Raw genomic sequence first — 115,343 nt, 5'->3', positions numbered from 1 at the left:
GACCTGTCGTACCGTGTAAAATTCGATCAGCATCTAGTAAAGCTACACTCATCCCTTCTTTAGAAAGCAAGTAAGCAAGGGTAACACCGGTAATCCCTGCTCCTACAATTCCCACATCCACTTGAATATCTTCTTTAAGCGATTCAAACTCAGGCAAATCCGTTTGCTTCATCCATAGGGTTTTTTCATTGGCTAAATGGGCATTTGATTTACGTGTCATCATGCTCCTCCTTGGCATTTGTACTATTATTTACTATGCCGTGGAGCGAGATGAACTATACGATGAAGACTGCAGGAAGATCAATAAATTTGGCACTGTTCATGTTGGTTGTTGATTTTTAATTCCTCCACATAAGAACTCTTCTAGCAACGGACTATGTCTCAGCTTCGATCTTTCTGCAACTCTGCTTTATAACCAAAACAAAGACCACTGATTGGTAAGACAATTCAGTGGTCTTTTGGATGGTGTGGATTTTTCAACCGACTACAAGAGCTTGAGGCTTGCCGATAAAGTACCCTTGCGCTATATCAATCCCGATCTCTTTGGCTAACTTAAGGTCATCTTCTGTCTCAATTCCTTCTAATACGACCGTTGTATCCCCTTTAAAATAATCGGTGAAAAGGGAGACCAGTTTTTGCTTCTTATCACTTGTAGCTAATTCTGTTGCAAAATAACGGTCAAGCTTCAAGTACTCTGGTTCCATTTCAACTGCTTTCTTTAATGAAGTAGCCCCTTGTCCGAAATCATCGATCGCAAATTTAATCCCCATCTCTCGTAACATGTTAATACGAATAGGAAGGAGGGGAGACTCCCACATGGCCTCCTCTTCCTTCGCTTCATTCATTTCGAAAACGATAGATGGAGCAGGAGAGGAAGAGACTTCTAGAATGGAATGCATAAATCGAATGAAATTGGGGTGAAGAAGGGTAGACATGAACATATTTAGAAATAGTTTTTGATCGTTAGGTTGATTAGAATAATGCGTGAAAGCTTTCTCGATCGACATGGTATCAAGTTTGTAGAGAATGTTAGATTGCATAGCGATTTTAAAAAGTGTTTCAGGATTGGATTGAATAGTGGAGCGTAGTAGAGCTTCATATCCATAAATAGCATCATCGGCCAGGTGATGAAGGGGCTGATAATTGTGAAATAAACGGTTTTTCTGTAAAAGTTCAAAAATATTCATAAAATCCCCCGTGTTCAAATGGTTGTGATGGATCACGTTCTATTAATCTATTATTAGGGTGAAACGAAATCACGAAAATAAATCAATGTTCATGCCAAGGCTTTTGAAGCTAAAAAAACCCCATTGAATAAGATCAATGCGGCCGGTTGCGCTACTAGCTCGACCAACCATAAGCGCCCAAATACAGATTGGTTTCAAAGCTTCCTGTCGTATTATGTAGGAACTAGTACTATTATCATAGCAATATTTGCTTAGCAAATAAAGGTTAATAATTTAAATTTTTACACAACTTGAAAGCGAACTTCACATTTTTAATGTGCGAGGTGTACGAATAAAAGGCTAAGTAACCATTTAACGATTGGTCCTTAGCCTCATTCCTTTTTACCATAATAAATTGAGAAGGCGGTCATTTATGAGGTTGGTGTTAATGGGGCAAGCTTGGGCGTCACGACCATATTGCCACCCCCATACATTTGATTTGCAAGAAAGTTTAGCAGGTGTATATTTCGGTGCTTTACGTGCTCTTGTAACTCCGGTTACCGGTTCTGCACTGCAAAGGACGGACTGTGCAGCCACTTTATGATCCTTTGAGGCTGCCTTGCAAAAAGCTTCATTAAATTTTCCTTTTGTAGGATTACAAGAAAATCCGGGTTGATACCCTGAAGAGTACATACCTTCCACGTACCCTCGAATCCACGACTCATCAACTTTAAAGGACTTGTCAACGTTCGCAAACAGAACCTTTCCTTTAGGGAAGTTTAAACGCCTGGCATGAAAAACAGCGTTTTGAGCAATGACTTTTCCTTTCCTATACCCTGTGGCCTCTGTGAAATTATTGTAAATGGCCATAACTTTCGTACCGCTACTATGCAATCGTTCAATTTCTGAGACAGTTAATCCTTCCGAAACCTCAGGGACAGTTGATAGGTAGCGTCCCCAGTATTTGGGCTTGCCGTAATTCTTTAGTACACAGTCATATAAATCTTTTGTGGCTTCTTGTGTAGAATCCACACCCCATTGATAAGCCATGTTGTTCTCCTCTCTGTAGCAGAAAAGTATTCCAAAATGATCTTTGACCCGCTAATATAGAACCTACATACATACTATTCAAAAGAAGAAAGTAGGTGTTTCACTTGAGTATTTATCTTTTACTATCGTTTCTAGGAGCTGCTGTCGTGCTTACATTGATGCCTGGTCCTGATAATCTATTTGTGTTAGCCCAAAGCATTTCTCAAAATAAAAAAGCAGGCATTGCTACAACATTTGGATTATGTACAGGGATACTAGTCCACACATTAGCAGCCGCTATTGGAATCACAGCTCTTGTCTATCAGTCTGGGCTAGCTTTTATGGTAGTCAAATATGCTGGAGCGGTTTATTTATTGTATTTGGCATGGCAAGCGTTCAAAGAAGAAGGAGGAGATCTTCGGGTTGAATCTAAGCAAGCACTTGAGTATAAGAAGCTTTATAAAAGAGGTGTACTTATGAATGTCCTGAATCCAAAAGTTTCTCTCTTCTTCCTTGCTCTATTTCCTCAATTTATTGACCATTCAAAAGGAGCTTGGGAGGTTCCATATCAAATGGTCGGGCTTGGAGTATTATTCCTAATACAGGCCTTCATTATTTTCACTACTATAAGTTTCTTTGCTGAGAAAGTAGGAAATTGGATATCAAAAATCCCTCAAGTAGGCAGACGTTTGAATGTCGCAAAAGGAGTATTGTTAGGAATCATCGGAATCAGTCTTGCCTTAGGTGAGAAATCCTAGCAAAGTGAAAGGAGAGGTGAATTGTCTTATTTGAGGCAGTTTGCGCTTTTTGTTTTGGGATGTTCTGATGCATTGGTCGCGCGTCGGGACACTTGGCCTGGGCGTCCGGTCACTTCGGTCGTACGTCCCGACACTTTAATCGCTCGTCCGGACACTTGGCCTGGGCGTCCCGTCACTTCGGTCGTACGTCCGGACACTTTGGTCGCGCGTCCCGACGCATGGCCCGGTCGTCCCGTCACTTCGGTCGTGCGTCCCGACACTTTGATCGCTCGTCCGGACGCATGGCTCGTACGTCCCGTCATTTTGGTCGCGCGTCCCGACGCATGGCCCGGTCGTCCCGACACTTTGGTCGCGCGTCCGGACACTTGGCCTGGGCGTCCCGTCACTTTGGTCGCGCGTCCCGACGCATGGCCATGTCGTCCCGACTACAGGAGTTGGGGTGTTCAAATCGAGTTCTTCTTATGGTAGGTAGTAGTATAGAAGGCTTCCTTATAACCTTTTTGTTATTTGGGTGAACGAACGGAAACAAAACCATTATAAAACAAAAAGAAAACGCTTTCATTTTTCGGCAACATCTCATATGATGTGAATAGAAGGCTTTAGAGGCAAAAAGGGGGACACCATGATGGGGAAGAAAGAGCACGGTTTTGAAACGAAAGTAATTCATGGAGGCTATGACTCAAAAGATTTTTTAGGAAGCCTAACGACACCGCTATTTCAAACGTCGACATTTACCTTTGATAGTGCAGAGCAGGGGGAAAATCGATTCGCAGGTACAGAGGATGGTTATGTCTACTCGAGGTTAGGCAATCCGACTGTAAGGGCATTAGAGGATCGGATTGCTCAGCTTGAAGGGGGAGAAGCGGGCCTTGCATTTGGATCGGGAATGGCGGCTGTTTCAGCTGTATTAATCGGTCTAACAAAGGCTAACGATCATATCCTTTGTTCTCGTGGGGTTTATGGATGTACATTTGGCTTATTATCCATGATGGAAGACAAATACAATATTACAACGTCTTTCTCTACAATGGATACGGAAGAAGAAATTCGAAATTTAATCCGTCCGGAAACGAGTTGCATTTACGTCGAAACACCGATTAACCCTACAATGGAATTAATTGATTTAGAGATGGTTACCAAGGTGGCAAAGGATAAAGGCATTCCAGTTGTAGTCGATAACACGTTTGCCACGCCTTACTTGCAAAAGCCGCTTGAGCTTGGTTGTGACCTGGTTCTTCATAGCGCTACAAAATATATTGGTGGCCACGGCGATGTCGTTGCAGGGCTTCTAATAGGGAAACAAGACATCATTCAACAATTGGCCATGACGACTCAGAAAGATATTGGGGGCATCATATCTCCATTCGATGCATGGTTGTTATTGAGAGGATTGAAGACCCTCCCTGTGCGTATGGATCGTCACTGTGCGAATACGGAGAAAGTCGTTGCTCGTTTAAAAGATCATCCTTTAGTGAGCAGTGTCTATTATCCAGGTGATGTTCAACACGAAGACTATGAGATTATGAAAAAGCAAATGAAACAAGGAGGAGGGCTCATTTCTTTTGAATTAAAAGGCGGTAAAGAAGAAGCACAAGCATTCTTGAATCACCTTACCTTTATTAAAAAAGCTGTTAGTCTAGGAGATGCAGAATCTCTTATTCAACACCCTGCGACCATGACACATGCTGTCGTGCCAGAAGAGATAAGAGAAAAGATGGGCATTACCAACTCTCTAGTTAGACTTTCAGTCGGTCTTGAAGCATGGGAAGATATTTGGGAAGACCTTCACCAAGCTCTCAACCAAGTGAGCCAACCCAAAACCATCTAAGTCATTGAAAGAACCTCAAACAGAGGTTCTTTTTTAATGCAGTAAAGGAGTGAAGGGTGTCAGACACGCGTCACCACTTTAAAGCGAAGACGCGTGTCTGACACCCTTCAGTACGCTAAAGTGTAATTCTGGTAATGTTTGGTCTTGCGCTATTTTCTAAAATTGAGTAACATTGGATTTCGTAACCAGGTGTTCAGCGAAAAGAGAGTACATCAGAGAGGGTGGATGCATGTGGTTGCGTCTAGTCACCAAGTAATGGGGATTACTTGGGGGATCGGTGCGATTACGTTATATAATATGTTTGACGTAATCCCTAATAAGATGTTTGCAACAGTTCTGTTCTTTGCAGCTGTTGTGATCGGATCGTTAATTCCAGACATTGATACACCAAAGTCTAAGCTTGGTGGGCCATTTGAGAGATGGGGATTTATGCTAGTTGTTTGCCTTGTTGGAGTGGAGATCTTAACGCCAGGCTTAAATCAAGCCGTGCAGTTTTTACTAATGATTTTATCTCCGTTGTTGTTCGTATTTTCAGGGCATCGTAAGTTTACCCATTCGATTGCGTTTATAGCCTTAATGGCTTCCTATAGCTATATGCTTCATATTTACTTAGACATTCCGTTGTTTTACTTAGCCGGATTTTTGACGGGTATTGTATCGCATTTATTTGGCGATTTCTTAACGAAAATGGGCATACCGATCCTCTATCCATTTAGTAAACGCTATTATCGGTTCTTTATAACATTTAAAACAGGATCGAAAACAGAACAGAGTATTACAGCAGCACTCGTCGTGTTAAATATCATTTTCATAACGCGTAACGTCCTAGGATAAACAAAAAGAGGGTAGCCTTTCAAAAGGCTACCCTCTTTATCTTAAGCGCGGCTTAACATACGATCTAAAGCTTCCTTTGCATATTCTGCAATATCACTGTCAACCTTGATAAGGTTAAGAGGTTTACCTGATTCAATTGCCTCGAGGCACCATGCAAGGTGGGGGAGGTCAATTCGGTTCATCGTTAAGCATGGACACATGTTTGGATTAAGGGAAATAATGTGCTTGTCGGGATGTTCCTGAATAATCCGGTTCACCAAATTCATCTCCGTACCTATAGCCCACGAACTTCCTGCTGGAGCGGCTTCAATGGTTTGAATAATGTGGTTTGTGGATCCGGCATCATCCGATTTTGCCACAACTTCGCGCCTGCACTCTGGGTGAACAATGATCTTCATATCTGGTTTTGTTTCTCTTAGGTGTTCTATGTTTTGAACGGTAAAATTCTCGTGAACGGAACAATGGCCTTTCCATAAAATGACGAGAACGTCTTCTAAATGTCCTTCATATAGTAGTTGCTCTGAAATCGGATCCCACACTGCCATTTGTTCAAGCGGGATCCCTAAGTCATAGGCGGTATTCCTGCCTAAGTGTTGATCAGGTAGAAATAGGATGCGTTCCTTTTGAGTGAATGCCCATTTCACCATAGCTTGTGCATTAGAGGAAGTGACGGTAGCTCCGCCATATTTTCCAACAAACGCTTTAATAGCAGCTGTAGAATTCACATAGGTGAGGGGTAAGATTGTATCTTCAAACAAATCGCGAAGCTTACTCCAAGCCTTTTCTGTTTGATCAAGATTAGCCATATCCGCCATTGAGCAGCCGGCCCGCATATCAGGCAGGTAAACACGTTGATTCGTCTCCGTTAAAATATCCGCCGTTTCTGCCATAAAGTGAACTCCACAAAAAACGATCGCTTCTGCATCTTTATTGTCAGCTGAAAGTTGAGCTAATTTGAGTGAATCTCCACGCGCATCTGCAAATTGGATCACTTCATCTTTTTGATAATGGTGCCCCGGTAAATAAAGTCGGTCTCCCATTCGGTTTTTTACACCGATAACACGGTCCTCAAGCTCTTCTCTTGTCATCTGTTTATACGTATCTGGTAGTAGCGGGTGCTTGCTTTCTACCGCTTCAAATATATTCATGCTAATGCCTCCTTATGAGTAATTGCATTTACACTTATATCTAATGAAGAAACAGAGTGTGTTAAAAACCCTAGCGAAATGTAATCAACACCCGTAGACCGGTAGTTAGCCAGATTATCTAATGTAATACCTCCTGAAGCTTCGGTTGTGATGGAAGATGGAATGAGCCTTTGTAATTCTCTCACCGAATCAGGGGTCTGGTTATCAAGCATGATGCAATCTACTTGAGCCTCAATGGCTTCTCTTACTTGAGCCTCTGTTTCAGCCTCGACTTCGATCTTAATCATATGACCGAGTTGTTGCCTGATCTGCTTTACAGCTGCGGTAATGGAACCTGCAAATGCAATATGATTATCCTTAATCATGACAGCATCATACAGGCCGTTCCGGTGGTTGAAGCCACCACCTGTTCGAACTGCATATTTCTCTAGCATCCTAAGCCCAGGTGTCGTCTTGCGGGTGTCACATATACGAGTGTGAGGACTATCTAACGTATCAACAGCTAGTGTAGTGAGGGTTGTGATTCCACTCATGCGTTGAATAAGATTCAAGATAACACGCTCTCCTTTTAATAAAGATGCCATATTGCCGCGTGCCGTAGCTAATATCTGCCCCTCATTCATCCGCTCTCCGTCCTTACAATGAAGAGTGATCTCAACAGATGGATCGATTATTTGATAGCCTTCTAGAATAATAGACTGCCCACAAAATACCCCGCTTCCTTTCGCTGTAAATTGCACTTCACCAGTAGAATGGCTCCCAAAGAGTGTATCGCTCGTCAGATCTCCGTCTCCGATATCCTCAATAAAAAATTGTTCAAGTAATGGCCGTAGCTTTACTGTATTCATCTGGTTCACCCTTCCTTATTTGCATGTAATGATCGATATGGACTGATTCCCACGCTTTTTTCTCAAATGGAAAATCACCTCGAAAATGACCACCACGACTCTCTTCTCGGTGAAGCGCTGCGGTGGTAATAAGCCAAGCTGTAGTCAGCATAAACAATCGAGTGATTTGGTCCCTGTTGCAAGAATCTACAGTGTGGTCGAGCTGGACATCAAGTTGGAATTCCTCAAGCCACTGCAATAAATCTCGTAACGTTTCTTTCGTTCGAACAATGCCTGCACCTCGCATCATTCGTTTCTGAATGTCTGCAATGGAAGGCAAATTAACAGGTGATACTGGTTGTGGCGTTTTTATTACTGGTTTTCGGATGGATGGTAGTGGAGTGCTGGATAAATGGAGAGCTAACCGTTTTCCGTATACCAGTCCTTCCAACAACGAATTGCTAGCCAAACGATTAGCTCCGTGTACTCCTGTACAAGCCACTTCTCCAATGGCGTATAATCCCTCAACAGATGTGGCACCTACTTCATCGGTATAAATACCGCCCATTAAAAAATGACAGCCAGGAGCCACGGGGATTTTTCCGTACTCGATTTGTACGCCATAATCATGACACAGACTAGTCACCGCTGGAAAACGCTCAGAAAATTTAGGGATCCCGCTAATATCGACATACACATCATGCCCATTCTCAATTTGCTTGTATATGGTCTGGGCCACAATGTCGCGCGGCGCTAAGTCCTTCAAGGGGTGGACATTTTCCATAATCTTTTCCCCAGATTCGTTTATTAAAAGTCCTCCTTCGCCCCGAACGGCTTCAGATACAAGCCCTTTTGTCTCTTGATCCTTGTAAAGGAGAGTTGGGTGAAATTGAACAAACTCCATGTCTGTCAGTTTTGCTCCTGCTTGATAAGCAAGTGCTAGGCCGTCTCCCGTCGCAGAAGATGCATTTGATGTGAAAGAATAAAGCTGACCACATCCCCCTGTTGCAAGAACGGTATGGGAGGCAAGAAATGTATGCGTCGTTCCGTCTGAATCACGTCCTTTTGCTCCACAGCAAGCTCCGGCCTGATCAAGAAGAAGTGAGTAAGCCATCGCATCTTCCCGTATGTTGATGTGGTCGCCAACATGCTGGCGCAGGCAATCCACAATGGTTTTTCCTGTTTGATCGCCTCCGCCATGAACGATCCGCTTATGGCTGTGAGAGCCTTCCATCCCGAGTAGAAGGTTGCCGCTTTCATCCACGTCAAAGTCACAACCTCGATCTACTAGATCTCTTATGATTTCTGGAGCCTCTTTCGTAAGTTGTAAAACAGCTTCTGTTCGATTGATAAACCTTCCAGCTTCCAAGGTGTCTGAATAATGTAGAAACGGCGAGTCCTCAGGTGCTAGGGAGGCAGCGATTCCACCCTGGGCATAAGGGGAGTTTCCTTCCCCGATGGACGACTTTGTGAGAACAATCACATTCATATCCCTGCTCAAATATGTAGCAAGTTGCAGGGCAGCGATTCCGCTGCCAATAATTAATACATCAGCATGTTCCATCGTATAAGTCCCTCCTGTTTTAACAGGTGTCTTGACACTTATATTTACACAGATTTAAACTTATGACAAGAGTTTTATACGGATTTTGGGAAGGGTGAGAACATTGAAGCGCTATTTTGACTATGCTGCATCTTGTCCGATCGATGAAGAAGCTCTTGAGACCTACATGAGAGCTTCAAAGGAGTATTTTGCAAATAGCACAAGTTTGCACGATGAAGGGACAAAAGCGAGCCGCCTTCTAGAGCACTGCCGAGAAACGCTGGCTCATCTAATAGGGGGAGAAGCGAAAGGATTATATTTTACAAGCGGAGGAAGCGAAGGGAATTTCTTAGCCTTTCAAGCGCTTTTATCAGCACATCCAGGAAAACATATTATTCTATCAGAAGGAGAGCATTCCTCTGTCAGAAACACCGCCATGAAATATGAAGCAGAAGGCTATAGGGTTACAAAGCTCCCTCTTAAAGGATCGGGGATTGTTGATCTAGAAATCTTAAAGTCTCTTATTACGACCGATACGGCGCTCGTTTCCGTTCACCATGTGAATAGTGAAATTGGTACCATTCAACCTATAAGAGAAATCTCTCGCATTTGTCAGGGGGCAGGGGCATTCCTTCATAGTGACTGTGTCCAATCATTCGGAAAGATTGATGTGCAACAGGTAACTCGCTATGTAGATAGTCTTACAATTTCAAGTCACAAAGTTTTTGGACCAAAAGGGGTAGGAGGCCTATACTTATCAACCGCGAATACGTACCGCCCTTTTTTACCAAACGGTGTTCATGAGTCTGGTATGCGTGCTGGTACACTAAACGTACCAGGTATTGCAGCCTTCGCTGTAGCGGCAGAGAAAAGTGTGAAAAATCTTTCTGAGAAGCAGCTCAGGATTGAAGAATGGAAGCGTCTCTTTATGGAGGAGCTTTCAAGCGTATCAGATCGATTGGATTTCGTTAGACCTAGTGTAGGAGTGCCTATAATAGGCATGATGATCCACCATGTAGAAGGCCAATGGCTAATGTTAGAAGGCAATAGGAATGGATTCCACTTTTCAACGGGTAGTGCTTGTCAGATTGGAGCACAAGAGCCCTCTCTGACACTTTTATCTATGGGCAAAACGGAAGAAGAGGCAAAAACCTTTATTCGTATCTCATTTGGGCGAGATCATACAACAGAAGATGTGAGGGCGTTAGCCGGGTGGTTGCGTTCTGTAATCGAAGAAAGAACGGCTGCTGTGGTACAATAACGTCAAAGTTAAAAGAAGGAGTAAGCAGATGAGCGAACAACGAAAGATTTTAGGAGAAGAAAGAAGACACCTTCTATTACACATATTGAGGGAGACGGGTACTCCTATTAAAGGAGGGGAATTGGCAAAGCGTGCCAATGTAAGTCGTCAGGTTATTGTCGGTGATATTTCCCTTTTAAAAGCGAAAAACGAACCGATTATTGCCACGAGCCAAGGGTATCTGTACATGAAAGACGCACCAAGTGAAGTGTTTGAAAGAACGGTGGCGTGTGTGCACTCACCTGAAGAAACGAAAGAAGAGCTAAACATTCTTGTTGACCACGGAGTTGTCATTAAAGATGTTTCGGTTGAACACCCTGTTTATGGCGATTTGACGGCTACCCTTAGAATCTCCAACCGAAAAGAAGTAGAAGATTTCGTACAAAAAGTAGCTTCCAAAAAAGCTTCTTATTTGTTGGAGTTAACCGGAGGAATTCATATGCACACGATTACCTCAAAAAATGAAGCTCACCTTCAAGAAGCCATTGATGCTCTTGAAGCAAGAGGGTTCTTAGCCCAGTAAGGAAAAACTTGTAGATTGGATGGTAAGCTGAGTGAGTTAATTTGCTGCTTTATGATAACTTTAATAGGCAAGCACTGGTCGTTGATCACCGTATTTAACCACAAGTGTACAAAAACAGCCGCGTTGCTTTTTTTTAAAGAGCTTGTTACGCTTAAATACTGAATATGTAGTTATGAACGAAATAAAAGGACGTGAACAGTAATGCAGCAAACAGTTGGGTTTATTGGTTCCGGTAAGATGGCTCAGGCGATGATTGGCGGTATGGTTGGATCAGAAGTGATCCCGAAAGATCAGATTATTGCAAGTGCGCTCACTCCCGCTACCCTTGATCATGTCTTTGAGATGTTCGGAATTCAAACGAACAACGATAACCGAGCAATTGCAGAAGTGGCAGACATTCTTATACTCGCTGTGAAGCCGTACTCATACGAGGCAGTTATTCACGAAGTGCGCCATTCTGTGAAAGATGAAGCGATTGTAATCACGATTGCTCCTGGAATCTCCTCAAGTGATATTGAAGAAGCGTTTGGCCGAGAAGTAAAGGTCATTCAGGCGATGCCAAATACACCATCTCTTGTTCAAACAGGAATGACAGCGATCTCCCCTAACAAACAAGTTACGAAAGAAGAACTCGCTGTTGTTGTTCAGCTTTTAGAAAGCTTTGGAGAGGTGGAGATTTTAAAAGAGGGTCAGATGAAAGCTGTTCCTTCTATTAGTGGCTCCTCACCAGCTTATGTATATATGATCATTGAAGCCATGGCAGATGGCGGTGTACGTCAAGGATTAACCCGTGAGCAATCTTATCGAATGGCATCGCAAGCCGTTCTTGGTGCAGCTAAAATGGTACAAGAAACAGGAAAACACCCTGGAGAATTGAAAGATGAAGTCTGTTCACCTGGTGGTTCTACAATAGAAGCAGTCGCTCGTTTAGAAGATGAGGGGTTAAGGGGCGTTCTATTGGCTGGAATGGAAGCCTGTACGGATAAAGTGAATAAAATGAGTGAATAAGAGCTGCCTTTGGGTGGCTCTTTTTTTGTATAAAGGGGCATGCGGATAACAAGAATTTCATTAATCTGGTTCTCAATAAAGGTGAGAGTGCTCATTTGTGTAAATGAGGAATTTTATCTCGCGAAAACCTTTACAAATTTCGTGTCTCGAAATATAATTAAAAAATACTTAGGAGGCTAAGTAATGAAACGAGATATTCACAATTTACTAGGTTATCACATTAATGTTGTCTCACATTTTATACAAAATCAATATAATCAAAAGCTCAGAGAATATGACCTTACTATGGCTCAATCGAAGGTCTTGTATTTCTTGTCTGAACACGGGGAACAAGCACAAGGAGACTTGCAGAAACGGTTATACATCAAAGGGTCTTCAATGAATGGTTTAGTGGACTCCTTGTTAAAGAAAGAGTTAATCCATAAGCGTCAAAGTCCAGAAGACCGTCGAACAAAGCTTATTTCTTTAACGGACAAAGGTAGTGAAATAGAAGGTCAGTTATGGAGTTTAATTGATGGAATTGAAAAGCAGCTCGGAGAAGGTTTTACAATGGAAGAACAACAAGTCATCATTTCCTGGCTAAAGAAGATGAAACAAAATGTAGAGTCATTTCATTTAGAGTAATGTAAAGGGGGAGTGGGGGATGAAACAGCAAAGTCAACGTCTTGGCACAGAGCCAATTCCGAAGCTGCTTCTTAATTTGTCAGTGCCCGCCATGATCGGTATGTTTGTTATGGCATTATACAACGTTGTTGATACGTTGTTTATAGCGCGTGGAGTTGGGATTAACGGTATTGCAGGGGTAAGTATTAGCTTTCCAATCATGCTGATTATCATGGCAATTGCAGCTGCTGTTGGAATTGGAGGCGCTTCTGTTATTTCTAGACGCCTTGGTGAAGACAGGAAAGAAGATGCGAACGAGGTGCTTGGTAACCTCGTGATTATGATCTCTGTTGTAAGTATTATTTCGTTTGTTGGTGCGTTTACGTTCATGGAACCGTTGCTTTCTTTGTTCGGTGCAACACCAGATATTATGCCGTATGCTAAAGAGTACTTATTCCCTATAATGCTTGGGTCGATCTTTTTTGGGTTTGCTTTTGCGTCTAACAATATTATTCGCTCAGAAGGAAATTCACGGTTTGCTATGATTACAATGATTATTCCGGCGGTTTTAAATACGATTCTCGATCCGATCTTTATTTTTGGATTAGACATGGGGGTGCGGGGGGCTTCCATTGCAACCGTTATTTCTCAAGCTTCCGTAACGCTTGTCGTGCTTCGCTATTTCACCTCAGGAAAGAGCTCACTTGATGTTGGATTAGAATACTTTAAAGCACGATTTGATTTAATGAAAGAAGTGTTAGTAATCGGCTTCCCGGCCTTTATTCGCCAAGTGGGCGGAAGTGCGATGATGATTGCCATTAATGCTATGCTGATTCGTTACGGTGGCTCATTCGAGGTAGGGGTCTTCGGTATTGTCCAAAAGGTTACGATGCTTGCCATTATGCCTATGATCGGAGTTCTTCAAGGCATGCAACCGATTATTGGCTACAACTATGGAGCTAAACAATACGGACGTCTCAGGGAAATTATATGGCTCGGTTTAAAGGTTTCCACCGTAATCTCCCTCATTGTCTTTGTAGTCATGATGGTGTTCCCTGAAATGTTAATGAAGATCTTTACAGGAGATCAGGCTGTAATTGAATCAGGAGCATTATCGATGAGAATTATTTTCGCTCTAGCCATTTTAATTGGAGCTCAAGTGGTGAGTGGAGGGCTTTATCAAGCACTTGGAATGGCGAAGCCAGCGTTTATTCTATCCGTTGCTCGTCAAGTTATGTTTCTCATTCCACTTGTGCTTATATTGCCTAATCTGTTCAACTTGGGTGTAATAGGCGTTTGGCTCGCATTTCCTCTTTCAGATTTGCTGGCATTTATACTCTCTGTATTCTTCCTTTATAAAGATCGGGAACTCTTCTTTAAGCCAAAAGACGGAGAAGACACAGATTTATATGAAACAGCACAACCATCTACAACAACCTAAAAAGCGCCCCCCAAAGGGCGCTTTTTTGCTTTAAACAAATGATGGGTGTCAGACACGCTTTAGACAAGTAAAGGGTGTCTGGCACGTCTAGTTGCTTTAAAGCGGTGAAAGGTTAATTTAATAAGGGTTGCTTTCTGAGTTTTTTGATTCTAATTTTCTTCTGACAGTGGCTGGGTTTGTGTTGCTGTATTGTTTCGTGTTTTGGCCACCTGTCGATTGGGCGAGGTATTCTTCAACTTCTTTGTAGCTCATTCCAGAATTTGCGTTTCGGGATTTCACATCATTCACATTGGTAGGCTGACTACGTCTTTTAGCCATTTTCCTTCACCTCCTTTAAGGATTAACATAAACAGATATCAGAAGATTTATCCGATGGGCTAATATGTGTGAAGGGATTCATAATTACTCATGAAATGGGGTATAAGGGCAGTAGATGAGATATTGGAGGGTTCACATGAGAGATGCTCAAGTAACAATCATAGGTGCAGGACTATCAGGCATTATGGCCGCTAGAACTTTGGTGGAGAGAGGTGTAGAGGATGTTCAGCTTATTGATAAAGGAAGAAGTGTTGGAGGTCGCCTGGCTACACGGAGGATAGAAGGCGGCAAAGCTGATCATGGGGCCCAATTCTTTACTGTACGTTCGAACGAACTTCAACAATCCGTTGATGACTGGTTAGAAAAAGGATGGGTCAAACACTGGTTTGGTGATCCTTATCCTAGATATACAAGCATAGATGGTATGAATACATTAGCCAAAAGACTCGCAGAAGATCTCGATCCAGTGCTCGAAACACGTATAACCACAATAAAAGAATCTATAGGTGGGTTCCAGCTTACTTCAGAATCTGGTGAAACCTGTACTACGGGTGCTCTTATTATCACGTCCCCTCTACCTCAAACGATTGCTTTACTTGAAAAAAGTACTGTGTCTGTGGATTCTGATGTTCTTGAAAAAGTAAAAAGAATAAACGTCGATCCTGCCTTTGTAGGACTGTTTGAAGTAACGTCAAATACGTCTCTTCCCCCATCAGGGCACAAGGATGAAAACCTCCCAAGTGGAGTAGAAAGAATCGTCGACCACTATAAAAAAGGAATAACAGAAAAGTGTATTATAAGCATGTACATGGATGGAGAGTGGAGTAAGGAGTATTTTGAAGAAGATGAAAGTGAAATCATTCACCAGATGAAAGAAAAGATAAAGGACTATTGTACCATAAGTAGCATCCGTTCAGTTCAGATTAAGAGATGGAGATATGCTCAATCAACAAACATTATTCATAAACCATTTTTGAACTTACATGAAGCACTTCCTTTATATATAGCGGGTGATACATTCTTACATGAAGACGATGAAGCAAGCCGTACTCGATTTGAGAGTGCTTTCCGCTCTGGAATAGCCACCGGACGACATGTAAGTGGCTTGGTGCGACAGTTATAAGACTTGGATTCCAAGTCTTTTTTTTTGGATTCTTCAAGAATCGGTCTGGATTTGTCGGAGTTGAGAGAATGTTTCCGTTTGCTTTAATTGAGTATAAGGTGGGCCTGGAAACCACTCGCTTCCCAGCTCCCTGCAGGAAAGCGAGTTGTCCCTGAGCTAGCCCAACCACTCATCAAACATAACGGTCTCTTCCGGCTTAGAGCCCAAAAATGAAAGCGCTGTCAATTTTGATGTTTCAAATTGTAAACAAAAGGAAATACAGCAGTAAATAGGATGGTGATTATATGGAATAAAGAAGAAGTGCTCAATTTTTTTGAAACTATTTCTTCTGAAAAGCTTGCTAAGTATAATGAAAAGATAGTTTAAATCGAAAGAACTTTACAGAAATACTTAATTTGGAGTGAAAACCTATGTTAATGGATTTTTTAGGTAACATCAGCACAGCCTTGTGGGGCTATATTTTAATTGCTGTCTTACTTGGGGTTGGACTCTATTTCACAGTCATCACGCGCTTTATTCAGTTCCGTTTGTTTGGTGAGATGTTTCGTGTTTTGTTTGAGAAAGAGTCATTAAAAAATGATGGTCGAGGAACATCTGCCTTTCAATCTTTCACGATTAGTACGGCTTCTCGTGTTGGTACCGGGAACTTAGGTGGGGTAGCCTTAGCAGTCTCCGTTGGTGGACCTGGCGCTGTTTTTTGGATGTGGATCATCGCCTTATTAGGATCTGCTACTAGCTTTGTAGAGAGTACTCTTGCTCAAGTTTACAAAGTAAAAGATGAAGAAGGTTATCGCGGTGGCCCGGCTTATTATATGGAGAAAGGGCTAAATAATCGAAAACTTGGTATTGCTTTTGCCATTATTATTACATTTACGTATGGTCTTGTATTTAGTGCCGTACAATCAAATACGATTCGCTTAGCATTTGAAGAGTCATTTTCGATTAATAAAGTGCTGATTGGTGCCGTTCTCGTAATAGGGGCAGCTGCTGTTATCTTCGGCGGTATTCAACGTATTGCAAAAGTGACACAGATCTTTATTCCAGTTATGGCAATTTTATATTTAATTTTAGCAGGGTATGTGTTAATTACAAATATTGGTGCTATACCAGATATGTTCGTACTTATTTTCAAGAACGCCTTCGGTATTGAAGAAGTCGCAGGGGGTGCCTTTGGTGCGGCAATCCTAAACGGTATTAAACGTGGTTTATTCTCTAACGAAGCCGGTATGGGTAGTGCACCAAACGCAGCAGCTGCTGCAGAGGTATCTCACCCGGCCAAACAGGGACTTATTCAAACGCTAGGTGTATTTGTTGATACGATTCTAATTTGTTCAGCCACAGCGTTTATTATTATCTCTTCAGGAGATCCGGCTTCTTATATGAATCAAGAAAATGCAGTAGGCATTCAAATTACTCAACAGGCGTTTGAAACTCATATTGGCTCTTGGGCGAATACATTCGTTGCCATTGCCATCTTGTTCTTTGCCTTTAGCTCAATTATTGGGAACTATTATTACGGCGAGACGAACATGCAATTTATTAAGAACAGTCCAAAACGAATCTTTTGGTATCGCCTTGCAGCTCTAGCGATGGTCTTCTTTGGAGCCATGGCCAAGCTTAATCTTGTATGGCTTCTAGCAGACATTACGATGGGAGTTATGGCACTTATTAACCTATATGCCATCGTTCGCCTCTCTGGGGTTGCCAAGGAAGTCCTTCTGGATTATCGCAGCGATCGAAAGAAAGAACATAAAACGAAATTCTCCAAAGACCAAATTAAAAACAAAGAAGGCATCAGCCTTTGGGAATAATCACACGTGCCAGACACCCTTTAGTAGGATAAAGGGTGTCTGGCACGCTTTTTTGCTTTAAAGCATAATAAGAGGCTGCTTACTATAGAATAAGCAGCCTCAGGGGGGAGGGGGAAATCGTTCTAGAATCTATTTATGATAAACCAGTCACTCTATTGAATCTATGTGAAAAGGGGAGGGAGGGCAAGCTTCCCCTTTTATTGGTTTTAGAATGAGATTTTCTCTTTAAGAACTTTGTTGTTAATGTTGATTTCCGCGTTATTCATAATGTCTGAGAGCTTCTCAGTGTTAGCTTGTCTATTTAGAAGCTCTGTCTTTAATTGATCTTTCATCTCATCAAACGTACCAAGAGAAGATGTGTCTTCTTTCTCGCGTTTATCCGTTACTTTAATGATGTGGTAGCCATAATCCGATTGAACAGGCTCACTAATTTCTCCGACTTCAAGGTTATAGGCAGCTTGTTCGAATGGGTAGACCATGTCACCAGTTGAGAAATAGTCAAGGTTACCACCATTTTCAGCTGATGAAGAATCTGTGGAATATTCCTTAGCAAGGGTAGCGAAGTCTCCGCCATTATTTAGCTTCTCTATGACTTCATTTGCTGTTTCTTCATCTTCCACTAAAATATGCTTGGCTTGCACTTCTTGTTTCATATTCTCGTAGTATTCTTTCACTTCCTCATCGGTAACTTCTACCCCTTGAGTAGTGGCTTTCTCTTTTTGCAGTTGCGTTTTTAGAAAGTCTTTAAATTGAGCTTCATCTTTAAATCCATTTTGCTGTAGTGCAGATTCAAACTGATCACCGTAAGACTCTTTCACTTTATCAATCTCAGCTTGAACATCCTCCTCAGAAACAGGGTACTCTTCTGAAAGAACAGTGTCATAAAGCATTTCCTTTAATACTGCGTCGCCGTATTGGTCGACAAGTTTATTGTAAAATTCGTCTTTAGTGATATTTCCGTTTGCTGTTTCAGCAACGACATCACCGTCAGCTGAAGCATTGCTGCAGGCCGAGAGCGTTAAAGCTCCAAGCGCTGCTACACAAAATGTGAGTACTTTCTTTTTCATCATCGTAAAACCCCTTTATTATTTAGATAACGTGATTGTGACTGACTGTTTCGCTCCATCACGATAGAAGGAAAGTTCCATAGAGTCGCCAACTTCTTTCTCTTCATACATATATTTGCGTAAATCAACTAGATTTGAAATCTCTTCACCATCGGCTCCAACAATCACGTCATATTGTTGCAGGTTAGCCTGAGACGCAGGAGACCCTTGTTCAACATCTGCTACCAGTACACCGCCTTTAATATCGCCAGGAAGCTTCAACGTATTCTCGATATGATAGGCGGAAACAGATGAAAGGTCCATTGTGGATACACCAATGAATGGGCGTGATACCTCACCGTTCTTCTCTAAATCTTCGATAATTGGCTTCGCCGTTTCAGAAGGGATCGCAAAGCCTAATCCTTCTACTTCCTGCTGAGCAATCTTCATAGAGTTAATCCCAATAACTTGGCCTGCACTGTTAATCAATGCCCCGCCGCTGTTACCAGGGTTAATCGCTGCATCCGTTTGCAGAACCTCTGTCTGATAATCAGCGCGCCCGTCTTTATTCAAATCAACTGGCATCGTACGCTCAAGACCACTAATAATTCCTTTCGTCACAGAGCCTGCAAATTCTAAACCAAGCGGGTTACCGATCGCAATCGCTGTTTCCCCAACCTGTAGATTACTAGAAGAACCAAACTCAGCAACTTGCTTCACATGTTTAGCATCAATCTTCAATACAGCTAAGTCTGTTAAAGGATCACTTCCTAAAAGCTCAGCTTCTACTTTCTCCCCATCACTTAACGTGACATCAATAGATTGTGCATTTTCAATAACGTGATGGTTCGTTACAACATAAGCTTCACCGTTCTCTTTCTTATAAATAACCCCAGAACCTGTGCCAGCCTTATTGTTTTCTGCAAACAATTGAGATTGTTCATACTTCGTTACACCCACAACAGCATCAGTTGCCTTATTAACCGCCTGAACAACATCTGAAGTATCCCCTTCAGACTTAGACTCCTCAATGGAAATACTCTCCCCATTACTCTCAGCAGAATCCTGCGCAGCAACATTCGACTCAAGTGGCAACACGTTCAACTTAAACAAAGCAAAAGCCCCACCCACAAGTAAAACCGTCACAATAAAAGCAGTAGAAGCAAACTGAACTAACCAACCATAATAACTACGCTGATCCCCCTTACGCCTCTCCTGCTCATTATTAAACTGCTCACTCATGCAAGTAACCACCTTTCTATATTGTAAAATGATTTCTTTAAATATCTTGTACTTCATATTCTAACCAACACCTTTGGCAAATCTTCGGAACAAATGTGTAAAAAATGTGTAAGACCACGAAAAGCGGAGGGGGCTTGGTCAGGGGCGTACGGATAAGCAATCTACTTCCAGTCTGCATAGCAGACTGGAAGTAGATTGCTTATCTCGCTAGCCCCTAGCCCCCGCAGCTGGACAAAAAGAAAAGCGGAGGGCCGCTGCTTAGACACGGCAGGCATAAGCCAATCCCCTCTGTGAGGTGTTTCTTCCTCACAGAGGGGATTGGCTTATGTCCCGAGTGTCTGCGGCCCGCAGCTAGACACCACGAAAAGCGGAGGGGGGTGCCCAGGGGCCAAACTTCCCACAGGCTTCATTGGCCCTAACCATGTCTAGCTGGGGCTCCTAGATACCTAGTGTCATAAGCAAACTCCCTGCAGTCCCCCGTCACCCGCAATTTACACATCCCTCCCGTACGAACCAGTCGCCTCCACTTCTCTAATGTGGCACAATAATAGAAAGAAAATATGTGAAGGAGGAGTAGACTTGAAGGGTGCGATTATAGGGATTGTAGAAGATGATCCTCATATCCGAGAAATCGTTGAAGCCTATTTACACAAGGAAGGGTATAAGACTGAAAGTGTAGATACAGCCGAGAAGGCATGGGACATGTGGCAGGAAACACCTCCCGATCTGTGGGTGCTAGATATTATGCTTCCTGGTATGAATGGGTATGACTTTTGTAGCCGAATCCGCCAAGAATCAGATGTTCCAATTATTATCATTTCAGCTCGAGATGAAGAAGTCGATAAAGTACTTGGGTTAGAGCTTGGGAGTGATGACTACTTAACGAAACCATTCAGCCCTCGTGAACTTGTAGCACGTGTGAATCGAATGGTAAAGCGATGGGAGAAGTATCATGATAAAGAAAATCAGGGAACTGAAAGTGAGCCAACCTTAAAGAACGGGGATCTTACCCTTTCTATTGAAGAACGAAGGGTATTTTGGCAGGGGGAAGAAGTTGAGGTGACGGCTAAAGAATTCAGCTTACTTCAAATTCTGGTCTCGCAAACAAATCGAGCTTTTTCCCGAGATGAACTTCTCTATAAAGTATGGGGCGACGATTATTTTGGAAGTGATCGAGCTGTTGATGATTTAGTAAAGCGACTTCGGAAAAAGTTTGCTGATGTCCCTATTGAAACCGTTTGGGGTTATGGGTACCGCTTACGGGAACGCGAGGCGTAAACGATGAAGCTACTGTATCAATTAAATGCTGCCTTTACAGCGCTGTTGATTATTATCATGTCAGTCACAGCCTTTTTTATCTATTCCTTATTGCTTGATATCCTTATTCAAGACCAGCAGGATGAGCTCCAAACCAACGGGAACTTAATTTTAAATTTTTTATATGAAGACCCATCCGGAAGAGGCAAGCTGAGTCGACTGATTGAAAGTAACGACTATAAGATCTTGATTATGGATCCTGATGAAAACTCTCCACTGGCAACGAATCTTCCAGAACCAACGGCTAGAAGTTGGGCATCTGAATTTGAAACAAAAGACGAGCAAAAGGGTCTTCGTAAAATGAATGGGGAAAACTATGTAGTGTCAAAACTCGGCTATCGTTTCCAAGGACAAGAATACTTGCTAATCTTAGCTACACCTGTAGAAGAGCTTCAGGCTATTCAGTCCATCTTTGCTGTGCGCATGATGATTGTCTTCGTAATTGGAATTGCCATAGCTATATTATTTAGTTACTTATTAACGAAGCGACTTGTTACCCCTCTAAGTCGATTGAAGAGGGAAGTGAAAAAGATTGAGAATCGTCAATTCAATGAAATTAAACCAGTCAACGCAAGTGGTGAAATTGGAGAAGTCGAACAGAGCGTCATGGATATGGCCAAGGAATTGGATCAGTACATCCGCTCTCAGAAGCACTTCTTCCAAAATGCTTCGCATGAATTGAAAACCCCTCTTATGACCATTCAAGGATATGCAGAAGGAGTGAAAGACGGAGTCTTTGAAGGGGAGGCGGCAGACCGTAGTTTAGATCTTATTGTTAAAGAGAGTGATCGGTTAAAGAAGATTGTTAATGAGATTATTCTGTTAGCCAAACTCGACAGCGAAGATGGAATTTATAACCCGGTATATACACCTGTCCAACAACTCTTCGAAGACACAAAAGAACGAATGTATTTCCTCGCTTCAGAAAAAGGGATCTCGTTAAACGTTACAGTTGAGGAAAACAAACATCTTTACGTTGACGAAGAAAAGATGCTCCAGGCACTGATTAACATTGTAGGAAATGGAATAAGACACGCAGCATCTGAAGTGAACTTACGTGCATACGCGGGAGATAACCAGTTTATATTAGAGATTGAAGATGACGGCGAAGGGGTTCCAGAGGAGTTACTCCCTCAACTATTCCATAGATTTGTAAAAGGGAAAGAAGGAGAAACAGGGCTAGGTCTTGCTATTTCAAGGGCCATTGTTGAACGAAGTCACGGTACAATCCATGTGAGTAACAAGGAGCAGGGTGGGGCGGTATTCCGACTTGTCTTCCCGTATTCTCCTAGCCAGTAAGCGGATTGATAGGAAATGTGAATAGTGTGTGATAGGTTTGAACAGATTAGAAAAGAAAGCGAGTGATTCATATGGATAAGATCTCTATTACAGCCATTTTCACACCCAAAGAAGGTGCGGAGGAGCAAATGCTACAAGAATTAAAGAAAGCTCAACAAGCTTCAATTCAAGAAGAGGGCTGTCTGCAATATGATCTTCATAAGTCGATTGAAGATGAGACGCTTGTGCTACATGAACAATATAAAGATATGGATGCTTTAAATCACCATATTGAATCAGATCATTACAAAACGTATCGAGAAAATACGGCGGATTTAGTAGCAACACGTGAAGTATACAAGGTCAAAGAAATTTAAATCATAAAAAGCGCAACTCCTATAACAGGAGTTGCGCTTTTCTGTTTTTGTGAAAGCAAATGGTTATTGTTCTTTTAATGCTTCAACCATTTTCTCTGCAGCACTTTCACTAGACATTGGGTTTTGACCAGTAACAAGGTTCCCATCACGTACAGCGTGAACGGACCAATCTTCTCCTTTAGAGAAATTAGCACCTTTGTTACGCAATTCTGTTTCAAGCATGAATGGCATATGCTGATCTAAATTCATTCCGATTTCTTCAGAATCTGTGAAACCAGTGACTTTCTTTCCTTTTACAATCGGTTGTCCATTTTCGTAAGTGGCGTTGACAAGACCGCTTGGACCGTGACACACAGAACCAATTACATTGCCTTGTTCAGCGTGTTGCTGAAGCACGTACTGGAGCGTTTCGCTATCAGGAAAATCAAACATGGTACCATGTCCACCTGGAAGGAAGATGCCGTCAAATCCTTGAGCATCCTCTTTTGTTAATTTAGCCGTATCTTTTAGAAGCTCCTGAGCTTCGGCCCATTCGCTTACTTCTTCTTCTGGAATACTATTAGGATCTAGAGGGACTTCTCCACCCTGAATACTTGTGACTTTCACATCGTATCCGGCTGCTTTAAATGCATTATAAGGCACAGCATATTCTTCAAGCCATAAGCCTGTTTTATGATCATCAGTGATTTTCGTATGGTTTGTTACGACCATTAGAACTTTTTTGTTACTCATATAGTAACCTCCTTGAAGTAAATGCACCTTAGTTTAAGTTACTCTCACAAATTTATGCGAGTAGTGGTTTGTTAAACCGTGAGTACAGTTATACCGTGGCGATGACTTGTTCAAAAGAAAAGTGCTCACCTTGGTAGCTAAATGGCTCTTTGTGTTTTTTATCCTTAAAATCCTTTATAATAGGTAGTACTAAAAAGATATGGGAGTTGCAAATGATGAACGGACAGAATCGAAAAGACATCCAACCAGGTAAAGAAGTTGATATTGTATTGAAGCAAGACCAACGTACAGGAAAGCTAACACATGGAATCGTGAAGGATTTATTAACTAAATCAAGTTCACATCCTCATGGCATTAAAGTAAGACTTGAAGACGGACAAGTAGGCCGTGTCAAAAAGGTTTATTAATCAGAAACGTCTAGATAAAGGAAGGGCTACATATGAGCATTTTATCAGTGGAAAATTTATATAAGACGTACGGAGATAAAGATCTCTTTAACGAAATTTCCTTTACGATTGGAGAACGAGAGCGTATAGGATTAATTGGTGTGAACGGAACGGGGAAATCAACGCTTTTAAAAGTGTTGGCTGGCGTAGACTCTGCTGAAAAAGGAACTATGGATCATGCCAATGACTTTCATATCGAGTACTTGCCTCAGGAACCACAGCTAAATCATGATCTGTCTGTGCTTGAGCAAATTTACTACGGTGAATCCACAATCATGAAAACGATGCGTCACTATGAACAAGCGTTACGTGATTTAGAAGGAGAACCTACAAATGAAAGAAAGCAAGAACACCTCTACAAAGCACAGCAAAAGATGGATGAGCATGATGCATGGGAGGCGAACACGGTTGCGAAAACCATTCTAACAAAGCTTGGAATTCGTAACTTTGATCAATCTGTTAGTGCCTTATCAGGTGGACAAAAGAAACGAGTGGCCATTGCAAAAGCGCTTATTCAACCAGCTGACTTGCTTATTTTAGATGAGCCGACCAACCATCTGGACAATGAAACAATTGAATGGATGGAAAGTTTCTTGGGTCAATATAAAGGGTCTCTTTTAGTGGTTACACACGATCGTTATTTCTTAAATCGTGTAACGAATCGTATTTACGAATTGGATAAAGGAAACCTTTATATTTACGACGGAAACTATGAAGTGTTTTTAGAAAAGAAGGCAGAGCGCGAAGAACAGGAAAGAGCAAACGAACAGAAACGCCAAAACACGCTTCGTCGGGAACTTGAATGGTTGCGACGTGGCCCTAAAGCGCGTGGTACAAAGCAAAAAGCTAGGAAAGACCGCGCAGAAGCACTTCGTGATCAGAAAGTAGACCGAGCAGATGGAGAGGTTGATATTGCCATCGGTTCAACCCGGTTAGGGAATGATGTGTTTGAACTTGAAGGTGTTACTAAATCCTATGAAGGCCGTACCGTTGTCGATGATTTTAGTTATCTGGTGGTACCAGGAGAGCGTCTTGGTATTATTGGGCCAAACGGAAGCGGGAAGACAACATTGCTGAATATGATTGCAGGCAAGATCGAGCCAGATACCGGAGTGATCTCGACGGGGCAAACCGTCAAAGTCGGCTACTACACACAGGATCACCAAGAAATGGATGAGTCCCTACGCGTAGTCGAGTACATCAAGGAAGAGGCAGAAGTCGTTGAAACCATTGAAGGGGATACGATTACGGCTGAACAGATGCTTGAGCGTTTCATGTTCCCTCGCTATATGCAGTGGACATATATCTCTAAGCTCTCAGGTGGAGAGCGACGTCGTTTGTACCTCTTGCGCGTGTTAATGCAAGAACCAAACGTCTTACTGCTGGATGAGCCAACAAATGATCTTGATACTCAAACGTTAACCATACTTGAGGAATACCTCGATGCATTCCCTGGGGTAGTGATCACGGTATCTCACGATCGGTACTTCCTTGATCGAGTGGTCGATCATTTAATCGCTTTTGAAGACACGCGTATCCGAAGATTTCAAGGGAACTACACAGAATATCTCGATATTCGTAAACAAGAAGAAGGCGAAGCATTAGCGGCGGAACGTCAAAAGGCAAAAGAGGAAAAGAAAGCCTCTCCGCACCAGCGCCAGAAACGTCGCAAGCTTTCGTATCATGAACAGCAAGAATGGAATAGCATTGAAGATCGTATTGAACAATTAGAGCTTCGTTATGAAGAAGTTCAAAATGAAATTACCGAAACAGGTAGTGATGCTGTTCGGGCACAAGAATTGATGGATGAAATGCAACAGCTAGAAGAACAACTTGAAGAAGCGATGGAACGATGGGAAGAACTGTCGACGATTATAGAAGAATCAAAGCAATAAAGATTAGAAACAAGGATTTTCGTTATGAAAATCCTTGTTTTTTTATTACTTTATACTTTGTGTATTTTACATATATAATCTTAAAATAAAATAGCCATCGATTTGACTGGATAAATGCATCACTTAATTGACAGCGTTTTCATAAATCGATTAGGCTTATTATAGAGGGAAAGGGAGATGGTTACATGGATACGTCAAAAGATTATGCTAAAAGCTTAGATCAGCAAGATCCGTTATCACATTTTCGCGATGAATTTTACATACAAGAAGGCACACTTTATATGGACGGGAATTCTCTTGGTCTATTATCCAAACGTGCTGAGCAGTCGGTTTTCCGTATACTAGATTCATGGAAGCAACTAGGCATTGGTGGTTGGACTGAAGGAGAACACCCTTGGTATTACCTTTCTGAACAGCTTGGCGAACAATCAGCTAGTCTTGTCGGAGGAAAGAAGGAAGAAGTGATTGTCACTGGTTCTACGACAGTAAACTTGCATCAGCTTGTTGCAACTTTTTATAAACCAGAAAATAATCGTACGAAAATACTGGCAGATGAATTGAATTTCCCATCCGACATTTATGCTCTCAAGAGTCAGCTTGAGTTAAAAGGGTATGACCCTGATGAACACCTCGTTCAAGTGAAAAGTCGTGACGGACGGGAAATAAATGAAGTTGATATCATCGACGCGATGACGGAGGACATTGCTCTCATTGTATTGCCAACTGTCCTTTACCGAAGTGGTCAGCTCCTGGATATTAAGCGCTTAACAGAAGAAGCGCATAAAAGAGGAATCTTGATTGGCTTTGATGGGTGTCATTCTGTTGGTGTTGTTCCCCATCACTTTCATGAATGGGGAGTGGATTTCGCATATTGGTGTCACTACAAGTACGTAAACAGCGGTCCAGGAGGAGTAGGAGGTTTGTTCGTACATGAGCGCCACTTGAACGAAACACCGGGGTTAAGTGGTTGGTTCGGATCTGATAAAGATAAGCAATTCGATATGGATCACACCTTTCAGCCAGCTCAGACAGCAGGGGCTTATCAAATTGGGACCCCGCATTTATTAAGTGTTGCTCCTCTCATCGGCTCTCTTGAGTTGTTTAATGAAGCGGGCATTGAAGCGATTCGTCGAAAATCTTTAAAATCTACGCAGTACATGATGGAGTTACTAAAACGCGAGCTTCAAGGATTTGGTTTTAAAATTGGAAATCCAATAGAGGACGACAGACGTGGAGGGCACGTTTGTTTAGAGCACAAAGAAGCGGCGCGCATCTGTAAGGCTTTAAAAGATAAAGGGGTAATCCCTGACTTCCGTTCACCGAACGTCATTCGCTTAGCGCCAATTGCATTTTATACGTCGTATGTAGAAGTTTGGGAAACGATGCAAGTGTTGAAAGAAATTATGGAACATAGGCTTTATGAGAAGTACGAGAATAAACGAGGTGTCATCGCTTAATAAACATTATGATCTTTCTAAATGAAGGAAGGGGATACATGTATGAGTGATTCAAAAGGGAAAGTGGTAACAGATTATGAGAAGTATATTCGTACAGAGGAATTATTAAGTCTTCAAAAAACAGAGGGTGAGCTGGCTTGTCAGGATGAATTAACTTTTCAAATGATTCATCAGATTGCAGAACTCCATTTTAAATTAATGATTCAATATATACACTTAGCAGATGCTCATATGGAGCACAATGAAATCGAAGAAGCGACTAGCCAGCTAAGAAGAGTAAATATGCATCTCGATCACCTCCCGAATGTATTTGACATGGTGAAAGTCATTAGTCCAAAAGATTACCATACGATTCGTTTAGCTCTAGGACAGGGGAGTGGTCAGGACTCGCCTGGCTTTAATGAAGTGCTTCGTTTAGGTCCAACACTTTGGGATCCTTGTGAGAAGCTGTTAACCACGAGAGGCCTTTCACCACTTGACATCCATAAAAATCCAGATGAACATAGAGCATTATTCGACCTCTTGCAGGCACTGATCCGATTTGATGAGAACTTTCAATCCTTCAGGCATTCTCATATCCAACTGGTACGTCGCATGATTGGATTAAATACCCAAAGCTTAAAAGGCATTCCTGCTCAAGCACTTAAACGCGGGGTTAAATATGAATTCTATCCAAAACTATGGCAGACAATTTCGGATCTCACAGACTGGACGGGGTCGAGTTATGATGCAAAACCGCTTGAGTAATATCCTCGTCTAATAAAGATTACATGAATAGTTAAAGGACCACGCTTAGAGTTGAATGCTCTAAGCGTTTTTTTGATTAGGGAAGCTTTCGCTACATTTACTTTCTTCGATACTTGTGAGCGCTTTATAGCAAAAAAGTAGTGTGAAGATGAGTCCTTGAGGGAACGTTCTCATATAAGTTATCTTCTTTCCCTTTTTAAGACACGTAAACATAGAAGGAAATATTGTTGGTATACTATGAATGGAGATTAGAGGAGGCAGTAGATATGGATAAAAAACCTTGTATTGAATCATTAGTAGTCAAAAATTCTCACGTATTACCTACAGATACGAACAATCACGGAACGCTGTTTGGTGGTCAGTTAATGGCTTATATCGATGACGTGGCTGCAATCGCAGCTACCCGTCATGCTCGCTGTAATGTTGTGACCGCTTCAACAGATTCGGTTGACTTCTTATACCCTGTAAATGCAGGTGACGCAATTTGTTTAGAAGCTTTTGTAACATGGACGAAAAACACATCTATGGAAGTGTTCGTAAAAGCCGTGAAAGAAGAGCTTTTATCAGGAGAGCGTAAAGTATGTGCGACGTCATTCTTAACAATGGTCGCTGTTGATGAAAACAATAACCCTTCTCAAGTACCTCAAGTTTACCCAGAAACGGAACAAGAGAAATGGTTACACGACGGTGCAGCAGATCGCGCTACACAACGTAAAGCACGTCGCAGTGTATCGAAAGAATTTGCAAGTAAATTTGGCACAGACTTCCCTTGGGACCGAAGATAAACAAGACGATTGCGCTTAGAGTTCATCAACTCTAAGCGCTTTTATGTGGTATGGGGCCGTTACGTTTATGAGTGCTTGGGCTTGCTCGGGGACAACTCGCTTTCCTGCGGGGAGCTGGGAAGCCTCCTCATTCGCTACGCTCACTGCGGGGTCTTCACTAGGCTCCTTTCCCGCGGGAGTCTCGCAGTCCCCGAGCAAGCCCTGGCTTAAAAAAGTGAACGGCCCCGCACAATTCACATCAGAGGTCAGGAGTCGCGCTAAATGGCGTGTTTTCGTTCATCCTTACACTCAATTAAAGCAAACGGAAACATTCTCTCAACTCCGCGTCTCATATTCCCGTCCCTAAAGTAGTGGAGACTTTTTTTTAAGATGAAGAATTGTTAGAATAATCGGAGTATCTATAACATGCAGTTATCGCAGAAAAAGGGGAAAGTTTAATGAGTAAACAAATCAACTACGTATGGTATGCCAGTTTCGGCTCTAATTTATTTGAAAATCGTTTTCGTTGCTATATCGAAGGGGGACAGCCTCCTGGGTCGAATAGGAGAGAGGTAGGTAGCCGGGATTGTACACTTCCGGTTAAGAATAGTCCGGTCAGCTTACCGTATAAGCTCTATTTCTCAGGATGGTCTGATCGCTGGGATGGGGCGGGTGCGTTTATTGATACTGTTAAAGATGAAAACACTGAGACATGGGGAAGAATGTACTTGATTACGGAGGAGCAGTTCGAAGATGTCGTACGACAGGAAAATGGTGTAGAGGACATGACGGTAGATATTGAGGAAGTGAAGAAGAATGGTTCTCTTGTTATTGATGAAGATTCTTATTACGGGAATCTTCTCCATGCAGGCGACAGAGAAGGGTATCCGATCTTCACCTTTACTAACCCAAGACCATTAAGCGAGATGACGATCACAAGACCATCAACCCCTTACCTGGCTATGTTAATCCGTGGATTTATGGAAGCCTACACTCAGGACGTGGAGCGTATTACGAACTATTTATACGAGAAACCAGGCGTCCCGGAACACTATTCCAGACAAGACATTCACACCTTCGTCCAGGAGGTAGCAGAACAGGCATAGCCCTATATGCACTCCGTTTCTCTAGTGGAATCGGAGTTTTTTTAAGCCTAGGATTTATTCCTAGGCTTTTTCATACGCTGAACCGTTTACGAATATTGATGAGTTTCCTCTTCTAATGCTTCAAGGAAAAGCACTCCGTATTGCTCGAATTTCTTCTCACCCACACCTTTAACCTGTAACATCTCGCTCTTTGTTTTAGGTTTCGCTTGGCACAATTCCTTCAACGTAGCATCAGAAAAGACAACATAAGGAGGGATTTTGTGTTCTTCCGCAAGTCGTTTTCTTAACATACGCAACTTTTCAAATAGATCTTCGTTTACATCTAATTCTTGATGAGCTTTTGATGCGTTTTCGATAATCATTTGAACAGTTTCTTCCCCTTTAAGAATAGCTAATGATTCTTGAGTGAGGCGAAGGAGGGGGAACTTTCCATCTTCAACAGATAGATAGCCTTCTGCCACAAGGAATTGGATCATCTGCATGATATCCTTCTCTTTCAAATCAGAAAGGAGTCCGTAAGTAGACAGCTTATGAAATCGAGTCTCCATCACCTTTTGACTTTTAGATCCCTTAACTACTTTAGCCACCATTCCTGAGCCGTAGCGCTCATTCATTCGTTTCACACAAGATAAGATAATTTGAGATTCTCTTGTAATGTCTTTTATCTCTCCTGTGTGTAAGCAATTGCTACACATACCACATGGTTCATGATGAAAGGGGTCTTTAAAATACGTCAGCATGTATTCCTGAAGACATTTGTCTGTGTGGCAGTAGTTCACCATCTGCTGAAGTTTTTGGTATTCCTCTGTTTTCTTTTCTTCCTCCATTAACGATTGCTCGATAAGAAACTTCTGAAGCTGAATGTCCCGAGCGGAGAAGAGCAAAATACAGTCACTCCGTTCCCCATCCCGACCGGCACGACCTGCTTCTTGATAATAAGATTCAATATTCATAGGAAGAGCATAGTGAATAACGTAACGGACGTTCGATTTATCAATCCCCATGCCAAATGCGTTTGTAGCAACCATGACGGTTACTTCGTCTTGGATAAACTGATTTTGTGCAGATTTCCGCTCTTGTTCAGATAATCCGGCGTGGTACTTGGCGACCTTCACACCTTCTCGACTCAGCCATTGGTGAAGGCGATCAATATCTTTCCTTGTAGCTGCATAAATAATTCCCGATTCCTTGGGCCGGGTTTTAATATAATCCTGTATGAAATCGTGTTTCTCTTTTCCTTTTACAATTTGAAAATTTAAGTTGTCTCTTGAAAACCCTGTATTTACAACATGTTCGTTTTCAATAGAAAGTAGGTGCTGTATGTCTTTTGTTACTTCTTCAGTTGCTGTAGCGGTAAGTCCCATCACAACAGGAAGGTTCCCGAGCTTTTGTAACTGTCCGACCACAGAGCGATAACTTGGTCTGAAGTCGTGTCCCCACTGAGAGATACAGTGCGCCTCATCAAAGGCGATGAGGGATAACTTTGTGCGACGCAGAGAACTAATAAACCCTTCAGAATCAAAGCGCTCTGGAGCTACATAAACAAACTGATATCGACCTCGCTGTACGTCAAACATTCGCTGGGATTGCTCTTCATACGAGAGGGAGCTGTTAATATAAGTAGATGCAATACCATGAGAGTTTAAGGAATCGACTTGGTCTTTCATTAGAGATATAAGAGGGGAGATAATAACAGCAGTTCCGTCCAGAAGAAGGCCGGGAATTTGATAACAAAGCGACTTTCCGCCGCCAGTAGGCATAATGCCAAGAGCATTCTTCCTATCTAAAGCATGCCCAATTAATGGCTCCTGTCCAAAACGAAATGATGAGAAGCCGAAGTACTGTTCTAAAACGCGATGTGCGTTTTTCATCATAAGACAACCGTCCTTTATAGGTGTACTAAACGAGTGCGAATTAATCTTGTACCATCTTACCATGAGAAAGAAGCTGCGGAAATAGATGAAAGTAGGGTAAGGAGCAGCGGTGGAGAAGAAAAAGGAAATGTGCCATAAATTTACGTAAAAAAATGGGATATGAAGAGAATCCGTTTTGAGCTGTATGGTGACGGGGAGAGAAAGATGAATCGTCAATTTGTGTATAGGAGGGGAATGCCTTGCTAATACTATTCTTCAGAATGAACTAAGTTTCCTCCTTTACATGACCTATTTATGTATGAGATAGTATGTCATTGTGTTTGCAAGGTAAAAAAATTCAAAGGAGAAGGTACCCTAAATGAGTAAACAAGAGGAAAAAACCTCAAAAATAGACTGGCCCGTCTTTGGTATTAGTGGCGGATTACTAGTCGCATTCGTTATTGCCGGAATGATTAATCTGGATTTTGTAAAAACATTTGTAAACGAAGGGTTTGCCTGGTCTGTTAAGTACTTCGGTGCTTTCTGGCAAGTCTTAATGTTATTGAACTTTATTATTGCACTTTATGTAGCATTTTCTAAATATGGTCAAGTGAAGCTAGGAAATATGGAGAAACCTGAAATGAATACATTTAAATGGTTATCCATTATTATGGCTACTTTATTAGCTGGTGGGGGCGTATTCTGGGCCGCTGCTGAACCTATGTATCACTTTATGACAGTACCACCAATAAACAGTGGCATTGAAGCCATGACACCTGAAGCGATTATGCCAGCATTGGCTCAAAGCTTCATGCACTGGGGCTTCTTAGCATGGGCGATCCTTGGTACATTAAGTGCCATTGTGATGATGTATGGGTATTACCATAAAGGTATGCCAATGAAGCCAAGAACGCTTCTTTACCCGTTATTTGGTGAAAAACTTCGTACTAGCGTTATTGGTACAATTATTGATGCTGCAGCTATTATTGCCGTGGCAGCAGGTACCATTGGTCCAATTGGTTTCTTAGGACTTCAAGCAAGCTATGGTCTAGAAGCGCTATTTGGAATTCCTGACACATATACAACTCAACTTGCCATTATTGTGGGGCTAGTAGTTGTGGCAACGATCTCAGCTATTACAGGAATTCATAAAGGTATCCAGGCGCTAAGTAGTTTTAACGTTCGCTTAGCAATTGGACTAATTCTATTCGTAGTCATCTTTGGTCCTGGTGGATTTATTATTGATAAATTCATCTCATCTTTTGGTTTTTACACAGAGAACTTTATTACGATGAGTACGTTCCGAGCAGATACTGGCTGGTTAGGTAGCTGGACAGTATTCTTCTGGGGTTGGTTTATCGGGTATGCGCCAATGATGGCGATTCTTGTAAGCCGTATCTCAAGAGGTCGTACAATCCGTGAAATCATCCTAGCTGTTGGTGTTATTGCACCACTTGTAACAACGTTCTGGTTCACAGTTGTCGGAGGCGCTGGAATCTTTTATGAAATGGACGTAGCAGGATCTGTTTCAGAACAGTTAAGTGAAGGCGGAATGCCAGCTGCGATGATTGCCATTACAGAGCAACTACCACTTGCAAGCATTATCTCTCCGTTATTCTTATTACTAACGATTATCTTCGTTATTACAACAGGAGACTCAATGTCGTATACAATCGCAATGGCCGTCTCAGGTGAAGGAGACCCGAAAGTTTCCCTTCGCGTATTCTGGTCCATCCTAATGGGTGCGATTGCTGCGATCCTACTCTTCATCGGTGGCGGTGGAGATGGTGGTATTAACGCACTACAATCGTTCATTGTAGTAACAGCGGTACCAGTATCCATCTTCCTCTTCCCAATTCTTTGGTTAGCACCTAAGGTTGCAAAAGAACTATATCAAAATGAAAAACTTCGCTAAGTTTTGAAAAAGATCGCCCTCGGGCGATCTTTTTTTATGAGGTGATGGTCTGGATTGGGTGCGGATTGAGCTGGGAAGCGGCGGCTCAAGTTCTGCGAGAATGGCTCAAGAAGGGGGGGGACGGCTCAAGTTTTGCAAGAATGGCTCAAGTTAAGTCAATAACGGCTCATAATTTCTTCAGAACGGCTCAAGTACAAAAAATAACGACTCAAGATGAGCCAAAACGGCTTAAGTCAAGTCATATTGGCTCAAAATACGAGGATAATGGCTCAAGTTAACCGAAAACCGGCTCAAGCCCCGCCCTGGCTTACGCTCAATCGGCACGGTCCTTGGTAAGTGGCTCAAGAACGAAGAGAGCGGCTCAAGCTGAAAACCGTTCAATTCTCTCTTCCATGCGTACATCTGTGAATTTCCGGGTACAGTACAAAAGATATTCTTGAAAGGAGCATCACTCATCATGAAAGCAGTTGTTATTGAACAATATGGTGGAAAAGACCAGTTAAATGAAAAAGAGGTGCCTACACCTGAAATAAATCAAGAACAAGTCTTAATTGAGATCCATTCAACTTCTATTAATCCAATTGATTGGAAAGTTCGTGAAGGATATCTGAAAGATATACTAGATTGGGAATTCCCGATTATCCTGGGCTGGGATGTAGCCGGTACCATCAAAGAAGTCGGTGATCATGTTGAAGGCTATCAGGTCGGCGATCGTGTATTTGCACGACCGGCTACTACGCCAAATGGTACTTATGCAGAATATGTAGCTGTTGAACAAGATCTTTTAGCACATATGCCTGAGCGTCTTAGCTTTGAGGACGCTGCTGCAGTTCCGTTGGCAGGTTTAACAGCGTGGCAATGTTTATTTGATGCTGCAAACGTTGAAGAAGGGGATAAAGTTCTAATTCATGCAGGGTCAGGTGGAGTAGGAAGCTATGCCATACAACTTGCTAAGTGGTCCGGTGCTTATGTAGCCACCACCGCAAGTGGAAAAAATGAAGAACTAGTTAAAGCGTTAGGCGCTGATCATTTCATTAATTATAAGGAAGAAAACTTCTGCGACGTGTTAGATGAATTTGATGTCGTGCTTGATACCCTTGGAGGGGACATTCAAGAACAAAGTTATCAAGTGTTACGAAAAGGTGGTAAGTTAGTCTCCATTACAGATGTGCCGGAAGAAGATCAGGCCAAAGAGTATGGAGTAGAAGCAGAGCACGTCTTTTTAAACCCTAAAGGCGAGCAACTTCAACGAATCGCTCATTTGATTTCTGAAGGCAAAGTAAAATCAATTGTCAGTAATAAATTCCCATTTAGTGAGCAAGGGATAAAGGATGCACACGAACTAAGTGAATCTCATCATGCTAAAGGCAAAATTGTTATACAGATGAAGCCTTCTGCTTGTTAAATAGTAACAAGATTACGCCCGTTTTCTTTTGAACAAGAATGTTTCAAAAGAAAACGGGTTTTTTGGTTGGGTTTTGTAATCTCACTCCGGCTCAGTCCAGTCTATACGTTGCTAAACGGGCGCTTCTGCTTTTGTTTTATTTTTGTCATAATAATTTTACAAACCAAATCATTTACAGATGACCGATGCGCGTATAGAATATTTTTATATCTGTGTTTTTTGAATCGTCCGTATGAAAGAATGGGAAAGATAATGAAATCCATACACATACTTCAACAAGATCATAAAGGAGCGAACCTATGTTTCACTCGATTTTATTTGACTTTATGCTAATAGGCGCCCTTGGCGTCGGTTCACAGTGGCTAGGTTGGAGATTCCGAATTCCTGCTATTGTGGTTATGTCTATCGTTGGACTGTTAGTAGGCCCAATATTTGGAGTGCTCCAGCCAGCGGAAGACTTTGGGGAACTATTTAAACCGATTGTCTCAATAGCAGTTGCGATCATTCTGTTCGAGGGCAGCTTAGGCCTTGATTTCCGAGAAGTGAAAGGACTCCAAAGGCCTGTCTTTCGAATTGTAACAATTGGAGCTTTCTTGGCTTGGTTGTTAGGGTCATTAGCAGCTCACTATGTCGCGGGTCTTTCCTGGGCTGTAGCATTTGTTATTGGTGGCCTATTTATCGTGACGGGGCCAACGGTAATTTTGCCACTTCTAAGGCAGGCAAAATTAAAACCTCGTCCAGCAGCGATCCTGAAATGGGAAGGGATTATTGTAGACCCATTTGGAGCTTTGCTAGCTGTATTTGCCTTTGAAATTATTGATTTTCTTATGGCGGATGACGTAACCGGAAACGCGTTACTCATGTTCTTCGCAGCCTCCGCATTTGCTGGTGTTATTGGTTATGTGCTCGGAAAAGGATTAGGCTGGATGTTTGAACATGGACACGTGCCTGAGTTTCTGAAGTCCCCAGTGATGTTCACTGTCGTCATCTTTTGTTTTACGATAGCAGACGAAATAGCTCATGAAACAGGTTTATTAGCTGTAACGGCTATGGGGATGACACTAGCTAATATGCACATCTCTTCAATAGAAGATATGAGGAATTTCAAGGAGAACATTTCCGTTCTTCTCGTATCGGCTATATTCGTAATGTTAACAGCATCACTAACGGTTGAAACGTTAATGGAAATCTTCAATATTCAAATTATTGCATTTGTCCTACTGATGTTGTTTGTGGTTCGACCTATATCGATTTGGCTTTCAACCATTGGGACCGATCTTTCATTTGGTGAACGAGCTCTTGTTGGTTGGATTGCACCAAGAGGAATCGTCGCTCTAACTGTGGCCGGGTACTTCGCAAACGTTCTTTTAGAAGCTGGATTTGAGGATGCTCAAATCCTGACATCTCTAACGTTCGCTTTAGTATTTGCGACAGTTTGTGCCCACGGTTTTTCAATAGGATGGCTAGCGAAGAAGTTAGACTTATCTATAGATGGAAAGCCTGGAGTGCTTATTGTTGGCGCATCAAGCTTTACTACTGGACTTGCAAAATCTCTTCAAGATCTGAAGGTGCCTGTATTAATTACAGACTCTTCATGGCATCGCCTTGTTACGGCAAGGAAAGAAGGAATTCCGTTTATGAAAGAAGAAATTCTTTCAGAGCAAACCGAGTACCATCTTGACATGACACCATATGAATATATGGTTGCCGCGTCTGAATTAGATTCTTATAACGCTCTTGTTTGTAATACATTTGTACCTGAGATTGGACGCAGTAACTTATTCCAATTAACGCTTCATAACAGTCGTGGGGACGACCTTGAGGATATGGGGAACACGATTGGAGGCCGATTGCTCTTTAACCAAAGAGCTACGTGGGAACGTCTTAATGAAAAGATTGACGGTGGCTTCGTATTCAGGAAAACGAATATTACTGAGCAATATACCTATGCTAAATATAAAGAAGAACTACATCCTGAGACGTTGCTCCTCTATATTCTTAAGCCATCTGGCAAGATTCTCTTCTACACTCACAAGTCTCAGCCTAAGGGCGAGAATGGAGATGTTTTAGTTAGTCTTATGCCCCCAAGTAAAGAATTCAAGAGAATTCAAAGTAAGTTAAGTGAACAACAAAATGAAAGTGACGCTAAAAACTAAATCAGTCTTTAGGCACAACTATAGCAAAGAGCATGGAATGGCGAATCTATTCCATGCTCTTTTTTTGTTCCATTTTTCTTCTTGTACCAAGCGCAAATCGTTGTAAAGGGGGGAAGATTCCAACCAATTTTTATAGAAAAATGGTATTAGATAAGCTCAAATATACATATGATAAATGGATGTAGAAAGGATGAGGAGGAGAGGCTATGCAGGATCTTGATTTTCATTCAAGGCAAGCGATTATATTTGAACAGCTGGCAAGACAATATCAACATCTGGATCAGCCGTTATTTGATCATTTTTATAAGCTGCTTCAGTACCATAAACAACAGATATGGGCACTCACAAACACAGATATAGACCATGAACAATAAATAAGAGCCTCAACTCCAGTAGCGGAATTGAGGCTCTTCCTTTTTAAGAAGAAGCTTTATAACTTGCATCTTGTATGGTTACGTTACGTTTTTTTTTAGCAGAGACTGCGAAGATTTCAATGATACCTCCAATAAGGGCACCTACAGCTGCTGGTACAACCCAACCTAAACCTTCAGCGAAGAGAGGTAGGAAGTCTAGAGCGTTTGTAAATGCTTTAACTTTTTCTGCTCCTAAGAAGGCTTTAAGTCCATCATAAATGGCGATCACACTTGTTAGGATAAGGGCACCACGATAAACATGTTTCGAGCCGTTAAATAGCCTGTGGAAGAAGGACAGAGCGATTAATACGATTGCCAGCGGATAAATGAATACTAAAGCCGGTACAGAGTACGCAATAATCTGGCTTAGTCCCATGTTCGTGAACCCAAAGCTAATTAAAGTAAATACAATGGCTACATGTGTGTATTTAACACTCTTAAACGTGTTAGAGAAGAACTGAGAGCAAGCAACAGTTAGACCAATACACGTTGTAAAACAAGCTAGAGCTACGATGGTACCTAGTAACAAACCGCCAAATGAGCCAAATAGAATGTTAGCTCCATCTGCTAAAATTTCACCACCGTTATTATAGGAACCCATAGAAGCCATCTTAGCTCCCATCCAACCGATGGATCCATAAACGACAATTAATCCTATGGCTGTCACACTACCAGCTTTAATGGTCTGTTTAATCGTTGTTTTACGATCGGTTACGCCGCGTTCTTTTAACGCGGTGACGACAATAATTCCAAAAGCAAGCCCAGCAATAGCATCCATAGTCAGGTACCCATTTAAGAACCCGCTAAAGAACGGAGTCGAACTGTAATCTCCTGTTGGCTGTTGCATAGGAGCATCAAATGTAAGAAAGCTGGCAATACTTAAAGCGACCATAGCGATTAAAAGAATCGGTGTTAACCATTGACCAATTCGGTCTACAATCTTAGATGGATTCAAGCTAATCCAGAAGACTAAAGCAAAGAAAATAATTGAGAAAATCAGTAATGCAGAAGATCCTTGTCCTGCAGAGCCGATTACCGGCTTAATCCCAGTCTCGAATGCCACGTTAGCGGCGCGGGGGATTGCGAAGAACGGACCAATCGCTAAATAAATCAAGGAAGTAAACAATAATCCAAACCATGGATGTACGCGACTTCCAAGAGCTTTCGCATCATCGTTTACAAATGCGATGGCTGTAACTGCTAATATCGGAAGGCCTACGCCTGTAATAATAAATCCTGCGATGGCGGACCAGTAAGAAGATCCGGCTTCTGTACCAAGCTGCGGGGGATAAATTAGATTCCCTGCACCAAAGAAAAGAGCAAAGAGCATAAAACCTATGGTTACGGTATCTTTTTTCGTCATATATGGTTCTCCTCTCATGTAGGTGTCGATCATAATCTCGTTGAGACGTCCAACGAGTCAGAAAACCGTTACAGTTTCCATATGACAAAATTTTTCGAAAATTTAGACCAAGTTGTAGAAATAAGCATTTTGCTTAAGGTAACGGCAAAAACATTACAAAGTTTACTACATATATGTTGCGGGATGCAACAGGTGAAATGAAAGTTTCGACAAATTTTTAAGAATCGTCACAACAATCTACAAAATATGATGTTATCGTAACAGCACCATAGCAACCTGTCAATTTCTAAATTGTTAAAAAATTTAGAAATAAAAGAGAAAAAGTAACCGGAGGGGAAAGTGTTTACGTTTGTTCACTTTCCCATTCCACATCTTTATTCTTCTGATAATCTAAAAAGGTTAAAATCAAAACAATGACAAAAGAAGCACTAGATATCTTAAAAAGGGTCGCTGTTTCAACGTAATTTGAGATCACTCCAAGAAGAAGGGCGCTTAAGCCGATTCCAAGATCAATTGTGGAATAGTACATGCCATTAGCGATGCCGCTTCGCTCTTGTGTTGTTTTAGAAATAACCCAGGCTTGAAAGGCGGGCATCATTGAACCAAACCCAGCTCCAAACAGAATACCTGCTGCAATAATGTAATAGAAATTATCTGCAAGAGCAATTGTCCACATGCCAGCGAAGGCAAGGACAGAACAAGCCATAATAAGCAGCCAAGGTCCTTTACGATCAAACCATTTACCAGTAATGGGACGCATAATTGTAGCTAAAGCAGCATTAAAAAGGTAAAACAAATAGATTTGTTCGATCCCTTGCTCCTGACCAAATATAACAATAAACGTAACAATAGAGCCGTACCCAAATGTATTGAAGAAAGAGATCATGGCTGGGTACCAGCTTCGTTTCTCTATCATTGAGCCCCAAAATGTAAAGGGTTCATCTTTAAGGGTTTTGTTTTTTATAGTGTCTGGAGTTCTGAACTTCGTTAATGAAAATAAAATAAATGCAATTGTTCCTAAACTAACAGAAGTATAGATGAGTACCGAAAATGAAAAATTTTGATAGAGATATATACCAAGACTAGGAGCTATAATCATGCCGATTGTGACACTCAGTCCGAAATACCCCATGCCTTCTCCGATACGTTTCTTAGGTACTAAATCAACAGCGGCTGTTCCATTCGTCGTAGACGACCACCCCCATGCTAAACCGTGAATAAACCGGAAGGCCAAAAAGATGAGCACTGCTGTGGTGAAAGAATAGAGTAACGTAATAATTAATAAAGAAACGGACCCTAAAAGAACGAGTCGTTTTCTCGATTGCGTCTGCAATAAATGCCCAATAAATGGTCTGCTTAGAATCGCTCCAATGGAGAAAAGTGTAGTCACAAGACCAACTTGAAACTTTGAGCCACCGAGATCTTCCATATAAGGAGGTAAAGTTGGGATAAGCATTTGAAAGCTCATAAAGGTGAACCAATTTGCTAGAATTAAAAAGATAAACGATGAGTTCCATAACTTCTCTGGCTGATTGGTCATTTAACCCCTTCTTTCCTCGATCAGTAGTATATGTAAAACATGTCTATTTTAACAAAAGCGAAAGAAAAGAGCTCATAAAAAACCCTAGCACCTTAATAGAAGGTGTTAGGGTTTTCAAAACTCTTATAATCGGTGTGTGTTTAAATCTCTCTGCCATCGAAGGTTTCTTCATAAAAGTGACCAATAATCGTTTTTACAACAGCGTAAAACGGAATTACGAATAATAGGCCAAGGAACCCTGCGATGCTTCCGGCCGCTAATATTAAAGTGATGATCGTAAGCGGATGAATGCTCAGGGCTTTTCCCATAACATTTGGTGAGATTAAATTCCCTTCGATTTGTTGAGCTACAACCATGATGATAATCACATACCAAATCATAAATGGATCTTGGAAAAAGGCAGCCAATATTGCTGGAATGACCGCTAAATATGGGCCTGCAAATGGAATAACGTTTGTAGCCATTCCGAATAACGCTAGCGATAATGAATAGTGAAGTCCAATGATCGTATATCCAATAAATAGCAACACACCTACGCAGAAACTTACCGTTAACTGTCCTTGAATGAAGGAGGAAAGGGTGTGATCAATTCGCTTAAACAAGCGAGTCAAACTAGCAGCCCGCTTATCTTTAAAGAATTTTGCCAGGAAAGGCTGGAGTTTCTCTCCATCTTTCAACATGTAGAAAAGGAAGAACGGAACTAGGATGAGCAAGAATAAGAATTGTACAAGTGATGTGACCATTCCTATTACAAAGGTTGTAAGGGCTCCGGTTATTTCCTGGGCTCTCGAGAATAGTTCATTTTGAGCATCTGTAATCGCTGTAGAGAACTGATCTGGTATAATTTCCTGGTTACTTTGCCAATAGTTAATAATGCTTTCTACTTCACGAATCATCGCAGGTAAATTATCAACAAAACGTGTAAATTGTTCTTGTGCAATTGGAGCGATAAACGTCACAATTAAGTAGACAGTAATAACGAACAAAATAAACACGCAGAAAATCGCCATGATTCTATGTACCCGGTACCTTTCTAAAAGGTGAACAATGGGTCTTGAGATATAATAGAGAACCCCCGCTGTAATAAGAGGGAAGGCGATTGCCCCTACATATGTAAAGATTGGTTGGTAAACATATTCAATGTGCTTTAAAATCCAAAAAAGCAAACAAACCAGAATGATCCCCACTAAGGTTTGAAACCACTTCTTATGGTACATTCCTGACCACTACTTTCTTATTTAAGTCTTATCCTAATTATAGATTGTTCGATACAAAATGGAAATTCCCTTTTTCGCATTTAGGTATTCGTGTATTTCCCATCTCTTTTTACTAGTCTCTAATAATGTATAGTTTTGATTTTGTATAGAGACGTTTCCGTCAGCTTAATGGTGCTTAAGGTGGGCCTGTAAATCACTCGCTTTCCGCGGCCCCATACGACGTGGGGTCGTTCGACGTTGTCACAGGACGTGACGGCCTTAGTCGAACTTCCCCTTTCTTTTTTAGCCTCCTCGGGAAAACCACCCTGCGGGGTCTCGTCTACCTCTTTCTCCCGCAGGAGTCTCGCAATTTCCAGGCCCACCTTTGCCAAATGTGCAAAGACGGAAACGAGCCATATATGGGGTGTGGGGTGGGGGAGAGAACCTACAATAAGCGGTCCGTTCACCCAATTAACATTAGGGCTTGCTGTGGGACTGCGAGACTCCCGCGGGATAAGGAGCCTAGGCAAGACCCCACAGAGAGCGATAGCGAACGAGGAGGCTTGCCAGCTCTCCGCAGGAAAGCGAGTTGTCCCCAAGCCTGCCCTAGCCTTACATACGCTAACGGACCCATCCTTATCTAGTAATATCAGCTTCAGAGCTTCCTGCTAAAATGAAAGCAATTCTTTTTATACGGTTCCTATTTTGTAAATTATGGGATATATTTGAGTATATAGTATGTAAGAAGAGGGTGCTTCTGTGGAAGTATATGTAGCGCGACAGCCTATATTTAATAATGAATGTAATGTAATGGCTTATGAACTCTTATACAGGGGTTCTAAGTCAGATCAAAGTTTTGCGGGGATTGATGGGGATCAGGCTACTGCTGAAGTTGTCATGAACAGTTTTTACAATATGGGGTTTAAACACATATCCGGTCAGAAGAAATGCTTTGTGAATTTTACGGAGAACCTATTAAAAAGTGAACTACCCTTTTGCTTTCCTCAGAATCAACTTGTCATTGAATTACTAGAAAACATTCCACTCACAAAAGAACTTGTTCATACGTGCAGAATGTTGAAAAATAAAGGGTATCAAATCGCTCTGGACGATTTTGTTTTCCAAATGGATAATCCATACACAGAAGATTTACTCCGCTATGCAGATATAGTGAAAGTAGATATTCGTCAGTATTCTCTAGATGGGATGAAGGTACTTAAAGAGCAAGTAGCTCCCTACACGCTTGAACTTTTAGCGGAAAAGGTAGAGACGTATGAAGAATTTATACAATGCAGATCATTAGGGTTTGAATACTATCAGGGATATTTTTTTAGCAAACCGGTCATTATGACTTCTTATGATACATCATTCCAGCCGTTTCAACATATTGAGTTAATGAAAGAATTAGCTCTTCCTCAACCAGATGTTACAAATGTTGCTGAAAAAATAGAGAATGATGTTTCTCTATCCTATAAATTACTGAAATTAATTAACTCGGTAGCGTACCGACGCATTGAACCTATAAAATCAATAGTCCAAGCTATTATGTTACTAGGCTTTGATGAGGTGAAAAAGTGGTCATATGTACTGATGCTGAAAGAGATGGGGGCAAAAGCCGATTCTGCTCCCTATGAAGTAATGAAGTTATGTTACATACGTGCAAGGTTATGTGAGAGGGTTTCCTTTTTAGTAGGAGAGGATCGTGAGTCTTCTAGTTTTTTCTTAACAGGGATGCTATCGTTTATTAATGTATTCTTGCAACGGCCGATGGAGGAAAGCATAGAGGATCTGCCCCTTCATCATGATATTAAAGATGCTCTTACCGGGGTCTCTAATCCTTATGGACATGCACTGGAATTATGTAAGTCAATTGAGGTTGCGGACTGGGAAGGCATTGGTGACCTTTGTCTTTCACTAAGTGTAGACCAAGGGACGTTGTTTATTGAGTATCGTCAAGCTATTGAATGGGCCCAGGATTTACTAATGGTCTATGAGGAGTATAGCCATTCGTAATGATAGTTTTCGATCATACATAAGGAACTGGTGGTATTTCGCTTTTTTTGTCGTGATCTGTCACCAAGATACCCGCGATTACTTATCTGAATTATGTTATAATTTAACACGAATGTCCACAGAGGAGCCAGAATATGAAGACACCAGTTGATTTATTTACAGACAAAGTACATTTGCTTACACATGCTGAGCGTCACGTTCTAGCCTATATTGAATCCCACTTACCAAATGCAAAGCGTATGTCTTTGACAGAAATGGCGGAAGAAAACAATGTAAGTACGACTACGGTTGTAAGGATGTGCCACCATCTTGGTTTGAACGGATTTGCTGAGCTAAAGTATGTACTCAGAGATCATCATTCTTCTTCTGTTCGAAGAGCTGATAATATAGTAGACCAATATAAGTACGTTTTAGAACACGCGTTAGGTTCAATTGATGCTCAAGCAATTGAAGACGTTACTGATGCTATGAAGAAGGCTGTGAGAATTGTCGTCGTGGCCATTGGGTTAACAAAACCGCTTGGAGAGTACGTAAGCAAGAAACTTATGCAGATGAATAAGACAAGTACGTATTTGTACGAGCTACATATGATTCATCTATTGCCAAGCTGGATTGAAGAAGATGATTTAGTGTTATGTATCTCCTCGAGTGGCGAAGTGGAGCTACTGCTTGATTTGATTGAACAGTTGAATGCTCGTCGGATCCATTCGGTGGCTATTACCAATGCAAATTCTAGCTCACTAGCACAGCTCACATCCCAATCTTTGAATGCCAGGGTGCCTAAGACCTCATATGCAGGCTTTGACATAACGACAAGATCAACGTTAACACTCCTTTTAGATATGATATTTGAATCCTACATTCGTAAGACATTAAAACCATGAGGGGGAATCCATGTGACTTGGAAAACAACATTTGAACAGTGGAAGCAATATGAGGATTTAGAAACAGATCTCAAAACGAAGCTTGAAGAGCTAGAAGAAAATCCTTCAGAACTAGAAGATGCTTTCTATAAAACACTTGCGTTTGGAACAGGTGGAATGCGTGGTCTGTTAGGGCCTGGTACGAACCGTATGAACACGTATACAATCAGAAAAGCTGTAGAAGGACTTGCTTTATACATGCTTGATCATATTGAGGGAGCTCGTGAAAAGGGAGTAGCGATCGCTTATGATTCTCGCTACAAGTCAAAAGAATTTAGTATTGAAGCGGCTCGGGTTCTAGGAGCACATGGTATTAAAGCGTACGTATATGAGTCGCTTCGTCCTACTCCTTACCTTTCTTTTGCTGTTCGTCACCTTCAAACAGCAGCCGGAATTATGATTACGGCCAGTCATAACCCACCAGAATATAATGGATTTAAAGTTTATAATGAACAAGGAGCGCAAATGCCTCCTGAAGAGGCAAATAAATTAATATCGTACGTAAATAACGTAGAGAGCGAATTGACTGTTCAGGTGCGTGAGCAGGAAGAAATTGAACAATCCGACTTGCTTACATGGATCGGAGAAGATGTGGACAAAGCATACACGGATCGCTTGCTTGGAATTATTCGTAATCCACAAATGATTAAAGAACAATCGGATATTTCAATCGTCTTCACTCCTCTTCATGGAACAGCGTATCAACCTGTGTTGGAAGGATTAGAGCAAGCTGGTTTTAAGAACGTACATGTTGTTGAAGAGCAAGCTAAACCAGACCCAGAATTCTCTACAGTCTCTTCTCCAAACCCTGAAGAACACCAAGCCTTTGCTAAAGCCATTGAACTAGGAAAAGAAAAAGGGGCAGACCTTCTGATTGCTACAGACCCAGATGCCGACCGCTTAGGAGTAGCCGTTCAGAATGAAGAGGGGGAATATGTAGTTTTAACGGGTAATCAACTTGGTACATTAACGATTGACTACCTCCTTTCAGAGACGAAGCCTCTCCCTGAAGATGCTACGGTCATTAAGACGATTGTTACGACCGAAATGGGGCGTAAGGTTGCTGAGCATTATAATGCTCGTATGATTGAAACATTAACAGGCTTTAAATATATTGCAGAACAAATTGAATCCTTTAATCAAAACGGAACCGGAACGTTCTTGTATGGTTTTGAAGAAAGTTATGGATATTTAGTGGACGAGTATGTTCGCGATAAAGATGCGGTTCAAGCAGCGATTACAGCAAGTGAATTAGCTGCACACTGGCGCGGGCAAGGTAAGACGCTTTATGAAGCATTAACAGGACTATATGAGCAGCACGGCTATTACTTGGAAGGCCTACATTCTCTTACGTTAAAAGGGAAAGAGGGCACAGAGAAGATTCAGCAGATTATGGACCGCTTCCGTCAAGACCAACCCACTCAGTTTGGTTCCTATCGTGTAATCGCTGTGGAAGATTATTCGGATCAAACCCGTACATTTTTAGACGGAAGTGAATCTGAAAGGATTCAACTACCTCAGGAGAATGTAGTAAAATACGTCTTAGAAGAAGATGCCTGGTGCTGCCTACGCCCATCTGGAACAGAACCGAAGATCAAGTGCTACTTCGGGGTAAAAACAGATGCTTACGAAACAAGTTTGGAACGGTTGGATGAGTTGAAAGAAGCAATGGTTTCTAAAATGGAAGGTGTCATTGAAGGATCAGTGAAGTAATAGGTGAGACACTTGTTTTCCTACGCGTGAAAACAAGTGTCTTTTTTATGTCTGTTTTTAGGATACCTGCTTCTGAGTCGGGAAAACTGATATCTATAATGAACTCTTTTTGTAATAAGGGATAATGGATGCGTAGTAAAAACAAGTAAGGTGTAAAGGTTAAGATTGTGCTCTTCTTCGCACGAAGAGTGGTCAATCACAGCTGATTGTAAAGGTGTATGCTAACAAACAACAAGTGAAGACTATTATGTTATTGACAAAACTGCGAGGGCAGAATATGATAAAGGTAATTAAATAGTCGTTTCCTTCCTAAAGGGGAGTAGCTGTACAATAAAGTCGTCATTGCGAGAGAGATCTCCGGCTTTATTGGCAACGTTCACGTTGTTAGCAAGACCTTTACACAATCCTGTGTAAAGGTCTTTTTTTGATGGCCTTTACCACATGTGGTAAAGGCTATTTTTTATACTTTTAGATAAAGGAGAAAAGACATGGAACTTCAGTTGTTATTTGAGTATGGATGGGTATTGCTCGTGTTAGTCCTATTAGAGGGCATTTTGGCGGCGGATAATGCTCTTGTGCTAGCGGTAATGGTGAAGCACTTACCTGAAGAAAAACGTAAGAAGGCATTATTTTACGGGTTAGCAGGAGCGTTTATTTTACGAACTGGGTCGTTATTTATTATTTCGTTTCTTATTGATGTATGGCAAGTTCAAGCAATTGGAGCAGCATACCTCATCTTCATCTCAATCAACCATCTCTGGAAACAGAAGGTGAAGCGGAAGAAGTTAGATGAGGGCACGGAGGAAACAGAAGGAAAGAAGAGCGGTTTTTGGATGACGGTTTTCAAAGTAGAGTTAGCAGACATGGCCTTCGCGGTTGATTCTATTTTAGCAGCTGTTGCTCTTGCTGTTTCCTTACCTGAAACACCTCTTCCAGTCATCGGCAGTCTTGATGGCGGGAAGTTTCTTGTTGTCTTAGCAGGTGGAATGATCGGGATTATCATAATGCGGTTTGCCGCGAACAAGTTTGTAGACTTACTGAAGCGTAAGCCAGGGTTAGAAACAGCTGCCTTCATCATTGTTGGTTGGGTTGGCGTGAAACTTGTCGTGACCGTTCTGGCTCACCCATCACTACACATTCTTTCGCATGATTTCGCCCATTCCGTATTGTGGAAGGCCATTTTCTATAGCGTGTTGGTGCTCATTGCAGTAGGTGGGTGGTTCTTATCAAGTTCTGAGGAATCAGAAAGGTCCACAACCCAACATTCATAATCTGTATAAGAGAGGGGTCCAAAATGGGGCTCCTCTTTTCTTACGTATACATATCTTAAAAAGCCTGAAAGAGGGCTTTTTTATGTAGAATAATTGGAACAGAGATCAATTAAGTTCAAATTTTATAAAAGGCACACACAGAAAAAAACGCACCTTATTCTGTAAACCATTCCACATTTTCCATTTTTGTAATAAAATCTAAATAAAAAGACCCAGCGACTTTGGAGAGTGGTACACGTGCAAGAATTACTGGGGAACTATGATGGTGAAATTGTTTTACTTTCGATTATAGTGGCCGTCATTGGCTCCTATTTGGCTTTGGATAGTTGTCAGCACATTACGCGTTCTAGGAGAGAGATGAAACAGATTTGGTTAGGTGTTGGAGCTACAACAATGGGGTTAAGCATTTGGTCGATGCATTTTATTGGTATGACTGCTTTTAATGTGGGGATACCCATTCAATTTAATTGGTGGATGACCTTTCTCTCCATTCTTCCGGCAATTGGAGCATCTTACATTGCATTTTATGTTCTTGATAAAGAATTGGTAGGGAGGATCCGGATCGTTATTTCCGCGATCTTTATGGGAGTAGGGATTTCCTCAATGCATTATATTGGGATGAGGGCCGTGATTATACCTGGGGCAGTTATGGAATACGACCTATTCTTTGTTTACCTTTCTGTAATCGTAGCCATTGTTATCTCTTTGGTTGCCCTGTGGCTGTTTAAACTTGTTCAATTGAAACAGTCCTTAGCGATGAAAGGATTGAGTGCGATTTTAATGGGTAGTGGTGTTGCGGCTATGCACTATACAGGTATGGAAGCGGTCCGCTTTTCTGTAGAGGAGGGAACGATTCCATCAGGTGAATTGGGTGGAAATAAAGTATTCCTCATCTTATCTGTTTCTTTAATTATGTCCCTAGTATTATCAGCTGTTATTTTGCTTTCGCGAGTAGAGAGTCGGAGTACGATGCACTTAGCGTATTATGATTTTTTAACGGGGCTTCCGAACCGATTGCATTTTCTCATGAAGTATGAAGAGTTATTAAAAAAGGCAAGGAACAAACAACATAAGGTCGTTTGTATTCTGTTCGACGTCGACCATTTTAAATGGGTGAACGATTCATTTGGATATAAGGCAGGAGACAAAGTGCTCTATCAATTGGCAGAAACCATTACGTCCTTTGATAAACCGAACATCACTATTGCGCGTCTTGACGGAAACCGGTTTGGTGTATTGATTCGAAAGGACATATCTTATGGTGAACTTAGAGTCATGCTTGAGAACATTCAAGAGAAAGTTAAGAAGATGACATTCTCTTATGAACAATTCCAGTTTAAAACGACCCTTTCTGTTGGGGCGAGTATGAAGTTGTTTGATCCTGATTGTGAAGATGACTTATTCAGTGAAGCTGAACAAGCCCTTCATTTTGCTAAAGATATAGGGCGGAACACAGTTCAAATCTATGATCCTTCCATCCATTCAAATGAAAGAGGGCGTTTCTTGCTTTCAGAGATGCGACAGGCAGCCCAGCGCAACGAATTCTCGCTCATGTATCAGCCTAAAGTGACTGCCTCAACACTAGAGGTTACCAAGATAGAGGCGCTTATACGTTGGTATCATCCTTCACTTGGGTTTATATCTCCAGGGGAATTTATACCTCTAGCTGAAAAGAATGGCTTGATTGTTACCATTACAGATTGGGTCATGCGCACTGCATTCGAGCAATTGAAAACATGGGAAGTGAAGAATATTCCTATTGATCGGATTTCTATTAATGTTTCTGCCATTCATTTTCAATATGGAAATGTTTTTAAGATGGTCAGCGAGTTGATTAGCGAATATGAAATCGATCCAAATAAGGTGGAGCTTGAAATAACAGAAACCTCCGTTATGAGGAATATCGAAGAGGCAGTAAATACACTTAATCAATTAAAGGCATTTGGTGTTCGTATTGCGCTTGATGACTTTGGGACAGGTCTATCTTCACTTAACTATTTGCAACGACTGCCAATTGATACATTGAAGATTGATAAATCGTTTGTAGACGAGTTGGTCGAGGATAGGAAGCAACAAGCTATTGTATCGACTATTATTCATTTAGCTAAACATTTAGGCATGGAAGTGACGGTGGAAGGGGTGGAAGAGGCTGATCAGGCTGAGCTTCTCCTCTCGTATTTATGCGATTATATACAAGGATATTATTATTATAAGCCGATGCTAGCAGCAGAAATAGAGGAAACCTGTCTTGCATCAAGAAAAATTTTAGCATGATAAGAAATCCCTAGATTTCCGGAAGGTCGCGGGGGTTTCGATTGGAGCTAAGCTTTAGTAAAAGGTTTACTAATGTAGTGGTTAGAGAAAAGAATAGAGAGGAGGGATTCTATGGGGAAATCAGTACAAGATAAAGCATCACAGCTTCAATATTTAACAAACCGATTTCAAATTTTGTCTCAAGTCGTTGAAGCAATGGACGCAACGGATGCAGAAGCCGAAGATTTGGACCGTCTTTTACAAATGATGAAAGATCTTGAAGGGAAGGTTGAACGGTTTAAGAAAGACTGGGAGGCTGAACGCTAATGAGACAACTGAAATCAATTATGTTAGCGACTTGGCTTCTTTTTATCGTCTATGCCTTTGTCTTAGCTCCTATAGAAGATGGGGGGACGAACTATCTCAAGCAAATGATCACGATGGACTCACCTGACCCGTTATTGGTAACTGTATTTAGTCTGTTAGGAGTCTGGCCTATGGTGTTTGGGATTCTCTTAGTATCAAAAGACAAGGCAACTATACCAGCGTGGCCGTTTGTCCTTGGTTCATTCGCTTTAGGTGCTTTTGCTTTATTTCCATATTTTATATTTCATTACGAGAAGCGTAATAGGACTAACCGAACGTCACAAAGGCTTTATCGAACCGTTACTAATATATATTTTCCGCTCACCCTTTTCATTATATCAATAGCATTACTGCTATATGGCCTGGTTTATGGAAGTTTTTCAGACTATCAACAAGCCTTTTGGGAATCGCGTTTTGTACATACAATGACCATTGATTTTATGATGCTGACACTTCTTTCTTTACTCGGCATCTCCCATCATGCGTATTATCAAAACGATCGCTCATTAAGAAGCTACTGGCCACTTGGGTTTATCCCGTTGTTAGGACCGCTTATCTATATTTTAATTGCTGGGAAAAGAAACGTGGAAACAGAATAACCATTTTGCCAAGGTAAAAGCAGTACTAGTGCAGATGAGAACATCTGCACTAGTACTGCTTTTTGGTTTCTGGGATTATTTTAAAGGGAGTCTCACAATCTCCGTGGCGACCTTGGCTAATTGTCTCAGTCTCGAGTCTTCAATGCGTGAGCATTATCATGTAATGCTCACGCTTCAAGCTAATCTTGCTTTAAGTATCGTTTATCTTTCAGGAACAACTTCCAGTGAAGAATGAAAGCCGGAATCAGAATGCAAAGCCCGATGATATAGGCGATTAGCAACTGATTGAACATCGTTGGGTTTGTGAACCCTTCCTCAATGGTTAAGTGTGGATAGACCATATAAGGCAAGTGGGCAGAGCCATAAGCATAAATGGCAAACCCATATTGAAGCACAACGAACACGACAGATAAGCGTGAATATCCAAGTTGCCCATTTGGTCGCTTCACAAACAGTAACACGTATCCGATTAAAAATAGTGTAACGGACATGCCGAAGCCATAAAGGTTCTCACGGAAATTATCAACGATCCAGGATGCTTCTGGTGGCATGGTGAAGATGGTTAAAACAGCAACGATTAATGACAAAGGACCAAGCCAAATGGCGTGACGTCTGTACGTATGATAAGCCGAGTCATCTCCTGCTTCACGTGCGTAGTCGGCAAGGAATAACGCTGACAAAAACAAGGCTGTACTCAGTCCAAAGGCAATGTGCATATAGACCGTTACACTTGATAAGAGCTTCCCGTATAGGAGTTGAGGATACCCTTCTTCAAAAGCAATAAATCCTCCGAGTGTAATCGGCAAGATACTTACAAGTAAAGCGGGAAGTAACACTCCTGTTACCCCGGATGTGATGCGTAAAAGATCTTTGAAACGCTCTGTTTTTCCTTCGAAGACCATAAACGTCGTACGAACGGTCAGTAAAATTAGTCCCAAACCAACTGGGAGCAAAAGAACAGTTGCTAACATTCCGGCTGCAAAAGGGAAGAAAGCAACCAGAGTAACAACAAATAATACGAGAAATACATTGGTTACTTCCCATGTCGGAGATAGGAATCGGTTGGCGATTTTAGAAGCCGTGGAATCTTTTTTCTTTCCATAAACCATCCCCCAAAAACCAGCTCCAAAGTCCATAGATCCCGTAATGGAGTAAAGGAAAAGAATGCTCCAAAGAATAGTGACTGCAAGTAAGGATTCTTCCATTTCTTATACCCCTTTCTCGACAAGTTCTGTTTCAACAGGATGACGCTTAAAATAGGAGACCATCACGGCTACAGTAACGACAAGGAGAATCGCATATAATATTACGAATAAAACGAAAAGGATTCCGACATTGTTAGCTTGTGTGGCTGCGTCACTAGTCTTTAAGACATTGACAATCGTGTATGGCTGTCTGCCAATACAGCTGAAACACCACCCAGCCTCAATTCCAATAATTGCTAAAGGTCCTCCGCCTACAAATAGCGCAAGCATCCATCCAGGGAGCTCTCTTTTCAGAATCCACCTCCAGAAAATCGCCAAAAAGGATAGACCGATAAGCATAGTACCAATCCCGACCATGACGTTAAATAACGTATGGACGAACAGAGGGGGCCACAGTTCTTCAGGATACTCATTAAGTCCTTTCACTTCGGTGTCGAATCGATCTCCGGCGAGGAAGCTTAAGGCGTAAGGAATCTCGATCGCATACTTTACTTCCTGATCTTCACGCGACGTCCAGCCTCCAACAGAGAGGGGGGCGTGTGTAGTCGTTTCAAATAACCCCTCAGCTGCCGCTAATTTTCTAGGGTTGTATTCATGAAGCATTTGAGCTGTTTCATGTCCATTAATTGCAGTAGAAAGGGACATGATTGCGCCGATATAAATCGCAAGTGTAATGCTTTTCTTATGATAATGGCGTTCCTGATCTGAAATGTTGCTCTTTAAAAGGCGAGCTGCAGCAATAGATCCAACCAAGAAGGCAACCGTCATATAAGCAGAAACCGTGACGTGGATAGCGGTCACAACAAAGCTTGGATTGAAAAAGGCTCTCCAAGGATCAACATTGATGACTTCTCCATTGGCATTCATTTCAAAACCAGCTGGTGTGTTCATCCACGCGTGCGCATCTGTAATTAAAATAGCTGATGCAGCAGCGCCAATCGCAACGGAAGTAATACTGATTAAACGTAGCCATGTTGGCAGACGATCCGCTGCATAAAGGTAAATGGACATAAACACAGCTTCAATTAAGAAGGCAAAGATTTCAATTTGGAAAGGCAGTGCAATAACCTGGCCAACAATTTGCATAAAACCAGGGAATAATAGCGAAATTAAAACCCCGACAATCGTACCCGAGGCAATGGAAACGGCTAAGAGGATGGCAAAGCCTTTCGTCCATCGTTTCGACATAATTTTGTAGTCTTCATCTTTGGTTATAATATACATGATTTCAGCCACAATGATCATCAGGGGAACGCCTACCCCGATGGTGGCATAAATAATGTGAAAGCCCATCGACGTGCCAAATAAAGCACGTGCAAGCATAACTGTATCCACCACTACTCACCTCATTATTCGTTTCTTATCTGTTTTAGTTATGCCGTGCCCTATTGGAAATTATGCATGGATTTGGGGATGGTCCCACTATAGTTTCCTGGTCGTTTGTGGGTTAGGTTAATTGGGAATGTAGAAAGGCAGGAGGGATGAAACGATGGCAAAGATTTTGGTCATGTACCCACAACCAACGGATAAACAGAAATTTAAAGATCAACACGAAGAAGTCCACATACCCTTAGTTAATTCTGTAGAGGGTGTAAGGAATACTGTTATTCACTCTGTTGGACAAACGGTGAATGTAAAGGAAGACGTTTACTTAGTCGTAGAGATTGAATTTGATAATCAGGAAATATTACAACAAGCACTCTCTTCCGATCAGTGGCAGAAAGTCCAAGCGGATGTAGATAATCTTATGGAATACCTTACAGAAGCACCAAGTATGATTATTACAGAATAAAGCAAAACCCGGTTTCGCCTTTGTAGCGAAACCGGGTTTTGTTAGTTTGAAAGTCGATCGAAACGGCTCAAAGCACTAAGGGTGCCTTCTGTAAGAATACCGCTCCATTCTTGCTGTGCTTCTTCCCAAGCTTCAGGGTAATCATTCCATTCCCAAGTCGGGGTTAACTTCCCATCCTCTTCAATCTTCTCTACAAAGAAATCTAGGTTGTCCTCAATTTTAAAGTCCGGAATCCCGAATTTAGGAGAATCAGGTGATGGGATGAATTTAAGCGGGAAAGGAACATACTTCTCCCAGTTTTCCCTGTCTAATTTCACAAGAGATTGTACGGCTTTTGTTAATTGTCGTTCTACTTTTTCTGTGCGCTGGGACGGAATCATGGCGAACAGGCGTAAGTAACAGTAGATCTCGTGTTCTGATTCAAACGATTCTAATTGTAGGAAATGTTGCATGGCTTGATCGATGAGTTTTGGAATATGTAAGGCCGTTACGTACTCTTCAAATAAATATAAGTACCCGATTAACTCTGCACTTGGATTCCCCCAATTTTCATCAATCCAAGACATTCCGTTTTCGTGAACGGTCCACCAAAAAGCATGAGGGTAGTCGTTACTCTTCATTGGTACTGCTAGCCATCCCTGTCTTTCTTCTAGGAACGAATATTCTAAATATCTAATTGCTTCACGGATCATCGTGTCTGCTTTAGGTTCATCTGCAAATCGAACTAAGTGTTGTAGGGCAACAGAAGTTGCGATAGGAGATGAGTCCCGAAGCTGGATATCTGGTTCAAGTCCTTGACCAAAACCTCCGTCCACATTTTGATAGACGTGCAAAGCGTTTAAGACCTCATCCGCTGTTCCGTTCTCAAATTCGTATGCGAAAAGCGCCTTCTCAAGAGGTCGCCCCTTCATCATGATCCAGTTACGAGCTCTTTTAAATGCATCGTGTGATAATTGTTTCATGCAAATCCTCTCCTTTTTCTCCATTGTATCATCTCTGAGACTGTTCGCCTCGTGCTAGGCGTTATATCGAAGTAGGAACTTCCAATAAATGATGGGTATTGAACCTAATGTCTGTTACACAAATTAGCTGTAAGAACAATTTTAATAGTAGGAGTAATGTGTATGAAGGACAAACGGTGGGACTTACTGGCTCTGGCATCGATTCCTCTCATGATGACCCTTGGAAATTCCATGTTAATTCCTGTTCTGCCTCTTATGGAACGAGAGATGAATATTACTTCGTTTCAGTCTAGCTTAGTGATCACAATTTATTCAGTTATTGCAATTCCTCTTATTCCTGTGTTTGGATATTTTTCTGATAAATGGGGGAGGAAAAAAGTTATTATTCCGAGTCTTATTACGGTAGCAGTAGGAGGTGGAATTGCAACATTTGCGGCTTGGTCGTTACCAAATCCGTATTGGCTGATCTTAGTAGGTAGGTTTATACAAGGCATTGGAGCATCTGGAGCATTTCCTGTCGTCATCCCGACAGTTGGGGACATGTTCAAGGAGCAAAAAGAAATAAGTAAAGGACTTGGGATCATTGAAACGGCAAATACATTTGGCAAAGTGCTTAGTCCTGTGTTGGGAGCTTTTTTAGCTGTTGTTGTGTGGTACCTTCCGTTTTTGTTTATACCAATTCTGTCTTTGGTCTCCATTTTACTGGTTATTTTCCTAGTTAAGGTCCCAAAAGAAGAGGAAAAAGAAGTGGAATTAACATTGCATAAGTTTATAAAGAATACGAAAGATTTAATAATGGAAAATAAGCACTGGATCTTTTCCGTTTTTGTAACGGGTGGTGTGCTGATGTTTATATTATTTGGGTTGCTTTTTCATTTCTCTAGTGTTTTGGAAGATGATTTTAAGAAGATGGGATATGCAAAAGGATTATACTTAGCCGTTCCTCTTCTATTTCTTTGCATCGCATCTTACACGTCAGGGTGTAAAATCGGGGAAAACAAAGTCATGATGAAGTGGTTGATTGTAGCGGGTAATAGCATTGCTGCGCTAAGTTTCTTATTCATCAGGGACAACACCGGGTTAGTTCTGTTTTTAGTTATTTTGTCAGTGGCGGGGGCTGGTATCGGAACTGCTTTACCTTGTATGGATGCTTACATTACAGAGGGTGTGCCTAAGGAGGAAAGAGGAACGATTACGTCGATCTATAGTAGCATTCGCTTTGTTGGCGTCGCTGCTGGTCCTCCTATAATTGCAGTTATGATGAAAGAAATGCCAGAATTTATATATTATTGTTTTTCCGCTCTATGTATTCTTCTTGTTCTCGTGAATTGGTTATCCTTAGATACAAGTAAAAAAGGCTAACACTCGTGCTTCCTACGAGTGTTAGCCTTTTTGAATCTCCTCAGCTACCATCCATCCAGATAGAGAGGTTCCAAGCGTGCCTGCCCCTGGAAAAACAGTATCCCCGCATGCATAAATGCCTGTAAGACCTGTATAAACAGATTGGTGTTGTAACCAACTGAACCTTCCATTTGGGATGTATCCACCTACTCGACCTTTATCTCGTTTAACAAACCGTTCGAATGTAACCGGTGTGCCTGGCATTAAGACATTTATGGTAGATCTAAAGTCAGGAAAATGGGTTTCAATACCATTTAGTATTCGTTCGGTATACTTATCTTTTAAGTCTTCATAATCATCCCGCTTCCACCACTGCGCAACCTCTGTGTGAGTAGAGATCGTAATCGCTCTTTTATTAGGAGGAGCCATTTGAGTGTCATCCTTACCAGACAGGGAGAGAAGAAACTGGTTTCCTTCTGACAGTGGTTTCGCTTTATCCTGAATGATTTGGTGATATAACACGTCCTCTGGAAAGACGTCTTCTACTCCTATATAAAGCATAAACGCTCCCCAGGAAGAGGTGAGGTTGTCTTTTTGGATTGCGGATTGCTTATGAACCCTTTGGTCGAACAGGTGGTGGAAGTTATGAAGAGAGTTATTCAGTACGACTTTAGAGGCTTCGTATTGGCGTTCTCTGCGGCTTTTGACAACCCAGCGTCCATCTTTTGGGGTAATATGGAGGGCCGGTCTTCTAAGTAGAACCTCTCCGCCATTCGCCTTGATGGACTCCGCCAACTTTTCGGCTATAGTGGCAAGGCCTCCTTTTACAGAAAAAGCGCCTTTATGAAACGTTTGTAGGGCTGCATATCCAAGAAAAGCTGGGCATTGGTCTGCAGTCGTTTGAACACTGTCCATTAACTGTCCATTTAGGAAGGACATAAATGTCTCACTTTGATGAAGGTTATATGATTTAAGCCGATCCATTACCGTTTGAGTCATGTATGGAGTGAGTGCGATTGAATTGGGGTTCACGTATTTAAGAAGCTTTGGCCAGTCTTTCCACCGGTTTGGTGGGAATACGGGTAGATCTAAGAGCAGCTTATCAATGCGAGATCCGATCCTAAAGACCTCTTCATAAAATCGTTTCACTTGTTGGCTGCTTGCTGGGAATGCTCTGTCGACCTCTTGATACCATTGGTCTGTTTTCTGATAGTAACGAATCGTATCATTTGGTGTATAAATGTTCATGATCGTTTCAAGAGAGGTCATAGGAGGTAGTTCTATTTCAAGCTCTTCGAACAATCGTTTTAATACACCACCTTCTTCAAACCCCATCCCAACGGTAGCGCCAGCACCGAAGCGGTAACCATGGCGGTCGAATTTACCAGCACAACCACCAAGCTCATTAGAAGCTTCAAGCACAGCAACCGAATATCCCTTTTTAGCAAGCCTTGCAGCTGACGTTAATCCTCCAAACCCAGCCCCAACAACAATTACATCATACCGCTCCATATCCATACACCCTCTCACGAAACTTTACACCCATTATACAGCACCCTCCTTACACTGTCTTACGTTAGTAGGCTAAAGCGTGCCGGACACGCGTTGATGCTTTAGAGGGCTGCAGGGTGTCTGGCACGCGTCAGTGCTTTAGAGACCTGAAGGGTGTCTGACACCCTTCAGGTCATTACTGTGGTAAAGCGGGTGGCTTTGTTTTGAGGGGGAGGTGTGGTACGTTGGGTATAGTTAGGTTTTACTCTTAAAGGAGGCAGCACCATGCCAAAGCATTCTTTTCAACTCACAGCAGAATGGCCCGGTGGGCGCAATACTGTTGGTCAAATAGAGACAGATCGATTGAAAACCGAAATTTCAATTCCGCCAGAGATGGATGGACCAGGAGTCGGTACGAACCCTGATGAAATGCTTCTTGGAGCGGCAGCAACGTGTTATATCATCACACTTGGCGCAATGATTGAACGCGCTGAACTCCCTCTTCATGAGATGAGCATGACCTCAGAAGGGATTGTAGATGTAACGAAAGGTGTCATTTCATACGAAGAAATCATTCACCGTCCTGTAGTTTCTCTAAAAGAAGGGGCGACTGACGCTCAGTTTGAGAAGCTAAAGAAGCTTGTTGAAAAGGCGGAATCAAGCTGTATGATCTCAAGAGCGGTACAAGGCAATGTGAAGATCTCGCTTGAACCAACACTCTCGATTCAATAACGTCTAACTTTAGTATAGTGAAGCGTGCCTGGCACGCATTGGTACTTTAGTGTGATAAAGCGCATGGTGGGGTGTTTTTTCGTTGCGTGAGATTGTAAAATAAATTATAGTGTAAGTGTACAATGGAATATTGATAATCGAATAGTTCCTTCGGGGTCGGGTGCAAATCCCAACCGGCGGTGATCAAGCTTCGTCTTGCTAGCCCGCGACCCGCAGAGCATGCTCTGCGGCTGATTTGGTGAGAAACCAGAGCCGACGGTTAAAGTCCGGATGGGAGAAGGAATAGGAGTAGACTTTACTGGTGAAAAGTATAAAATCAGCAGTAGTCAGAAAATTCTGGACGTATGTCCGTTTTTAAACACTCAATTTAGACCCTGGGGTAAGTGTATCTTCCTCAGGGTTTTTTATATGGAATTAGACAAGAGGTGGGAATGTGAACCAGGATAATATGTATATGAGAACAGCCATAGAAATGGCCCAGGCTACCCAAGGCCAGACTTCACCAAATCCAGCCGTTGGAGCTGTTGTCGTTAAGAATGGAGAGGTGCTTGGTATGGGGGCTCACCTAAAAGCAGGGCATGCGCACGCTGAAGTCCATGCATTGAACATGGCGGGAAGTGATGCGGAGGGAGCAACCATTTATGTGACGCTCGAGCCTTGCAGTCACCACGGCAAAACTCCACCTTGTGCAGACCGGATTGTAGAAGCAGGTGTTAAACGAGCTGTTATTGCGACTCTTGATCCGAATCCACAGGTAGCTGGTCGAGGTGTAGAGAGGCTGAAGAAAGCAGGCATTGAAGTCATCATCAATGTATTAAAAGAACAAGCTGATGATTTGAATGAAGTCTTTTACCACTACATTTCAACGAAAACACCTTACGTGACTCTTAAGAATGCGATGTCTCTAGACGGGAAGATTGCAACGGTTACGGGTGAGAGCCAGTGGATCACAGGTGAAGATGCGAGGGACGATGTCCATCATGATCGTCATAAACACGATGCCATTTTAATCGGTGTAAACACGGTCATTCAAGATCAACCTAGGCTGACGACGCGTTTACCTGATGGCGGAAAGAATCCTATTCGCATTGTACTGGATACGCATTTGCGCACTCCTGTTGAAACACCCCTAATTCAAAACCCCGATGCCCCAACTTGGTTAGTAACAGGCAATAACGTTACGGAAGTACAAAGAGAAAAATATAAAGCTTTTCCACATGTGGATATCCTCACTGTAGCCCATTCACGTGTAACCGTAGAAGAGGCTCTCCATCTGCTTGGAGAAAAAGGGATTACCTCCATTTATGTTGAGGGAGGAGCGACAGTAAATGATGCATTCTTGAGAGCAGGTTCTGTACAGCAGGTCATTACCTATATCGCTCCTAAAATGATCGGAGGTCAAGATGCCCCAACGCCGGTTGGCGGTCAAGGAATCAAGGCCCTCAGAGAAGCTCTAAACCTTCAAATCAAAGAGGTCGTTCATCTTGGCAACGACTTGAAAATCGTATCAAAACCTAACCGTTAGAGGTGAAACGATGTTTACTGGAATTATAGAAGAAATGGGTTCTGTAAAAGGAATCAAACAAGGACAAGAAGCAATGGAAATCACGGTAACGGCTCAAACCGTCTTAGAAGATGTCCACCTTGGGGATAGCATATCCGTTAACGGCGTATGCTTAACGGTAACGGATTTTACTTCCTCAGAAGCGCGGTTTGATGTAATGCCTGAGACATTTCATGCAACGAATTTGCGTGAGATCAAAACAGGGAGCAAGGTGAACCTGGAACGCTCAATGAAAGCAGATGGTCGTTTTGGCGGTCATATGGTTTCAGGGCACGTAGATGGTGTCGGAACAATTACGAATAAGAAACAAGACTCCAATGCCATTTACTATACGATTGAGCTTCCGGAAGATTTAATGGACTATTTTGTTTATAAAGGGTCAGTTGCCGTGGATGGCACAAGTTTGACGGTATTTGGTGTAGAAGGGCAGACCATTTCCATTTCGCTCATCCCTCACACAGTAGAGCACACAGTTCTCGGTGATAAAGGCAAAGGGGACCGTGTAAATATTGAGATTGATATGCTTGGCAAATACGTTGTTAATTTCCTATCTAAGCAACAGCAACAAGCGAAATCCTCTTCGATTACAGAAGGGTTTCTAGCAGAAAACGGATTTAAATAAGCCGTAAAAAATGGAGTGAACGAATATGTTCGATTCAATACAAGATGCGCTAAACGATTTGAAACAAGGAAAAGTCGTCATTGTGTGTGACGATGAAGATCGTGAGAATGAAGGCGATCTGATCGCGCTTGCTGAACATGCAACACCTGAAGTAATCAACTTTATGATCACATATGGGAAAGGGCTTGTGTGTACTCCTGTAACGGAAGAACTGGCTGATCGTCTAGAGCTTTTTCCAATGGTTGAACGGAACACCGACCCACACGGGACAGCTTTTACAGTAAGCATTGATCATAAAACTACATCAACAGGAATATCAGCTGCAGAACGCTCTGTTACGGTCCAACAGCTCCTGAACCCGGAAGCTAAATCTCAAGATTTCAAGCGTCCAGGTCACGTCTTCCCTCTTCTTGCGAAAGAAGGTGGTGTTCTTCGCCGAGCTGGCCATACAGAAGCGGCGGTAGACTTGGCTAAATTGGCAGGTGGAGAGCCCGCTGGTGTCATTTGTGAAATTATTAAAGACGACGGCGAAATGGCGCGAGTACCAGATCTCCGTCAGATGGCCGATGAGCATAACTTAAAGATGATTACCATTCAAGATCTTATTCAATATCGAAATCGTGAAGATAAGCTCGTCCAACGAGAAGTTGAAATTAATCTCCCAACGGAATACGGAGAGTTTAGAGCTGTTGGCTATTCGAATGAGATTGATGGGAAAGAACACGTCGCTCTCGTAAAAGGCGATATTAAGCCCAACGAACCAACTCTTGTTCGTGTGCACTCAGAGTGTCTTACTGGTGATGTATTTCGTTCTTACCGATGTGATTGTGGTCCACAGTTACATGCTGCTTTAAAGCAAATTGATGAAGCTGGCCAAGGTGTATTGCTATACATGCGTCAGGAAGGCAGAGGAATTGGACTCTTGAACAAAATGCATGCTTATAAGCTACAAGAGCAAGGCCTTGATACAGTCGAGGCAAATGAAAAATTAGGATTTGCTGCTGACCTCCGCGATTACGGGATAGGAGCACAAATTTTAAAAGATCTTGGTATTACCAAATTAAATCTACTCACGAACAATCCTAAGAAAATTACAGGGTTAAAAGGATATGGTTTAGAAGTGATTGACCGCGTTCCCATTCAAATGGACCGACGCTTAGAAAATGAACGCTATTTAAGCACAAAGCAATCTAAATTGGGACACCTATTTCACTATTAATTCGAGGAGGAATCGTACATGGGACAAACATATGAAGGACATCTAGTAGGAACAGGGTTAAAAATTGGGATTGTCGTTGGTCGATTCAACGACTTTATCACGAGTAAACTAAATGAAGGGGCTCAAGATGCCCTGAAGCGTCATGGTGTGGCAGAGAGTGACGTGGATGTAGCGTATGTACCAGGAGCATATGAGATTCCAATGATCGCCAAGCGCATGGCTGATACAGGCAAGTACGATGCAGTAATTACGTTAGGCGCTGTTATTCGAGGATCCACTCCTCACTTTGATTATGTGTGTGGAGAAGCAGCAAAAGGCGTTTCACAAGCCTCTATGCAAACAGGAGTACCAGTAATCTTCGGTGTTATTACAACTGAAACGATTGAGCAAGCTATTGAACGAGCTGGTACTAAGGCAGGCAACAAAGGATGGGAAGCAGCAACTGCGGCTATTGAAATGGCAACATTAAATAAGGCTTTTGAACAATAAAACGAATCGAAAAGGGGGCCAATTGGCCTCCTTTTTCTATTTTTTGAAACAAAATCCAGAATACGCTCGTACATTATAGTAGTAACCGAACGGTAAGGAGCGTGTTTGAATGGATCAGCAACGTTTAGAGCGTAAAATGGAGAGATACATAGAGATCGTGAGTCAGTTAAAGAGGAAGATAAAGTGGTCTGTTTCAAATAATCAAACCTATATGATGATTGCTTCCATGTATGTCGTGAATGAGAAAGAGTTTAATATGGATCGATTCTTAGATATGAGTGAGTATATTAAAGATGAAGTAGGTTTGTTTTCAACTTTAAAATCTCAGACTAGATTTACAACAGCCGCGATGCTTGATATTCATTTTGATACCCCTAAAGAAATGTTTCATAAGTACTTAGAAGTGTATGAGGCTTTCGTGGATCAGAGATTCCAGCGTGGGGTATTCACCTATATTGCCGCTATGGTACATTTTTTAAAACATGGAGAACTTAATCTTCCGCTTGTTCAGCGTGCACGGTCAATCTATAAGGGAATGCGCGTAGAACACCCATTTCTTACAACGAACACGGACTACCCGCTGTCTGTTCTGTTAGGGGAAGTGGATAAAGAGGAGGATGCCCTCATTAATTATGTGGAGGCCTTTTATGCTCATTTAAATGAGAATGGGTTTACGAAAGGGAATCAGCTGCAATTTCTAAGTCATATCCTCGCCCTCCCTTCAGAGGAGTCAGAGAAGATTCTCGTGGAGCGAGTTCAAAAGGTGAAATCAACTTTTGTAGATTTTCGCTTAAAAGGAAAGCAAGCGTATTATCCGGAAATGGGTATGCTTTCTCTAATAGAAAACGGAGCATCGCATGTTAGCACTGTAAAGCAACTTTCTAGTAAGCTTGATAAGGAGAAACTATTTAAATGGTATCCGGACATGAACGTAAAAATCACGACAAATATAGTCGTTAGTGAAATTACAGAAGACACAAATGTAACAGAGACGAATTTATACACAGCAATAGAAGCAATTGTTCAAGCACAGCAGGCGGCTATGGTTGCTGTGCTAGCAAGTAGCTCAGCCGTAGTAGCAGGCGGTGGAGATGGATCATAAGAAAAGCGGACGCCCCTTTAGGAAGGAGCGCCCGCTTTTTTCATTTTAGTATCCGTATCCGCCGCTGAACGCGCCCGCACCGATGATGATAAGAAGAATAAATAACACAACGACTAAGGCGAATCCTCCACCATAATTTTGAGACATGTGTTCCACCTCTTTAAATTGAAATATAGTACTCTTTCATACCATATGCGTTTTCATTAAAAGGGGAAGGGCGAATGTCCCGGTTCTATTTTATAACGCAAAATAAGTGATGATGGATAAGAAAATGGATGTTATTAGCATAGCTGCAAGTGGTCGCATCGCTTTTGATTTAATACTAGCTATGCTTACATTTAGTCCTAAGCCGCTCATTGCCATTGCTAATAAGAATGTAGTGATGTTTGACACGCCCTTTAAGAAAGCTTCGGAAGTTGGAATTACTTCTCCCAAAACGTATGTTCCAATTACACTCATAATGATAAAACCAATTAGAAACCAAGGGAAGTTAACCTGTGCTTGAGCATCATCATGATGCTTCCGACGCATCCAAAATACAAGGATGAAAGAAAGGGGAATCAGAAGTAAAACGCGTCCTAACTTAGCAAGAAGTGCCATACCAAGCGAATCTTCACCAGCTGGTTCAGCAGCCAGTGCCACGTGTGCGATTTCATGTAAGCTCAAGCCTGACCATATACCGTATTGTTCAGATGTAATTGGAAGAAAAGGACCGACAATCGTGTAGGCAATCCCAAACACTGTTCCTACAAGAGCAATAATTCCAACGCTCAATGCGGTATCTTCTTCCTTTGATTTTAAAATGGGGGATACTGCCGCAATCGCTGCAGCTCCGCACACACCGGTACCGACTGCAAGTAACATGGAGATCATCCAGTTACCTTTGAGCCATCTTGATAAAACCATCGTTACGACAATGGCTACAATAATCGTGCCAGCTCCTTTGGCTAGTAAGCCAAGACCTTCATTTAACACAACATCTATGTTGAGCTTTAAGCCAAATAAAATAATGGCCACCCGAAGCAATTTTTTTGTTGAGAATTGTAGACCGGACTGAAGGGCAGTTGGATAACCAAATGCTTGGCGAAACACAATCGCCAAAAGAATGGATGTAGCTAAAGCCCCTATATATTGAAACCCTGGAAGCCCTGCAAGGAGAACGCCCATAGTAGCTAATATAAAAGTAAATCCGATTCCACCTAAGAATGGATAACGGGATAAGAATGTATACATAACGTGCACCTCCGTTCATTTATGTTACGCTCCTTACGGGTATAAGTTAAATAAATCATGTTAATATAGATTATAAGTAAACACTTATAGTAGAGAGGTGATAAAGGTGAATGATACATATAAAGTATTTATTACTGTAGTGGAGCAAAAAGGTTTCTCTAAAGCGGCTGAATCCTTATATATGACACAACCTGCAGTAAGTCAGTACATTAAGTCCCTTGAGTCTAAAATGGGTGTACAGTTATTGGACCGTAATTATAAAAAAATAGTACCGACAAAAGCAGGAGAGATCGTTTATGAACACGCTAAGCAAATGATTGGTCACCAAGACACGATGTATCATTTAATTCATGAGTTGTTTAATGAACCAAAAGGTGAGCTATCCATTGGAGCAAGCTACACGTTTGGAGAATATGTACTACCTCGTATTATTGCAAAAATGCGGAAAGAGTATCCTTCTATTCACCCAAGTATCAATATTGGGAACACACAGGATATCGCAAAGCAAGTAGCAAATATGGAGCTTGATATCGGAATTGTAGAAGGTGATGTGGATGAACCCTCTATTAATCCTCATCCATTTGCTGAGGATGAAATGAAAATTGTAGCCTCCATCAATCATCCTTTGGCGAAGAAGGAACATGTAACGTTGAGTGATGTAGAACAAGCTATATGGATTACGAGGGAAAGGGGTTCAGGAACCCGTGAAGCAACAGAACGAATGTTTCATAATCTCTCCATATCACCAATAGAGCGCATGGAGTTTGGTAGCACTCAAATTATTAAAGAATCAGTAGAAGCAGGACTTGGTGTCACCTTCTTATCGTTATGGACCATACGAAAAGAGATTGCTATGGATAGCCTTGCAATCATTGATATACCAGAAGCGACTCTAAAACGAAGCTTCTCCATTTTATTACGCCAAAAACCCATGCACACCAAAGCCACCACCATCTTTCAACAACTCATCCAATCCAACACCTAACCCAAAAACCTTTACCACACTAGAGCAATACAGCGTGCCAGACACCCTTTACCGCTTTAGCGAACGGCAGGGTGTCTGGCACGCTCTGCTGCTTTAAAGGGAAATGGTAATGCTGTTGTGCCAGGGGACGCATTGAGAGTTTATGTGGGGGATGCGGATTGGTTAGGATGAGGGTATAGATTGGTATAGGAGGTGCCTTATGAATAAGGTAAATGTGGTATGGTTTCGGCAGGATTTACGTTTGAGTGATCATAAGGCGTTATATTATGCACTGAAAGACGCTGAACAATCAGGGGCTAAAGTGATGGGTTTGTTTCATATACATCCGTCTCTAAACGATGAGTTTACGATTCGTCATGATTATTTCTTCAGGACTCTAGAAGATCTTGTTCATCAAGCTGCTTATTATCAGTTTCCGATTCATTTTATTACAGGGGAAGTGGAAGAAGCATTTCAGCAATTACTTGATCAAGACTTTACGGTTCAATCCGTATTTTATAATAAAGATGAAGTTGGTTTTGGACGAGAGCGCGATCAATCGGTTAATAAGTGGCTGGAAGCTCAAGACATACAAGTTGAAAGCTTTGTAGATGCGCATATTCATGGAGTTGAAGAAGTTCATAAAAAGGATGGCGGCTATTACAAAGTATTTACACCTTATTACCGAATGTGGTCCTCTTTAGATAAGCCTGCAGTGTTTTCTGTTGATAAGAAGAAGCTTTCAGAGTTAGGAGTGGATTTCACAGATCAATTTCAGGAAGGGGAGGAAGCTTTCCGAGATTTGCTTTCAAAGTGCACGAGAGAATGGAAGCATATAGGAGAGCGCTCAGCCATTCAGCGGCTCGCCCATTTTCTCCACAATAAGGTGCACCATTATGAAGAGAATCGTGACTTTCCTGCGAAGAACGCTACAAGTATGATCTCGCCATATTTAAAAAATGGTGTGCTTTCTCCCCGCACGGTCTATCATAAAGCGATGGAAGTGAAAGAGGAGAAAGGTGGGGAATCAAAAGGATTAGAAACGTACATCTCTGAAATTGCCTGGCGTGATTTTTATAATATGATTCACTACATCTATCCAAACAGTAAGCATGAGGAAGTGAGTGAACAGTATCAAGGCATCGATTGGAATCAGGATGAAGATTACTTTGAGAAATGGAAAGAGGGCCAGACAGGTTATCCGATCGTGGATGCAGCCATGCGGCAGTTGAATACGATTGGCTGGATGCACAATCGTCTGCGGATGGTCGTAGCTTCCTTCTTGACGAAAGACTATCTAGTTGATTGGCGAAAAGGAGAACGCTATTTTGAAGAGCGTCTTATTGATTATGATGCTTCTTCAAACATAGGGGGATGGCAATGGGCGGCATCTACCGGCACAGATGCTGTTCCGTACTTTCGCGTATTTAATCCAACCCGACAGTCTGAACGTTTTGACCCAGAAGGAGAATTCATCAAATCCTATCTTCCTCAACTAAAAGATGTACCTAAGAAGTATATCCATGAACCTTCTAAGATGTCAGCAGAAGAGCAGGAGAAATACAATTGCAAAATAGGTGAAGATTATCCTGAACCAAGTGTCGATCATAAAACAATGCGCAAACGGGCGATTGAAGTTTTTGAAAAACAAAAGGACTCCTAATGAAGGATAAAACCTTGCCAAAGTCCCCTTTACTAGGCAAGGTTTTGAAAATATGAAATAATAAGAAAAAAGCGATTGATGGAGGGAATGTTACGATGAAGCCAACAGAACAACAGTTGCAAAAATATGCTGATCTTGCGATACATACGGGTGTTAACTTACAAGAAGGACAAGCTCTAGTCATTAATTCTAGCGTAGAAAATGCTGAGTTTGTTCGTATTGTAGCAAAGCGAGCGTATGAAGCAGGAGCTAAAGATGTACACGTTCGTTGGTCTGATGAAGACCTAACTTACTTGAAGATGAAAAACGCTCCAATGGAAGTATTAGAGACTGTTCCAGGATGGAAAGTGGATGAGGTTATGAGTTATGCAAAAGACGGTGCTTCTGTTCTTTCGATTTATGCTCCTAACCCTGATCTATTAAAAGACATCGACCCAACTCGTGTCGCTGCAGCCAATAAGGCAGGCGGACAGGCAATGAAAGAATACCAGGAGTATGTGATGAATGATAAAATCACGTGGTCAATCGTATCTGTTCCTACTGTAAACTGGGCGAAGAAGGTTTATCCTAATGCTACTGAAGAGGAAGCAATCGATCAGTTATGGGATCAAATCTTTAAGATTACAAGGATTGATCAGGAAGACCCAATCGCAGCCTGGGAAGAGCATAACGCGACATTACGCAAAGCTCGTGCTTATTTAAATGAAAAGCAGTATAAAAAGCTTGTATACAAAGCCCCTGGCACAGATCTATCTGTACAGCTCGTTGATAACCACATTTGGCATGGAGGCGATACAAAATCTCAAGACGGAGTGAAGTTTAATCCAAATATGCCTACTGAAGAGGTATTTACAATGCCACATAAAGAAGGCATCAATGGTACCGTTACGAGCACGAAACCATTAAATTATGCAGGTAATCTAATTGAAAACTTCACACTAACATTTGATAACGGAAAAGTTGTAGACTTTAAGGCAGAAGAGGGAGAAGAGACGTTAAAACTACTCCTTGATACAGACGAAGGAGCCCGTCGTTTAGGAGAAGTAGCACTAGTCCCACACCACTCTCCTATATCCCAGTCAGGTCTGATCTTCTTCAACACGTTATATGATGAGAATGCTTCATGTCACTTAGCCTTAGGTGGCGCCTATCCTACGAACGTAGAAGGCGGATCTAATATGAGCGAAGACGAGAAAGCCAAACATGGTGTCAACGAAAGTATGGTACACGAAGACTTTATGATGGGTTCATCCGATATGGATATCGACGGTGTCTATGAAGACGGTACAACCGAGCCAATCTTCCGCAACGGAAACTGGGCCATCGATTTTGAATAAAGAATAAAGAATAAACGAAAAGCCCAAGCCCTGTGTTTGGGCTTTTCTTCTTTTCCTTAGGCTCCGATAAAGTTTAATGTTGTTATTTTTATAACAGATTTTATTAAGAATTGTAGCTGAGGTAGATTAGTCCAGATAGGGTCGTTACCATATAAGCGCTTGGGCAGACTTGGGGACAACTCGCTTTCCCGCGGGATTCTCGTAGTCACCTAGATTGTACTTACCTGGTTTGGTAAACGACCCTGTAGCTTAATTGCTGGAGATTATAAAAGTGATATGGCGACGTTTTTGTTTAATCTGATAACGCAAAGGGTTGCCGGGGAAAATGCGAGACTCCCGTGGAAAAACGGGCTTCCGAGATCCCGCAGAGAGCGTATGCGAACGAGGAAGCTCGGGAGTTCGTCCACAGGAAAGCGAGTGTTTTCCCCGGCAATCCTTATCTCATCCCAAGTAAACAAAAACGTTATACTGGTTCATATACTTATATGGAACAAATAAGAAATTAACAGAAGATACATAGTGAAAGGACTCACATGGTTCCCGGATATTCGGGGAATCTAAATACCAGAACAGAAACAAAGGATGAGGAACATGAGTGACAAACAAGTAGAAGATTATCTGCAAAATGGAATTTATGGAACACCTGAGACGAAGCCGTCTGAGAGGAAGCGTTTCTTAGGAACCATTCGAGAACGAGTAGTTTTTGCCCTTACTAAAGGTCAGGTTATGAAGAAAAAAGGTATAAAAGACATGGAAGAGAAGATCGCAAACAATAAAGAAGCACATCTTTTGATAAACGGTAAGATTAGTTCTCGCTACTACAAGAATTATCGTGATTTAGCTTTGAAATATGGACTGGGGTATACAGTCGTTAATAACAGAGAAGCAAATTCAGATCTAGGAGCAGTTCTTACTTACGAGCATGCGGTCGACTGTGAGGAGATTTTTTTACAAGAACATAAACCCCAATCCAAACCTGAGCAGAAGGACAATCTGGTGAAGCGTTTTCTTAATTTTTTAAGAAGAGAACCATAATTTGGTTTCGGGAGCGTCCACTTTGGGAAGAGGTCTTATAGACTAAGACGAAGGAGTGACCTCTGTGAGTACATTAGATTGGCTTAGTAAACAGATCAACGAGGTAGTAGAAGAGTTAGATTTATCCTCTTCAGTCTACCAAATCTTAAAGGAACCGAAGCACTGCATTAAAGTATCGATCCCCCTTGAGAAGGATGACGGTACTGTAGAAACCTACACAGGCTTTCGCTCTGTTCATAGCGATCTACTTGGACCAGGTAAGGGAGGCATTCGCTTTCACGAAAATGTAAGTGAGGAAGAAGTTGTGGCCCTTTCCATGTGGATGACGATGAAAACTGCTATTTTAAAACTTCCTTTTGGGGGAGCAAAAGGTGGCGTTCAAATTGATCCTAGTACACTCTCTAAACGCGAGCTTCAACAACTAAGCCGCCAATACATCCAGCAGATTGAACCTGTTATAGGCCCACAGAAAGACATCCCGGCACCTGATGTTAATACAAATGGACGTGTTATGGGCTGGATGATGGACGAATTCTTTAAATTAAGAGGACGTAATATACCTGGATTTATTACAGGGAAACCTCCAGTGATAGGGGGATCTGAAGGGCGTGTAGAAGCGACTGGAAAAGGCGTGGTTATAAATATATTAGAAGCCTTGAAGAAGTTAGATATGGAAGCTGATCAGGCAAAAGTCGCCATTCAAGGATTCGGCAATGTAGGTTCTGTTACAGCCAAATCTCTTTCAGAAAAAGGCATGAAAATCACGGCCGTAGCTGACGTGGATACGCTCGTTTATGACGAAAATGGCCTTGATATTCCTGACATGCTTGAATATATGGAAAACAATCAATCTCTAAAAGGATACGCAGAAGAAAAAGACCCGAAAGAAATCTTTGATATAGATTGTGATATTTTCATTCCTGCAGCGCTTGAAAACCAGATTACGGAAGAAACAGCGCCAAAGATTAAAGCGAAGATTGTGGCCGAAGCAGCAAATGGCCCGACTACAGAAAAAGGGGACGATATTTTAGCCGAAAATGGCGTGTTTGTTATCCCTGACATCCTGTGTAACGCAGGAGGCGTTATGGTCTCTGCCTTTGAATGGATGCAAAACGATATGCACGACCATTGGGCAAAAGAGGTCGTCAATGAACGCTTAGAGAAAGACATGTCCATTGCCTTTCAAGAAGTGTATGACATGAAGGAAGAAATTGATAAAAGCATGCGCCACGCGGCGTTCTACTTAGCGGTGAAACGTCTGGGTGATGCAATGTACGCACGCGGTTGGGTTGTTTAGGTTTTTAGGAGACCGATGGCTTTACAGAATAAGCATGCGTAAAACGAAATCCCGTCCATTTATAAATGGACGGGATTTTTAGGTTAATAGCGCAACTTTAACAGTAACTCTCGAATGGAAGGGTCCTCTAAAATCGTATTGCTATATTTTTTAGTAATTTCCGTTAAAGCAACATCATGATAGAAAAATTCTTTGAAGAATGTAACGAGAGGACGAGATTGAGTCTGAATGGCTTGCCACGCGTTTTGTTCAATACCAGCAAAAATCATTTCCTGGTTATCAATAATTAGAATACGGCTTCTTTCTAATGCTTCGTGCATGGAATTCGGAACTAAAACCGATACATCAGCAATGCTGGTATCCAATTCGCCAATCGTATGAATTTCCACGTGTCCTCCGTTTCGGTCAAATTGTTCAAGAATGGGGAGGTGAACACGCAAATCATCTGCCCAGCCTGAAATGATAATCGATTCCTTTGCCCCTTTAATCATTTCTTTTTGAACAGCTTGAATCGATTGGTCATCCTTCAATGTCCATACTCGATCATCTGACGGGGCCTCTGTTATAGGAACATTTCTCAAATGCTCGACGTTGGCTTCAAAGTCAGATTTTAGCTTGTCGATTGTCGATTCAATGGGTAAGGCAGTATATTGCCTTTTCTTATCCACAGTTGACTCTAAAATCATTCCTTTTTCACTCATGCGTTGAAGCACTTCATATACCTTCGAGCGCGGAATGCCTGAACGCTTCACAACCCCTGTCGCGTCCAAAGGCTCATTAACAGAAATGAGTGCCTCATATACTTTGCTTTCATACTGTGTAAATCCAAATGGTTGAAGCATGGTTCATTAGCTCCTTACGTTCTAGTCGTTAGTTCTATCTTAGCATACCTAGCGCAGATTTCGTTTTAAGATCTACTGTTTAGTAGGGGGAAGCAAGGGATTCATGAAGACTGTGGTTTGAGCCGCGATCTGAACCTCGTGAAACCTTGATGCATAGGTGGAGAGATTTGGGTCTTGTGCTTTTTAGATTTTAAAGTTACCATGATAGTGGTAACTTAAATGGAGAGGACGAGACATCTTGGATAAGCGTGTATATCTGTTAACGATCGTAGCCTTTGTAGTGGGCATGGTCGAACTTATTATAGGTGGTATTTTAGATTTAGTAGCAGGAGATCTTGGTGTTTCAGTAGGAAAAGCAGGTCTATTGATTTCTATTTTTTCAGTTGTATTTGCTATTGCTGGCCCCATCCTATTGGCTTTAACTGCTAAAATTGAACGGAAGAAACTGACCTTATGGACACTTGTTGTCTTCTTGATAGGGAATTTAATTGCTGTATTTTCTCCATCTTATTCGATTTTGATGGCAGCTAGAATGGTTTCAGCTGCTAGTGGTGCATTGCTTGTCGTTCTTTGTGTGACGCTTGCATCTAACATTGTAAGTGAAGCATACCGAGCACGAGCAATTGGGATTGTGTTTATGGGAATCAGCGGTTCGCTCGTATTAGGCGTTCCATTTGGATTAATGCTTGGGAACGCATTTGGATGGCGTGCTCCTTTTATCCTGATTACAGGTTTAACGTTGCTTTCAATGGCCGGGGTTTATTTCTTTATGGAACGTATTGCACCTAAACCTTCGATTCCGATGAAAGAGCAACTGAAGACGTTGAAAGATAACAAAATCTTGTTTGCTCAAATGACCTCGTTTCTTTTTCTTGCAGGCCATTTGACGTTGTACGGGTATTTAACTCCTTTCTTAAAAACGACAATGGGTCTAAATGGAACGTGGGTTAGTATCGTGTACCTTATATTTGGTGTAGCAGCCGTACTAGGCGGGGGTGTCGGTGGTATGTTAGCTGATCGCTTTGGTACAAAACCTTCTGTATTAGGGATTATTGCCGTATTTGCGGTTTCGATTTTCCTAATTCCTTATACAACATTCTCATTCCCACTCTTCTTAATCGTAATGGTCATCTGGAGTATGCTCAGCTGGGCCGTAACACCAGCGCAGCAGAGCTATCTAATCGAATCAGCCCCTGAATCTTCAGACATTCAGCAGAGCTTAAACAACTCAGCACTTCACCTAGGAATTGCCCTTGGATCGTCGATTGGAAGTATTGTCATTGAAAGATCATCCGTAGAATACAACGCAACAGTGGGCGGGATTTTCATAGTAATCGCTCTTGGAACAGCTGTATTTTCAATGACCAGAACCCGCAGTGAAGTAGCGGTAAGTAAATAAATGTAGAAAGACCTCGTTCCAATACGAGGTCTTTTTTTGAGTTAAATAGAGACGTTTCCGTCAGCATTAATGGAGCGTAAGGTGGGCCTGGAAACCACTCGCTTTCCGCGGGCGAGCTGTCGAGCCTCCTCGGGAAAACCACCCTGCGGGGTCTCGTCTAACTCTTTCTCCCGCAGGAGTCTCGCAGTTTCCAGGCCCACCTTTGCCAAATGTGCAAAGACGGAAACGAGCCATATATGGCGATTGGGGAGAGGCATCTACAATCAGCGGGTCCGTTCACTTTATTAACATCAGGGCAGGCTTGGGGACTGCGAGACTCCCGCGGGATAAGGAGCCTAGGCAAGACCCCACAGAGAGCGATAGCGAACGAGGAGGCTTGCCAGCTCCCCGCAGGAAAGCGAGTTGTCCCCAAGCCTGCCCTAGCCTTCCCATACGCTAACGGACCAACCCTTAACTAATCTTCCTCGATGAGTTCTTTAACCAACTGTAAATCCTGCGTTTCACGTGCTTTTTGGTAGGAGGCGAATGGGCATCCTCTAGTTTCCACACGTTCCGAAACGTTTCCAATGTGAAAATCTGAAGGATCTAATGATTCATTCACTTCTGACCAGTAGAGAGGTGTTGCTACGCTTGCGCCTTCACGGCCGCGTGGTGAATAGGGGGCGACGATGGTCTTTCCTTCTGCGTGTTGGACGTAATCAATGTAAAGTCTGTTCCCTCGCTTTTTCTTTAATCGCTCGATTGTAAAAAGATCTGGCTCCTGGTTAATGAGTAATTGTGCCACATGTTCAGTGAATAAGCGGGTTTCTCCATATGTTAAACTTCCTGCTTGGATTGGAATGTGAATTTGCATTCCCTTGCCACCACTCGTTTTCACAAAAGCTTCAAGGTTCAGTCGGTCAAAAATGATTTTAAGAAGGTTGGCAGCCTTTATAGCCAGGGAGAAGGATTCTCGTTCCGGAGGATCAAGATCAAAAACGATCTCATCTGGGGCTGATGCTTGTGCAGTCCCAAATGGGATGTGATATTCAATGGCACCTTGATTTCCATGCCAGAGTAGAGAGTTCAAATCGTTACAAACCATGTAGGTTTCCTCGGAGCCCTCTATACGATTTACATAGTCTGGCGCATAATCTGGCAAGTGCTTTTGGAAGAATGACTCTTGATCAATTCCATCAGGAAATCGAATAACCGTTAATTTCTTATCTTTTAAAAATGGAAGCATGTAAGGAGCAATCTTCCTTAAATATAAGAGGAGATGTCTTTTTTGAAAATGGGAGTCTTTCCACAGTATTTTCTCTGTATTTGAATAGTCCACATGTGGAAAAAGGGCTAAATCCCACTCGATTTGTTCCCTCGTACATTCTTCTGGGGATAACTCAAGCAAAAATGAAGAAAACATAGGCTCGCGTAGATCGTTCTTCTGGGCATGAAGGCAGTGGATCCCCACACAGATGCTCGGCTCAAGCGTATATACTTTTCCGCTTTTCTCCCCTTTATTTGTAAAGAAAGTTTGAAGAGTTTGTTGATCCTCTGTGGACAGACCATGCTTCACAGATCCTGCATCCACAATGTTATCCCCGTTATACACAGAAGCTGTGAAATAACCGTTCTCAGGCTTATAGGCTGTTAAGAAAGCTTGAATCGTTCTCCAATTTTTAATTTTGATCCAATCTTCACTTCTTTCCCCTTCTTTGTATAAGCTCTTTTTATTTTTAGCGACCAATCCCTCTCCCCTATGTAAAAAGACAAGATCTTGTACTTCTCGAGCGTCCGAATAACTGTCCACAACATGTACACAATGCTTCCACTCCACAAGCATTTCTCGTCTTTCATGATAAGGAGAGTTCGTATAGGATTTTCCTTTTTCCTTGAGGAGGTCAAATGCTAAAAAAGTCGCAGGACGTTGCTCAGCAGCTTGTGCAATAGATTGCTCACTTCTCATTCGATTTCGCTTCTGCAACAAGGGAAAGTGACTTTGAAAAGGTGTGTTCAGTATACAGACCTCTCCGTCTAATAAAAGAGGAAGGCTCTCTTTTACAGAAGAAGTCTGCTTTGAAAACTCATTAATAATCTCAGGAAAACGATCAGACAAATCATTCCCATTCCGGCTCATCAACGTCACACCATCCTCCGTCCAATGAAGCAAGGCTCTGAACCCATCATATTTAACCTCATATATCCAATCCTCTCCTGTTGGTATGTCATATGAAAGTGTTGGAAGCATTGGCTGCAACATAAGAACCTCCTTTATTATATGGCTTTGCGGCTTTGCTAAAGCGGTGGCAGGGCTGGGTCCGTTATCGTATGAGGGCTAGGGCAGGCCCACCTTACGCCACATTAAAGCTGACGGAACGTCTCTCCATTTAGGGCAAAACAAAACCTTTTATAGTAGTGTACGTAAGACAAGATGATTTACTCACACTCAACATAAAACCAAACCCGTTAGCAAACGCTAAAAGAAAAAGGAGAGTGAAGCGCGTGCATACAATGTGGAAAGGTACCATTAGCTTTGGACTTGTGAACATCCCGGTTAAATTACACTCCGCAACAGAAAACAAAGATATTAGCCTACGTCAGCTCCATGAAGAGTGTAAGTCACCTATTGAATATGAACGTACGTGTCCGGTTTGTGAACGAGAAGTTGAGAAAGAAGAGATTGTGAAGGCGTATGAATATGCAAAGAATAAGTTTGTTGTGTTGGATGATGAAGAACTAGAGGAATTAAGGAAAGAACAGTCAAATAAAGCTGTTGAAATTATGGACTTCGTAAAACTATCCGACATTGATCCCATCTATTTTGAAAAGAGTTATTACCTTTCTCCTGACGAAGGTGGAACGAAGGCCTACTCACTTCTGAGACAGACCCTTTTAGATACGGAAAAAATCGGAGTAGCTAAGATCATCATCCGTTCTAAGGAACAGTTAGCCATGGTAAGAGTGTATGAGAACACATTAGTCATGGAGACGATCCACTATCCGGATGAAGTAAGGGATGTGAAAGAAGTTCCGAATGTTCCAGAAGAAACAGAATTAGGGAAAAAAGAATTAGAAACGGCTAAAACCCTCGTAGAACAGCTAACAAGTGAATTTGATCCTGAACAGTATAAGGACGATTATCGCCAAGCTCTATTAGACCTTATAGAAGCTAAGAAAAATAATGAAGACATATCTACCGCTGAACCAAAGCCAACTCCTGATAACGTGACAGATCTAATGGAAGCACTAGAAAAGTCTCTTGATAAGAATCAGAAAAAGACGAAAAAGAAATCAACGAAGAAGAAGTCTGCTAAAACAGGGAGCGAGCAGAAGTCAACTTCAAAGAAAACCTCTTAATAAACATTACATTTCCATTTTACGCATCTTACAATTTGGTAACATCCTCCTTAAAACCCCCACCTTTTACGAATGACTATAGTAACCGTTCTGAAGGAGGGGGTTACTTTGAAAAGGGAAGCCTATTTCGACAATGCGAAATGGATTCTAATGTTCCTTGTCGTTTTCGGTCATGTTATTCAGCCGTATAAGGATCAACATTCAATATATAGTGTGCTTTACCAATGGGTCTACACATTTCATATGCCTGCATTTATTATTGTTTCAGGTTATTTCGCTCAAGCAAATATCAATAAAGCATATGTGGGAAAATTATTTAAAAAACTCCTGCTTCCATATTTAAGTTTTCAAGCTATTTATACAATCTATTATGCTCTAATTGGAAAGTCGGGATGGTGGAAACCTCCATTTGAGCCACAATGGGCGCTATGGTTCTTAGTTAGTCTGTTTTGTTGGCATATTATGCTTTATTGGTACAGGCGATTGCCTAAGCATGTAGCCATATTGATCTCTATTCAAATCGGAGTACTAGTTGGATATATGAGTGGGATTGATCATTCGTTCAGCCTATCAAGAACATTTGTGTTCTTCCCGTTCTTCCTTATTGGTCATTGGATTGGTTCAGAAGAGTTAAATTGGCTTCGTGAAACAAGAACCAAAGTGCTAGCTCTTGGAGTCATGCTTTCTGTAGCGTTAGCCATTATATTTGGACCTTCATATGAAACAGAGTGGTTCTTTGGATCAAAATCTTATGTAACCCTTGGAATGCCAGAGTGGGGAGGTCTCATCCGATTCGGAACTTATATTGTAAGCATACTAATGGCGTTTAGTGTACTATCTTGGATTCCAACAAAAACGTACACATGGACAAAGTACGGAGCTTATACTCTTTACGTCTATTTATTACACGGTTTCGTCATTCAAGTTATTCGTGAACATGATTTAATATCCGTTTATTCCCCTTTTGATTTAGTGTATTTAGCGACGTTCTCCCTTTTATTAATGGGTCTCTTCGTATCTAGACCTGTCGTATCCTTTGTTTCCCCAATTATTCAATGGAGATCAATAGGCTGGAAGGTAAAGAAGTATCCTACGAAGGTGCACTCAGGTTCTTCATAGGGAATAGGCTGTTATATAAATAATGGATTAAAAAAGAGGCGTCTCTAATAAGAGACGCCTCTTTTCCATGCCTGCCTGTCAGATAAAGGACTTCCTTAAAAGGGATCAGACAGTTACCCAGCCCCCACCTATTACACGCTTGTTGTGCTTTTTACGTAGTGTCGAAATTCTGGCTCTCTCTCAATCAAAGAAGGATGCCCGAATTCCATAGATTCAATAATACTTTCCTCAGAATATCCAGTGAAAAGGGAAAGGGTCTGGATACTCGGCTTCCTGGCTCCACGCCAATTTTTCACCCATTCTTGGGTCTGAAAAAATATGATTAAATGTCTACGGTGAACAGAATATGGACGTGTATGTTTCAACTGTTCAACTCTCCTTTTCTTTTGTTATAGAAAGAGGTGTAGGGTGGTTGCTGGGTGGTTACGTGTTACCTTCCCAAATGCCATCTTGTTAAACATGTATACAATATGCAACATGACGTTTAGAAACGTTCATTTGGTGTAAATAAAGTATGTAGAGACGAAGATAAAAGCGTGTTCGATAAAAGGAGTGTGTAAAAAGTGGCAAATAAAATGTTAATGATCGTAACGAACGCAGGTGTGCTAGACGATGATCATCAAACAGGCTTATGGCTTTCAGAGTTTGCTGAACCCTATATGGAATTTACACAAGCAGGATATGACGTTACCGTAGCAAGCGTGGCAGGTGGCGAAATTCCGATTGATCCCAATAGTATTTCTGGCGAGGAGCCAGATGAATGGGAAGGGGTAATGGAACCTCTTAAAGATACGACAACTCTTAGCGATGTGAATCCTGACGAATATAATGGAGTGTTCCTGCCAGGTGGACATGGCACAATGGTAGACTTCCCTGATAATGAGGCTATTAAGAAGGCCTTGCAACCTTTCTTTGAGCAAAACAAAGTAATTGGTTCCGTATGCCATGGTCCTGCCGCTTTTGTAGGCGTAACGGATCATAGTGGGAAGTCACTCATCGATGGTAAGCGCCTAACAGCCTTCACCAACGCGGAAGAGAAGGACCAAGGACTAGACGGTAAAGTACCATTCCTTCTAGAGACCCGACTGACAGAGCTCGGCGCTACTTTCATGGCTGAACCAAACTACACGGAACATGTTGAAGCAGATGGAAATCTTGTAACGGGACAAAACCCACAATCAAGCTTAGCGGCTGCCCGAAAAGTAGTTCAAAAACTTGGTCAATAATGTGTAAACCGTACCCAATGAAAGCTTTGCCTCTCAGGGGGATACGTTTTATAAAGAAAGGCAGGGGAGTCTTCCCCTGCCTTTTGAATACAATTAAACCCCCGAAAAGTTTCGTATCTTTTCAAGGGTTTTTATATAACATTCTTAGAATATCAGATGAGCTACAAGTGTAATAACAGGAAGTGTAATGAGAGTACGTTCAATAAAGAGAATGAATAGCTCTTTAAAGTCAATTGGGATCTTAGATCCTAATACAACTCCACCGACTTCTGACATATAAATGAGCTGAGTAACAGAAAGGGCAGCGATAATGAAGCGGGTCATTTCACTTTCGATCGAGCTACCGAGTAGAGCTGGAAGGAACATGTCAGCAAAACCAACCAGAATCGTTTCAGACGCTGCTGCTGCTTCTGGTATTTGCAACAGTTCTAATAGAGGAATGAAAGGCATTCCAATCCATGAGAAGAACGGTGTGTGTTCTGCAATAATGAGTGTGACGGTTCCGATCGCCATGATGATTGGTGCAACACCCATCCACATGTCTAAAATATTTTGACAACCTTGTTTTATAAACTGAGGAAGGCTTGGCGCGTGTTTCGTACGTTCGACGGCCTTATAGTATCCCCAAGAGAAAGCATTGTAGCCTTTTGGCGTTCCAGGCTCAGGCTTTTTCTCTTCACCACTAACATATGAATCTTCTTTTCTTGAAAGAGGTGGTATGCGGGGCATGATCACCGCTGCAATGACACCTGCTAAAAGAACAGTTCCGTAGAATGGTGCAAACAAATGACTCAATCCTACCTGATCTATGACAACTAAAGTAAAGGTAATCGAAACGACTGAGAATGTTGTCCCTACAACAGCAGCCTCACGCTTTGTATAATGCCCTTCTTCATATTGCTTACTTGTTAACAGGACTCCAATTGTACCGTCTCCAAGCCAAGACGCTAACGAGTCGATTGAAGAGCGACCTGGAAGAGTAAAGAGCGGTCGCATAATTTTCGTTAGTATAATTCCAAAGAATTCAAGCAGTCCGAAATTTAAAAGCAGTGGCAAGAACATTCCTGCGAATAGGAAGACAGTAAATAAGATGTGTAACAAACTACCCTCTCCGCCTAGCAGAAGTCCCCCTGTAGCGCCTGAATACACTTCTTCTGGACCTAACTTGTAAAAGGTCATAATGGCAAAGACAGCTCCGAATAAACGGATGATCGTCCAAGACCACGGGACGAATAAAAGTCCAGTAAAGAAGGGTGATTTCTTTACAGCCTGTCCATTTGTCAACTTCGCGATTAGCGTCAGAATAGCTGTGACGGTAATAATAAACGTCATAATTGCAGGTAACTGACCTTGCAACGCTGTTTGAAGATTAGATGCAAAGTGTGCAATGGGTATCGTGATACTATCTTCAAATTTTATTGGCGTCATAAATAAAAGAATTCCGATAAAAGATGGAATAATAAATAGGAAATGGTTCATTGGTTTGAATGGAAATTTATTTTTTGAATTCATGGTTCTAATCCTCCAGGTACACAGTATTTCCGACATAAAAATGCAACAGAATTCATTTTAATACAATAACGGATGAAATGCTAATAAAAATTTATGGAAGTGAATAGTTATACGTAAAGAAACGATGTATTCATTAGGATCTGTTCATGTTGTTGTTATTTTTTATAATAGGTTCGTTCAAGATTAGGGCGGTAATCTTGAACGAATCAAAGTTGAGACACTTGATCAGGATGGGTCCGTTGCCAAAAGAGTGGTTGGGCAGGCTTGGGGACAACTCGCTTTCCTGCGGGGAGCTGGGGAGCCTCCTCAGCCGGCAAGCCGCCTTGCGGGGTCTCCCCTAGGCTCCTTATCCCGCGGGAGTCTCGCAGTCCCCAAGCATGCCCTGACGTGAATAAGGTGAACTGACCCGCTTTTTATAGTTGCTCTTAAGACCTTAAGACCTTAAGACCCCATACTCTCCAAATGTGGCGAGTTTCCGTCTCTCCCCATTTGGCAAAGGTGGGCCTGGAAATTGCGAGACTCCTGCGGGAGAAAGAGGTAGACGAGACCCCGCAGGGTGGTTTCCCCGAGGAGGCTCGGCAGCTCGCCCGCGGAAAGCGAGTGATTTCCAGGACCACCTTAGGCTCCATTAAAGCAGACGGAAACTTAGTCAAGAAAGCGATTATAATTACGTTATAAAATAACATCGGACTAAAACAGAAGTCATGAAATAATCGGTTCAAGGAAACAATAGAAACTATTGAAATTCGAATAGAACGGGAATGGCTTCTACAATGAACGTACACTATTTCTAAAAATGAGGGATTTTGATATGCGAACTTTTGCAACACCTAAACTTGTCGTGAGTAAATGCTTAGAGTTCGATCATGTGCGATACAATGGTGAACTGATTCCTGACAAAGTTGTTCAACGATTAATGCCATATGTAACATTTATACCTGTATGCCCTGAGATGGAAATCGGACTCGGCGTTCCACGTGACGTTATTCGGATTGTTCGGAATGGGGAAGAAGAGCGTCTGATGCAACCATCGAGCGGGGATGATTTAACAGATTCTATGACTCACTTCGCCAAAGGATTTCTTAGTTCTTTACCAGATGTAGATGGTTTTTTACTTAAGAATCGATCACCGACATGTGGGATTCAGGATGTAAAAGTCTATGATAAATTAGAAAAGTCTCCTGTAGTTGGAAAGACAAAAGGTCTATTCGCTCAAGAAGTGCTAAATGAGCACGAAGCTTTAGCAATTGAAGAAGAAGGACGACTTAAGAACTTCCGGATCAGGGAGCATTTCTTTACCAAACTCTTTACTTTAGCAAGCTTTCGTGAAATGAAGCAAACGCCATCTATGAAGCACCTAGTTGCTTTTCATTCTGAAAACAAGTACTTATTTATGTCTTACAACCAAAAGACATTAAAAGACATGGGGCGAATTGTAGCCAATCATGATCAATTATCGATTGAAGAAGTTCTTAATGCTTATGAAGAGAAATTAGGTTGGATGTTAAGAAGAGCTCCAAGTCGAAAATCAAATGTAAATGTATGTCAGCATATAATGGGGTATTTCAAAAACGAACTGACAAGAGGAGAAAAGCAATACTTTCTTGATGAATTGGACAAGTATTATGATGAAAAAATTCCTCTTAGTACGGTGCTCGGCATACTAAAATCTTGGGTGATTCGCTTTCAAGATGATTACTTATTAGGACAAACCTATTTCCAGCCCTACCCAGAAGACCTCATTGAAATAAGTGACTCTGGTAAAGGAAGGGCCTACACATAAACGCACATAACCGCCCAAGAGGCGCTTTTGTGCTATATAAGAATAAAGGGTGTCAGACACGCGTTCGCGCTTCACTGCGGTGAAGAGTAGATGCGCGTCTGACACCCTTTATTGTGTTAAAGGAAATCGTGAGATAAATTTTTTTCTTATAGGTAAACGTTGTCATTGCTTTTGGGAGTTTTAGAGAGAAGTGTGGTGGGAATCACTCCGTCAGAATCACTTATTAAAACTATACCGAAATAGTTGGAGGGCCTGAACGATGTCAACAAAAGGAAAAAGCATACACGCCCTGGTCATATTAATGTTTACCCAGTTTATATCTGGTGGTGTAACGAATACAAAGGGGATCGTTTTAGACCAAGTTGAGAAAGACCTTGGTCTTGATATGAGTCAATTTGGTCTTGTCGTATTTATATTTCAGCTTGGATTTACATTAGCAAGTTTACTAATTGGTTATTATACCGATAAAAAGGGCTTAAGAATTATGACGATTATCGGTTCAATCGTCATGGGGATTGGGTTCCTTGGAACAGGAATTGCTCCTAATATTACGTTCTTCTTAGGGTTCTATATGATTGTCGGTTTTGGACTTGGGTCACTTGGAGTGGCATCAAATGCAATTATTCCATCCGCTTATCCAGATAAACAAAATCGAATGTTTAACTTAGCCATGGGTGTTTATGGTCTAGGTATGGTTGTATTTCCACAGTTCTTAAACTTCATGTTCCAATTCGCTTCATGGAGATATTTCTATATCGGAATTGCAGCCAGCTTAATCGCAGTTATTATCTATGTAACATCTACAAACTTCCCAGATGGCCGTGCTGAGAAGATTGATATTAAAGCATTCATCCCTATGCTGAAAGACGCACAGTTTGTGTTCTTAATGGTCTTCTTAATGCTTGAAGTATCAGCAGAGGTATCCTTTATGAACTTCTTCCCATCATATCTTAAAGGTCTTGATTTAGGAGGAATGTCAACGGCTGATAAGGAAGCAATGGTGGCAGGAATCCTGTCCTTATTCTCCGTATTCTTTATGATCGGACGTTTAGGGGTAGCTTATCTAACGAATTGGCTAAATGAACGCATTATTCTAATCGTATTCTCAATAGGTTCTGTTGTCATGATTGGGATCAGCTTCCTATTCGCAAACAGCTTTCCGTGGTTATTCGCTGGTGCAGGGTTCTTCTTCTCCACGCTATTTCCGACCGGTACAGCCTTTGGTACATCTATCTCAAAAGCAGGAGGATCAGCTCTTGGTTTAATCTATATCGCAGCCGGAATTGGTGGCGGTATTGCAGGTTATATCGTCGGAATTGCTTCAGAAGTGTATGGTAAAACAGGCGGCTTCAGCGTCGTAATCGTATTCCTGGCATTAATGACCTTAACGACCTTCTTTATGGATCCCAATAAATCAAACCAAGCCAAGTAACAATTTATCTTTAACAGAGTAAAGCGTGCCAGACACCCTTTAGTTCACTAAAGGGTGTCTGGCACGCGCTGTTTGGGTAGTGGGGTAAAGGATTTCCTGTCATCGGGTTAGGGTGGCAGGATTTTTATATGGGCGTATGGAATAGGGTTTAGGAGTGGATTATTCCATACTTAAGGAGGAATGACAGCGATGAAGAAACTGCTTTTAACCGGTTTTGAACCGTTTTTAGACTTTCCGGTTAATCCAACGATGAAGATCGTCGAGGAGCTTGATGGACAAGAAATCAATGGATATCAAATAGTGGGGAAGATTTTAACGGTAGAGTTTAATCAATCTGGAGAACAACTTGTTCAACATATTCAAGAAATTGAACCAGATGCCGTAATTTCTCTTGGTCTAGCAGGTGGTCGATACAAGATCACACCAGAACGTGTCGCTATTAATTGTAATGACGGGGATGCTGATAATTCAGGGAGAACCCCACGAGATGAGTGGATCGAAAAGAATGGTCCTGATGCGATCTTCTCTACTTTGCCGATTCGTAAGATGGTAGACCGATTAACAGAACAAGAACTACCAGCTGATATCTCAAATACAGCAGGTACATATTTGTGTAATAATGTCATGTATCAAGCCTTGTTTTATATACAATCTCACAATATGAATACTCAGGCAGGATTTATTCATATCCCTGCTTCTCACGATTTAGCTGTTAAGCATAAACGGATCCCAAGTTGGTCCCATCGTGATCTGCTTCAAGGTATTAGAACATGTATCGAGAGTATAGAATAGCAGGTGATAATAATGAGAGATATACAGTACGTACCGTTTGGAGAAAACGGTATAAAGGTCGTTTTTCCAAATCATATTTCACAAGAAATACATGAACGAATTCTAAAGCTTTACCAATCTATTAAACGTCATACAGTAGAATCCATCACAGATATTGTCCCAAGCTATACAGTACTGACGGTTTATTTTAATGAGACACTAATTTCTTTTAATCAAATGAAAGAGAAACTAGAGAACATATGGGCTTCTGCGGATGCAAGAGACGAAACGGCCTCATCAAGAGTTGTTATCCTACCTGTATATTATGGTGGGGAGGTAGGTGAAGACTTGCAAAAAGTCGCTTCAGCCAATAACTTTTCAGCAGAAGAGGTCATTGACCTTCATTCTTCGAGAGATTACCTGACGTATATGATAGGTTTTTTGCCTGGCTTCCCTTATCTTGGGGGAATGGATGAGCGTATTGCTACTCCTCGTCTAGAGAAGCCTCGTGCTCGGGTAGAAGCTGGGTCTGTAGGCATTGCAGGAAGCCAGACGGGGGTCTATCCTATTGGTTCTCCAGGTGGTTGGAATATTATTGGACAAACGCCTGTCCAAATTGTTGACTTTACTAGAGAAGATCCCTTTCTGATTGAAATGGGGGACTATATTCGTTTTCGCCCTGTTCAACATAAGGAATATGAAGAAATTAAGCAACGGATTAAGAATGGATCTTACACCATTGAAATCGTAGACAAGGAGGCGTAAGGATGACACAACTAGATATTAATGCAGACCTTGGAGAAAGTTACGGCGCCTTTCAAGTAGGGGAAGATGAGCAATTGATGAAAGTAATTACGTCGGCAAACGTGGCATGTGGTTTCCACGCAGGGGATTACAACGTTATTGCAGATACGATCGAAAGGGCTAAGTCAGAAGGGGTAGCTGTTGGAGCGCACCCGGGCTTTCCTGATCTATTTGGTTTTGGTCGTCGTGAATTTAATATGAGTGGTAAAGAGATTTATAATTTGATCACTTATCAACTCGGTGCGATTGCTGGAGTGTGCAGAGTGAAAGGTGTGGAACTTCAACATGTGAAGCCACATGGGGCTTTATACAATATGGCAGCCAAAGATTATGAAATGGCAAGCTCAATCGCAATGGCTGTACGGGATTTTGATTCGAGCCTGATTCTATTTGGTCTTAGTAATAGTGAACTCGTTCGAGCAGGCCAAGACATGGGGCTGAAGGTGGCTCAAGAAGCATTCGCCGATCGCGCCTATACATCAGAGGGATACCTTGCCCCGCGCTCAATGGAAGGATCTGTGATTTCAAGTTTAGAGGAAATCGAGAAACAAGTCCTCTCCATTGTTCAAAACGGCTGCACAACATCTCTTGATGGAAAGCAAATTCCGTTAGAGGCCCAAACGATTTGTTTTCATGGAGATGGAGATTCAGCCTATCATCATGCAGAACACATTAAAAGCGTGTTAGAACATCACAATGTTAGCGTAAAAAAAGTGGGGGGATCCTAAACGTGTCCTACCTATTATGTTCAATAGAAAAAGCAGGGATTTTAACAAGCATTCAGGACCTGGGACGCTTTGGGTATCAACATTACGGTGTACCGATATCAGGGGCGATGGATAAGGTTGCCCTTCAAATTGGGAATGGATTAGTCGAAAACGATTTGGGAGCTGCTTGCTTGGAAGTGACCATGGGAGGCACAACCCTCCAAGCATCTCATGATCATCTTGTTGCCATAACAGGAGCAGACTTAGATGCAAAGTTGAACGGCCGAAGAGCTCCTCTATGGTCCACATTTATATGGAGAAAAGGGGACACTCTTACATTTAAAGGCCCTGTCGAAGGAATCAGAGCTTACATAGCGGTTCAAGGAGGATTAGATTCTGATTCAATCCTAGGAAGTCAATCGGTTTATGAACGAGGGCAAATGGGGAGTCATATTCAATCGGGGGATCAACTATATAGCCATTCAAACCAAGTCAATCGTAAAAAGATAGGGCTGAGTCACGACAAGCGCCCATCCTACGATAAAGAAGTTGACGTTCGGCTTGTTGTAAGCCAACACGAATCCTATATAAAAAAAGAAAGTATAGAAGGGTTCTTTAACACCACGTATACAGTCTCTACAGGAGACCGTATGGGCATTCAACTAGACGGAGAAGCAATGACCTTTAAAGATACAGGAGATATTATCTCTGAGGCAGTCACATTCGGAACCGTACAAGTTCCTTCAAGTGGAATGCCTGTCATCTTAATGGCAGACAGTCAAACAACAGGAGGCTATGTCACCATCGGCAACATCGTTCGAGCTGACCTATGGAAAATTGCCCAGCTCCCACCAGGTGGAAAAATTAACTTCCATAAAATCTCCCATGAAGAAGCGAGAAAACTCTCCAAAGACCTCCACGCATTTCTCTCTTCCTTACAAAAAGAAGCCAAATACATCCCATCCAAATAAAAAGCGCAGCTGGCTAACCCAGCTGTGCTTTTTTGGTCAGGTAGATCCGTTACCATAAGAGTGGTAGGGCTTGTTGGGGGGACAACTCGCTTTCCTGCGGGAGAGAGAGCTAGACGAGATCCCGCAGAGAGCGAATGCGAACGAGGAAGCTCGACAGCTCGCCCGCGGAAAGCGAGTGATTCCCAGGCCCTCCTTAAGCTCCATAAAAGCTGACGGAAACGTTTCTCTATACATTGCAAAACTAAACCGTATTGAATTCAACCCTTCCATTATGGATGGGGTACACGTCATCCCACATAACGTTTCAAGATACGATCCACGCTACCGGCGTAGGCCTCACCAAACAGATTCAGGTGAGCCATCAAGTAGTACAGCTGGTAGAGAGGTTTGATATCCTCATAATTCTCAGGAAAAGGCATTTCTTCCTGATACGCTCTATAAAACCCTTCAGAATATCCTCCAAATACTTCAGTAAACGCTAATTCAAAGGCATGATCACCATAAAAAACAGAAGGATCGATTAAACATGGCTCTCCATTTGGACCAGCCATCCAGTTTCCGCCCCATAGATCTCCATGGAGTAAAGAAGGTTTCACTTCATGAGTGAGCCACTGAGGCAAGCGTTCCATTAGCTTCTTTAACCGTTGTTTTCTTTCTAGTGGTAACTGTCCTCTTTCTGCAGCCATATTGAATTGAGGAACAAGACGATAGTCGTGGTAGTAGGTTGTCCAGTCCTCTACAAGGCGATTTGGCTGTGGCAGAGCGCCGATAAAAGTATCTTCTTCAAAGCCGAATTTCTCTCCGTAAGCTTTATGCATGTTGGCGATCCCGCGCCCTAAGCGCTCTTTTGTATCACCGGTTGGTTCTCCTTTTAGCCACTCCATCACGAGCGCAACTTGCTCATTTCCTGTTGGTTCATCATAGTGATACACCTCTGGTACGCGGATTGCCTTCGTATCACGAATGAATGAAAGCCCCTTTGCTTCTACGCGAAAGAAGTGTTCAGGAACGTCTTGATTTGTTTTTACGAAGTATTCTTGTTCTTTGGTGCGAACATAAAAGGCCTGGTTGATGTCACCGCCAGATATTGACGTTGTTTCTTGAATAGAAGACGTGTCTCCAATGGCTTCTAGTGATTGCTGGATTAATTGATTCATATTACGTTCACTCCCTGCTCGTTATCTTGTGTTCATTCTATATTCTACAATCTACCTCTTCTAACACGAACCATAACGTCGTGGAAGGGTGTATATTATGGAACAAGAAGTAGAAGGGCGCATCTTAGATTCGGCTCGACAATAAGACTGAAAAGGACCCGGGGGCATGTGATCCCGGGTCCTTTTACATACATACTACTTTTAAGATAGAGCGGTTTCTTGTCCGACTTTAGAATAGGATTCTCTAAATTCTTTTGGCGTGACGTTTGTATACTTCTTAAACAAGGAGGTGTAGTAGCTTTGGTTACAGAATTGAAAGAGGGTAGCAATATCGGAAATAGGAGTAGTAGTGTGAAGAAGAAAGTATTTGGATTCCTCAATTCGTTTTTGATTGATGTACTGAACGACAGATACGCTTACTTCTTTCTTAAACAAGTGAGATAAATAACTTGGACTAACTAAACTATTCTGAGCAATTGAATCGAGTGTAAGGTCTTCTAAAATGTGGTCATGAATAAATGCGATTGCTTGATTAACCACTTTACTGTACGGAAGAGTCTCTTCTTTGTTGAGGCGCTCAATAAACTTCGTCAGCATGTCTCTTTCGAGTTGAAAGAGTTCATCAACATCGTTGATCCTTTCGATCTGTTCCAAGTACTGATCGCTCAACAAGAACGCATCTTCTGGTTGAACACCGCTATGAATAATCGTGCGTGTAAAAAGGGTGCAAGAACTAACGAGGACATTTTTTACGGAACGCAGGGTTGGATTCGGCGATATAATCGCTCGTTCTTCGTTTATAGAATGTAAGAGTTGATGGGCTTTCTTAGGATCCCCTTGTGAGACAGCGACAAGTAGTTGGCGCTCCATCAAATAAGATGGATGTAAGTAATCATGGTTGCGATTCTGTAAGCGAACTTTCATAAACTGTTCAATTGTGGCCTGTTTAATAGACGTACTCATTATGTCACCTACAAATCTAGTTTTTTAACGATTTTAATATAATTGTAAGCGATTTCGCAACAAAATCAAGACGTTTTAGAATATTTTTTGTAAAATTGGAAAATTTAATCTTTTTCATCCTTAGTTAATCGTTTTTGTGTACGCAACAATCGTTGTGTGTTCTTGAAACCCTAGTTCTTTGTATAACTTCTCAGCTTGAGGGTTCGTAGACCTTACCGGAACGGTTACGACGGATAAATCTTGCTCTAGGAAAGCTTGATGGCAAGCATACCGGATTAAGGCTGAACCAATCCCTTGACCTTGTTCGCTATCTTCAACCTGCAAAAAGCAAATTTCACCTTCGTCCATGCCTTCAATCTGTTCAAAGAAAATATACCCTTTTACGGTGTCTTCTTCTTTATAGCACCATAATGAAAAATGCGGGTCTTGGATTAAATAAGTCATTTCTGTTGCGTTGAAATAGGCAGCATCTGGGTGCAACTGCTGCAATTTATCAAAGGATCCCTCGTAAGGGACTACATGTTCACTAAGGGGAGTGAAAAGGTACGTTTGTTTAAGGAGAATCAAGTTTTTCTCCCGGTTATAAAGCTTAAAACCCTTTGATTCACAAAAGTGAAGAACGTCTTGGTTTTGCTCAAAGAAAGCGACTTTCAGCTCCGAATAAAGGTTCTTCCATTCTGCTAGCGCCCTTTCCCAAAGCGTTTCCATCACGTTCAAGGCATCTACTCCATAGACAAATGGTCCAAGCAATCTTCCAACTTGTTCACCTTCAAACGGCTCTAGTCCTATAAAACCTATTATTCTTCCTTCCTCCACAGCGACCCAAGCATGGGGCTCATTGAATTGAAGTAACGCTCCTATTTGTGCTTCAATCGCACTCGGCTCTGATTCTAACCAAGCAATATAGTGAACGTCTTGTTCGTTACATTGAGCTAGCCACTTGCTTACAGCCGTGAGCTGGTCATCTTGCAGACGTTGAATTTCCATAGTTCCCTCCTGATGTTTCTTTAGGTTTTGGATCCTGCCCATATAGGGAACATCCTTCCCATGGTCTCTTTTCACCATACCAAAATACATACAATACCCCAAACGAGAGGGTTGTGAGTGCTGAAAAAGGGTACAAATACTACAGAGAGATGAGAGGGGGAAGGGATGCAGTTGAGGTATAATGCACTTTATCGAATTACTATTATCGTAGCAATGGCTTTAAAATTTTTCTGGCAGATCTTTTGGTTTCAGCGTTTTCATCGTATTTGGGACGAACAAACAAGAAATAAATGGCAAGAACTACTAGTGAAACAAGCGAAAGAATATAGGAAGAAGTCGTTAATGCTTGAGGGGTTGCTTATTAAATTCGGGCAATTCTTAAGTACACGTGCTGATCTTCTCCCTCCAGTATTTTTGAAGGAATTAGAAGGATTGGTCGACAGGGTCGAGCCCGTTCCTTTTGAAAAATCAAAAGCAATATTAGAGCGAGAATGGGGAGGAGACGTTTACAAGCATCTTCAGGAAATTGGAGATGAACCTGTAGCCTCAGCTTCAATTGGTGAAGTTTATAAAGGTAAGCTCCATAATGGTCAAGATGTGGCTGTGAAAATCCAACGATACCGTGTGGAGAAAATCTTCCACACCGACTTTAAGGCACTTCGGATCGTATTCTGGTTACTGGGCCGCTTAACCTCTATTGGCAAGAAAGCGGATCTTGGCGCATTATATCGTGAACTGGTATACGTTATGGGGAAAGAGCTTGATTTCACCGAAGAATTAAAGCATTCTCTATACTTTAAAAAGCGATTCTCTGGATTTAAAGGAGTTTATGTCCCTGATTATCATGAAGAACTATCAACCAGACGTGTACTTGTGATGGAATGGATCGAAGGAGTAAAAATTACAGACGAATCATTCATACAGGAAAACAATTTAAAGCGTGAAGATTTGGCCAAGCGAGTATTTGATTTATTTGTGGAGCAACTTGTCTCTGATGGCATGTTTCATGCGGACCCTCACTCAGGAAACTTAATGGTACGTTCTGATGGCACCATTGTTATGATTGATTTCGGTATGGTTGGTGAAATTAGTAAAGAAGACGCTAGTTACATTCGGATGATCATACAAGGATTTATCATGGACGATTACGATAAGGTCATTGGTTCCTTGGAAGATATGGATTTCCTACTTCCGTACGCAAATCGCCAAAAGGTTAAACGACTATTAAAAGAAACAGCAGATATGTATTTGCAGGGTGACTTTGAGAAATTTGATCAGGAAGCGCTGAATCAAATTATGAAGGACCTCCAAGAGTTTGTGAAAGAACAACCTATACAAATGCCAGCAGACTACGCGTTTCTTGGTAGAGCAGCATCCATCGTGATTGGAGTTTTAACGACAGTATATCCGGATATCGATTTAATGAAGTGGGGAAAACCTGTTATTAAGCAGTGGGTGTCTGGTGGAGAATCAGACGCAAGCTTATATAAGGAAGTAATAAAAGATACAGCGAAGCCCTTTCTATCCTTGCCAAAAAGCTTGAACGAATACTTAACAGATGCCCCAAGGCAAAGAGCTTTTGAGGAGAGAAAGCAACAGAGGCAGATGTTTCATCACTACTACTTCTTTTATGCGTTTCTATCCTTCTTCCTGTTTATAGGTGGAGGAGTGTTTGCTTTATATAGCTTTGAGAACCTTGCATCACTGTACATGTATATCGGATTTATAACAGGAGCAACGGGCCTTGCCGCTTTTATATTAGTAGCAAGCGTTCACTTTAGAACCATTAAGATTACGACAAAAGATAGGAGGAATAAGGGTGAGTGATTTACTACGTAAAGGGTTTTTAATCGGGATTGGTGCTGCGTTAAATGGCAAAGAGAAAGTGGAGAAAGTGTATAACGAAATGGTGGAAAAAGGGCAGATGAGTCCAACAGAGGCTAAAGAAGCCATTCGTGAATTCCGTGAAAAAGGTGAAGCTCAAAACGAAAAGTGGAACGCTCAAACAGAAGCCTACTTCCGCGAGCAAATCCGTGATCTTGGCTTCGTGACGAAAGAAGAATACCATGCACTTGAGGAACGAGTACAGAAGTTAGAGCAACTGCATGAATCATCAACTGATCCAGGTGAGGAATAAAAAGCTTTAACTGAAGGATAATGGTGTTAAGACAAAAAGCTCATCCAATTATGGTTGAGCTTTTTGTAGTTTATTAGACATATATACTTTTATTTTGTAGTTTGATCGTACAGCATAGCCACGGCTTGTTTTAACGTAGCCTTTGTAGTGACATCTTCTTTTGTTTTAGAAACGAGCCCCATTTGAACGGCCCGCATGCTTAAGTCCGGGCGCATCCCAGTTAAGATCGGTTTGAGACCGAGGATCTCAAGGGATGTGAGTAACTTCTCTAAGTGGCTCATGAAAAGGTCATCCACCTGGTAAACTCCGGACAAGTCAATAACAAGCCAATCAATATCAAGCTCATTCGACTCCCTTAATGTTTCCTCAATGATCACATTGGCGCGCTTCTCATCGATTTCTCCAATGATAGGTAATATAGCCACATGATCCATAATCGGCACAATAGGGGTCGATAACTTCAAATACTTTTCTTCATAATCATTTACTTTTCGTTGGTCCGCCTTAGAGAAAGCCAATGTAAATCCATGCACTATATAATTAAATAACAGATCAATGCGATTCACAATGTCCATTAGTTGTTTAAAAGATTCATTTCTCCCGCGCGTCTGGTTCTCGACAAAGGTCCAGATGGCTTCTTTGTATAGGCTTAGCTTCGCTATATAGTCAGATAAGACACCTTCTCGTTGGCTAACAATTTCACCGATCCTTTCCCCGAGATCTGTCGCACGTTGAATAGAATCCCCCTTCTCAACAATGTTCTCTCCAATCATGTTAACGAGCTTGTTTAAAAAAGAAATCAGTTCTTCATGTTCCTTATCTTCTAATCCGCCATATTCTTTTGGGTAATGTTTTTCTAGTAAATTTAGAATATCGGAAGCAACCGAAGACGAGTGAGCTTGCAATTGTGCTTGAAAGAAAGAGTAATAATTTGATTGAGTCATAGTACTTCAATCCTCCATTTAAGTTCCATTTTCTAAAAATCATTATAATAATTAAACAAAAAGAAGTAAATCAATGATGCCTTTGAAATATAAGGGAATTTTATACATTTATGTAATCTTTAGTTTGATTCAAAGAGATTGGTCACGCGCTGTTTCACTCTTAGGATCCAACACTCTTAAATTGCACCCTGTTAAAAAGATGAATAATGAAGCTACTAGTAATTTAAATTCCATCATAGATTCCCCTCACTTTTAGAACAGATGGTGATTTCTTACTCTATAACCCTCCCCAAGGCATAAATGGTAATTTTATATGCAGAATCACGTCGTGAAATGCTGACATACCAAGGATTTTGTCGAAAAGTTACACGTGAAACAATAGTGAGAATTTTAACTATATTCCTTAAATAAAACCTTCAAGGACGTACGTAATTACGTACGTCCTTGAAGGTTTTTTGTAACCCCGTTCTTTAGAAGAGTGGCCACTTTTTTAGATTGTGAGTGTTTGAAGGGGGAAGTTATTGAATGCGTGGCCGTTTAACTTACCAGCCCAAGTCCTCGTATGGTAACGGCCTTCGCCAATTATCGATCACTAATGAATTCAGGCATAAAATGATGTCTTTCTCACATGCTATGAACAGCAATTCTAGAAATGAGGAGAAGCGTATGAACTGGTTTTCAATTATTCCTTTTATTGTCGTAGTCATAGCAGCCATTGCCACGAAACAAGTAATCCCTAGTTTATTCTTTGGGGTTGTGGTTGCCGGCTACCTAGTTACCCCTGATTGGTTAGGGGGTATGACTCAGGCACTTGATTTTGTAATTAAAGGGTTGTCTGATCCGAACAATTTAAAGATTATTATTTTCCTTTATGCTTTTTCTGGACTTATAGGATTAGTCCGAATCTCAGGCGGTATTAAGGGTTTTGTACAAACAGCAACGGAAAAAATTTCAGGCCGAAAAGGGGCTTTTGCTCTCACTTGGTTATCAGCTCTTGGGACATTCAGTGCTCCGAGCTTTCGGATTGTAACGATTGCTCCAGTTATGAAAGCAATGGTGAAGAAGTTACCTATGACAAAACAAGAACTCGGATTTGTTATTGAAACAACGGCATCCCCTTTTGTCGTTCTTGTGCCTGTAGCAACGGCCTTTGTGGGCTACATGTCTTCTGTTATTGGCTTATCAATGGACCAAAATGGGATAGAAGGGGATCCGTACATGTTTTTCTTAAGAAGTATTCCCTATAATTTCTTCGCCATTTCTATGATTCTTATTGGGTTTTACTTAAGTTTCTTTCATAAGAGCAAAAAGCAAGCCACGGATGCTGAAAATAACGCTTCCGAACAACAGGGAAAAGAGGACGATGATCAGTGGGAAGATTGTCATCCATCTGTATCGAAAGACCTTCCTTCTAACTATTGGCATCTCATTCTTCCGTTAGTTAGTGTTATTATCTTTACATTTTTCTTCATGTACATGCTCGGTGTGAAAAAGGAAGGAGCTGAAGGGTTTGAAGCGTTAATAAATGCAAGTGTGTTAGATGCAATGGTGTTAGCAGTAGTGATCTCCATTGCATGGTTCATCATTTATTTAAAAATAAGATCTTATCCTCTAAGGAAGCAAATGAATGAACTCGTGAATGGAGGCAATGAAATGATGAGTGTTATCCTCTTGCTAGCTATGGTTTGGGGGCTGAGTAAAGGATCAGAAGCCCTTAACTTCGCTCAAACCATCTCTCAGTCCCTTCAATGGATACCAGCTTCTTTCGTCGCAGTGCTCGTTTTCCTAATTGGATGCGCGCTGTCTTATTTCATCGGTTCTTCTTGGGGAACATGGGGGATCTTAATGCCAGTAGGGGTTTCAATTGCTACTGTTAGTGGGAGTTCGTTACCAATCGTCATCGGCGCTGTATTCGCAAGTGGAACATTTGGAGCTTTTTCTTCCCCTCTTAGTGACAACACCAACACAACAGCAGGCATTTTAAACTTAAACGCCGTGCGTTACGCGAAGTTCAAGTTTAAGCCAGCCGCAATGGCAGCCGGAGTAGCAGCAGTTCTTTATTTAGCCCTACCATTTTTCTTGTGAAAAGGCTCTGTGCATATTTAGTGTCGATAGTGATCGATATAAGCATCGGTAAAGTTAATATAGTTTAGCTGGAAGAGACCGTTATGTTTGATGAGTGGTTTCCAGGCCCACCTTACACTCAATTAAAGCAAACGGAAACATTCTCTCAACTTCGAGTCTTCAAGATTACTACTTTTAACAAAGCCATAAAAAGAAGCGGAGGTGATGGCTATGGATTTGAAATCAGGGTCATTATTGTGGGTGGATACAGTGACAAAAGAGAATTCGTACCCGAGAGTCACTGAGGATATAACTTGTGATGTGGTTGTAGTCGGGGGTGGTGTTTCTGGTGCAATTATATCGAGAGAGCTTGTAAGAGCTGGCATAGATACGGTCGTTGTCGATAAACGGAAAATTGGACACGGTTCTACATCAGCTAATACTGGACTGCTTCAGTTTTCGAATGATAAGACCTTGACGTCTTGTATAGAAACATATGGAGAACACAATGGCCTTCGTTACTACCAACTTTGCTTGGCGGGGATCGATAAAGTAGAGGCGTTAGCTCAAGAATGTAAGATAGACCCAGATTTTATTAAACGCGATAGCTTATATTTTGCTACTTCTGAACAAGATCTTTCCCTTCTTCAAAAAGAATATAAAACGTTAAAGAAATATGGATTCAAAGTAGATTACATGAACAGAAATGATGTGGAACAGTCCTTTTCTTTCTCTAAGCCTGGTGCCATATACGCAAAAGGGGATGCTGAAGTTAACCCATTTAAGTTAACAGTGGGACTTATTGAGGCGAGTGCAAATGAAGGTCTTCGAGTATTTGAAAATACGGAAGTGGTAGACCACAGTGAACGTGAAGGTGAGGTGACTCTTCTTGTGAAAGGGGACTATACAATCCGCACAAAATTTGTTGTCTATGCGACGGGTTACGAAGCGCAACAAATGAAGAGAAACCAGAATGCAGTTTTAGAGACGTCTTTCGCTATGGCGACAGAACCTGTGACTCACTTTCCTGGTTGGAAGGATCGATGCTTAATTTGGGAAACAGCTCGTCCGTATTTATATGCAAGGACTACAGCAGATAATCGCATTATTATTGGTGGATTAGATGAACCTTATATAAAGAAAGATCAAAGAGAGCGTCACCTGCAATCGAAACGGGATCAACTTCTTCAATCATTACTCTCCCTGTTCCCAGATTTAGAAGGGGTTAACGTTGACTATTACTGGGGGGCGGTGTTTGGAAGTACACATGATGGCTTTCCGATTATTGGCCCTCAACCTGAATTTCCTCGTAGCTTCTTTGCTTTAAACTACGGAGGAAATGGAACAATGTATTGTACCATCGCAGCAGAAATGATTAGGGACTTTATTGTAAAAGGTGGGCATCCGGACGCGCCTATTTTTTCAAATTTTCGTTTACCTAAAAAATCCAATAAAATCAACAATGGAAACGCTTAATTTATCATTGATAAATCAGGCGTTTCTTATTTTTTGGTCTAAATTGTTGACAATTATCTGAAAACTTGTAATATTATATACATGAACATGTTAGAAAACCTAACATAAAACGTTAAGGAGGAGTTACAGTGAGTGAATTAGGCATGATGAACAGTTTATGGACGATGGTATCTGCCGTTTTGGTCATTTTAATGATTGGTGGTTTTATTCTTTTAGAAGCAGGTTCAACTCGTATGAAAAACGCTGGCCACATTGCTGGAAAAACGATTTTTACATTCGGAATTTCATCTTTGGTCTTTTGGGCAGTTGGATATGGAATGATCTTTGGGGAAGGCAACGCTTTTGTAGGTCTATCTAACTTCTTCTATGGTGGTACGATTGATGCCGGGGGAGATTTAGCTGAAACAGTTTTCTTTGTCTTCCAGTTAGCGTTTGCAGGAATTGCTTTAACGATCGCATTCGGAGGATTTGCAGAACGTGCAAAGCTATCATCTTATATTTGGTTCGCTGTATTATTCTCTGTTTTCATTTATCCAGTTGTTGCGCATTGGATCTGGGGAGGAGGCTGGTTATCGGAACACGGTAAGCAGGATTTCGCAGGATCTACCGTTGTTCACCTAACGGGTGCCATGGCAGCTCTTGCGGCCACGATGATCTTAAAGCCTAGAAGTGGAAAGTACAACAAAGACGGAAGCGTGAATGAAATCGAAGGTCACAACCAGGTCTATACTTCACTCGCTGTACTCCTATTATGGGTCGGTTGGTTCGGTTTCAATGCAGGTAGTACGGTATCAGTTGACGGGGCGTTCTTTGGATATGTTGCATTAAATACTCAACTAGCTGCAGCGGCAGGGGCGGTTGCTGCAATGTTTATTACGATGATCGTTACGAAGAAAGCGCAAATCACAACGATGCTTAACGGTGCGCTTGCTGGTCTTGTTGCTATTACAGCATCTTGTGCCTTTGTAGCTCCTTGGGCGGCTGTAGTCATTGGTCTTATTGCGGGTGTAATTGTACACTATAGCATGTCCTTCTTTGAGAAGAAGCAGATTGATGATCCAATCTTTGCTCTATCTGTACACGGTGTAGCTGGTGTTTGGGGAACTCTTTCAACTGGTTTCTTCGCCACACCAGAACTTGCAGCTGCCAATGGCGGTCGTGCAGGACTCTTATACGGTGGAGGTTTTGAACAATTAGGTGTTCAAGCTTTAGGTGTAGGAGCTAGTGGACTATATGCCTTCGTTGTCTCTTTTGTCTTCCTTAAGATTATTCAAAAGGCAATGGGCGGCATGCGTGTATCTAAAGAAGAAGAACTTCTTGGTCTTGATATGAGTGAGCACGGAAGCTACGGATATCCAGAAGTATTCTCTACAACACCACAAAAACAACAGCAAACAAGTTAATAGATACACATCGAAACCGCCTGGGATCCTCCTCCCGGGCGGTTTTTAATTGGGCAAAAGAACGAATGGCAGAGGGGATGTGGAAAGCGAGTGATTTCCCGAACCACCCTACGCTCAATTAGGCAAGCGGAAACATTCTCTTATTCTTGGATAGGGTCACGCGATAAGCACAATATAATAGAAGAAAGACGGAGAAAGTAAGTATTTCTAAATTAATATAATACCAAACCCCTGATCCTAATAAGTCCAATGGTGTCTCCGCTGTTGGGGCACTTGAAAGGAATAGATAATTGGATCCAATCTCTCTATTAACAAAAAATATAACAATAGCGTACAGATTGAGCACTCCGAAGGTTCCTAATAGCGAGCGGAATGTAATGGTGACATTTGATGTTAGGATTAAGAACAAGCTTGCCCAAGAGATCGCCATATGATGAGAGAAAAATTTTAGAAAACGATAATGAGGAAAAGCATTGGGCAGTTCTGGTGTGAGAAGAGCCAGAAACGCTGGTATAATGCCTATAAAGAAATTAAATTGAATGAGGGCTTTGTTTCTTGTTACAAGAGCAATCATGGCTAATATGGAAGCAACCCCACACAAATGCAGTGGGACGAATTCTTTCGTGCTCCAGATATCGTTTGTAATAGCGAATAGCTGATATGTAAGTTCCGAAAGTAGTAAAATGGTAAACAACGTCCATCTGATGAAGGCCGTATAACGCGTAGAACGCTTGAATAGACGGTGGCTAAAAAAGAGTGTTAGGAGCCCTGCAAAGAATAGGGTGAGAATCATAATGTGGCTTGTCATCAGTGGCTCAAATGGTTGATGAATCTCATTGCTAAACCAACGACCCATAGCTTCTCTCCTCTCTGTTTGGGATTTTTATCATTTTATCACATGGAGAGATTGATGGCAGTATAGCGATTCTAGGGAAGGGGAAAATAGGTGAAGAAAAAAGCGAATTGTTTTCAGTGTAGGCATTTTTATACGACGTGGAACCCTGCTTTTCCTAGGGGATGTAAAGCGTACGGATTCAAGACGAAAGAAATACCGTCCATTTTTGTAGAGAAAACGACCGGCTCACCGTGTAGAGCTTTTCATAAGAAAGCTGTACAACCCTCATCGCAGCAGTCTTCAAACTCGAGGTTTGATATTCGTCTGTAAAATGTAAATCATTTGAAATGTCTGAAAGTATATCGATAATCCAAGAGATTTATGATATAGTTTTCCGTATTTCAGAGAAAATGAGTGAAGGGAGTTCTTTGTTTATGGCAAGAGAGAAATGGCAGTCCAAACTAGGGTTTATGCTAGCTGCCATGGGATCAGCGGTCGGACTGGGTAACATTTGGCGCTTTTCTTATGTAGCAGGAGAGAATGGAGGAGGTGCCTTCCTTTTATTATATTTAGCATTTGTGCTGCTGATAGGGATTCCGGTTCTATTGTCTGAATTTAGTATCGGAAGACAAGCCCAAAGCGATGTGGTAGGGTCTTATCAAAAATTAGCACCTAAAAAGCCATGGTTTATTCAAGGGTATATGGGTTTAATTTGTTCGTTTCTCATACTAGGTTTTTATAGCGTGGTAGCGGGGTGGTCTCTTTATTATTTTTGGAATTATCTAAATACTTCATTTTTTAACGCGCCAAGTGGCGGGTATGAGGCGGCCTTTGGTACGTTTATAACGAACCCTGTATCCCCATTGTTTTGGCACGGTTTGTTTATGGTCATCACAATTCTTGTTGTGTTAACAGGAGTGAAGGATGGAATTGAACGTGCTAGTAAAATCTTTATGCCAACGCTAGCAGTATTGTTGATTATGCTAGCTGCATATAGCGTTACACTAGAAGGTGCTCTAGAGGGTTTGAAGTTCTTATTCCAGCCTAACTGGTCAATTCTAGAAGATCCTTCGGTTTATTTAGCTGCTTTAGGTCAAGCATTCTTCTCACTAAGTCTTGGTATGGGAGGAATGATGACATATGGGAGTTACTTATCAAAAGATGAATCGCTACCTTCTGCAACAGTAGGGATCGGTTTAATGGATACATTCTTTGCCATTATTGCGGGTGTTGTGATCTTCCCGGCCGTATTTGCATTTAATATTTCTCCTGAATCAGGGCCGAACTTGGTCTTTATTACGCTCCCTGGGGTATTTGAACAGATGCCGTTTGGTGGGATTGTGGGTCTTGTTTTCTTCTTCTTGCTTTGTTTAGCGGCTTTATCATCCTCGATTTCAATTTTAGAAGTTCCTGTAGCTTACTTTATGCGTAAATTTGGCTGGAGTCGTACGCTCTCGAGTGCCGTTCTTGGTTCGCTAATGTATCTCCTTGGAGTTGCAGCGTCTCTTGGTATGGGAAGATGGTCTGACGTTACACTTATCGGTGATCGAGATATTATGGGCTCAATGGAGTTTGTTGCTTCGGATGTCTTCCTGCCGCTTGGTGGTTTAATTATCGCGTTATTCGTCGGTTGGCACTGGTCAAAGGCGGAGGCTTTTGAGGCAACAGATATGGCTTCTGCAGGCCCTATTCGACACATTTGGCGTTTTCTAGTAAAATTTGTAGCGCCCGTTTGTATTGCGATTATCTTCTTATCGTCTGTCGGGATCCTGTAATGAGGTGATGAAGTGATCGAACGTTTGCAGAACAACCTCCCTGATGTAGCGAAGGAGATTATTGAGCTACAGAAAAGGAGTTATCCCATTGAGGCCAGGCTTCTTGGTGTTAAGAAGCTGCCTCCGATGGCAGACACAGCCGAGCAAATCGAGAATACAAGTGAGATGTTCTTCGGTTATCGAGAAGAGAATAGACTTTTAGGAGTTATCGGCTGTGAAGAACTACGTGAAGTAAATGTCCTAGCCAGGCTAGCAGTGGATCCTGATTACTTGCAACAAGGGATTGCTTCTAGGTTGCTAGAACATTTACTTGAAGAAGTGCCATTACCATTAGAAGTCATGACTGGGAGAAATAACACCCCTGCCATTGATTTATATGAGAAATATGGATTTTACTACGAAGGTGATTCTGTCATGACAGAAGAAGGCATCGAATTAGTAAGATTAGTGAAAACGTAAGAAATGGAGGAACCGTTCGAAGCCGAGCGGTTTCTTTTTTGTGGGAAGGGGTTGTGACTTAGGGAATAGACCATTTGCTCATAGAAGAGCAAGCGATTCAAAAAAATAAATTCGACCTCTCATGCCAACACTCCCGTATTTCCCCGGAAATATGACAAAATATCTCATCATGAGGGCTCAATGCTTAGACTTTAGCTCTGCTAACGCTTTGTGTGTATCAAATTGAGAATAAGGTGGTCCTGGAAATCAATCGCTTTCCTCGGTCTCAGACGACGCGGGATCGTTTGACGTTGGCTATTGTCGTGACGATCTTAGTCGAACTTCTCCTTTCCTTTTCGAGCCTCCTCCTTCGCTGAATGGTGAAAGACGGGAGTGAGACACATTTGGTAGGCGGGGCTTTAATGCACCCGTCCTGAGGGGGCGTTCAACCAATAAACGTCAGGGCAGGCTTGGGGGCTGCGAGACTCCCGCGGGATAAGGAGCCTAGGGGAGACCCCGGAAAGCGCGTAGCGATTGAGGAGGCTTCCCAGCTCCCCGCAGGAAAGCGAGTGGTCCCCAAGCCTGCCCTAGCACTTATAAGCGCAACGGCCCCACAGAGCCTAGATTTTATTAGAGGTACCTTGGAGAATTTGTGACAGGTAGAGAGAATAAAAGGAATCCGTGTTATACTTTTTTGAGAGAAACAAGCACATAATAACTAGAAATAGAACGTGCAAGGAGGCAACGGTATGTCCGTTTCATATGATCAAATTTTGCAGAAAATGATGAAAGAGGTTCAAGAAGCAAGTCTTGGGCAACGAAATCCAGAGAAGGTTAAAGAACATGTTCGAGCGGTTAAACTGCTTAGTGATTTAATATTAGATGAACAAGGGTCTGCTTCTTACACTCAAGCACCCCCGCAACCATACGTACAACCACAAAGAACGGTGGAGTCACCAAAGGCTGCGCCAAAACCAGAACCAGAAATAGATCATGAAGAGGCGAACGGGAGCTCGTTATTTGATTTTTAATAGGAAATAGGGGGAGAGGAACATGAAAGTTTTTTTACTTTTAGGTGTCATTAACGGTTTTCTTGCAGTAGCGCTAGGGGCCTTTGGAGCTCATGGCCTTGAGGGTCGGATTTCGGAGAAAATGATTAAGACATGGGAGAAGGCAGTCAACTATCAAATGTTCCATACGATGGCATTGTTAGTCGTTGGGCTCTTATTTACCAAAGTTACCGGAAATATTGCGTCTGCTGGATGGGCTTTCTTTATCGGTATCCTATTGTTCTCCGGTAGTTTGTACATTTATAGTGTATCCTCCATTAAGTTATTCGCCATGATTACACCATTCGGAGGCGTTGCCTTCTTAGTCGGTTGGATCATTCTTGGTTACGCTGTTATCCGCTACATTTAAAAATAGAGAATCGTTGAGAATAGTAAAATGATGGCTGCCCGTAAAGCTTGCTCGATGAATACGGCTGTATTTCTTTGAGCAAAATGGGCCATTCCTTCAAACACAAAACTAAAGGCAAGCGTGTAAAACATCAATAAGGTTAAAATGGACCACCCATCTTTCATGAGAGAAATGATGCCTATAAAGATTGCTAAGGCGAGCATCAAATATTGAAGCTGGGCGAACTTTTGAGACGGATGTTTCATAGCAAACGCTCCTTTTACGTTTAGTAGAAAATGCGGCTGACCCTATATAGGGTCAGCCGTTTTGTTGTTTAGGGTTCTAAACGAGACGGATATGTGTAATTTCGGTGATGGATGTGAGGGCTTTGATAGTGTTTTCTCTTTATCCACCTTCGCTTTTTACCTTGGTCTGTTACTTGAATTTCCTCCGAATGGGTAGGCGTAGTTGATTTCTTCTGGGAATGTGATGTAATCCAGGTAGACCATTAGCAGTAAGTATCGCATGCCTGTTTCTGGGTCGCTTAGAATGATATGATCGCGGCCGGCTGCTTCAATGATGCCTTTAAAGATTTTGGCATTCCAGTTTTCGTTGTTCTCAAATGTCATATATACGGTAGCTAGCTTGCCTTTATTTAGTCGCAGAATATTTTCAATATAGGACTCTTGCTCAAGAGGTAAGTTCCCACCGTTTTGTGAAGGGGGGAGCTGTTGACCACTTTGCCCGCCTGGCTGTTGAGGCATTTGCCCCATTCCCATCTGATTTTGATTTTGGTAATAGGGGTACATCATCGGCTGTCCTCCTTGCATTCCCTGCATCCCTTGCACCCCTTGCATAGGGTAGCCTCCATATGAGCCTTGACCACCCTGACCTGAACCATAAGAACCGCCTTGCTTTTGATTAGCCATGTAAGCCTGCACTCCTTTCAGTGATAAGTATCATTCTCCACGACCCCGTTGATAGAAAAGATTTTATGAATTGCTTCAAATCCCCCTGACTTTTACACACCATTTTGTCGTTCCGGTTAATTTCTTTGGGTCGCCTATGAGGAACGACGGTCGTAAACTTACTTGTTTCAATAAGAAAAAATATATGAAGTAAGCGTATGACCAGACGTGAGGATTTGTTTCTTGTGATCTGAAAATCTCACAATCCTCTTAGAAACATGTTTATGTAATGGTGAAGATAGATATGAACAAAAGAATGGGGGATGCTTAGAGAGAGTTGCATGTGGGTTTCGAGTTTCTCTGACTGGTTTGGTCTCACGCCTGACAAGATACTTGAGCAAATAAAAAACGATCGCGAAAGGTGTTGTTTAACACTTTCGCGATCGTTTAATGAGAAGATCGTTAAATGGCTAAGAACGAATCGATCTCGTCTTGTTTCAGAAGGTTACCTACATAGAAGGAACCGAATTCTCCGTAACGGGCACTTACTTCATCAAAGCGCATCTCGTATACAAGTTTCTTAAATTGAAGAACGTCGTGAGCGAATAACGTTACGCCCCATTCCCAATCGTCAAAGCCGACTGAACCCGTAATGATCTGACGGACTTTGCCGGCATACTTTCTGCCTATCATACCGTGGGAATACATAAGTTTTCCGCGGTCTTCCATTGGAAGCATGTACCAGTTGTCGTCACCATCACGACGCTTGTCCATTGGATAGAAGCAAATGTACTCCCATTTTGGAAGGATTGGCTTCAAGCGAGCTTGGATTTCAGGATCGGTTTCAGGGTCTTTTCCTCTTGCCATATAGGTGGATAATTCCACTACGGAGACGTAAGAATAAGAAGGAACTGTATATTCAGCTAGTTTTGTTTTATTAAATTCTGTTTCAATCGCATTTAATTCTTCCATTGTCGGGCGTAAGATCATTAAGATGAAATCAGCTTTTTGGCCTACAACGGTGTAAAGAGCGTGACTTCCTTCTTTATTCTGTTCCGTTTGGTTCCACTTTTCTAAAAGTTGGTGGAATTCATGGATAGCAGACTCCCGCTCGTCGCTTGATGCGTGCTTCCAAGACGTCCAATCAATAGAACGAAGGTCATGTAAACAATACCAACCGTCTAAGGTTTCAACTGCTTCTGGCATGGACACTCTCTCCTTTATATAAATGAATTAATGATTTTTTTCTTCCGTTTTTTACTATAACATAACTTCTTTACAATTTGGAAACGCTGAAGATAGCAGGTGTGTGGGGTTGGGTTTAAGAGTGCATTCGTCTGAAAATAAAGAAATTTTAATATGGTTTCCTCTTTCCTTTCAATTGCACACAAAAAGATTTATCATATAGTACAGATATGAACTTGGAGGGATAACATTATGAGTAACCTGTTCGACTCTTTACGAGATAAATTATCAAATACAACGAAGCGTATCGTGCTTCCAGAGGGTTCTGATGAGCGTATTTTAGAAGCGGCATCTAAGCTCGCTCAAGAAGGTGCAGTTACACCTGTACTAGTAGGAAACCCTGATGAATTGAAACAGAAGGCTTCAGATTTAAACTTGGATCTTGGAAGTGCTGACATTTTAGATCCAAACAATTATAGCGAATTTGACGCAATGGTAGCGAGCTTCGTTGAACGTCGTAAAGGAAAAGCGACAGAGGAGAAAGCGCGCGAGATTCTTAAAGATGAGAATTACTTCGGTACAATGCTTGTTTACATGGGAGAAGCAGATGGCCTTGTAAGTGGCGCAGCTCACTCTACTGCAGATACAGTACGCCCAGCTCTTCAGATTATCAAGACTAAACCAGGCATAAAGAAAACATCTGGAATCTTCATTATGGTAAAAGACGAAGAGAAGTACGCTTTTGCTGACTGTGCAATCAATATCTCTCCTGACAGTCAGGATCTAGCAGAGATCGCTCTAGCAAGTGCGGACACTGCGAAACTATTCGACATCGACCCACGTGTTGCGATGCTTAGCTTCTCAACAAAAGGTTCTGCGCAATCTCCGGAAACGGAAAAAGTGACGGAAGCCGTAAAAATCGCGAAAGAACAAAACCCTGAGCTTACACTTGATGGCGAATTCCAATTCGACGCTGCATTTGTTCCATCTGTAGCAGAAAAGAAAGCACCAGGTTCTGAGCTTAACGGAGACGCAAACGTATTTGTATTCCCAAGCTTAGAAGCAGGGAACATTGGTTACAAAATCGCACAGCGCATGGGCGGATTCGACGCAGTTGGGCCAGTTCTTCAAGGACTAAACCAACCCGTAAACGACCTATCCCGCGGCTGTAGCGCAGACGATGTGTACAAGCTTTCCCTAATCACAGCAGCACAGTCTCTATAAGCTAAGATTTATCCCTGAAAGAGGAAGCCATCATGGTTTCCTCTTTTTATTTACTTTAGGGGGTCGGAGGAGATGATGTTTCCGTTCCTGCTAATATGGCAAAGGTGGTCCGAGAAAACGCGAGACTCCTGCGGCAGTAGGAGCCTAGGGGAGACCCCACAGAGAGCGAATGCGAACGAGGAGGCTTCCCAGCTCGCCGCGGAAAGCGAGTGTTTTCTCGGACCACCTTCCACTCCGCCCGGCAACGGAAACACACCAAACCCTCCTATCAGAAAAAAGCACTGCGATTCCTTATTTAAGGGAGCGCAGTGCTTTCTCATTACGGGCAACCATTTGATCAAACCGTTTATCAAACCAGCCCATCTCAGTATCATCTAAGGGACTAGTATCGACGTGACCGCTTAAGTTATAGAGAAGGTAAAGAATTCGATTTCGTACATCTTGAACGGTGAGCTCTTTCCCGAATAATTCAGACAGGGAAGCCATCGTTTCAGGTTTGATGGTAGGATAATCAAATGTGGTCTCTTGATCGTTTATGCCAATGTCATAAAACTGACGAATCAGTTCTGCTCGATCAGAACCGCTTCCTTCTACACATAAATAGATCTGGACAGCGCTGCCGTTTTTGACACGCCTCTGAGAGATGCCAGCAAATTTCTTACCATTAATACTTAAATCATACGTACCAGGGCAGTAGGAACCTTTGACTTCAAAAGCCTCAATTGGGAACCCTTCTTCTTCAAATAGCTTCTGAATAAATGAAACCATAGCTTCATAACCGTCGTGAATATCAACCTGCTTCGCATCAGGGAAGATAAAAGAAAGGTTGAGAACACCTGCATCAAGTGCGACCGCTAAACCGCCTGAATTTCTGACAATCGCTTGGTATCCTTTTTCACTTAAGAAACTCAATCCTTCGTCAATGGAAGGAAGGCGAGCATCAGGAATTCCCAATACAACCGTTTGGTGATGCACCCACAAACGAGCTGTCACCGGCGAACGCCCCTGACCAACACTCATAGCTAACGCATCATCCGTTGCGAACGACTGAAGCGCAGAAAAAGTCGGCCCGAGCTCACTTTGATCTATAAATCGATAGGAGTTGGTTTGTAGTAGTTCATGAATCTCTTGCATGATCGGTCTCCTTTACGTGCTAAACTAACAGACCTATTATACCAAAAATCCACCCACATGCATCATCAAGAATAGGACAGTCATCGAGAGAATATGACCTGAGCGTAGGTGGTTCGGGAAATCACTCGCTTTCCGCGGCCCCACACGATGTGGGGTCGTTCGACGTTGTCACAGGACGTGACGATCTTAGTCGAACTTCTCCTTTCTTTTTGGGAAGCCTCCTCGTTCGCTAGCGCTCTCTGCGGGGTCTCCCCTAGGCTCCTACTGCCGCAGGAGTCTCGCAATTTCCCGAACCACCTTGCCATATATGGGGATAACGGAAACATACCATATTTGGAAATCCCGCAACTCTTACCACCCTGAAGATGCGGGGCCGTTCGTATAACTATAGCCAGGGGTGTCTGGGGGACGGGGAGACTCCTGCGGGAGAAAGAGGTCGACGAGACCCCGCAGGGTGGGTTTCCCGAGGAGGCTCGACAGCTCGCCCGCGGAAAGCGAGTCGTGCCCCAGACACCCCAAGCACTCAACAAACGTAACGGCCTCTCCTCATAAATATATCGATTTGACATATTGCGGGGTTGTTCATGGTGGAGCTACCATCTAAAATGGGTAGAGGACAAAAGATCGCCAGAATGCTTTATGAATTGGAAATTATCGTATATAATAGAACAAATATTGTCGGGAATAGGAAGGGCAGAATGTTATGGCGTATAAAGACGAAAAATTACACGAAGAAAAAGTATTTAAAGACCCTGTTCATCGGTATGTACACGTTCGAGATCGCGTCATCTGGGACCTGATTGGGACTCCGGAATTCCAGCGCCTTCGACGAGTGAAGCAACTCGGGACGTCCTATACAACCTTCCACGGGGCCGAACATAGTCGCTTTAATCATTCACTAGGGGTTTATGAAATCGTTCGCCGTATCATTAATAATTTTGAAAACCGACCAAATTGGAATGAAGATGAACGCTTACTATGTCTGGCTGCAGCGCTTCTCCATGACTTGGGTCATGGCCCATTTTCCCATAGCTTTGAGAAAGTATTTAAGCTTGATCATGAAGATTTTACAAGAAAGATTATCCTTGGAGACACTGGGGTAAACGCCATATTAAGAAGAGTGGATGACAATTTTCCCCATAAAGTAGCAGAAGTCATCAACAAAACGTATGAGAATAAGCTTGTTGTTAGTTTAATTTCGAGTCAGATTGATGCTGATCGGATGGATTATCTTCAGCGAGATGCGTATTTTACTGGAGTAAGCTACGGTCACTTTGATATGGAGCGTATACTTCGTGTGATGCGACCGATGGAAGATCAGGTCGTTGTGAAGGAAAGTGGCATGCACGCTGTCGAAGATTATATAATGAGCCGCTATCAGATGTATTGGCAAGTATACTTCCACCCTGTAACAAGAAGTGCGGAAGTTATCCTCACGAAGATTTTACATAGAGCGAAAGAATTGTATGAGAATCAATACTCGTTCTATCTTGAACCGTATCACTTTACGTCCTTTTTTGCGGGTGAAGTGGACCTTCAGGATTATTTAAAGTTAGATGAAAATGTTGTCATGTATTACTTCCAAATTTGGAAAGATGAGATAGACCCGGTTTTAAGCGATCTGTGTAAACGCTTTGTGGATCGTCATTTATTCAAATACGTTGAATTCAATCCAAACCAGCAAATGAGTGAATGGATGGAATTGCATAAGCTTTTCCAAAAAGCAGGGATTGATCCTGACTACTATCTCGTAGTAGACTCCTCGTCGGACCTTCCTTATGACTTTTATCGTCCTGGGGAAGAAGGCGAACGTTTACCGATTCACTTATTGCGACCAAACGGTGAATTAAAAGAGTTGTCAAGACAGTCAGACATCGTAGAATCCATTTCAGGAAAGAAACGTACAGATCACAAGCTATATTTCCCTAAAGATCTTATTGAAGGGTTATCCAATCGGAGTAAAACGAAGAAACGTATTTTGGAAATCTTGTACGGATAGGAGATGAGCCGTTGTGTTAAATAATCACGCCAAGCTGGTTCGGTTTTTTTCACAATGTGAAGAAGTTGTCGGCCGTAAACGACTACAGAAAATGATCTATATTTTAAAGAAGGCAGGGTATCCGTTCGAAGAGCGCTATGAGTTCCATTTCTACGGACCGTATTCCGAGGAACTTACGCTACGCGTGGAGGAGTTGTGTAACCTTGGTTTCTTATCAGAGACACATGAGAAGAAGAGCAACTACCATCAATACCGTTACAGCTTAACTGAGGGTGGAGAAGAATTTTTAACTCACTACGAGGACATGCCTTTCAAGGACATGACCGAACACATCCACAATATGAACGAAGAAAGCTCGCGTTTTTTAGAGCTCGTTTCAACGATGCTTTACTTTGATCAACTCTCGCGCGATGAATGTGAAGAAAAAGTCAGAGCCGTAAAGAAAAAGATGAATTATACAGACGACGAACTCCAACAAGCCTGGAGCTTCATCGACCGACTTCTCAACTAATCAAACCCTTGCCACCGCAAGGGTCTTTTTTTATGCACTAGAGCACTAAAGGGTGTCTGACACCCTTTAGTGCTCTAGTGCAGTGATACGTGTCAGGCGCCCTTCAACGCTTTAGTGAAGTGCTGGGTGCCTGGCACGCTTTGTTGCTTTAGTGTGTTGCTTTGGCTGTGGGAGGTGATGGGGAGTGGGTGGATGTGTTAGAATAAGGGAATAAATGATTTCGTGTAAGAAGGAGGATCACGTGATGAGTTCAAATGATCAGTCTAATAACAAGAAGAAGAATCAGTTTACGATTTTAAAGGATGACTCTACGGATGGTCATGGTGGTTACGGTGTTGGGTCGGTAAGTTTAGAGAACATGTCGCCTGTTATGATCGATCCAAATGAGGGAGAGGCTTACATTGATATGGGTGCTATGCACGCACGTAGTAAGCTTGAGAGAAGAATCAAATTTAAGCCAGACCGTGAGATCGCTCCTAACGGGAAGACGTTCTGGATTGTCTGGGTTACAGTTGATCATAACGAGAACGGACCTTATTATGCTGGTGTGACCGGCTGTGAAATGGTCATTGATCATGAGACACGACGTGGCTATAAGTCGCTTCCGGAGCACGTTAACAATATGGATAAATCGTTAAAAGGAAAAATTATCGTAGAGAACATGGATGATCCATCAAAGAAAATACTGGTAGACTTTTTACGTTCTCACAATGCGGATATGTGGGCAAATTCTTCCGATGAATTAAAGGCTGCTCTTCCTGCTGAACAGTAAAATTTGTGAATAGAATTTGAATAATGATTGAAAATCTTGAGTATTTTGATAGAAATTTGTAAAATATGAATCACATGGATACCACACATGTTTATTAGGACACAGAAAAAGGTCGGCCCACACAGCCGACCTTTTTCTATATTAAAAGAATAAATCGTAAAGCCAACTCTTCTTTTCTTTCTCTTCTTTAGAGTCTGGCGGATTCGGTAAGCTTCCTTCAGGAGCATCCCCTGGGAAGTGATGTTCACAATACGTCGTTGGCTCAGACCCTTCCTCGAAATAAGCGAGACGTTGATGCGGGCAATACGGTGTAGCTAACTGACCACTATCTGGATCAATATAGACACCCACTACACCATCTGTAGGAGAGAAGGTCTTGTATGGACGATCTTTGTGGACCGATTCCATATAAGTAGCCCATATATCTTTGGCGTACTCGTGATCAACTGTCTTCACGATTGGTTTATTCTCATCGTAGCCTGTCCAAATACCTGTTGCTACTTGAGGACTGAATCCAATCATCCAACTATCTGTGTTGGTCGTCCCCGATTTCCCTGCATACGTACGAGTTAACTGATTGGCAATGGAAGAACCAGTTACGGTCATATAATCATTCAGCGATTCATCAAACATCCCTGTCATCAGATGAGCTAACACAAACGCTTTATCCCGGTCGATGACTTGCTTTTCATTTCCCTTCTTGCGTTCATAAACAACATGTCCATAAGAGTCCGTGATCTTCTCAATAGTATGTGGCTTGACTTCAACGCCACCATTGGCGAATAAGCTGTATGCCCCAACCATTTCTTGCACAGATACAGAAGCGGTACCAAGTGCAAGGGAAGGAACAGCTGGAAGATCACTTGAGATTCCCATACGTTCTGCTGTCTCGACGAGTGTCTCTTCACCAAGAAACACATTCGTTTTAACCGCATATACGTTATCTGAAAGAGCAATAGCCTGAGCTAATGTAATGGGTTCATAGGCATAGTAGCCGTTGTAGTTACTAGGCTCGTAAACGGTCCCATCCTCTAGTTCAAAGTACGTCGGTTTACTTAGCAATGTTGTTGCAGGTGTATAGCCGTTTTCAAGTGCTGCATAGTAGAGGAATGGTTTAAAGGTAGACCCAGGCATTCGCTTGGCTTGAACGGCTCGATTGTAAGGGCTGTCTGTATAAGAGCGCCCCCCGACCATCGCAAGAATCCCGCCTGTTTCTGGATTAATACTGACAGCGCCGATTTGAATGTCTGATTTAGGATCTATTTTTTCTTCAACCGTTTTTTCTAATTCTTCCTGCATCGGAATTTTCAAGCTTGTATAGATATGATAGCCACCAGACCGAATTGACTCAGTGTCTAGATCAAGTATTCTGGTCGCCTCTTGCATGACACGATCTTGAAAATAAGGAGCCACTTCAGCGACAACCGTCTCGGATTGAGGAGCTAACTTGATGGTTTGTTGGGAAGCCGTCATATATTGGTCTTCCGTGATCACATTGTTTTCCTTCATATGATGTAAAATCAAAGACTGCCTTGCTTTCGCATTCTCGAGATTTGCATATGGAGAATAGTAGGAAGGCCCCTTCGGAATGGATGTCAGAAGAGCTGCTTCAGCTAAATTAATTTCATCAGCGTGTTTGTCGAAATAGTACCGGCTAGCGGCCTCAATCCCGTAAGCCCCGTGACCGTAGTAAATCGTGTTTAAGTAACCTTCTAAAATTTTATCTTTCTCATAAAACATTTCTAAACGAGCTGCATAGAGTGCCTCTTTAATTTTACGAGTCCATGTTTTTTCGTGTGATAAGTACAAGTTCCTGGCATATTGTTGTGTAATTGTGCTGGCCCCTTGAACCTTCGCCATAGCTTTTATATCCTGAATGACAGCCGCTACGATTCGCTTCACGTCAAATCCAAAGTGATCGTAAAAACGCTTATCTTCTGTTAAAAGGGTGGCTGAAATAAAAGCAGGGCTCATTTCCTCAAGCTCAACCCAATAGCGATTCTCACCGCCATGTTCTTCTCCAATCACACTTTTATCCTGGGCGTAAAAAATCGTATTCTGATCATTTTTTAATAGTGGAGGGCCTGCTATATAGCAATACAAAAGAACCCCTATTAAACTTGTAATAAAAAGCGTAATAAGGGATGCAGTCGTTAAACTAATCCACTTCAATGGTTTATTTTCATATAAAATGTGAGGTATTCGTAGTTTCATGGAACGATCTCCCCTTATAAATAGACGAACCTATTAGTACAATCAGTATGGGTTAGAGGAGAGGGTTTTAAACATTCGCTTGAAAGACAAGGAAAAAAAGACTTGATTTTTTCCCGGGCTTCTCTATAATTTGATTGTTTGAAAGGTTTTCATCCGTGCAAGATAACAATGAAGAAGGTACAAATGGAAGCCGCATCGAATGGTATAATGTTAGGGACATTTTCATAATCGAACTTTTATAAAAAAAGACAACGCGATTTGCGAAGGGAGTATGAATACATGAGTATTTGGTATACAGAGAAGCAAACTGAAAACTTCGGCATCACAGCGAAGATTAATAAAACGCACCATACAGAAAAGACAGAATTTCAAGATTTAGCAATGCTAGAGACAGAAGAGTGGGGAAACATGCTGACCCTTGATGATATGGTGATGACAACGGAACGAGATGAGTTCGTCTATCACGAAATGGTGGCACACGTACCGTTATTTACTCACCCAAATCCTAAGCATGTTTTGGTTGTAGGTGGAGGCGACGGCGGAGTGATTCGTGAAGTGCTGAAGCACCCAAGTGTTGAGAAAGCAACACTCGTAGAGATCGATGGCAAAGTAATCGAATACTCGAAACAGTACCTGCCGTCGATTGCAGGCGCGCTTGATGATCCCCGTGTGGAAGTAAAAGTAGATGACGGGTTTATGCACATTGCGAAGAGTGAGGGAGCTTATGACGTGATTATGGTAGATTCAACAGAACCAGTTGGACCTGCGGTGAACTTATTCACGAAAGGATTCTACTCAGGCATTTCAAATGCACTAAAAGAAGACGGAATCTTTGTTGCGCAAACGGACAACCCTTGGTTTAAAGCTGACTTAATCCAGCAGGTTATGGGTGATGTTCGTGAAATCTTCCCAGTTACTCGTCTATACACGGCTAATATTCCAACGTATCCAAGCGGATTATGGACATTTACAATAGGAAGTAAAACGTACGATCCATTAGAAGTGAGCGATCAGCGCTTCCACGAAATCGATACAAAATATTATACAAAAGAGCTTCACAAAGCGGCATTCGTGCTTCCGAAGTTCGTCCAAGACTTAACTAAATAAAGGGGAGATACGATGCGCTTTGACGAAGCCTATTCAGGTAAAGTATTTATTATGAGCCGACCAACAGCTGAAGAGTCGGACGTTATTTTATATGGCATGCCAATGGACTGGACGGTTAGCTTTCGTCCAGGCTCCCGCTTCGGTCCGAACCGAATCCGTGAAGCATCACTTGGTTTGGAAGAATATAGCCCCTATGTCGATAAGCATCTAGAAGAGGTCACGTACTTTGATGCTGGCGACATTCCGTTGCCATTTGGGAATCCACAACGTAGCCTGGATATGATTCAGGACTATGTGACCCAGATTCTCGATCAAGGGAAATTCCCACTCGGTATGGGTGGAGAGCACCTTGTAACGTGGCCGATCATTCAAGCCGTTCACAAAAAGTACAACGACATGGCCTTGATCCACATTGATGCACATGCGGATCTTCGCGAAGAGTACGAGGGAGAAGCTCTATCTCACTCCACCCCTGTACGAAAAATTTGTAATTTAATAGGTCCTGAGAATGTGTATTCATTTGGAATTCGCTCAGGAATGCGTGAAGAATTCCAGTATGCAAAAGAAAGCGGCATGCACATGGCGAAGTTCGATGTCGCGGAGCCTTTAAAGAAGGTTATCCCAACACTCGCAGGCCGAAACGTGTATGTAACGATTGATATCGACGTACTCGACCCGGCACATGCACCAGGAACAGGAACCGCAGAAGCAGGAGGCATTACATCGAAAGAGTTGCTAGAAGCCATTCACATGATCGCAGATTCAGACATTAATGTAATCGGCGCAGACCTTGTAGAAGTCGCACCAGCCTACGACCCTTCTGAACAAACCCAAATCACAGCAAGCAAAATGATTCGCGAAATCCTCCTCGGATGGACCAAATAAACAAAATCCCCTTCTCTAAACAGAGAAGGGGATTTTTCGCATCAAAACTATACCTAACTAAAGCGTGCCAGACACCCTGCTTTACTTCACCGTAATAAAGGGTGTCTGGCACGCTGTGGTTCTATGCAGTAATAAAGTGCGCTTTTTTCTTGATAGTCTGTTCGATTTGTGAAAAAATGGTTTTTGTGCAAACATTCGAAAAGCAACAACAGCTAAGATAGACGCCGATAAAGGAAGTGGAGATGTGGATGGGAGTATAAATATAGAAGCCATTATTAGCCCTTTTCAGAAGCCGGAAGAGGCGCCGATTTTTGCTGTATATAAGATTCTGTCGCGTCAGTATGATAGAGCCCAAGTGCTAGAATACTTGACGTATTTTTGTTTAACGTCACAAAGTGAAGAAAACCAGCGCAAAGGGTTAGAGTTTCTGTATATTATAGGGTCTCACGAGGATTGTGGGAGGCTCATTAAAATTAACGAATCCAGCTCAAATCCTTTGAACCAGCAATGGGGAAAGATTTATAAGATCGTATTAGAACGAAAAACACTTTATAACGATCCTAATGAAATACTGATGGAGCTAGATCGAATCAAACCCCTCAGTAAAGAGATTCATGTTATTATGCTGTTCTTAAAATTGTATGCTCATGTAGACTTAAACCAGTATGGCAAGGTGGGGAACGATGTCGAGGCTATTGCAAAGGAAATGGCACAAGTCCGTGATTCCTTTTTACTACTTTGTTATGAGGAACGATTGGATGAAGCCTTTTTCGTTTACCATTTTTCTAAGAATGAACTGCTGTTAGGTCGGAAATATGCATTTAGGTTATTAAATAAGACCTTTAATCAAAGGAAGAAGTCCTTTGTTCACAACTTATTAGCTATTAGTTATGCTCTCGATAGCTATCAACAAGCCATGTATCATGTGAATGAATCGTTGCGTATTGCCGAAGAATCTGGCGACACGCGCTATCTTGAAAGTATAAAAAATCATAACATTCCTTTCGTTTCAGCATTAAATGGAATTCACGAAGGGATTACAACAAATGATCCATCTGAACAAGCTCACTTAGCAATCGCCAAAGGTGATATTCAAACCGCGATCGATATACTCGAACCGATTGAAGACCGAAGCCCGTTCCAGAATTATTACTTAGGTAAAGCGAAGAAAGATAAAGAACTTCTTACAAAATCTCACCAAGCTTTTATCAGGCAGGGACATTATTTATTT

General features: G+C 42.0%; 103 protein-coding genes and 2 riboswitches (2 of these 105 running past the window's edge). Of the genes, 70 read left to right on the top strand and 33 right to left on the bottom strand.

Annotated features, from left to right (window positions below; translation table 11 throughout):
- From IMZ31_RS18250 to IMZ31_RS18240, 3 genes are all read right to left on the bottom strand, one after another.
- Positions 1-220: the beginning of an FAD-dependent oxidoreductase gene (locus IMZ31_RS18250; protein WP_207528659.1), read on the bottom strand. Its footprint begins 1,307 nt before the window's first position; 220 of the gene's 1,527 nt are visible here — the first part of the coding sequence; its start codon is at positions 218-220; its stop codon lies beyond the left edge, outside the window.
- 256 nt (positions 221-476) lie between these two features.
- Positions 477-1,187: an EAL domain-containing protein gene (locus tag IMZ31_RS18245; protein ID WP_207528658.1), complete on the bottom strand. Its 711-nt coding sequence runs from the start codon at positions 1,185-1,187 to the stop codon at positions 477-479.
- A gap of 135 nt (positions 1,188-1,322) precedes the next feature.
- A riboswitch (cyclic di-GMP riboswitch) is annotated at positions 1,323-1,401 on the bottom strand.
- Positions 1,402-1,568: 167 nt separating this feature from the next.
- Positions 1,569-2,216, bottom strand: a complete 648-nt coding sequence (locus tag IMZ31_RS18240) for a glycoside hydrolase domain-containing protein (RefSeq protein WP_207528657.1) — start codon at positions 2,214-2,216, stop codon at positions 1,569-1,571.
- Positions 2,217-2,320: 104 nt separating this feature from the next.
- On the opposite strand from IMZ31_RS18240, the gene IMZ31_RS18235 reads away from it, so the two are divergent.
- The 3 genes from IMZ31_RS18235 (at position 2,321) to IMZ31_RS18225 (ending at position 5,615) form a co-directional block, all read left to right on the top strand.
- Complete coding sequence (locus tag IMZ31_RS18235) at positions 2,321-2,953, top strand: LysE family translocator (RefSeq protein ID WP_207528656.1); 633 nt, start codon at positions 2,321-2,323, stop codon at positions 2,951-2,953.
- Between the two features lie 625 nt (positions 2,954-3,578).
- A complete protein-coding gene (megL, locus tag IMZ31_RS18230; RefSeq protein WP_207528655.1) occupies positions 3,579-4,781 on the top strand; it encodes a methionine gamma-lyase in 1,203 nt (400 codons plus the stop codon).
- A 231-nt stretch (positions 4,782-5,012) separates the two neighbouring features.
- A complete protein-coding gene (locus tag IMZ31_RS18225; protein WP_207528654.1) occupies positions 5,013-5,615 on the top strand; it encodes a metal-dependent hydrolase in 603 nt (200 codons plus the stop codon).
- 41 nt (positions 5,616-5,656) lie between these two features.
- On the opposite strand, the gene nadA is transcribed toward IMZ31_RS18225, so the two are convergent.
- The 3 genes from nadA to nadB are packed head-to-tail and all read right to left on the bottom strand — an operon-like array spanning position 5,657 to position 9,154.
- Positions 5,657-6,763, bottom strand: a complete 1,107-nt coding sequence (gene nadA / locus IMZ31_RS18220; RefSeq protein ID WP_207528653.1) for a quinolinate synthase NadA — start codon at positions 6,761-6,763, stop codon at positions 5,657-5,659.
- Positions 6,760-7,611 carry a carboxylating nicotinate-nucleotide diphosphorylase gene (nadC, locus tag IMZ31_RS18215; protein ID WP_207528652.1) on the bottom strand — a complete coding sequence of 284 codons (852 nt, stop codon included), beginning with the start codon at positions 7,609-7,611 and terminating at the stop codon, positions 6,760-6,762. Before nadC ends, nadA begins: the two co-directional genes overlap by 4 nt.
- Positions 7,580-9,154, bottom strand: a complete 1,575-nt coding sequence (gene nadB, locus IMZ31_RS18210) for an L-aspartate oxidase (protein ID WP_207528651.1) — start codon at positions 9,152-9,154, stop codon at positions 7,580-7,582. Before nadB ends, nadC begins: the two co-directional genes overlap by 32 nt.
- A 103-nt stretch (positions 9,155-9,257) precedes the next feature.
- Between nadB and IMZ31_RS18205 the strand changes: the two genes are divergently transcribed.
- From IMZ31_RS18205 to IMZ31_RS18185, 5 genes are all read left to right on the top strand, one after another.
- Positions 9,258-10,394 carry an IscS subfamily cysteine desulfurase gene (locus IMZ31_RS18205; protein ID WP_207528650.1) on the top strand — a complete coding sequence of 379 codons (1,137 nt, stop codon included), beginning with the start codon at positions 9,258-9,260 and terminating at the stop codon, positions 10,392-10,394.
- Between the two features lie 28 nt (positions 10,395-10,422).
- Positions 10,423-10,956 carry a transcription repressor NadR gene (locus tag IMZ31_RS18200; protein ID WP_207528649.1) on the top strand — a complete coding sequence of 178 codons (534 nt, stop codon included), beginning with the start codon at positions 10,423-10,425 and terminating at the stop codon, positions 10,954-10,956.
- A gap of 201 nt (positions 10,957-11,157) precedes the next feature.
- Complete coding sequence (proC, locus tag IMZ31_RS18195) at positions 11,158-11,964, top strand: pyrroline-5-carboxylate reductase (RefSeq protein WP_207528648.1); 807 nt, start codon at positions 11,158-11,160, stop codon at positions 11,962-11,964.
- Positions 11,965-12,147: 183 nt separating this feature from the next.
- Positions 12,148-12,588: a MarR family winged helix-turn-helix transcriptional regulator gene (locus IMZ31_RS18190; protein WP_207528647.1), complete on the top strand. Its 441-nt coding sequence runs from the start codon at positions 12,148-12,150 to the stop codon at positions 12,586-12,588.
- A gap of 19 nt (positions 12,589-12,607) precedes the next feature.
- A complete protein-coding gene (locus tag IMZ31_RS18185) occupies positions 12,608-14,008 on the top strand; it encodes an MATE family efflux transporter (protein ID WP_207528646.1) in 1,401 nt (466 codons plus the stop codon).
- A 117-nt stretch (positions 14,009-14,125) separates the two neighbouring features.
- Here IMZ31_RS18185 and IMZ31_RS18180 read toward each other — a convergent pair whose 3' ends face one another.
- On the bottom strand, positions 14,126-14,326 hold the full coding sequence (locus tag IMZ31_RS18180; RefSeq protein ID WP_207528645.1) for a gamma-type small acid-soluble spore protein: 201 nt from the start codon (positions 14,324-14,326) through the stop codon (positions 14,126-14,128).
- 136 nt (positions 14,327-14,462) lie between these two features.
- Between IMZ31_RS18180 and IMZ31_RS18175 the strand changes: the two genes are divergently transcribed.
- Both IMZ31_RS18175 and IMZ31_RS18170 read left to right on the top strand, forming a co-directional pair.
- A complete protein-coding gene (locus tag IMZ31_RS18175) occupies positions 14,463-15,449 on the top strand; it encodes an NAD(P)/FAD-dependent oxidoreductase (RefSeq protein ID WP_207528644.1) in 987 nt (328 codons plus the stop codon).
- A gap of 416 nt (positions 15,450-15,865) precedes the next feature.
- Complete coding sequence (locus IMZ31_RS18170) at positions 15,866-17,260, top strand: alanine/glycine:cation symporter family protein (RefSeq protein WP_207530462.1); 1,395 nt, start codon at positions 15,866-15,868, stop codon at positions 17,258-17,260.
- A gap of 206 nt (positions 17,261-17,466) precedes the next feature.
- Here the strand turns inward: IMZ31_RS18170 and IMZ31_RS18165 are convergent, their stop codons facing one another.
- Together IMZ31_RS18165 and IMZ31_RS18160 are read right to left on the bottom strand one after the other, a co-directional pair.
- The gene (locus tag IMZ31_RS18165) at positions 17,467-18,330 is read right to left on the bottom strand and encodes a peptidylprolyl isomerase (protein WP_242705610.1); all 864 of its coding nucleotides are present in this window, start codon (positions 18,328-18,330) and stop codon (positions 17,467-17,469) included.
- 15 nt (positions 18,331-18,345) lie between these two features.
- Positions 18,346-19,548, bottom strand: a complete 1,203-nt coding sequence (locus tag IMZ31_RS18160; RefSeq protein WP_207528643.1) for a S1C family serine protease — start codon at positions 19,546-19,548, stop codon at positions 18,346-18,348.
- 579 nt (positions 19,549-20,127) lie between these two features.
- On the opposite strand from IMZ31_RS18160, the gene IMZ31_RS18155 reads away from it, so the two are divergent.
- From IMZ31_RS18155 to IMZ31_RS18145, 3 genes are all read left to right on the top strand, one after another.
- Complete coding sequence (locus tag IMZ31_RS18155; protein ID WP_242705609.1) at positions 20,128-20,826, top strand: response regulator transcription factor; 699 nt, start codon at positions 20,128-20,130, stop codon at positions 20,824-20,826.
- Between the two features lie 3 nt (positions 20,827-20,829).
- Positions 20,830-22,164: a sensor histidine kinase gene (locus IMZ31_RS18150; protein WP_207528641.1), complete on the top strand. Its 1,335-nt coding sequence runs from the start codon at positions 20,830-20,832 to the stop codon at positions 22,162-22,164.
- A gap of 71 nt (positions 22,165-22,235) precedes the next feature.
- Positions 22,236-22,520 (top strand): putative quinol monooxygenase, encoded by a 285-nt coding sequence (locus tag IMZ31_RS18145; RefSeq protein WP_207528640.1) that lies wholly within the window; start codon positions 22,236-22,238, stop codon positions 22,518-22,520.
- A gap of 63 nt (positions 22,521-22,583) precedes the next feature.
- Here the strand turns inward: IMZ31_RS18145 and IMZ31_RS18140 are convergent, their stop codons facing one another.
- Positions 22,584-23,252, bottom strand: coding sequence for a type 1 glutamine amidotransferase domain-containing protein (locus IMZ31_RS18140; RefSeq protein WP_207528639.1), 669 nt, complete (start codon positions 23,250-23,252; stop codon positions 22,584-22,586).
- A 215-nt stretch (positions 23,253-23,467) separates the two neighbouring features.
- On the opposite strand from IMZ31_RS18140, the gene IMZ31_RS18135 reads away from it, so the two are divergent.
- The 6 genes from IMZ31_RS18135 (at position 23,468) to IMZ31_RS18110 (ending at position 29,667) form a co-directional block, all read left to right on the top strand.
- Positions 23,468-23,659: a YwbE family protein gene (locus IMZ31_RS18135; RefSeq protein ID WP_036780253.1), complete on the top strand. Its 192-nt coding sequence runs from the start codon at positions 23,468-23,470 to the stop codon at positions 23,657-23,659.
- Between the two features lie 32 nt (positions 23,660-23,691).
- Positions 23,692-25,593, top strand: coding sequence for an ABC-F family ATP-binding cassette domain-containing protein (locus tag IMZ31_RS18130; RefSeq protein WP_207528638.1), 1,902 nt, complete (start codon positions 23,692-23,694; stop codon positions 25,591-25,593).
- Positions 25,594-25,778: 185 nt separating this feature from the next.
- Positions 25,779-27,050 carry a kynureninase gene (gene kynU / locus IMZ31_RS18125; RefSeq protein WP_207528637.1) on the top strand — a complete coding sequence of 424 codons (1,272 nt, stop codon included), beginning with the start codon at positions 25,779-25,781 and terminating at the stop codon, positions 27,048-27,050.
- A gap of 42 nt (positions 27,051-27,092) precedes the next feature.
- Positions 27,093-27,797, top strand: a complete 705-nt coding sequence (locus IMZ31_RS18120; RefSeq protein ID WP_207528636.1) for a tryptophan 2,3-dioxygenase family protein — start codon at positions 27,093-27,095, stop codon at positions 27,795-27,797.
- Between the two features lie 266 nt (positions 27,798-28,063).
- Positions 28,064-28,582 (top strand): acyl-CoA thioesterase, encoded by a 519-nt coding sequence (locus IMZ31_RS18115; RefSeq protein ID WP_207528635.1) that lies wholly within the window; start codon positions 28,064-28,066, stop codon positions 28,580-28,582.
- A 437-nt stretch (positions 28,583-29,019) separates the two neighbouring features.
- Positions 29,020-29,667 carry a hypothetical protein gene (locus tag IMZ31_RS18110; protein ID WP_207528634.1) on the top strand — a complete coding sequence of 216 codons (648 nt, stop codon included), beginning with the start codon at positions 29,020-29,022 and terminating at the stop codon, positions 29,665-29,667.
- Positions 29,668-29,753: 86 nt separating this feature from the next.
- Here IMZ31_RS18110 and recQ read toward each other — a convergent pair whose 3' ends face one another.
- Positions 29,754-31,541: a DNA helicase RecQ gene (gene recQ / locus IMZ31_RS18105; protein ID WP_207528633.1), complete on the bottom strand. Its 1,788-nt coding sequence runs from the start codon at positions 31,539-31,541 to the stop codon at positions 29,754-29,756.
- A gap of 358 nt (positions 31,542-31,899) precedes the next feature.
- Between recQ and IMZ31_RS18100 the strand changes: the two genes are divergently transcribed.
- From IMZ31_RS18100 to IMZ31_RS18080, 5 genes are all read left to right on the top strand, one after another.
- The gene (locus IMZ31_RS18100) at positions 31,900-33,435 is read left to right on the top strand and encodes a BCCT family transporter (protein ID WP_207528632.1); all 1,536 of its coding nucleotides are present in this window, start codon (positions 31,900-31,902) and stop codon (positions 33,433-33,435) included.
- A 44-nt stretch (positions 33,436-33,479) separates the two neighbouring features.
- Positions 33,480-33,713 (top strand): hypothetical protein, encoded by a 234-nt coding sequence (locus tag IMZ31_RS18095; protein WP_207528631.1) that lies wholly within the window; start codon positions 33,480-33,482, stop codon positions 33,711-33,713.
- 179 nt (positions 33,714-33,892) lie between these two features.
- Complete coding sequence (locus IMZ31_RS18090) at positions 33,893-34,840, top strand: NADP-dependent oxidoreductase (protein WP_207528630.1); 948 nt, start codon at positions 33,893-33,895, stop codon at positions 34,838-34,840.
- Positions 34,841-35,139: 299 nt separating this feature from the next.
- Positions 35,140-36,996: a cation:proton antiporter gene (locus IMZ31_RS18085; RefSeq protein WP_207528629.1), complete on the top strand. Its 1,857-nt coding sequence runs from the start codon at positions 35,140-35,142 to the stop codon at positions 36,994-36,996.
- A 206-nt stretch (positions 36,997-37,202) separates the two neighbouring features.
- Positions 37,203-37,370: a hypothetical protein gene (locus tag IMZ31_RS18080; protein WP_156969072.1), complete on the top strand. Its 168-nt coding sequence runs from the start codon at positions 37,203-37,205 to the stop codon at positions 37,368-37,370.
- A 43-nt stretch (positions 37,371-37,413) separates the two neighbouring features.
- Here IMZ31_RS18080 and brnQ read toward each other — a convergent pair whose 3' ends face one another.
- The 3 genes from brnQ to IMZ31_RS18065 all read right to left on the bottom strand — a co-directional run bounded on the left by brnQ (position 37,414) and on the right by IMZ31_RS18065 (position 41,529).
- Positions 37,414-38,772, bottom strand: a complete 1,359-nt coding sequence (gene brnQ, locus IMZ31_RS18075) for a branched-chain amino acid transport system II carrier protein (RefSeq protein ID WP_207528628.1) — start codon at positions 38,770-38,772, stop codon at positions 37,414-37,416.
- A gap of 343 nt (positions 38,773-39,115) precedes the next feature.
- Positions 39,116-40,312, bottom strand: coding sequence for an MFS transporter (locus IMZ31_RS18070; RefSeq protein WP_207528627.1), 1,197 nt, complete (start codon positions 40,310-40,312; stop codon positions 39,116-39,118).
- Positions 40,313-40,452: 140 nt separating this feature from the next.
- Positions 40,453-41,529, bottom strand: a complete 1,077-nt coding sequence (locus IMZ31_RS18065; RefSeq protein ID WP_207528626.1) for an AI-2E family transporter — start codon at positions 41,527-41,529, stop codon at positions 40,453-40,455.
- A 738-nt stretch (positions 41,530-42,267) separates the two neighbouring features.
- On the opposite strand from IMZ31_RS18065, the gene IMZ31_RS18060 reads away from it, so the two are divergent.
- The 7 genes from IMZ31_RS18060 (at position 42,268) to IMZ31_RS18030 (ending at position 50,646) form a co-directional block, all read left to right on the top strand.
- Positions 42,268-43,521 (top strand): EAL and HDOD domain-containing protein, encoded by a 1,254-nt coding sequence (locus tag IMZ31_RS18060; protein ID WP_207528625.1) that lies wholly within the window; start codon positions 42,268-42,270, stop codon positions 43,519-43,521.
- Between the two features lie 134 nt (positions 43,522-43,655).
- Complete coding sequence (locus IMZ31_RS18055) at positions 43,656-44,405, top strand: MurR/RpiR family transcriptional regulator (RefSeq protein WP_207528624.1); 750 nt, start codon at positions 43,656-43,658, stop codon at positions 44,403-44,405.
- Between the two features lie 12 nt (positions 44,406-44,417).
- Positions 44,418-46,157 (top strand): phospho-sugar mutase, encoded by a 1,740-nt coding sequence (locus tag IMZ31_RS18050; RefSeq protein WP_207528623.1) that lies wholly within the window; start codon positions 44,418-44,420, stop codon positions 46,155-46,157.
- Between the two features lie 488 nt (positions 46,158-46,645).
- Positions 46,646-47,428, top strand: coding sequence for a TerC family protein (locus IMZ31_RS18045; protein WP_207528622.1), 783 nt, complete (start codon positions 46,646-46,648; stop codon positions 47,426-47,428).
- Positions 47,429-47,665: 237 nt separating this feature from the next.
- Complete coding sequence (locus tag IMZ31_RS18040) at positions 47,666-49,702, top strand: putative bifunctional diguanylate cyclase/phosphodiesterase (protein WP_207528621.1); 2,037 nt, start codon at positions 47,666-47,668, stop codon at positions 49,700-49,702.
- A gap of 111 nt (positions 49,703-49,813) precedes the next feature.
- Positions 49,814-50,008: an SE1561 family protein gene (locus IMZ31_RS18035; protein ID WP_207528620.1), complete on the top strand. Its 195-nt coding sequence runs from the start codon at positions 49,814-49,816 to the stop codon at positions 50,006-50,008.
- Complete coding sequence (locus IMZ31_RS18030) at positions 50,008-50,646, top strand: hypothetical protein (RefSeq protein WP_207528619.1); 639 nt, start codon at positions 50,008-50,010, stop codon at positions 50,644-50,646. The genes IMZ31_RS18035 and IMZ31_RS18030 overlap by 1 nt, the downstream gene beginning before the upstream one ends.
- 179 nt (positions 50,647-50,825) lie before the next feature.
- On the opposite strand, the gene IMZ31_RS18025 is transcribed toward IMZ31_RS18030, so the two are convergent.
- Positions 50,826-51,851: a cytochrome d ubiquinol oxidase subunit II gene (locus tag IMZ31_RS18025; RefSeq protein ID WP_207528618.1), complete on the bottom strand. Its 1,026-nt coding sequence runs from the start codon at positions 51,849-51,851 to the stop codon at positions 50,826-50,828.
- Between the two features lie 3 nt (positions 51,852-51,854).
- On the bottom strand, positions 51,855-53,186 hold the full coding sequence (locus IMZ31_RS18020) for a cytochrome ubiquinol oxidase subunit I (RefSeq protein ID WP_207528617.1): 1,332 nt from the start codon (positions 53,184-53,186) through the stop codon (positions 51,855-51,857).
- Between the two features lie 154 nt (positions 53,187-53,340).
- Here IMZ31_RS18020 and IMZ31_RS18015 point away from each other — a divergent pair, with 154 nt between their 5' ends.
- Complete coding sequence (locus tag IMZ31_RS18015; RefSeq protein ID WP_207528616.1) at positions 53,341-53,643, top strand: EthD family reductase; 303 nt, start codon at positions 53,341-53,343, stop codon at positions 53,641-53,643.
- 41 nt (positions 53,644-53,684) lie between these two features.
- Here the strand turns inward: IMZ31_RS18015 and IMZ31_RS18010 are convergent, their stop codons facing one another.
- The gene (locus IMZ31_RS18010) at positions 53,685-54,605 is read right to left on the bottom strand and encodes a hypothetical protein (RefSeq protein WP_207528615.1); all 921 of its coding nucleotides are present in this window, start codon (positions 54,603-54,605) and stop codon (positions 53,685-53,687) included.
- Positions 54,606-54,767: 162 nt separating this feature from the next.
- Between IMZ31_RS18010 and IMZ31_RS18005 the strand changes: the two genes are divergently transcribed.
- Positions 54,768-55,967, top strand: a complete 1,200-nt coding sequence (locus IMZ31_RS18005) for an MFS transporter (protein ID WP_207528614.1) — start codon at positions 54,768-54,770, stop codon at positions 55,965-55,967.
- A 21-nt stretch (positions 55,968-55,988) separates the two neighbouring features.
- Here the strand turns inward: IMZ31_RS18005 and IMZ31_RS18000 are convergent, their stop codons facing one another.
- Positions 55,989-57,458: a phytoene desaturase family protein gene (locus IMZ31_RS18000; RefSeq protein ID WP_242705608.1), complete on the bottom strand. Its 1,470-nt coding sequence runs from the start codon at positions 57,456-57,458 to the stop codon at positions 55,989-55,991.
- Between the two features lie 264 nt (positions 57,459-57,722).
- On the opposite strand from IMZ31_RS18000, the gene IMZ31_RS17995 reads away from it, so the two are divergent.
- From IMZ31_RS17995 to IMZ31_RS17970, 6 genes are all read left to right on the top strand, one after another.
- Positions 57,723-58,169: an OsmC family protein gene (locus IMZ31_RS17995; protein WP_207528613.1), complete on the top strand. Its 447-nt coding sequence runs from the start codon at positions 57,723-57,725 to the stop codon at positions 58,167-58,169.
- A 142-nt stretch (positions 58,170-58,311) separates the two neighbouring features.
- Positions 58,312-58,455: riboswitch (FMN riboswitch) on the top strand.
- A 168-nt stretch (positions 58,456-58,623) separates the two neighbouring features.
- Positions 58,624-59,694, top strand: coding sequence for a bifunctional diaminohydroxyphosphoribosylaminopyrimidine deaminase/5-amino-6-(5-phosphoribosylamino)uracil reductase RibD (gene ribD, locus IMZ31_RS17990; protein WP_207530459.1), 1,071 nt, complete (start codon positions 58,624-58,626; stop codon positions 59,692-59,694).
- Between the two features lie 10 nt (positions 59,695-59,704).
- Positions 59,705-60,355 carry a riboflavin synthase gene (gene ribE, locus IMZ31_RS17985; protein ID WP_207528612.1) on the top strand — a complete coding sequence of 217 codons (651 nt, stop codon included), beginning with the start codon at positions 59,705-59,707 and terminating at the stop codon, positions 60,353-60,355.
- A gap of 25 nt (positions 60,356-60,380) precedes the next feature.
- The gene (locus tag IMZ31_RS17980; RefSeq protein WP_207528611.1) at positions 60,381-61,574 is read left to right on the top strand and encodes a bifunctional 3,4-dihydroxy-2-butanone-4-phosphate synthase/GTP cyclohydrolase II; all 1,194 of its coding nucleotides are present in this window, start codon (positions 60,381-60,383) and stop codon (positions 61,572-61,574) included.
- An 18-nt stretch (positions 61,575-61,592) separates the two neighbouring features.
- Entirely contained in the window at positions 61,593-62,063 is a 471-nt protein-coding gene (ribE, locus tag IMZ31_RS17975) for a 6,7-dimethyl-8-ribityllumazine synthase (protein ID WP_207528610.1), read from the top strand.
- A 109-nt stretch (positions 62,064-62,172) separates the two neighbouring features.
- Positions 62,173-63,165 (top strand): DUF4003 family protein, encoded by a 993-nt coding sequence (locus IMZ31_RS17970; protein ID WP_207528609.1) that lies wholly within the window; start codon positions 62,173-62,175, stop codon positions 63,163-63,165.
- A gap of 45 nt (positions 63,166-63,210) precedes the next feature.
- Here IMZ31_RS17970 and IMZ31_RS17965 read toward each other — a convergent pair whose 3' ends face one another.
- Positions 63,211-63,312, bottom strand: coding sequence for a YjcZ family sporulation protein (locus IMZ31_RS17965; protein ID WP_188650714.1), 102 nt, complete (start codon positions 63,310-63,312; stop codon positions 63,211-63,213).
- A gap of 90 nt (positions 63,313-63,402) precedes the next feature.
- Complete coding sequence (locus IMZ31_RS17960) at positions 63,403-64,398, bottom strand: YeiH family protein (RefSeq protein ID WP_207528608.1); 996 nt, start codon at positions 64,396-64,398, stop codon at positions 63,403-63,405.
- 106 nt (positions 64,399-64,504) lie between these two features.
- Between IMZ31_RS17960 and IMZ31_RS17955 the strand changes: the two genes are divergently transcribed.
- The 5 genes from IMZ31_RS17955 (at position 64,505) to IMZ31_RS17935 (ending at position 70,694) form a co-directional block, all read left to right on the top strand.
- Positions 64,505-65,383 carry a LysR family transcriptional regulator gene (locus tag IMZ31_RS17955; RefSeq protein WP_207528607.1) on the top strand — a complete coding sequence of 293 codons (879 nt, stop codon included), beginning with the start codon at positions 64,505-64,507 and terminating at the stop codon, positions 65,381-65,383.
- 199 nt (positions 65,384-65,582) lie between these two features.
- Complete coding sequence (locus IMZ31_RS17950; protein ID WP_207528606.1) at positions 65,583-67,025, top strand: cryptochrome/photolyase family protein; 1,443 nt, start codon at positions 65,583-65,585, stop codon at positions 67,023-67,025.
- A 95-nt stretch (positions 67,026-67,120) separates the two neighbouring features.
- Complete coding sequence (locus IMZ31_RS17945; RefSeq protein WP_207528605.1) at positions 67,121-68,362, top strand: aminopeptidase; 1,242 nt, start codon at positions 67,121-67,123, stop codon at positions 68,360-68,362.
- Positions 68,363-68,953: 591 nt separating this feature from the next.
- Positions 68,954-69,397 (top strand): YueI family protein, encoded by a 444-nt coding sequence (locus IMZ31_RS17940; RefSeq protein ID WP_207528604.1) that lies wholly within the window; start codon positions 68,954-68,956, stop codon positions 69,395-69,397.
- Between the two features lie 64 nt (positions 69,398-69,461).
- Positions 69,462-70,694, top strand: coding sequence for a Glu/Leu/Phe/Val family dehydrogenase (locus IMZ31_RS17935; protein ID WP_242705607.1), 1,233 nt, complete (start codon positions 69,462-69,464; stop codon positions 70,692-70,694).
- 83 nt (positions 70,695-70,777) lie between these two features.
- Here IMZ31_RS17935 and IMZ31_RS17930 read toward each other — a convergent pair whose 3' ends face one another.
- The gene (locus IMZ31_RS17930) at positions 70,778-71,536 is read right to left on the bottom strand and encodes a TrmB family transcriptional regulator (RefSeq protein WP_207528602.1); all 759 of its coding nucleotides are present in this window, start codon (positions 71,534-71,536) and stop codon (positions 70,778-70,780) included.
- A 238-nt stretch (positions 71,537-71,774) separates the two neighbouring features.
- Here IMZ31_RS17930 and IMZ31_RS17925 point away from each other — a divergent pair, with 238 nt between their 5' ends.
- Positions 71,775-72,935 (top strand): MFS transporter, encoded by a 1,161-nt coding sequence (locus tag IMZ31_RS17925; protein WP_207528601.1) that lies wholly within the window; start codon positions 71,775-71,777, stop codon positions 72,933-72,935.
- Between the two features lie 454 nt (positions 72,936-73,389).
- Here the strand turns inward: IMZ31_RS17925 and IMZ31_RS17920 are convergent, their stop codons facing one another.
- The gene (locus tag IMZ31_RS17920; protein ID WP_207528600.1) at positions 73,390-75,174 is read right to left on the bottom strand and encodes a DNA ligase D; all 1,785 of its coding nucleotides are present in this window, start codon (positions 75,172-75,174) and stop codon (positions 73,390-73,392) included.
- Positions 75,175-75,416: 242 nt separating this feature from the next.
- Between IMZ31_RS17920 and IMZ31_RS17915 the strand changes: the two genes are divergently transcribed.
- The 3 genes from IMZ31_RS17915 to IMZ31_RS17905 all read left to right on the top strand — a co-directional run bounded on the left by IMZ31_RS17915 (position 75,417) and on the right by IMZ31_RS17905 (position 78,616).
- Positions 75,417-76,271: a non-homologous end joining protein Ku gene (locus tag IMZ31_RS17915; RefSeq protein ID WP_207528599.1), complete on the top strand. Its 855-nt coding sequence runs from the start codon at positions 75,417-75,419 to the stop codon at positions 76,269-76,271.
- A gap of 108 nt (positions 76,272-76,379) precedes the next feature.
- Complete coding sequence (locus IMZ31_RS17910; RefSeq protein WP_207528598.1) at positions 76,380-77,390, top strand: acyltransferase family protein; 1,011 nt, start codon at positions 76,380-76,382, stop codon at positions 77,388-77,390.
- A gap of 563 nt (positions 77,391-77,953) precedes the next feature.
- Positions 77,954-78,616 carry a type 1 glutamine amidotransferase domain-containing protein gene (locus IMZ31_RS17905; protein ID WP_207528597.1) on the top strand — a complete coding sequence of 221 codons (663 nt, stop codon included), beginning with the start codon at positions 77,954-77,956 and terminating at the stop codon, positions 78,614-78,616.
- Positions 78,617-78,760: 144 nt separating this feature from the next.
- On the opposite strand, the gene IMZ31_RS17900 is transcribed toward IMZ31_RS17905, so the two are convergent.
- Positions 78,761-80,128, bottom strand: coding sequence for a YjiH family protein (locus IMZ31_RS17900; protein WP_207528596.1), 1,368 nt, complete (start codon positions 80,126-80,128; stop codon positions 78,761-78,763).
- An 811-nt stretch (positions 80,129-80,939) separates the two neighbouring features.
- On the opposite strand from IMZ31_RS17900, the gene IMZ31_RS17895 reads away from it, so the two are divergent.
- The 6 genes from IMZ31_RS17895 to IMZ31_RS17870 all read left to right on the top strand — a co-directional run bounded on the left by IMZ31_RS17895 (position 80,940) and on the right by IMZ31_RS17870 (position 86,596).
- Positions 80,940-81,911 carry a YbgA family protein gene (locus IMZ31_RS17895; protein WP_207528595.1) on the top strand — a complete coding sequence of 324 codons (972 nt, stop codon included), beginning with the start codon at positions 80,940-80,942 and terminating at the stop codon, positions 81,909-81,911.
- A gap of 259 nt (positions 81,912-82,170) precedes the next feature.
- Positions 82,171-83,343 carry an MFS transporter gene (locus IMZ31_RS17890; RefSeq protein ID WP_207528594.1) on the top strand — a complete coding sequence of 391 codons (1,173 nt, stop codon included), beginning with the start codon at positions 82,171-82,173 and terminating at the stop codon, positions 83,341-83,343.
- Between the two features lie 189 nt (positions 83,344-83,532).
- The gene (gene pcp / locus IMZ31_RS17885; protein WP_207528593.1) at positions 83,533-84,135 is read left to right on the top strand and encodes a pyroglutamyl-peptidase I; all 603 of its coding nucleotides are present in this window, start codon (positions 83,533-83,535) and stop codon (positions 84,133-84,135) included.
- 12 nt (positions 84,136-84,147) lie between these two features.
- Complete coding sequence (pxpB, locus tag IMZ31_RS17880) at positions 84,148-84,879, top strand: 5-oxoprolinase subunit PxpB (RefSeq protein WP_207528592.1); 732 nt, start codon at positions 84,148-84,150, stop codon at positions 84,877-84,879.
- A 2-nt stretch (positions 84,880-84,881) separates the two neighbouring features.
- Positions 84,882-85,646 carry a LamB/YcsF family protein gene (locus IMZ31_RS17875; protein WP_207528591.1) on the top strand — a complete coding sequence of 255 codons (765 nt, stop codon included), beginning with the start codon at positions 84,882-84,884 and terminating at the stop codon, positions 85,644-85,646.
- A gap of 2 nt (positions 85,647-85,648) precedes the next feature.
- Positions 85,649-86,596 carry a 5-oxoprolinase subunit C family protein gene (locus IMZ31_RS17870; protein WP_207528590.1) on the top strand — a complete coding sequence of 316 codons (948 nt, stop codon included), beginning with the start codon at positions 85,649-85,651 and terminating at the stop codon, positions 86,594-86,596.
- A gap of 287 nt (positions 86,597-86,883) precedes the next feature.
- Here the strand turns inward: IMZ31_RS17870 and IMZ31_RS17865 are convergent, their stop codons facing one another.
- From IMZ31_RS17865 to IMZ31_RS17855, 3 genes are all read right to left on the bottom strand, one after another.
- Positions 86,884-87,753, bottom strand: coding sequence for a fructosamine kinase family protein (locus IMZ31_RS17865; RefSeq protein ID WP_207528589.1), 870 nt, complete (start codon positions 87,751-87,753; stop codon positions 86,884-86,886).
- A gap of 201 nt (positions 87,754-87,954) precedes the next feature.
- Entirely contained in the window at positions 87,955-88,716 is a 762-nt protein-coding gene (locus tag IMZ31_RS17860) for an AraC family transcriptional regulator (RefSeq protein ID WP_207528588.1), read from the bottom strand.
- A 120-nt stretch (positions 88,717-88,836) separates the two neighbouring features.
- Positions 88,837-89,703, bottom strand: a complete 867-nt coding sequence (locus tag IMZ31_RS17855; RefSeq protein WP_207528587.1) for a GNAT family N-acetyltransferase — start codon at positions 89,701-89,703, stop codon at positions 88,837-88,839.
- A gap of 165 nt (positions 89,704-89,868) precedes the next feature.
- Between IMZ31_RS17855 and IMZ31_RS17850 the strand changes: the two genes are divergently transcribed.
- Complete coding sequence (locus IMZ31_RS17850; RefSeq protein ID WP_207528586.1) at positions 89,869-91,530, top strand: ABC1 kinase family protein; 1,662 nt, start codon at positions 89,869-89,871, stop codon at positions 91,528-91,530.
- On the top strand, positions 91,523-91,840 hold the full coding sequence (locus IMZ31_RS17845; protein ID WP_207528585.1) for a phasin family protein: 318 nt from the start codon (positions 91,523-91,525) through the stop codon (positions 91,838-91,840). The genes IMZ31_RS17850 and IMZ31_RS17845 overlap by 8 nt, the downstream gene beginning before the upstream one ends.
- An 89-nt stretch (positions 91,841-91,929) precedes the next feature.
- Here IMZ31_RS17845 and IMZ31_RS17840 read toward each other — a convergent pair whose 3' ends face one another.
- Positions 91,930-92,784, bottom strand: coding sequence for an STAS domain-containing protein (locus IMZ31_RS17840; protein ID WP_207528584.1), 855 nt, complete (start codon positions 92,782-92,784; stop codon positions 91,930-91,932).
- A 525-nt stretch (positions 92,785-93,309) separates the two neighbouring features.
- Between IMZ31_RS17840 and IMZ31_RS17835 the strand changes: the two genes are divergently transcribed.
- The 3 genes from IMZ31_RS17835 to IMZ31_RS17825 all read left to right on the top strand — a co-directional run bounded on the left by IMZ31_RS17835 (position 93,310) and on the right by IMZ31_RS17825 (position 97,727).
- Entirely contained in the window at positions 93,310-94,869 is a 1,560-nt protein-coding gene (locus IMZ31_RS17835) for a Na+/H+ antiporter NhaC family protein (protein ID WP_371825463.1), read from the top strand.
- A 210-nt stretch (positions 94,870-95,079) separates the two neighbouring features.
- Positions 95,080-96,324, top strand: a complete 1,245-nt coding sequence (locus IMZ31_RS17830; RefSeq protein WP_207528583.1) for an NAD(P)/FAD-dependent oxidoreductase — start codon at positions 95,080-95,082, stop codon at positions 96,322-96,324.
- 128 nt (positions 96,325-96,452) lie between these two features.
- Positions 96,453-97,727, top strand: coding sequence for an ammonium transporter (locus IMZ31_RS17825; protein ID WP_242705606.1), 1,275 nt, complete (start codon positions 96,453-96,455; stop codon positions 97,725-97,727).
- A 118-nt stretch (positions 97,728-97,845) separates the two neighbouring features.
- Here IMZ31_RS17825 and IMZ31_RS17820 read toward each other — a convergent pair whose 3' ends face one another.
- On the bottom strand, positions 97,846-98,583 hold the full coding sequence (locus IMZ31_RS17820) for a YwaF family protein (protein WP_207528582.1): 738 nt from the start codon (positions 98,581-98,583) through the stop codon (positions 97,846-97,848).
- A gap of 413 nt (positions 98,584-98,996) precedes the next feature.
- On the opposite strand from IMZ31_RS17820, the gene IMZ31_RS17815 reads away from it, so the two are divergent.
- The 4 genes from IMZ31_RS17815 (at position 98,997) to IMZ31_RS17800 (ending at position 102,194) form a co-directional block, all read left to right on the top strand.
- Positions 98,997-100,337 (top strand): sodium-dependent transporter, encoded by a 1,341-nt coding sequence (locus tag IMZ31_RS17815; RefSeq protein WP_207528581.1) that lies wholly within the window; start codon positions 98,997-98,999, stop codon positions 100,335-100,337.
- 12 nt (positions 100,338-100,349) lie between these two features.
- Positions 100,350-100,796 carry a GNAT family N-acetyltransferase gene (locus IMZ31_RS17810; protein WP_207528580.1) on the top strand — a complete coding sequence of 149 codons (447 nt, stop codon included), beginning with the start codon at positions 100,350-100,352 and terminating at the stop codon, positions 100,794-100,796.
- A gap of 728 nt (positions 100,797-101,524) precedes the next feature.
- The gene (locus IMZ31_RS17805; RefSeq protein ID WP_207528579.1) at positions 101,525-101,806 is read left to right on the top strand and encodes a YwdI family protein; all 282 of its coding nucleotides are present in this window, start codon (positions 101,525-101,527) and stop codon (positions 101,804-101,806) included.
- 22 nt (positions 101,807-101,828) lie between these two features.
- On the top strand, positions 101,829-102,194 hold the full coding sequence (locus IMZ31_RS17800; protein WP_207528578.1) for a DUF423 domain-containing protein: 366 nt from the start codon (positions 101,829-101,831) through the stop codon (positions 102,192-102,194).
- Here the strand turns inward: IMZ31_RS17800 and IMZ31_RS17795 are convergent.
- The 3 genes from IMZ31_RS17795 to hemQ all read right to left on the bottom strand — a co-directional run bounded on the left by IMZ31_RS17795 (position 102,191) and on the right by hemQ (position 104,287).
- Entirely contained in the window at positions 102,191-102,439 is a 249-nt protein-coding gene (locus IMZ31_RS17795) for a hypothetical protein (RefSeq protein ID WP_036780115.1), read from the bottom strand. The two genes, IMZ31_RS17800 and IMZ31_RS17795, sit on opposite strands and share 4 nt — an antisense overlap.
- Before the next feature lie 156 nt (positions 102,440-102,595).
- A complete protein-coding gene (gene gerQ / locus IMZ31_RS17790; RefSeq protein ID WP_371825462.1) occupies positions 102,596-103,102 on the bottom strand; it encodes a spore coat protein GerQ in 507 nt (168 codons plus the stop codon).
- A 441-nt stretch (positions 103,103-103,543) separates the two neighbouring features.
- Positions 103,544-104,287 (bottom strand): hydrogen peroxide-dependent heme synthase, encoded by a 744-nt coding sequence (gene hemQ, locus IMZ31_RS17785; RefSeq protein ID WP_207528577.1) that lies wholly within the window; start codon positions 104,285-104,287, stop codon positions 103,544-103,546.
- A 231-nt stretch (positions 104,288-104,518) separates the two neighbouring features.
- Between hemQ and pta the strand changes: the two genes are divergently transcribed.
- Complete coding sequence (pta, locus tag IMZ31_RS17780; protein ID WP_207528576.1) at positions 104,519-105,490, top strand: phosphate acetyltransferase; 972 nt, start codon at positions 104,519-104,521, stop codon at positions 105,488-105,490.
- A 291-nt stretch (positions 105,491-105,781) separates the two neighbouring features.
- Here pta and IMZ31_RS17775 read toward each other — a convergent pair whose 3' ends face one another.
- Entirely contained in the window at positions 105,782-106,624 is an 843-nt protein-coding gene (locus IMZ31_RS17775; protein ID WP_207528575.1) for a lipoate--protein ligase family protein, read from the bottom strand.
- 703 nt (positions 106,625-107,327) lie between these two features.
- Between IMZ31_RS17775 and IMZ31_RS17770 the strand changes: the two genes are divergently transcribed.
- The 3 genes from IMZ31_RS17770 to IMZ31_RS17760 all read left to right on the top strand — a co-directional run bounded on the left by IMZ31_RS17770 (position 107,328) and on the right by IMZ31_RS17760 (position 109,906).
- The gene (locus tag IMZ31_RS17770) at positions 107,328-108,623 is read left to right on the top strand and encodes an HD domain-containing protein (protein WP_207528574.1); all 1,296 of its coding nucleotides are present in this window, start codon (positions 107,328-107,330) and stop codon (positions 108,621-108,623) included.
- Between the two features lie 13 nt (positions 108,624-108,636).
- A complete protein-coding gene (locus tag IMZ31_RS17765; RefSeq protein ID WP_207528573.1) occupies positions 108,637-109,134 on the top strand; it encodes a YwgA family protein in 498 nt (165 codons plus the stop codon).
- 244 nt (positions 109,135-109,378) lie between these two features.
- Positions 109,379-109,906, top strand: a complete 528-nt coding sequence (locus IMZ31_RS17760; protein WP_207528572.1) for a YwhD family protein — start codon at positions 109,379-109,381, stop codon at positions 109,904-109,906.
- 141 nt (positions 109,907-110,047) lie between these two features.
- Here IMZ31_RS17760 and IMZ31_RS17755 read toward each other — a convergent pair whose 3' ends face one another.
- Entirely contained in the window at positions 110,048-112,120 is a 2,073-nt protein-coding gene (locus tag IMZ31_RS17755; RefSeq protein ID WP_207528571.1) for a transglycosylase domain-containing protein, read from the bottom strand.
- Positions 112,121-112,399: 279 nt separating this feature from the next.
- Between IMZ31_RS17755 and speE the strand changes: the two genes are divergently transcribed.
- The 3 genes from speE to IMZ31_RS17740 all read left to right on the top strand — a co-directional run.
- Positions 112,400-113,227 carry a spermidine synthase gene (gene speE / locus IMZ31_RS17750; protein ID WP_207528570.1) on the top strand — a complete coding sequence of 276 codons (828 nt, stop codon included), beginning with the start codon at positions 112,400-112,402 and terminating at the stop codon, positions 113,225-113,227.
- A 12-nt stretch (positions 113,228-113,239) separates the two neighbouring features.
- Entirely contained in the window at positions 113,240-114,112 is an 873-nt protein-coding gene (speB, locus tag IMZ31_RS17745; RefSeq protein WP_207528569.1) for an agmatinase, read from the top strand.
- Positions 114,113-114,356: 244 nt separating this feature from the next.
- Positions 114,357-115,343, top strand: the 5' portion of a protein-coding gene (locus IMZ31_RS17740; RefSeq protein WP_207528568.1) for an AimR family lysis-lysogeny pheromone receptor. 36 nt of this gene lie beyond the right edge of the window; the window shows 987 of its 1,023 coding nt (coding positions 1-987); the start codon lies at positions 114,357-114,359; the stop codon falls past the right edge of the window.

The sequence above is a fragment of the Pontibacillus sp. ALD_SL1 genome, assembly GCF_017355605.1.
The sequence above is the reverse complement of the archived record's forward strand: the minus strand, read 5'-3'. Positions and strand labels throughout refer to the sequence as shown.

Coding starts and splice junctions, on each gene's coding strand:
- kynU (WP_207528637.1), top strand. CDS start 25,779: ATGGATACGTCAAAAGATTATGCTAAAAGCTTAGATCAGCAAGATCCG.
- IMZ31_RS18130 (WP_207528638.1), top strand. CDS start 23,692: ATGAGCATTTTATCAGTGGAAAATTTATATAAGACGTACGGAGATAAA.
- IMZ31_RS18170 (WP_207530462.1), top strand. CDS start 15,866: ATGGATTTTTTAGGTAACATCAGCACAGCCTTGTGGGGCTATATTTTA.
- IMZ31_RS18035 (WP_207528620.1), top strand. CDS start 49,814: ATGGGGAAATCAGTACAAGATAAAGCATCACAGCTTCAATATTTAACA.
- IMZ31_RS17930 (WP_207528602.1), bottom strand. CDS start 71,536: ATGCTTCAACCATTTGGATTTACACAGTATGAAAGCAAAGTATATGAG.
- IMZ31_RS18240 (WP_207528657.1), bottom strand. CDS start 2,216: ATGGCTTATCAATGGGGTGTGGATTCTACACAAGAAGCCACAAAAGAT.
- IMZ31_RS18100 (WP_207528632.1), top strand. CDS start 31,900: ATGAGTAAACAAGAGGAAAAAACCTCAAAAATAGACTGGCCCGTCTTT.
- hemQ (WP_207528577.1), bottom strand. CDS start 104,287: ATGCCAGAAGCAGTTGAAACCTTAGACGGTTGGTATTGTTTACATGAC.
- IMZ31_RS18030 (WP_207528619.1), top strand. CDS start 50,008: ATGAGACAACTGAAATCAATTATGTTAGCGACTTGGCTTCTTTTTATC.
- IMZ31_RS17980 (WP_207528611.1), top strand. CDS start 60,381: ATGTTCGATTCAATACAAGATGCGCTAAACGATTTGAAACAAGGAAAA.
- IMZ31_RS17770 (WP_207528574.1), top strand. CDS start 107,328: ATGGCGTATAAAGACGAAAAATTACACGAAGAAAAAGTATTTAAAGAC.
- IMZ31_RS18070 (WP_207528627.1), bottom strand. CDS start 40,312: ATGACCAATCAGCCAGAGAAGTTATGGAACTCATCGTTTATCTTTTTA.
- IMZ31_RS18025 (WP_207528618.1), bottom strand. CDS start 51,851: ATGGAAGAATCCTTACTTGCAGTCACTATTCTTTGGAGCATTCTTTTC.
- IMZ31_RS17815 (WP_207528581.1), top strand. CDS start 98,997: ATGGCAAGAGAGAAATGGCAGTCCAAACTAGGGTTTATGCTAGCTGCC.
- nadB (WP_207528651.1), bottom strand. CDS start 9,154: ATGGAACATGCTGATGTATTAATTATTGGCAGCGGAATCGCTGCCCTG.
- IMZ31_RS18110 (WP_207528634.1), top strand. CDS start 29,020: ATGAGTAAACAAATCAACTACGTATGGTATGCCAGTTTCGGCTCTAAT.
- IMZ31_RS18080 (WP_156969072.1), top strand. CDS start 37,203: ATGCAGGATCTTGATTTTCATTCAAGGCAAGCGATTATATTTGAACAG.
- pta (WP_207528576.1), top strand. CDS start 104,519: ATGAGTAACCTGTTCGACTCTTTACGAGATAAATTATCAAATACAACG.
- recQ (WP_207528633.1), bottom strand. CDS start 31,541: ATGATGAAAAACGCACATCGCGTTTTAGAACAGTACTTCGGCTTCTCA.
- ribE (WP_207528610.1), top strand. CDS start 61,593: ATGGGACAAACATATGAAGGACATCTAGTAGGAACAGGGTTAAAAATT.
- IMZ31_RS17945 (WP_207528605.1), top strand. CDS start 67,121: ATGAAGCCAACAGAACAACAGTTGCAAAAATATGCTGATCTTGCGATA.
- IMZ31_RS18165 (WP_242705610.1), bottom strand. CDS start 18,330: ATGATGAAAAAGAAAGTACTCACATTTTGTGTAGCAGCGCTTGGAGCT.
- IMZ31_RS18045 (WP_207528622.1), top strand. CDS start 46,646: ATGGAACTTCAGTTGTTATTTGAGTATGGATGGGTATTGCTCGTGTTA.
- IMZ31_RS18185 (WP_207528646.1), top strand. CDS start 12,608: ATGAAACAGCAAAGTCAACGTCTTGGCACAGAGCCAATTCCGAAGCTG.
- gerQ (WP_371825462.1), bottom strand. CDS start 103,102: ATGGCTAATCAAAAGCAAGGCGGTTCTTATGGTTCAGGTCAGGGTGGT.
- IMZ31_RS17970 (WP_207528609.1), top strand. CDS start 62,173: ATGGATCAGCAACGTTTAGAGCGTAAAATGGAGAGATACATAGAGATC.
- IMZ31_RS18180 (WP_207528645.1), bottom strand. CDS start 14,326: ATGGCTAAAAGACGTAGTCAGCCTACCAATGTGAATGATGTGAAATCC.
- IMZ31_RS18140 (WP_207528639.1), bottom strand. CDS start 23,252: ATGAGTAACAAAAAAGTTCTAATGGTCGTAACAAACCATACGAAAATC.
- IMZ31_RS17855 (WP_207528587.1), bottom strand. CDS start 89,703: ATGGAAATTCAACGTCTGCAAGATGACCAGCTCACGGCTGTAAGCAAG.
- IMZ31_RS18135 (WP_036780253.1), top strand. CDS start 23,468: ATGAACGGACAGAATCGAAAAGACATCCAACCAGGTAAAGAAGTTGAT.
- IMZ31_RS18145 (WP_207528640.1), top strand. CDS start 22,236: ATGGATAAGATCTCTATTACAGCCATTTTCACACCCAAAGAAGGTGCG.
- IMZ31_RS17760 (WP_207528572.1), top strand. CDS start 109,379: ATGAGTTCAAATGATCAGTCTAATAACAAGAAGAAGAATCAGTTTACG.
- IMZ31_RS17840 (WP_207528584.1), bottom strand. CDS start 92,784: ATGACTCAATCAAATTATTACTCTTTCTTTCAAGCACAATTGCAAGCT.
- megL (WP_207528655.1), top strand. CDS start 3,579: ATGGGGAAGAAAGAGCACGGTTTTGAAACGAAAGTAATTCATGGAGGC.
- IMZ31_RS18120 (WP_207528636.1), top strand. CDS start 27,093: ATGAGTGATTCAAAAGGGAAAGTGGTAACAGATTATGAGAAGTATATT.
- IMZ31_RS18095 (WP_207528631.1), top strand. CDS start 33,480: ATGGTCTGGATTGGGTGCGGATTGAGCTGGGAAGCGGCGGCTCAAGTT.
- IMZ31_RS18055 (WP_207528624.1), top strand. CDS start 43,656: ATGAAGACACCAGTTGATTTATTTACAGACAAAGTACATTTGCTTACA.
- nadC (WP_207528652.1), bottom strand. CDS start 7,611: ATGAATACAGTAAAGCTACGGCCATTACTTGAACAATTTTTTATTGAG.
- pxpB (WP_207528592.1), top strand. CDS start 84,148: ATGAGAGATATACAGTACGTACCGTTTGGAGAAAACGGTATAAAGGTC.
- brnQ (WP_207528628.1), bottom strand. CDS start 38,772: ATGACGAAAAAAGATACCGTAACCATAGGTTTTATGCTCTTTGCTCTT.
- IMZ31_RS17795 (WP_036780115.1), bottom strand. CDS start 102,439: ATGAAACATCCGTCTCAAAAGTTCGCCCAGCTTCAATATTTGATGCTC.
- speE (WP_207528570.1), top strand. CDS start 112,400: ATGAGTATTTGGTATACAGAGAAGCAAACTGAAAACTTCGGCATCACA.
- IMZ31_RS17775 (WP_207528575.1), bottom strand. CDS start 106,624: ATGCAAGAGATTCATGAACTACTACAAACCAACTCCTATCGATTTATA.
- IMZ31_RS18015 (WP_207528616.1), top strand. CDS start 53,341: ATGGCAAAGATTTTGGTCATGTACCCACAACCAACGGATAAACAGAAA.
- IMZ31_RS17960 (WP_207528608.1), bottom strand. CDS start 64,398: ATGTATACATTCTTATCCCGTTATCCATTCTTAGGTGGAATCGGATTT.
- IMZ31_RS18090 (WP_207528630.1), top strand. CDS start 33,893: ATGAAAGCAGTTGTTATTGAACAATATGGTGGAAAAGACCAGTTAAAT.
- IMZ31_RS17860 (WP_207528588.1), bottom strand. CDS start 88,716: ATGAGTACGTCTATTAAACAGGCCACAATTGAACAGTTTATGAAAGTT.
- IMZ31_RS17805 (WP_207528579.1), top strand. CDS start 101,525: ATGTCCGTTTCATATGATCAAATTTTGCAGAAAATGATGAAAGAGGTT.
- IMZ31_RS18190 (WP_207528647.1), top strand. CDS start 12,148: ATGAAACGAGATATTCACAATTTACTAGGTTATCACATTAATGTTGTC.
- IMZ31_RS18150 (WP_207528641.1), top strand. CDS start 20,830: ATGAAGCTACTGTATCAATTAAATGCTGCCTTTACAGCGCTGTTGATT.
- IMZ31_RS18010 (WP_207528615.1), bottom strand. CDS start 54,605: ATGAAACAATTATCACACGATGCATTTAAAAGAGCTCGTAACTGGATC.
- IMZ31_RS18005 (WP_207528614.1), top strand. CDS start 54,768: ATGAAGGACAAACGGTGGGACTTACTGGCTCTGGCATCGATTCCTCTC.
- IMZ31_RS18160 (WP_207528643.1), bottom strand. CDS start 19,548: ATGAGTGAGCAGTTTAATAATGAGCAGGAGAGGCGTAAGGGGGATCAG.
- ribD (WP_207530459.1), top strand. CDS start 58,624: ATGAGAACAGCCATAGAAATGGCCCAGGCTACCCAAGGCCAGACTTCA.
- IMZ31_RS17865 (WP_207528589.1), bottom strand. CDS start 87,753: ATGAATCAATTAATCCAGCAATCACTAGAAGCCATTGGAGACACGTCT.
- IMZ31_RS18245 (WP_207528658.1), bottom strand. CDS start 1,187: ATGAATATTTTTGAACTTTTACAGAAAAACCGTTTATTTCACAATTAT.
- IMZ31_RS18175 (WP_207528644.1), top strand. CDS start 14,463: ATGAGAGATGCTCAAGTAACAATCATAGGTGCAGGACTATCAGGCATT.
- IMZ31_RS17835 (WP_371825463.1), top strand. CDS start 93,310: ATGCGTGGCCGTTTAACTTACCAGCCCAAGTCCTCGTATGGTAACGGC.
- IMZ31_RS17830 (WP_207528583.1), top strand. CDS start 95,080: ATGGATTTGAAATCAGGGTCATTATTGTGGGTGGATACAGTGACAAAA.
- proC (WP_207528648.1), top strand. CDS start 11,158: ATGCAGCAAACAGTTGGGTTTATTGGTTCCGGTAAGATGGCTCAGGCG.
- IMZ31_RS17995 (WP_207528613.1), top strand. CDS start 57,723: ATGCCAAAGCATTCTTTTCAACTCACAGCAGAATGGCCCGGTGGGCGC.
- IMZ31_RS17950 (WP_207528606.1), top strand. CDS start 65,583: ATGAATAAGGTAAATGTGGTATGGTTTCGGCAGGATTTACGTTTGAGT.
- IMZ31_RS17900 (WP_207528596.1), bottom strand. CDS start 80,128: ATGAATTCAAAAAATAAATTTCCATTCAAACCAATGAACCATTTCCTA.
- speB (WP_207528569.1), top strand. CDS start 113,240: ATGCGCTTTGACGAAGCCTATTCAGGTAAAGTATTTATTATGAGCCGA.
- IMZ31_RS17890 (WP_207528594.1), top strand. CDS start 82,171: ATGTCAACAAAAGGAAAAAGCATACACGCCCTGGTCATATTAATGTTT.
- IMZ31_RS17755 (WP_207528571.1), bottom strand. CDS start 112,120: ATGAAACTACGAATACCTCACATTTTATATGAAAATAAACCATTGAAG.
- IMZ31_RS18065 (WP_207528626.1), bottom strand. CDS start 41,529: ATGTACCATAAGAAGTGGTTTCAAACCTTAGTGGGGATCATTCTGGTT.
- IMZ31_RS18200 (WP_207528649.1), top strand. CDS start 10,423: ATGAGCGAACAACGAAAGATTTTAGGAGAAGAAAGAAGACACCTTCTA.
- IMZ31_RS17800 (WP_207528578.1), top strand. CDS start 101,829: ATGAAAGTTTTTTTACTTTTAGGTGTCATTAACGGTTTTCTTGCAGTA.
- IMZ31_RS17920 (WP_207528600.1), bottom strand. CDS start 75,174: ATGTTGCAGCCAATGCTTCCAACACTTTCATATGACATACCAACAGGA.
- IMZ31_RS17965 (WP_188650714.1), bottom strand. CDS start 63,312: ATGTCTCAAAATTATGGTGGAGGATTCGCCTTAGTCGTTGTGTTATTT.
- IMZ31_RS17940 (WP_207528604.1), top strand. CDS start 68,954: ATGAGTGACAAACAAGTAGAAGATTATCTGCAAAATGGAATTTATGGA.
- IMZ31_RS17850 (WP_207528586.1), top strand. CDS start 89,869: ATGCAGTTGAGGTATAATGCACTTTATCGAATTACTATTATCGTAGCA.
- IMZ31_RS17875 (WP_207528591.1), top strand. CDS start 84,882: ATGACACAACTAGATATTAATGCAGACCTTGGAGAAAGTTACGGCGCC.
- IMZ31_RS17895 (WP_207528595.1), top strand. CDS start 80,940: ATGCGAACTTTTGCAACACCTAAACTTGTCGTGAGTAAATGCTTAGAG.
- IMZ31_RS17820 (WP_207528582.1), bottom strand. CDS start 98,583: ATGGGTCGTTGGTTTAGCAATGAGATTCATCAACCATTTGAGCCACTG.
- ribE (WP_207528612.1), top strand. CDS start 59,705: ATGTTTACTGGAATTATAGAAGAAATGGGTTCTGTAAAAGGAATCAAA.
- pcp (WP_207528593.1), top strand. CDS start 83,533: ATGAAGAAACTGCTTTTAACCGGTTTTGAACCGTTTTTAGACTTTCCG.
- IMZ31_RS18085 (WP_207528629.1), top strand. CDS start 35,140: ATGTTTCACTCGATTTTATTTGACTTTATGCTAATAGGCGCCCTTGGC.
- IMZ31_RS18000 (WP_242705608.1), bottom strand. CDS start 57,458: ATGGAGCGGTATGATGTAATTGTTGTTGGGGCTGGGTTTGGAGGATTA.
- IMZ31_RS18115 (WP_207528635.1), top strand. CDS start 28,064: ATGGATAAAAAACCTTGTATTGAATCATTAGTAGTCAAAAATTCTCAC.
- nadA (WP_207528653.1), bottom strand. CDS start 6,763: ATGAATATATTTGAAGCGGTAGAAAGCAAGCACCCGCTACTACCAGAT.